Origin of the sequence: Paenibacillus sp. FSL E2-8871 (genome assembly GCF_038000345.1) — a bacterium.
Taxonomy (GTDB): domain Bacteria; phylum Bacillota; class Bacilli; order Paenibacillales; family Paenibacillaceae; genus Paenibacillus_AQ.
Genome location: NZ_JBBOBV010000001.1, coordinates 6,401,109 through 6,516,451, shown reverse-complemented (window position 1 = coordinate 6,516,451; position 115,343 = coordinate 6,401,109). Strand labels below are relative to the sequence as shown.

Annotated in this window: 92 protein-coding genes, 1 riboswitch and 1 other annotated feature (2 of these 94 cut by a window edge); of the genes, 19 read left to right on the top strand and 73 right to left on the bottom strand. The window is 44.3% G+C overall.

Annotated features, from left to right (window positions below; genetic code table 11):
- The 9 genes from liaF to metA form a co-directional block, all read right to left on the bottom strand.
- Positions 1-1,003, bottom strand: the 5' portion of a protein-coding gene (gene liaF, locus NYE25_RS29170; protein ID WP_341147503.1) for a cell wall-active antibiotics response protein LiaF. The gene continues 77 nt to the left of window position 1, outside the view; the window shows 1,003 of its 1,080 coding nt (coding positions 1-1,003); it begins with the start codon at positions 1,001-1,003; its stop codon lies off the left edge, out of view.
- 246 nt (positions 1,004-1,249) lie between these two features.
- Complete coding sequence (locus tag NYE25_RS29165) at positions 1,250-1,393, bottom strand: hypothetical protein (RefSeq protein ID WP_156114753.1); 144 nt, start codon at positions 1,391-1,393, stop codon at positions 1,250-1,252.
- A 176-nt stretch (positions 1,394-1,569) separates the two neighbouring features.
- The gene (locus tag NYE25_RS29160) at positions 1,570-2,136 is read right to left on the bottom strand and encodes a 3D domain-containing protein (protein ID WP_445667189.1); all 567 of its coding nucleotides are present in this window, start codon (positions 2,134-2,136) and stop codon (positions 1,570-1,572) included.
- Positions 2,137-2,551: 415 nt separating this feature from the next.
- Positions 2,552-4,489 (bottom strand): threonine--tRNA ligase, encoded by a 1,938-nt coding sequence (gene thrS, locus NYE25_RS29155; protein WP_076300071.1) that lies wholly within the window; start codon positions 4,487-4,489, stop codon positions 2,552-2,554.
- A gap of 498 nt (positions 4,490-4,987) precedes the next feature.
- Positions 4,988-5,155 (bottom strand): toxin-antitoxin system HicB family antitoxin, encoded by a 168-nt coding sequence (locus NYE25_RS29150; RefSeq protein WP_042186214.1) that lies wholly within the window; start codon positions 5,153-5,155, stop codon positions 4,988-4,990.
- Between the two features lie 11 nt (positions 5,156-5,166).
- A complete protein-coding gene (locus NYE25_RS29145; RefSeq protein ID WP_042186213.1) occupies positions 5,167-6,009 on the bottom strand; it encodes an SPFH domain-containing protein in 843 nt (280 codons plus the stop codon).
- A gap of 212 nt (positions 6,010-6,221) precedes the next feature.
- The gene (mqnC, locus tag NYE25_RS29140) at positions 6,222-7,358 is read right to left on the bottom strand and encodes a cyclic dehypoxanthinyl futalosine synthase (RefSeq protein ID WP_042125644.1); all 1,137 of its coding nucleotides are present in this window, start codon (positions 7,356-7,358) and stop codon (positions 6,222-6,224) included.
- A gap of 267 nt (positions 7,359-7,625) precedes the next feature.
- On the bottom strand, positions 7,626-8,798 hold the full coding sequence (locus NYE25_RS29135) for an aminotransferase class I/II-fold pyridoxal phosphate-dependent enzyme (protein WP_076284218.1): 1,173 nt from the start codon (positions 8,796-8,798) through the stop codon (positions 7,626-7,628).
- A 36-nt stretch (positions 8,799-8,834) separates the two neighbouring features.
- Positions 8,835-9,755: a homoserine O-acetyltransferase MetA gene (gene metA, locus NYE25_RS29130; protein ID WP_076284219.1), complete on the bottom strand. Its 921-nt coding sequence runs from the start codon at positions 9,753-9,755 to the stop codon at positions 8,835-8,837.
- Between the two features lie 113 nt (positions 9,756-9,868).
- A riboswitch (SAM riboswitch) is annotated at positions 9,869-9,999 on the bottom strand.
- Positions 10,000-10,397: 398 nt separating this feature from the next.
- On the opposite strand from metA, the gene corA reads away from it, so the two are divergent.
- Positions 10,398-11,333, top strand: coding sequence for a magnesium/cobalt transporter CorA (gene corA, locus NYE25_RS29125; RefSeq protein ID WP_042125638.1), 936 nt, complete (start codon positions 10,398-10,400; stop codon positions 11,331-11,333).
- 82 nt (positions 11,334-11,415) lie between these two features.
- Here the strand turns inward: corA and NYE25_RS29120 are convergent, their stop codons facing one another.
- The 11 genes from NYE25_RS29120 to NYE25_RS29070 all read right to left on the bottom strand — a co-directional run bounded on the left by NYE25_RS29120 (position 11,416) and on the right by NYE25_RS29070 (position 20,406).
- On the bottom strand, positions 11,416-12,432 hold the full coding sequence (locus tag NYE25_RS29120) for an HRDC domain-containing protein (RefSeq protein WP_341147803.1): 1,017 nt from the start codon (positions 12,430-12,432) through the stop codon (positions 11,416-11,418).
- A 211-nt stretch (positions 12,433-12,643) separates the two neighbouring features.
- Complete coding sequence (locus NYE25_RS29115; RefSeq protein ID WP_340968289.1) at positions 12,644-13,525, bottom strand: ROK family protein; 882 nt, start codon at positions 13,523-13,525, stop codon at positions 12,644-12,646.
- 262 nt (positions 13,526-13,787) lie between these two features.
- Positions 13,788-14,714: a 5'-3' exonuclease gene (locus NYE25_RS29110; RefSeq protein WP_149645832.1), complete on the bottom strand. Its 927-nt coding sequence runs from the start codon at positions 14,712-14,714 to the stop codon at positions 13,788-13,790.
- Between the two features lie 308 nt (positions 14,715-15,022).
- A complete protein-coding gene (locus tag NYE25_RS29105; protein ID WP_341147501.1) occupies positions 15,023-15,397 on the bottom strand; it encodes an arsenate reductase family protein in 375 nt (124 codons plus the stop codon).
- A 181-nt stretch (positions 15,398-15,578) separates the two neighbouring features.
- Positions 15,579-16,568, bottom strand: a complete 990-nt coding sequence (locus NYE25_RS29100; protein WP_341147500.1) for an RluA family pseudouridine synthase — start codon at positions 16,566-16,568, stop codon at positions 15,579-15,581.
- A 1-nt stretch (position 16,569) separates the two neighbouring features.
- Positions 16,570-17,136 carry a cob(I)yrinic acid a,c-diamide adenosyltransferase gene (locus NYE25_RS29095; protein ID WP_042186191.1) on the bottom strand — a complete coding sequence of 189 codons (567 nt, stop codon included), beginning with the start codon at positions 17,134-17,136 and terminating at the stop codon, positions 16,570-16,572.
- 183 nt (positions 17,137-17,319) lie between these two features.
- Positions 17,320-17,508 carry an aspartyl-phosphate phosphatase Spo0E family protein gene (locus NYE25_RS29090; protein WP_262495626.1) on the bottom strand — a complete coding sequence of 63 codons (189 nt, stop codon included), beginning with the start codon at positions 17,506-17,508 and terminating at the stop codon, positions 17,320-17,322.
- A 250-nt stretch (positions 17,509-17,758) separates the two neighbouring features.
- Positions 17,759-18,979, bottom strand: coding sequence for an aminotransferase class I/II-fold pyridoxal phosphate-dependent enzyme (locus NYE25_RS29085; protein ID WP_042186187.1), 1,221 nt, complete (start codon positions 18,977-18,979; stop codon positions 17,759-17,761).
- Between the two features lie 13 nt (positions 18,980-18,992).
- On the bottom strand, positions 18,993-19,493 hold the full coding sequence (locus tag NYE25_RS29080) for an Lrp/AsnC family transcriptional regulator (protein ID WP_042125589.1): 501 nt from the start codon (positions 19,491-19,493) through the stop codon (positions 18,993-18,995).
- Between the two features lie 259 nt (positions 19,494-19,752).
- Positions 19,753-20,142 carry a spore coat protein gene (locus NYE25_RS29075; protein ID WP_076284224.1) on the bottom strand — a complete coding sequence of 130 codons (390 nt, stop codon included), beginning with the start codon at positions 20,140-20,142 and terminating at the stop codon, positions 19,753-19,755.
- A gap of 30 nt (positions 20,143-20,172) precedes the next feature.
- Complete coding sequence (locus NYE25_RS29070; RefSeq protein WP_042186181.1) at positions 20,173-20,406, bottom strand: spore coat protein; 234 nt, start codon at positions 20,404-20,406, stop codon at positions 20,173-20,175.
- Between the two features lie 177 nt (positions 20,407-20,583).
- Here NYE25_RS29070 and NYE25_RS29065 point away from each other — a divergent pair, with 177 nt between their 5' ends.
- The gene (locus NYE25_RS29065) at positions 20,584-21,807 is read left to right on the top strand and encodes an NAD(P)/FAD-dependent oxidoreductase (RefSeq protein ID WP_341147499.1); all 1,224 of its coding nucleotides are present in this window, start codon (positions 20,584-20,586) and stop codon (positions 21,805-21,807) included.
- A gap of 93 nt (positions 21,808-21,900) precedes the next feature.
- On the opposite strand, the gene NYE25_RS29060 is transcribed toward NYE25_RS29065, so the two are convergent.
- The 3 genes from NYE25_RS29060 to NYE25_RS29050 form a co-directional block, all read right to left on the bottom strand.
- The gene (locus NYE25_RS29060) at positions 21,901-22,443 is read right to left on the bottom strand and encodes a hypothetical protein (protein WP_052404205.1); all 543 of its coding nucleotides are present in this window, start codon (positions 22,441-22,443) and stop codon (positions 21,901-21,903) included.
- 213 nt (positions 22,444-22,656) lie between these two features.
- Positions 22,657-23,076 carry a DUF350 domain-containing protein gene (locus NYE25_RS29055; protein WP_042125581.1) on the bottom strand — a complete coding sequence of 140 codons (420 nt, stop codon included), beginning with the start codon at positions 23,074-23,076 and terminating at the stop codon, positions 22,657-22,659.
- Positions 23,077-23,107: 31 nt separating this feature from the next.
- Positions 23,108-25,474 carry an endonuclease MutS2 gene (locus NYE25_RS29050; protein ID WP_341147498.1) on the bottom strand — a complete coding sequence of 789 codons (2,367 nt, stop codon included), beginning with the start codon at positions 25,472-25,474 and terminating at the stop codon, positions 23,108-23,110.
- Positions 25,475-25,624: 150 nt separating this feature from the next.
- Here NYE25_RS29050 and NYE25_RS29045 point away from each other — a divergent pair, with 150 nt between their 5' ends.
- A complete protein-coding gene (locus NYE25_RS29045; RefSeq protein ID WP_042186173.1) occupies positions 25,625-25,972 on the top strand; it encodes a phage holin family protein in 348 nt (115 codons plus the stop codon).
- Positions 25,973-26,047: 75 nt separating this feature from the next.
- Here the strand turns inward: NYE25_RS29045 and NYE25_RS29040 are convergent, their stop codons facing one another.
- Positions 26,048-27,109 carry a GGDEF domain-containing protein gene (locus tag NYE25_RS29040; protein ID WP_341147497.1) on the bottom strand — a complete coding sequence of 354 codons (1,062 nt, stop codon included), beginning with the start codon at positions 27,107-27,109 and terminating at the stop codon, positions 26,048-26,050.
- Between the two features lie 241 nt (positions 27,110-27,350).
- On the opposite strand from NYE25_RS29040, the gene NYE25_RS29035 reads away from it, so the two are divergent.
- Positions 27,351-27,779 (top strand): cupredoxin domain-containing protein, encoded by a 429-nt coding sequence (locus tag NYE25_RS29035; RefSeq protein WP_341147496.1) that lies wholly within the window; start codon positions 27,351-27,353, stop codon positions 27,777-27,779.
- A 177-nt stretch (positions 27,780-27,956) separates the two neighbouring features.
- On the opposite strand, the gene NYE25_RS29030 is transcribed toward NYE25_RS29035, so the two are convergent.
- The 3 genes from NYE25_RS29030 to pheS all read right to left on the bottom strand — a co-directional run bounded on the left by NYE25_RS29030 (position 27,957) and on the right by pheS (position 34,036).
- Entirely contained in the window at positions 27,957-30,014 is a 2,058-nt protein-coding gene (locus tag NYE25_RS29030; protein WP_341147495.1) for a hypothetical protein, read from the bottom strand.
- Positions 30,015-30,213: 199 nt separating this feature from the next.
- Positions 30,214-32,658, bottom strand: coding sequence for a phenylalanine--tRNA ligase subunit beta (gene pheT / locus NYE25_RS29025; protein WP_339269785.1), 2,445 nt, complete (start codon positions 32,656-32,658; stop codon positions 30,214-30,216).
- 343 nt (positions 32,659-33,001) lie between these two features.
- Positions 33,002-34,036 carry a phenylalanine--tRNA ligase subunit alpha gene (pheS, locus tag NYE25_RS29020; protein ID WP_042186167.1) on the bottom strand — a complete coding sequence of 345 codons (1,035 nt, stop codon included), beginning with the start codon at positions 34,034-34,036 and terminating at the stop codon, positions 33,002-33,004.
- 60 nt (positions 34,037-34,096) lie between these two features.
- Positions 34,097-34,383, bottom strand: a binding site (T-box leader).
- Between the two features lie 269 nt (positions 34,384-34,652).
- Here pheS and NYE25_RS29015 point away from each other — a divergent pair.
- The 5 genes from NYE25_RS29015 (at position 34,653) to NYE25_RS28995 (ending at position 42,565) form a co-directional block, all read left to right on the top strand.
- On the top strand, positions 34,653-37,214 hold the full coding sequence (locus tag NYE25_RS29015; protein ID WP_341147494.1) for a hypothetical protein: 2,562 nt from the start codon (positions 34,653-34,655) through the stop codon (positions 37,212-37,214).
- A gap of 58 nt (positions 37,215-37,272) precedes the next feature.
- Positions 37,273-38,649 (top strand): efflux RND transporter periplasmic adaptor subunit, encoded by a 1,377-nt coding sequence (locus tag NYE25_RS29010; RefSeq protein WP_341147493.1) that lies wholly within the window; start codon positions 37,273-37,275, stop codon positions 38,647-38,649.
- A complete protein-coding gene (locus tag NYE25_RS29005) occupies positions 38,646-39,344 on the top strand; it encodes an ABC transporter ATP-binding protein (protein ID WP_042186162.1) in 699 nt (232 codons plus the stop codon). Before NYE25_RS29010 ends, NYE25_RS29005 begins: the two co-directional genes overlap by 4 nt.
- Positions 39,341-40,513, top strand: a complete 1,173-nt coding sequence (locus NYE25_RS29000; RefSeq protein ID WP_156113076.1) for an ABC transporter permease — start codon at positions 39,341-39,343, stop codon at positions 40,511-40,513. The genes NYE25_RS29005 and NYE25_RS29000 overlap by 4 nt, the downstream gene beginning before the upstream one ends.
- 441 nt (positions 40,514-40,954) lie before the next feature.
- Positions 40,955-42,565, top strand: coding sequence for a diguanylate cyclase domain-containing protein (locus NYE25_RS28995; RefSeq protein ID WP_341147492.1), 1,611 nt, complete (start codon positions 40,955-40,957; stop codon positions 42,563-42,565).
- Between the two features lie 60 nt (positions 42,566-42,625).
- Here NYE25_RS28995 and pulA read toward each other — a convergent pair whose 3' ends face one another.
- The 13 genes from pulA to NYE25_RS28930 all read right to left on the bottom strand — a co-directional run bounded on the left by pulA (position 42,626) and on the right by NYE25_RS28930 (position 60,751).
- Positions 42,626-44,965: a type I pullulanase gene (gene pulA / locus NYE25_RS28990; RefSeq protein ID WP_341147491.1), complete on the bottom strand. Its 2,340-nt coding sequence runs from the start codon at positions 44,963-44,965 to the stop codon at positions 42,626-42,628.
- A gap of 414 nt (positions 44,966-45,379) precedes the next feature.
- Complete coding sequence (gene ptsP / locus NYE25_RS28985; RefSeq protein ID WP_341147490.1) at positions 45,380-47,092, bottom strand: phosphoenolpyruvate--protein phosphotransferase; 1,713 nt, start codon at positions 47,090-47,092, stop codon at positions 45,380-45,382.
- Entirely contained in the window at positions 47,085-47,360 is a 276-nt protein-coding gene (locus tag NYE25_RS28980; RefSeq protein ID WP_042131974.1) for an HPr family phosphocarrier protein, read from the bottom strand. Before NYE25_RS28980 ends, ptsP begins: the two co-directional genes overlap by 8 nt.
- 100 nt (positions 47,361-47,460) lie before the next feature.
- The gene (ptsG, locus tag NYE25_RS28975) at positions 47,461-49,524 is read right to left on the bottom strand and encodes a glucose-specific PTS transporter subunit IIBC (protein ID WP_341147802.1); all 2,064 of its coding nucleotides are present in this window, start codon (positions 49,522-49,524) and stop codon (positions 47,461-47,463) included.
- Between the two features lie 279 nt (positions 49,525-49,803).
- Entirely contained in the window at positions 49,804-50,679 is an 876-nt protein-coding gene (gene glcT / locus NYE25_RS28970; protein ID WP_341049354.1) for a glucose PTS transporter transcription antiterminator GlcT, read from the bottom strand.
- A gap of 128 nt (positions 50,680-50,807) precedes the next feature.
- On the bottom strand, positions 50,808-52,421 hold the full coding sequence (locus NYE25_RS28965) for a hypothetical protein (RefSeq protein WP_341147489.1): 1,614 nt from the start codon (positions 52,419-52,421) through the stop codon (positions 50,808-50,810).
- Positions 52,414-53,121 carry an ABC transporter ATP-binding protein gene (locus tag NYE25_RS28960; protein ID WP_149645818.1) on the bottom strand — a complete coding sequence of 236 codons (708 nt, stop codon included), beginning with the start codon at positions 53,119-53,121 and terminating at the stop codon, positions 52,414-52,416. The genes NYE25_RS28965 and NYE25_RS28960 overlap by 8 nt, the downstream gene beginning before the upstream one ends.
- Positions 53,122-53,232: 111 nt before the next feature.
- Entirely contained in the window at positions 53,233-54,807 is a 1,575-nt protein-coding gene (locus tag NYE25_RS28955) for a flotillin family protein (RefSeq protein ID WP_076300025.1), read from the bottom strand.
- On the bottom strand, positions 54,807-55,343 hold the full coding sequence (locus NYE25_RS28950; RefSeq protein ID WP_042186148.1) for a hypothetical protein: 537 nt from the start codon (positions 55,341-55,343) through the stop codon (positions 54,807-54,809). The genes NYE25_RS28955 and NYE25_RS28950 overlap by 1 nt, the downstream gene beginning before the upstream one ends.
- 290 nt (positions 55,344-55,633) lie before the next feature.
- Positions 55,634-56,797 carry an iron-containing alcohol dehydrogenase gene (locus NYE25_RS28945; RefSeq protein ID WP_341147488.1) on the bottom strand — a complete coding sequence of 388 codons (1,164 nt, stop codon included), beginning with the start codon at positions 56,795-56,797 and terminating at the stop codon, positions 55,634-55,636.
- A 151-nt stretch (positions 56,798-56,948) separates the two neighbouring features.
- Positions 56,949-58,529, bottom strand: coding sequence for a UDP-glucose--hexose-1-phosphate uridylyltransferase (locus NYE25_RS28940; RefSeq protein ID WP_076300026.1), 1,581 nt, complete (start codon positions 58,527-58,529; stop codon positions 56,949-56,951).
- Between the two features lie 55 nt (positions 58,530-58,584).
- Positions 58,585-59,571 (bottom strand): UDP-glucose 4-epimerase GalE, encoded by a 987-nt coding sequence (galE, locus tag NYE25_RS28935; protein ID WP_042186143.1) that lies wholly within the window; start codon positions 59,569-59,571, stop codon positions 58,585-58,587.
- A 4-nt stretch (positions 59,572-59,575) separates the two neighbouring features.
- Positions 59,576-60,751, bottom strand: coding sequence for a galactokinase (locus NYE25_RS28930; RefSeq protein WP_341147487.1), 1,176 nt, complete (start codon positions 60,749-60,751; stop codon positions 59,576-59,578).
- 218 nt (positions 60,752-60,969) lie between these two features.
- Between NYE25_RS28930 and NYE25_RS28925 the strand changes: the two genes are divergently transcribed.
- Positions 60,970-61,836 carry an AraC family transcriptional regulator gene (locus NYE25_RS28925; RefSeq protein ID WP_341147486.1) on the top strand — a complete coding sequence of 289 codons (867 nt, stop codon included), beginning with the start codon at positions 60,970-60,972 and terminating at the stop codon, positions 61,834-61,836.
- An 86-nt stretch (positions 61,837-61,922) separates the two neighbouring features.
- Here NYE25_RS28925 and NYE25_RS28920 read toward each other — a convergent pair whose 3' ends face one another.
- The 5 genes from NYE25_RS28920 to NYE25_RS28900 form a co-directional block, all read right to left on the bottom strand.
- On the bottom strand, positions 61,923-62,921 hold the full coding sequence (locus NYE25_RS28920; protein WP_042186136.1) for an aminoglycoside phosphotransferase family protein: 999 nt from the start codon (positions 62,919-62,921) through the stop codon (positions 61,923-61,925).
- A 29-nt stretch (positions 62,922-62,950) separates the two neighbouring features.
- Positions 62,951-63,958 carry an L-glyceraldehyde 3-phosphate reductase gene (mgrA, locus tag NYE25_RS28915; RefSeq protein ID WP_341061536.1) on the bottom strand — a complete coding sequence of 336 codons (1,008 nt, stop codon included), beginning with the start codon at positions 63,956-63,958 and terminating at the stop codon, positions 62,951-62,953.
- 105 nt (positions 63,959-64,063) lie between these two features.
- Positions 64,064-64,804 carry an NAD-dependent protein deacylase gene (locus NYE25_RS28910; protein ID WP_076284245.1) on the bottom strand — a complete coding sequence of 247 codons (741 nt, stop codon included), beginning with the start codon at positions 64,802-64,804 and terminating at the stop codon, positions 64,064-64,066.
- Between the two features lie 34 nt (positions 64,805-64,838).
- The gene (locus NYE25_RS28905) at positions 64,839-65,603 is read right to left on the bottom strand and encodes an HAD family hydrolase (RefSeq protein ID WP_076300028.1); all 765 of its coding nucleotides are present in this window, start codon (positions 65,601-65,603) and stop codon (positions 64,839-64,841) included.
- A gap of 32 nt (positions 65,604-65,635) precedes the next feature.
- On the bottom strand, positions 65,636-66,379 hold the full coding sequence (locus NYE25_RS28900; protein ID WP_076300029.1) for an alpha/beta hydrolase: 744 nt from the start codon (positions 66,377-66,379) through the stop codon (positions 65,636-65,638).
- A gap of 186 nt (positions 66,380-66,565) precedes the next feature.
- Between NYE25_RS28900 and NYE25_RS28895 the strand changes: the two genes are divergently transcribed.
- Positions 66,566-67,606, top strand: coding sequence for an acyltransferase family protein (locus NYE25_RS28895; RefSeq protein ID WP_076300030.1), 1,041 nt, complete (start codon positions 66,566-66,568; stop codon positions 67,604-67,606).
- A gap of 316 nt (positions 67,607-67,922) precedes the next feature.
- Positions 67,923-69,608, top strand: a complete 1,686-nt coding sequence (ilvD, locus tag NYE25_RS28890) for a dihydroxy-acid dehydratase (protein WP_076284249.1) — start codon at positions 67,923-67,925, stop codon at positions 69,606-69,608.
- A gap of 174 nt (positions 69,609-69,782) precedes the next feature.
- Here ilvD and NYE25_RS28885 read toward each other — a convergent pair whose 3' ends face one another.
- A complete protein-coding gene (locus NYE25_RS28885; protein WP_341049372.1) occupies positions 69,783-71,183 on the bottom strand; it encodes a polysaccharide deacetylase family protein in 1,401 nt (466 codons plus the stop codon).
- A gap of 209 nt (positions 71,184-71,392) precedes the next feature.
- Here NYE25_RS28885 and NYE25_RS28880 point away from each other — a divergent pair, with 209 nt between their 5' ends.
- The gene (locus NYE25_RS28880; protein WP_341061534.1) at positions 71,393-72,583 is read left to right on the top strand and encodes an AI-2E family transporter; all 1,191 of its coding nucleotides are present in this window, start codon (positions 71,393-71,395) and stop codon (positions 72,581-72,583) included.
- Here the strand turns inward: NYE25_RS28880 and NYE25_RS28875 are convergent.
- From NYE25_RS28875 to NYE25_RS28840, 8 genes are all read right to left on the bottom strand, one after another.
- Complete coding sequence (locus NYE25_RS28875; RefSeq protein WP_341147485.1) at positions 72,544-74,352, bottom strand: peptidoglycan D,D-transpeptidase FtsI family protein; 1,809 nt, start codon at positions 74,350-74,352, stop codon at positions 72,544-72,546. The two genes, NYE25_RS28880 and NYE25_RS28875, sit on opposite strands and share 40 nt — an antisense overlap.
- A 187-nt stretch (positions 74,353-74,539) precedes the next feature.
- Positions 74,540-76,612, bottom strand: a complete 2,073-nt coding sequence (locus tag NYE25_RS28870; RefSeq protein ID WP_341147484.1) for a methyl-accepting chemotaxis protein — start codon at positions 76,610-76,612, stop codon at positions 74,540-74,542.
- A gap of 48 nt (positions 76,613-76,660) precedes the next feature.
- Positions 76,661-77,623 (bottom strand): acetylxylan esterase, encoded by a 963-nt coding sequence (locus NYE25_RS28865; protein WP_149645799.1) that lies wholly within the window; start codon positions 77,621-77,623, stop codon positions 76,661-76,663.
- Positions 77,624-78,328: 705 nt separating this feature from the next.
- On the bottom strand, positions 78,329-79,360 hold the full coding sequence (locus tag NYE25_RS28860; RefSeq protein ID WP_341147483.1) for a glycoside hydrolase family 130 protein: 1,032 nt from the start codon (positions 79,358-79,360) through the stop codon (positions 78,329-78,331).
- A gap of 76 nt (positions 79,361-79,436) precedes the next feature.
- The gene (locus tag NYE25_RS28855; protein WP_042186110.1) at positions 79,437-80,270 is read right to left on the bottom strand and encodes a carbohydrate ABC transporter permease; all 834 of its coding nucleotides are present in this window, start codon (positions 80,268-80,270) and stop codon (positions 79,437-79,439) included.
- A gap of 3 nt (positions 80,271-80,273) precedes the next feature.
- Positions 80,274-81,155, bottom strand: coding sequence for a carbohydrate ABC transporter permease (locus NYE25_RS28850; RefSeq protein WP_042186108.1), 882 nt, complete (start codon positions 81,153-81,155; stop codon positions 80,274-80,276).
- A 128-nt stretch (positions 81,156-81,283) separates the two neighbouring features.
- The gene (locus NYE25_RS28845; RefSeq protein ID WP_341049382.1) at positions 81,284-82,654 is read right to left on the bottom strand and encodes an ABC transporter substrate-binding protein; all 1,371 of its coding nucleotides are present in this window, start codon (positions 82,652-82,654) and stop codon (positions 81,284-81,286) included.
- A gap of 319 nt (positions 82,655-82,973) precedes the next feature.
- Complete coding sequence (locus NYE25_RS28840; RefSeq protein ID WP_341147482.1) at positions 82,974-83,753, bottom strand: response regulator transcription factor; 780 nt, start codon at positions 83,751-83,753, stop codon at positions 82,974-82,976.
- A gap of 302 nt (positions 83,754-84,055) precedes the next feature.
- Here NYE25_RS28840 and NYE25_RS28835 point away from each other — a divergent pair, with 302 nt between their 5' ends.
- The 4 genes from NYE25_RS28835 (at position 84,056) to NYE25_RS28820 (ending at position 88,593) form a co-directional block, all read left to right on the top strand.
- Positions 84,056-85,006 (top strand): glycoside hydrolase family 113, encoded by a 951-nt coding sequence (locus tag NYE25_RS28835; RefSeq protein ID WP_341147481.1) that lies wholly within the window; start codon positions 84,056-84,058, stop codon positions 85,004-85,006.
- Positions 85,007-85,028: 22 nt separating this feature from the next.
- Positions 85,029-86,243, top strand: a complete 1,215-nt coding sequence (locus NYE25_RS28830) for an AGE family epimerase/isomerase (RefSeq protein WP_341147480.1) — start codon at positions 85,029-85,031, stop codon at positions 86,241-86,243.
- Positions 86,243-87,415: a glycoside hydrolase family 130 protein gene (locus tag NYE25_RS28825; protein ID WP_341147479.1), complete on the top strand. Its 1,173-nt coding sequence runs from the start codon at positions 86,243-86,245 to the stop codon at positions 87,413-87,415. Before NYE25_RS28830 ends, NYE25_RS28825 begins: the two co-directional genes overlap by 1 nt.
- A 275-nt stretch (positions 87,416-87,690) precedes the next feature.
- The gene (locus NYE25_RS28820) at positions 87,691-88,593 is read left to right on the top strand and encodes a manganese catalase family protein (protein WP_341147478.1); all 903 of its coding nucleotides are present in this window, start codon (positions 87,691-87,693) and stop codon (positions 88,591-88,593) included.
- 62 nt (positions 88,594-88,655) lie between these two features.
- Here NYE25_RS28820 and NYE25_RS28815 read toward each other — a convergent pair whose 3' ends face one another.
- The 13 genes from NYE25_RS28815 to alaS all read right to left on the bottom strand — a co-directional run bounded on the left by NYE25_RS28815 (position 88,656) and on the right by alaS (position 104,161).
- Positions 88,656-89,216: a GNAT family N-acetyltransferase gene (locus NYE25_RS28815; RefSeq protein ID WP_341147477.1), complete on the bottom strand. Its 561-nt coding sequence runs from the start codon at positions 89,214-89,216 to the stop codon at positions 88,656-88,658.
- Between the two features lie 59 nt (positions 89,217-89,275).
- On the bottom strand, positions 89,276-90,340 hold the full coding sequence (locus tag NYE25_RS28810; RefSeq protein WP_341147476.1) for a LacI family DNA-binding transcriptional regulator: 1,065 nt from the start codon (positions 90,338-90,340) through the stop codon (positions 89,276-89,278).
- A gap of 45 nt (positions 90,341-90,385) precedes the next feature.
- Entirely contained in the window at positions 90,386-91,693 is a 1,308-nt protein-coding gene (locus NYE25_RS28805; RefSeq protein WP_341147475.1) for an ABC transporter substrate-binding protein, read from the bottom strand.
- A 22-nt stretch (positions 91,694-91,715) separates the two neighbouring features.
- Complete coding sequence (locus NYE25_RS28800) at positions 91,716-93,596, bottom strand: cache domain-containing sensor histidine kinase (protein WP_340968204.1); 1,881 nt, start codon at positions 93,594-93,596, stop codon at positions 91,716-91,718.
- A 162-nt stretch (positions 93,597-93,758) separates the two neighbouring features.
- Positions 93,759-95,936, bottom strand: a complete 2,178-nt coding sequence (locus NYE25_RS28795) for a methyl-accepting chemotaxis protein (protein WP_076284267.1) — start codon at positions 95,934-95,936, stop codon at positions 93,759-93,761.
- 316 nt (positions 95,937-96,252) lie between these two features.
- Positions 96,253-97,584 carry a peptidase U32 family protein gene (locus NYE25_RS28790; RefSeq protein WP_339801835.1) on the bottom strand — a complete coding sequence of 444 codons (1,332 nt, stop codon included), beginning with the start codon at positions 97,582-97,584 and terminating at the stop codon, positions 96,253-96,255.
- Positions 97,585-97,681: 97 nt separating this feature from the next.
- Positions 97,682-98,614, bottom strand: coding sequence for a peptidase U32 family protein (locus tag NYE25_RS28785; protein WP_076284269.1), 933 nt, complete (start codon positions 98,612-98,614; stop codon positions 97,682-97,684).
- Between the two features lie 56 nt (positions 98,615-98,670).
- Positions 98,671-99,720 (bottom strand): endolytic transglycosylase MltG, encoded by a 1,050-nt coding sequence (gene mltG / locus NYE25_RS28780; RefSeq protein ID WP_341147474.1) that lies wholly within the window; start codon positions 99,718-99,720, stop codon positions 98,671-98,673.
- A 176-nt stretch (positions 99,721-99,896) separates the two neighbouring features.
- The gene (locus tag NYE25_RS28775; protein WP_076300046.1) at positions 99,897-100,205 is read right to left on the bottom strand and encodes a DUF1292 domain-containing protein; all 309 of its coding nucleotides are present in this window, start codon (positions 100,203-100,205) and stop codon (positions 99,897-99,899) included.
- A complete protein-coding gene (locus NYE25_RS28770) occupies positions 100,198-100,506 on the bottom strand; it encodes a DUF1292 domain-containing protein (RefSeq protein ID WP_038569507.1) in 309 nt (102 codons plus the stop codon). The genes NYE25_RS28775 and NYE25_RS28770 overlap by 8 nt, the downstream gene beginning before the upstream one ends.
- A gap of 13 nt (positions 100,507-100,519) precedes the next feature.
- Positions 100,520-100,936 (bottom strand): Holliday junction resolvase RuvX, encoded by a 417-nt coding sequence (gene ruvX / locus NYE25_RS28765; RefSeq protein WP_042193474.1) that lies wholly within the window; start codon positions 100,934-100,936, stop codon positions 100,520-100,522.
- Positions 100,936-101,211, bottom strand: coding sequence for an IreB family regulatory phosphoprotein (locus tag NYE25_RS28760; RefSeq protein ID WP_042125473.1), 276 nt, complete (start codon positions 101,209-101,211; stop codon positions 100,936-100,938). The genes ruvX and NYE25_RS28760 overlap by 1 nt, the downstream gene beginning before the upstream one ends.
- Before the next feature lie 316 nt (positions 101,212-101,527).
- Positions 101,528-104,161, bottom strand: coding sequence for an alanine--tRNA ligase (gene alaS / locus NYE25_RS28755; RefSeq protein ID WP_076300047.1), 2,634 nt, complete (start codon positions 104,159-104,161; stop codon positions 101,528-101,530).
- A 566-nt stretch (positions 104,162-104,727) separates the two neighbouring features.
- On the opposite strand from alaS, the gene NYE25_RS28750 reads away from it, so the two are divergent.
- Positions 104,728-105,591 (top strand): CPBP family intramembrane glutamic endopeptidase, encoded by an 864-nt coding sequence (locus tag NYE25_RS28750; protein ID WP_076300048.1) that lies wholly within the window; start codon positions 104,728-104,730, stop codon positions 105,589-105,591.
- Between the two features lie 210 nt (positions 105,592-105,801).
- On the opposite strand, the gene NYE25_RS28745 is transcribed toward NYE25_RS28750, so the two are convergent.
- The 6 genes from NYE25_RS28745 to NYE25_RS28720 all read right to left on the bottom strand — a co-directional run bounded on the left by NYE25_RS28745 (position 105,802) and on the right by NYE25_RS28720 (position 113,888).
- The gene (locus NYE25_RS28745) at positions 105,802-107,187 is read right to left on the bottom strand and encodes an MATE family efflux transporter (protein WP_076284273.1); all 1,386 of its coding nucleotides are present in this window, start codon (positions 107,185-107,187) and stop codon (positions 105,802-105,804) included.
- Between the two features lie 1,545 nt (positions 107,188-108,732).
- A complete protein-coding gene (locus NYE25_RS28740; protein WP_042186069.1) occupies positions 108,733-109,650 on the bottom strand; it encodes a DUF5692 family protein in 918 nt (305 codons plus the stop codon).
- 378 nt (positions 109,651-110,028) lie between these two features.
- Complete coding sequence (locus NYE25_RS28735) at positions 110,029-111,291, bottom strand: FAD-dependent oxidoreductase (protein WP_076300050.1); 1,263 nt, start codon at positions 111,289-111,291, stop codon at positions 110,029-110,031.
- Positions 111,292-111,294: 3 nt separating this feature from the next.
- Positions 111,295-112,332: a helix-turn-helix domain-containing protein gene (locus NYE25_RS28730; RefSeq protein ID WP_076284276.1), complete on the bottom strand. Its 1,038-nt coding sequence runs from the start codon at positions 112,330-112,332 to the stop codon at positions 111,295-111,297.
- Between the two features lie 116 nt (positions 112,333-112,448).
- Positions 112,449-113,216, bottom strand: a complete 768-nt coding sequence (locus tag NYE25_RS28725; RefSeq protein ID WP_341147473.1) for a metallophosphoesterase family protein — start codon at positions 113,214-113,216, stop codon at positions 112,449-112,451.
- A gap of 150 nt (positions 113,217-113,366) precedes the next feature.
- Positions 113,367-113,888 carry a MarR family winged helix-turn-helix transcriptional regulator gene (locus tag NYE25_RS28720; RefSeq protein WP_341147472.1) on the bottom strand — a complete coding sequence of 174 codons (522 nt, stop codon included), beginning with the start codon at positions 113,886-113,888 and terminating at the stop codon, positions 113,367-113,369.
- 217 nt (positions 113,889-114,105) lie between these two features.
- On the opposite strand from NYE25_RS28720, the gene NYE25_RS28715 reads away from it, so the two are divergent.
- On the top strand, positions 114,106-115,343 hold the 5' portion of the coding sequence (locus tag NYE25_RS28715) for an MDR family MFS transporter (RefSeq protein ID WP_076300052.1). 394 nt of this gene lie beyond the right edge of the window; only the first 1,238 of its 1,632 coding nucleotides appear in the window; it begins with the start codon at positions 114,106-114,108; the stop codon falls past the right edge of the window.

Sequence of the window (115,343 nt, the reverse complement as noted above, 5' to 3'; positions counted from 1 at the left end):
AATAAGGCGTCTTGCATTGAACACTGCTCATAAATCCACTCCGAGACTGATCCAGAACTTCCATATCGCCGATAAATGAACTACTGTTCACTGAGATCCCAAGATCCATATCATTCGGAATGTACACCTTGATGTCGCCTATAAAAGCGGAGATATTAATCTTCGTCTCTCCATAAGCAATTTGCGCGTTCGTCAGATCCAGTACAGTATCACCTATAAACTGCGAGACATTTGTGTTCTTCAGTTGAAAATGCTCGCGACCCATGTGAACATCCCCGATAAAAGCAGAGCGATTGGTTGACTCCTTGTTGTTACTCTCTGTCTTATGGAACTCCTCATGCCATTCCCCATGTCTTCTAGCGTGCCGCTCGTGACGTTCCTGACGTCTGCGCTCATGACGCTCCTGTTTCTCCTGCCAACGTGATTCAGCGGTGGACTTAAAAGCTCCAGTTCCGTCCTCATCCTCTTCTTCATCTTTTTGCAGATTAATATTCCAGTCTCTCCCACCAGAAGATTTACCGAATTTCTGCTCGAATTGTTCATCTAGCGTGGAATCCAGCGGTTTTGGCGGCTCCACATCTAGCGAGCTTTTTCCTGGAGGAAAGTAATCAGGTGGTGATGGTGGCGCAGGTGGCACTGGCGGTACTGAACCTCGTGGTTTAAAAATCACATAAAGACCGCCACCAATCAGCATGATTGGAATGAACATTTTGAAAAAATCCCCGGCTGAAATATCGAACCAGTCCAAATTTCGTCCAAGGAAGAACACTCCGATCGCCAGAAAGAAAAAACCGCCGATAGGTGAAGATCCACCTTTTTGATGTTCGTCTCCCGTACCCAGGAGTTGCTTCATCCCCATGAGGATCAAGATAACAGGCCAATAATTTGAGATTAAATAACCTAAGCTGAAATCGGTGTAACCCAACTGTCTAAGTAGAAACATGGCTCCAATCCCTATCAGGATCAAGCCGCCAAAAATCTGACTTGTGAACCTTCTTTTCATATTCCATTTCCCCTTTAAATTAGTGGAACGCTCTCTTCTTCAATCTTATAGCCTTAGTCTACAGGAAGGAAGCGCTCATAAACAGCGGCGAGAGAAGGAACTTCCACTCAGTCTCTAGACCGAGACGAATGGGTTAATATTCCATTTACTTCATTATATATGAAATATAAAAAAAAGACTGTCCCTCAGTTATAAACTGATTTGGGACAGTCTCTTTATTCAGCAGTCTTCTGCTTCAGTAGCGCATTATTGTTGCGGTTTCTGAGCTGGTTTAGAAGTATTTCCACTTTGCTTAGTTGTGCCGTCATTCTCAACAGCAAACTCAGCATTGTATTTTTCATTCGGTGTTTTGTAGTTTTCTTGAACTTTAGACTTTTTATTATTAGCCACGGAATTCACCTCCCTTATCCCTTATGCAGCATAGATAATGCTTACTAAGAGAACATCTCGGATGAGGCTATTGCTCTGCCCCAGTCCGTATTATGGCAAGGTGATGTCACTATTATGCATGACCAAGTGAAATTAAGTTCAATCCACCAAATTCATTGAAATATAACCGCTATATCTTAAATGGATTCTTCCAGCAGGGATTGCGGTACAGCATTGTAAGTCTCAATCGCCTGAGTAAGCTTCTTCAGCATCACTTCTGTACATGTACCGTTTCCTCGCTTAATGAGCTGAACTACAACTGATTTTTTGCCCCATTCCTTATACACCTGTTTCGTAGTAGCAAAATACAAATCAATCTTCCGCCCTTTAATGGCAGATCCTGTATCAGCGACGATGCCGTATCCATAACCAGGTATATAAAGTATACTCCCTAACGGGATTACCTTAGGGTCAGCAGCAATAGTCGAGACTGTGTTCTTATCTCTACGTACTTTAACACCTGAATAGGTAATTCCGTATTCGGGATGTTTAGATGTTTTACCTGTAGATTCATAACCCGCAGTATAACCCGTCGCCATCACTTTCATTGAAGTAATAATTTGGTCAGGAGCTGGCGCAGCTACGGGAATAGAATTCGGCGATTTTGAAGAGCCTGTACCCCCACTCCCTTTGGTAGTTGGAGCTTTAGTGCTCTGTGGTAACTTTGTAGCTACTGGTTTATTTTTTGTTGTCGCAGGAACGATCGGTACGCTGGAATATGGCTCGTTTGATAACAAGGTAGCACGGCCAGTGGTGAGAATAGCTTGTTGATCTTTGGTTCTCATTGAACCTGAGTTAGCCTGAGTATGTTGCAATTCGTTCGAAAGCGTTTTGCTAATATCTGTGTGCTGTAATGTGTCTTCTGTCCCATTGGCCACAACTGCTTGATGCTTGGATTCAGGAATGATACCTGCAGCAGTCAACAGTAGGACTATTGTGACGAAAAGACACCAAAACCTCTGAAATATGCCCATTTTGTTCATGTGATAAACCTCCCCCTTATTAGCGAAGGTTTCCCGATTCACAAAATTTTATACATAAAGATCAATTTTCGATCCTTATGGGCATATGACAGAGGTTCTTATTAGACGTACTTTTGGTGTTGATTATTACAAGTAATTAGGAGATTACACGATCTGCAATTTCCTGAGCCAGCAGCTCAATAACTTCTTGAAGCGGCTTAGCTCCCATATCGCCTTCTCCACGCTTACGGATGGAAACTGTCTCGGCATTCATCTCATTCTCGCCAACTACGAACATGTATGGTAGCTTCTCTAGCTGAGCTTCACGGATCTTATAGCCAAGCTTCTCATTACGCAAATCTGCCTCAGCAGAGATACCACGGCGACGCAGCTTGTCTGTAACTTCCTTAGCATAATCGTCGAAGGCAGTCGAAACAGGAATAACTTTAACCTGCTGTGGAGACAGCCAAAGCGGCAGTGATCCTGCAAAGTTCTCTAACAAGAAAGCAACAAAGCGCTCCATAGTACCTAAAATACCGCGGTGTAGAACAACTGGACGGTGTTTCTGACCATCGTCACCGATATATTCCAATTCAAAGCGTTCAGGCAGCAAGAAGTCGATCTGTACAGTGGAGAGAGTTTCTTCTTTGCCTAGTACAGTCTTGATCTGCACATCCAGCTTAGGACCGTAGAAAGCAGCTTCGCCTTCTGCTTCGTAGAATGGCAGACCAGCTTCTTCTACAACTTCACGCAACATACGCTGTGCAGTTTCCCACATTTCGTCATTAGCGTAATATTTCTCAGTATCCTTAGGATCACGATAAGACAACCGGAAACGGTAGTCATTAATACCAAAGTCACTGTATACCTGTTTAATCAACTCGATTACACGAATGAACTCGCCTTTAATTTGATCCAGACGGCAGAAAATATGGGAGTCATTAAGAGTCATCGAACGCACACGGTGCAAGCCAGTCAATGCTCCTGACATTTCATAACGGTGCTGGATACCCAGTTCAGCAATACGGATCGGCAGATCACGATAGCTGTGCATGGAGCTCTTATAAATCATCATGTGATGCGGGCAGTTCATTGGGCGGAGAACAAATTCTTCGTTATCAATAGTCATTTTAGGGAACATGTCCTCTTGATAGTGCTCCCAGTGTCCAGAAGTTTTATATAGTTCAACATTACCAAGAACCGGAGTATATACATGCTGGTATCCTAGACTTGCTTCCAGATCCACAATGTAACGTTCCAGAATACTGCGCAGTTTAGCACCCTTAGGCAGCCAGATCGGCAAGCCTTGGCCTACCAATTGATTAAATGTGAAGATTTCAAGCTCTTTACCCAGCTTACGGTGGTCGCGTTTCTTCGCTTCTTCAAGCAGACGAAGATGCTCATCGAGCTGCGCTTTTTTAATCCAAGCTGTACCGTATACGCGTTGAAGCATTTTATTCTTGCTATCGCCGCGCCAGTAAGCACCAGCTACATTCATCAATTTAAAGACTTTGATCTTAGAAGTCGACGGTAAGTGTGGTCCCCGGCACAAGTCGAAGAATTCGCCTTGTTCATAGATCGAAATCACACTATCTTCAGGCAATGCTTCAATTAGTTCAAGTTTGTAAGGATCGCCTAGCTCACCGAATATTTGGAGCGCTTCCTTACGGCTAACCTCCTTACGTACGATTGGAAGGTTCTCAGAGATAATGCGATCCATTTCCTTTTCAATCTTTAGCAGATCCTCAGGATTAAGCGGATGTTCCAAATCCATATCGTAGTAGAAGCCATCTTCGATAACAGGACCTACACCAAGCTTAACTTCCTTTGTTCCATATAAACGTCTTACAGCTTGCGCCATCAAGTGGGCAGTACTGTGACGCATAACTTCCAAGCCTTCTGGTGAATCCAAAGTTACGATTTCTATCAATGCGCCTTCCTCTAGCGGAGTGGACAGATCCACGACAATACCATTCAATTTCCCTGCCACCGCATTCTTGCGAAGTCCACTACTAATAGAAGCCGCTACATCATCAATATTACTACCTTCTGCGTATTCCCGAACGGAACCGTCCGGAAGTTTAATACTTACCATTTTAATTTCCTCCTTCATTTCCTTAAGCCAAACAACAATTTTAAATTTTTCGAAACGGAAATATCCACGCATACAAAAAACGCCCGTCCCGCAAAGGGACGAGCGATTGCACCCGTGGTTCCACCCAAATTCGATTCTCTCAATCTGCTCTTAAAGCAGAGTCGAGTCAGAATCCTTCGTAAGCATGGAATAACGACCATGAACCGGCGGTTCTTACTATCCCATTTCAGGGAATTCATAACCGCAGCTACAAAGGGGTAAATCGATAGTAGGATACCGGAGGAAATTACAGCCTATGTTCCCTCTCTCTGATACGGTCCAGAACAATCCATTCATATCTTTGTCAAAGCTGTTAACGTGAATTATGGAGTAATTATAAATCCGTCCTCTCTGACAGTCAAGTCTGTAGAGGGGGCAAAATTTTGTAAACCGCGGAAACAGTCACCTACACGGACAGTTCTGCAGCCAGGAAATAGCGCTAGAACTGTCCTTAACAGGTTACTCTTCTCGGCGTTTCCCAGGTAAGCGGCCTGCACGTTTCAAAGACTCACGCAGCAAGTATTCGATATGTCCGTTTACACTGCGAAATTCCTCTCCCGCCCAACGTTCCAACGCCTCATGCAGATCCGGATCGATCCGCAATGGAAAGCTTTTCTTGGCCGCCATGATGCACCGCCTTAATACAACGAGCCGGCGTTAATGACCGGACTCGCTCCGCGCTCCGACACGATCGCCACCATCAGATTATTAATCATGGCCGCTTTACGTTCTTCATCAAGCTCCACTACACCGCTCTCTTTAAGCTGTTTAATCGCCATATCGACCATGCCAACTGCACCTTCAACAATGATTTGACGAGCAGACAGAATGGCAGAAGCTTGCTGCCGCTGCAACATGGTGCTGGCGATTTCTGTTGAATAAGCCAAATGTGTAAGCCGGGCTTCAATGACTTCTACACCAGATAAGGACAAACGCTCTTGAAGCTCAGTCGCTAACTCTTTAGCAATTTCATCTGCATTGGCACGCAAGGACATCCCAGATTCATTGAAGTTATCATAAGGGTATTTGCTGGCTACATGACGCAGCGCCGTTTCACTCTGAATCTCTACGAAAGCCATGTATTTATCTACATCAAAGAGGGCTTTAGCGGAGTTAATCACCTTAAAGACGATAACTGCAGCAATTTCAATCGGATTACCTTCAACATCATTGACCTTGAGCTTCACACTGTTAAAGTTACGAACGCGTAGGGAAACCGTCTTACGTACGCTGAACGGAATAACTGCGAACAGTCCACTCGTTGCAATAGTCCCTACATATTTGCCGAAAAAGGTGACTACAACCGACTTATTAGGTTGTACAACCGTAATACTCGTACATAGTATTGCTGATACAACGAACAGAATGACCGGTACTGCAATATACTCCTGAACAGCACCATAGATTCCACCAGCCAAACAAACTGCAATTAATGCGATAACCCAAAATCCGCTGACAGGACGAAGCGTCTTCTCCTTCATAAAAAGCACCCCCATAAGATATTCTTTTGATATGATCATGATATCACTTTTGGATAATAATGTGTATACAAAAATGTAATAAAATAATGAATTTATGTTCACAGGTAAAATAAACCTTCGAAATCTTAACCATACAAAAAAACGCTTGCTGCTCAATCATCCACAAAACGGATTAACGAGCAACAAGCGCTGAATTAATTTATATATTATTTCTAGTTCTGCATGATGAAATCATTATCAATCTTCGCATTAGCATCATCGAACACGCGCAGAATATCGTAGCGTGTATTCCGCTGTGCCGGGATTTTGCCTGCTTCGCGGATCAGCTGAGTAATTGATTCGATATTGACCTTGTAGGTCGCGCCCGCAGAAGATACTACATTTTCTTCAATCATTGTACTTCCGAAATCGTTACAGCCATATTGAAGGGAAAGCTTGCCGACCTCTGGTCCCATTGTTACCCAAGAGGACTGGAAGTTCTTAATGTTGTCTAGAACAAGGCGACTAATGGCTACCGTCTTCAGATATTCTTCAGGCGTTTGTCTATCCAGCTTCAGGTTAGTATTGTCCGGTTGGAAGGTCCAAGAGATAAAGGCCAAGAAACCCTCTGAATCGTATTTGTTGGCAATACACTCGTCCTGAGCCTCACGCACACGAAGTAAGTGTAATGCCCGTTCTTCCATACTCTCACCAAGTCCAATGACCATCGTAGCTGTCGTATTCATACCGATCTTATGCGCTGTCTGCATTACGTCCATCCACTCGCGCCATGAGCCTTTAAGTCGGCTGATCTTGCGGCGTGTGCGATCATCGAGAATTTCCGCTCCCCCACCTGGTAGTGAATCCAGGCCAGCAGCATGGATTTCACGCACAACTTCCTCGAGCGATAATCCAGATACTTCTTTCATCTTCATAATCTCAGCAGGAGAGAAGGAATGCATTGTAATCTCAGGAAAACGTTGCTTAATTCCGCGAAGTATATCGGTATAATAGCTGAAAGGAAGATTTGGGTTCGTACCGCCTTGCATCAGTATTTCTGTACCATTTACAGCGATAGTCTCAGCGATTTTTTGGTAAATCGTCTCATCCGGCAATACATAACCCTCATCAGAGCCCGGTCTGCGATAAAATGCGCAGAAACGGCAGTAGACATCACATACATTCGTATAGTTAATATTACGACCAATTACAAACGTGGCCATCGGGTCTGGATGCCAGCGTTCCATTATGGTGTTTGCAGCTGCACCCATTTTCTCAATTTCGTTGCTCTCGAACAGTCGGATGGTATCTTCCAATTGGAGACGTTCACCCCGTAGGGCTTTGTCCAAAATAAGATCTATCGCACTCATCGTTCGCATCCTCCTTCTAAACCCTTAGGGGTATGGTAGAATCACAAAATTACAGGAAGAAAAAACGTTGTCTCTTTTTCAAGGTGACAACCCTTTCTCATACAATTGAACAGTTCATTTCCTCATCGTATCACAATCTGAACAGCTTGAAAAATGCTTTTACATTCTTCGCAAATTCCTATCCAAAAGAAAAGCAGCATCGCACTAAGCGATACTGCTAGTTATACTCTATTTCTCCACTAACACTCGATTGAACATTTCTTCCTGTTACTTGGACTCAATTTCTGCCCTAGCGGCCTCTAGTGCTTGGCCAAGATCAGCAATCAAATCCTCTGCATGTTCAATACCGACGGAGAAGCGCAGCAAACGATCATCTACACCCACAGCATTTCGAATCTCCACAGGAATATCAGCATGTGTTTGTACAGCCGGATAAGTCATAAGTGACTCTACGCCGCCCAAGCTTTCTGCGAATGCAATAAGACGAATATGACGAAGAAGCGGCTCTACGTATCTGGCATCTTTTAATTTGAAAGAAAAAATACCGGTATTGCCTGAAGATTGACGATTCTGGATTTCATGTCCTGGATGATCAGGCAATCCTGGATGGAACACTTCCGCAATCGCTGGATGCTCTAATAAGTAGTGAGCGATCGCTAGTGCATTGCTTTCGTGACGCTCCATACGCAGCGCCAATGTCTTCAAGCCTCTCATCAACTGATAACTGTCTGTTGGTCCGAGCACGGCGCCAATAGAGTTATGTAGAATAGCTAATTCAGCTGATAATTCTACACCCTTGGATACAATCAGGCCTGCCAGTACATCATTATGACCACCCAAATACTTAGTAGCGCTATGAACTACAATATCCGCACCTAATTCTATAGGCCGTTGGAAGAATGGAGTCAGCAGCGTATTATCTACAATGCTAAGTAACCCATGGTGACGTGCCCAAGTGCACACGGCTTCAATATCCGTGATCATCATAAGTGGATTCGTTGGCGTTTCAATAAATACAGCTTTCGTATTTGGACGACGCGAAGCTTCCAGTGCATCCAAATCATTCGTGTCTACATAAGAAGCAGTGATTCCAAACTTGGACATAATCCGTTCCAACAAACGATAGGTACCGCCGTAAAGATCCAGCGAAACGATCAGATGGTCGCCTTGAGCGAACAAGGTAAGCACTGTTTGTATCGCTGCCATCCCTGAGCTACAAGCAAATCCTGCATCTCCAGATTCCAGTTCCGCAGCTGCATTCTCAAGCACTGAACGGGTCGGACTCTTGGTGCGGCTATAATCAAACCCTGTGCTTTGACCGAGTTTTGGATGACGAAATGCCGTTGCATTATAAATTGGAAAATTAATTGCTCCTGTGGCAGGATCTTCTTGAGAACCTATTTGAGCCAGTCTACTTTCAATCCTAAGTTTGTCATCCATGATTAATGCCTCCTAATTTATATTGTAGCGCTATTATTAATAAACAATCGGGTCGATATCATAAGGCGTTTCTTGATATACATAGTAATTGAGCCAGTTAGAGAATAATAAATTGGCATGCGCACGCCACACTGCTGGAGGTGTACGTTCTGGATCATCTTTAGGGAAGTAATGTTTCGGCAAAGCCATCTCCATCCCTCTAGACACATCACGGTCATATTCCCATTTCAAGGATAGGGGATCGTATTCGGAATGTCCGGTCACAAATATTTGTTTACCGTCGTTTGTAGCCACTAGATACATACCAGCTTCTTCGGATTCCGCCAGAATCTGCAGATCTGGGTTATTCTCAATATCTTCACGGGAGACATCGGTATGACGAGAGTGTGGTACATGGAATACCTCGTCAAAGCCGCGCAACAGTTTAATGTTATTTTGATTAATCGTATGAGCGAAGACGCCAAAGCATTTCTCAGGCAATGCCACTTTACGAACACCAAAATGATGATATAAGCCTGCCTGTGCCGCCCAACAAATATGCATGGTTGAAGTCACATTGTCCTTGCTCCATTCAAAAATCTCTTTCAGTTCTTCCCAATACGATACTTCCTCGAACTCCATTTGTTCTACAGGAGCACCTGTAACGATTAAACCATCCAAACGGCGGTGGCTGATCTCGTCAAAGGTTTTGTAAAAGCTCTTCAAATGTTCAGCAGAAGTATTCTTGGAAATATGGGAACGCGGATGCAATAAAGTAACATCAACTTGTAGTGGCGAATTTCCAATTAAACGCAGCAATTGAGTCTCTGTCGTCTCTTTAGTCGGCATGAGGTTCAGAATAGCAATCCGTAGTGGACGGATATCCTGATGGAAAGCCTGACTTTCGTCCATCACAAAAATATTTTCTCCGGATAGTACTTCTTTCGCCGGTAAACTGTCGGGAATTTTAATTGGCATTGTCTTTCCACTCCTTAGCTGAATTTAGTTATTTTGCCGCACTGCGGCTTGCTGAGCATAAAAAGACCTTCCTCGGAAATCGAGAAAGGTCATATCTACAGTCATATGCGCCTCTCTCATCTGCCAGAATGTTCCTGAAGACGATTAGACGTCTGCAGAAATTCCGCAAGAATTAGCACCGTGCGTTTACACGCCGGTTGCCGGGTTTCATAGGGCTAGTCCCTCCACCTGCTCTTGATAAGATTTAGCTGTATTCAATTAAATTACTTTAAAATTCACTTTAAATCATGAACCTCCTTTTCGTCAAGTCCATACAATGCTGAAGAAGCCTCAAAATCACAATAAATTTGCTTGAAAGAGGCATACTCCGTTGTTATACTAGACAAGTATTTCATACCTGAACGAAAAGAAGAGGTGAGAAGAAGGATGGAAGGCGACCCGAGCTCGCAAATATGTGTACAGAATGAGCAACCACACAGGATAATCATCAGCTTGCCGGCGGCGGGAGCAGTTCTTCTTCATGCCCTCGAAACGTCATTTGGCCCTATGTATTGATTGTACCGCCGGCCAAGCTGATTTTTTTCTCTGTGCTTAATTTAGCAGTCCCTAGTGAAGACCTGGGGATAGGAGGAGTGAAATCAGATGAAAATCCGGCTGGTAAATGCAGGGGTTTTTACACCTATTGATGAAATTGATGAAACACTAACACCCCCAACGGAAGGGTTCTATTGGATTGACGCCGATGTTGAGGATTTGGAGCTGCTTCAGCCCTTGTTCAACCTACATGATCTTGCTGTTGAGGATTGCCTTAGCGAAGAGGATCAGCGTCCAAAGATCGAAATATACGAAAGTCACTACTTTATAGTTGTAAATAGCATCCGCTTTGACGATGAAGAAATTTTCCTACGGGCGCTCAATGTATTCCTTGGAAGACATTACATCATCACTGTCACGAAACAAAAGATCAATGAACTACGAATCCTGAAGCCTATGCTCTGGGAGCAAGAAGTAAGTGAACCGGATATGTTCCTTTACTTGCTAATTGACCTTGTCGTTGATAACTATTTCTCCGTCGGCGACCGAATTGAAGCTCGGATCGAGAAGCTGGAAGAAGATATCCTCATGCATACCAAGAAGTCACATCTCAGTGAAATTATCGGTCTGCGAAGTGAAATTCTATGGTTGAAGAAAATGCTGGGGCCACAAAAAGAAGTGATCAATACCCTAAATAAAAAAGACCTCCGTCTGATTGATGATCAGCTGCAGAAATATTTTAGCGACATTTATGAAAATGCGGTTAAAATATCTGAAACCTTTGAGACGTATCGCGATCTCATGGGCAACTTACGAGAGGCATACCAATCCAGTATCGCCAACCGCGCGAATGAAATTATGAGAGTATTTACTGCGATCACAACAATATTCATGCCCCTGACCGTAATTACCGGAATCTACGGTATGAACTTTGATCATATGCCCGAGCTTCATACGAAATATGGCTATTATGGCGTTATAGGCGTTATGTTGACGTTAGGCTGTGGGATGCTGTATGTTTTCCGCAAGAAGGAATGGCTATGAAACGAACCGGACGAATAAGCAAGACGAAGGGCCTGTAACCGTAAGGTATAAGGAAGCCTTCGTCTTTTTGGTATGCGCAAATTTAAAAACTGGTCGCCATGCCCACTTTATGCGTTTGCTCTCGACGGAAACGGATGCGGATCAATCGCAGACGCTCATAATAAATATCCAATCCTTCAGCAGCGGAAAAGTCGTCGCCATACACCTTATGTAACACCGGTTTTAGGAAAAGATCCCCAAGCTCCACATAGGCATTCCATATCGCATCCTGCTCATTCTGCGGCATATTGCCAAGCTCTACATGGATCAGCTTCTCGACGGAATAACCTTCTCTTTCTAGCTCCTCTACCGCTTCAATCAGTTCACGCCGGTTCACTCCACTATTCACCTTAAGCTGTTCCAAGCCCAACCCATTCTCGATCCCCTGCAGCAAAATCCTCCGCAAGCGCAGTCGTTCTAGCTGCTTCTTATATTTGACTTCTTTCTGTTTATAAAGCCAAGAGACGAAAGACTCCTCTTCAATTACTTCATGCACCCAATTTAGAGGGAAAGCATGTTCCCTTGCCACCGAAGTAGTTATAGCCAGCCAATCAGCCCCAAACTGCGCTATCTTGCCTTCTCCAACACCCGGAATTTGCATCAGTTCCTCTGGCGTATGCGGTAGAAATGTACTTAACAAGCGCAACAGACGATTACTGGCGAGAATATAGGGCGCCTTCCGTTCACTCGAAGCCTTACCACGGCGCCAAGCACATAACTCTTCATAAATGGCTTCATTCCCATAATGTTCGCTGTAATATTGAAGCTTCAGCTGCTCCTGATTACGTCCAGTAAGACTATCCTCCTCGTGGAATATCCCATCGATTAAGGGTCGATAGCCATCTCCCATCTTCACTGCTAGCTCATGCCTGTATACACAGAGCATCTCATTCCATGAACCACCTTCATACCACAAATTCTCAATGTAATTCTCCCCACCTGAAAAATCACGCCAGCCCAAACTCCAGATCCCCTCTTCCTCTCCAATCCACAACTGGGCGTACACCTCTTGATCCACTCCAGATATTCTGGATAAACGGTTCATAAACACAATTTGCATATTCATCCCTACCTTTCTCAACATTACAGCAAGCACAATAACCTTCTGGGAAGAGCCTCCTTCGGAGCGAACAAATCCTTTCTCAATCAGACCCCGAACGCAAAAAAGCACCTCTCTCACGATAAACGCGAAAGAGGTGCTCCCTCATTAAATGCTATACTGTTAGATCCTAGAATACCATATATTACCGAACAGTCAATGTCTTTTTATACTAGTTTCTAGCTAGAGCTAATGTAGCCAATCCAATCGCTCCAGCAAGCCCTGCATTGTCTCCAAGACCTGGTGAGACAACATAATTATCGATGTCGACATTAAGCGATGGATGTTGAACATATCCGCTCAATAACTCTTGCAGCTTAGTGCGAATCAACGGGAATAGGTGGCTTTGCTTCATAACACCACCGCCCATTACGATTTTTTGAGGAGACAGAATCAGCACATAGTTCATGAGTGCATGTGCAAGATAGTGAGCTTCCATTTCCCATGCCGGATGGTCCACTGGTAGCTCTCCTGCCGGTTGTCCCCAGCGTTTGCCGATCCCCGGACCTGCGGCTAATCCTTCAAGACAATCGCCATGATAAGGACAGTAACCCTCAAACGTATCCTCTGGATGTCTACGAACTAGAATATGTCCCATCTCAGGATGTGACAATCCATGGACCATCTGGCCGCCAACAACCGCTCCTGCTCCAATGCCTGTCCCAACCGTAATATAAAGACAGCTGTCCAGACCTTTAGCCGCTCCCCATTTACTTTCCGCAAGCGCTGCACCATTCACATCCGTGTCAAAGCCGATCGGAACGTTAAATTGCTCAGCCATTGTGCCTACCAGATTATATTGTCCCCAGTGAGGTTTTGGTGTCGTTGTTATGTAACCATAAGTAGGGCTGTCCAGTACGGGATCAATCGGTCCAAAAGATCCGATTCCGAATGCTTCTACATTCTTCTCTTTAAAATAGTCTATTACTAGTCCCATCGTTTCTTCCGGTGTTGTTGTCGGAAAGCTAACTCGGTCAACAATGGTACCGTCCTCATAACCAATCCCACATACAAACTTTGTTCCGCCTGCTTCAATCGCTCCCAATAGCTTCACAGCAATTCTCTCCCTTTCTCTAGTTAGAAGTTGAAACGCTACCCATACATAAATAAATAATATCATTAAAAAAAGCAATCACCAGCCCTAATTATACGTCGAATGAAGCGCTATCACAACATGTATAAATGCCTTTGGCGTCCTTATAAGGACGGTAGCGTTTAAGAGAGAAAGATAAGGATAATGTATAGTGTGAAACTTATACGTTCTTATAGTTTAACAAAACACCCTCCATGCATCTTTGCATGAAGGGTGTCTGATCTTAACCCAAATCGCCTAACTCAATCTGTACAATTCCCCGTTCGTCCTGCACCTCAGCAATCAAATGCATCAAGCTGCCGAACTCTAGCTCCTGAAATTTGCGCGCAGCTGTTTCCCGCTGTAGTTGCCACAAGGCTTCCGTCAGCTCGCAGACCACTGGTACATCGCAACGGATTTCCGCTAGCTCTCGCGATAAATGCAGCATATCCAGATCTGCTTCGATTTTGGTACGCACACCTTTAGGGAGCAGATGCAAATTCTCAATTACACCTTCAACTGTTCTGTATTCGGTCAGCAGTTTCAGCGCAGTCTTCTCACCAATCCCTTTTACGCCGGGATAATTATCACTGGTATCGCCCATAAAGCCTTTCAGGTCAATCACTTGTCTAGGGGTTAGCCCCTTTTCCTCCAGCAATTCTGCAAGGTCATACACTTTATAGTTAGAGCGTCCCTTTTTCATAATGACGACTTTAACATTCTCATCAATGAGCTGAAGCATATCATGGTCACCCGTCAAAATATATACCTCAGAGTTTTCACTGTAACAAGAAGCCAGCGTACCAATGCAATCATCCGCTTCATAGCCTGCAAGTCCAATATTCGGCACCCCAAGCTCAGCTACTACATCTTTTACTAGATCGAACTGCGGAATCAGCTCTAACGGGGCTTCAATCCGATTCGATTTGTATCCATCGTATTTCTCGGTGCGGAACGTTCCTTTGCCCATATCCCAGCAGCATACGACGTGAGAAGGCTCAAATGTGCTTACTGCATCGAAAAAATACTGCAAAAAACCATACACCGCATTCGTCGGCAATCCAGCTTTTGTCTTGCGAATATATCCTCCATAAGAGGTCGCATAAAAGGCCCGGAACAGCAGAGCCATTCCATCTACAAGCATTACACGGCCCGTTGTTTCTGCTCTCATGTATAAACCTCTCCCTTAATCGTTCATTGTATTGTTATTAAGCGCTTGTCCATGTTATTGCACAAAGAGTATTCTATCAGAAAATACTTGATCTGATAAGGGATCATATAGTTACACATATGGGAGCTTATTCTTATCCTTTGAAATTAACAAGTAAAAACACCATCGGTGCCCTTGCAAGGGCGGTAAGCTTAAGCGAGAAATATAAGTATATTATAGAATCTTGGTCTTTTGTGATTTTCCTAGATAATCAAAAAGGGATGACACAACAGCCATGAAATGACTGTTGGGACATCCCCTTTACGGATTTATACTTTGGAAGCATTGCTCCAAGCTTCAGCATATTGATCATCTTTAAAGCCTACCGTAACTTTAACACCATCAGTGACAATCGGACGTTTATTTAGCATACCACGGCTCGCGAGCAGCTCAAGCTTCTCCTGCTCACTAAGCTGTGCCATTTTGTCCTTTAGACCCAATGCTTTATAGACTTCACCACTTGTATTAAAAAACTTTTTCAGTTCAAGTCCGCTATTGGCCAGCAATTCACGCAGCTCCTCAACGGTAGGCGGCTGTTCTGCGATGTTTTGAAGCTCTAGCTCATGACCTTGAGCTTGTAGCCATTTTACTGCACTTCGGCAGGTGCTGCATTTTGGATATTGATATACTTTTAGTTTGCTCATGTTGTTCTCCTTTAATGGTAGTGATGAGTGCGACTACGCTGGCAAATTATTCTTCCGATCGCTGTTATCCTCAGAATTCTTGATTTAGTCCGCTTGTTGCGGATGAAATCCGAGGATAAAGGCGTACACTCCGTTTCTCCAGAACCAATTCGCCCTCTCGCTAACATCACTAAGATAATTTTTACCTCAAAATCGCTATCGGTCCTTGCTCCAGTATTTCCTCCAAGGCCGCCATATCAGGCGGCAAAGGAGCTTCAAAGATCATTTCCTGCAGCAGCACCGGATGCTTGAACGTCAGACGCACCGCGTGCAGTGCTTGACGCGGTATGGAGGCATCTAGTGCTGCAACGGACTCCAACTGTTCACTTTGAGTTAAAGTCAATTCCGGTAGATTATACAGCTCATGACGATACATGCTGTCACCAATCAAAGGACAGCCGATAGAGGTCATATGGACCCGAATCTGATGAGTACGACCACTCTCCAGCTTCAGTTCAACTTTTGAACCTTGTGCGTATACGGTTTTAACCTCATACCGAGTCAGAGAAGGATAACCATCCGGTGTCACGATACGTCGATGCGGCTCCTCAGGATCACGGTCAATAGGTCCGTCGATATCGCCGAAAGGCTCCACAGGAGCCCCATGAACAAATGCAGAATAACGTTTGTCCACTGTACCCGCAATCATCTGCTCAGAAATATGCTGATGGCTATACGGATTCTTGGCGATGACTAACACACCGGAGGTTTCCTGGTCCAGACGATGGACGGGTCGAAAGCGGAAACGTTCATTTTTTTGCGCCCAATAATGAACTACTCCGTTAGCCAGCGTATCAGTGTAATGTCCGTGTGTGGGATGCACGATGATCCCTGCTGCCTTGTTTACTACGAGCAGATGCTCATCTTCAAATAGAATTTCAAAGGGAATCGGCTGCGGTAAAATATCATCCGAAGTCTCTGTTTCCATGCGAATCTGTACAATATCGCCTGCCTTAACATGTACGCTGATATAAACACGCTCTCCATTTAATGTAATCCCTTGTTCTGTTTGCTTAAGGCGTGACAACAATTTACGTGAGACATCCATCCGTTTATGCAGGATCGTCTTCAGCAACCAGTCATCCTCTTCTGGCGGTATAATGTAAGTAATTGGTGAATAATAGCTAGTCATATTAGTCTCGGAACACCTTTTTACTGCGAATGTATTCTACATCAGTAATCCCTGCCCGTGTATTAGCCGTCCTAGCCAGCGCAAAGAAATAATCGGATAACCGGTTCAAATAAATAACTGCTTCCGGGTTAATGTCTGCATTTCTTCCAAGTGTAACTGCCCGGCGTTCCGCCCGGCGGCAAACCGTACGGCACACATGTAGAACCGAAGCCAACGGACTGCCCCCAGGGAGGATGAATTTTTCTAGTGGTGGATTCTCTGCTTGAAGCTCATCAATCCAGCCCTCCAACCGTTTAGCCATCTCACTTGTTACCATATATTGACCACCATCACCTAGCTTAATAAAAGCCAGATCGGTTCCGCAATCGAATAGCTCATGCTGAATTTCCAGCAGCTGCTCGCGTACATCATCAAACTGATCGTCCTCCATCAGGCTCCTTGCCTGACCTACAAAGCAATTCAGTTCATCGATCGTTCCGTAAGCTTCAACTCGGACATCGTCCTTACCAACCCGGCCACCAATCACTGAAGTTTGACCCGCATCACCCGTGCGTGTATAGATCACCATGGCTTACTCCTCCTATCCATTCTTCAAATCACATAATGCTAGTTTAAGCTTTCTTATATAAAAATGGCAAATGAAGAGTATAGGCATATTCTCTCCAAGTGTGACTGCAATGTTGCGATGTGTGAGCTTAAAGGAACAACAAAAAGAGGACCCTAGGGTCCTCTTCAACAGCATGTAGCGACGTTATTTTCCAACTGGACGCCCCTTCATGTATTCATTTATCTTGAGATCCAGTAAACTGCTAATTTCAATCACATTATCTGAAGTGAATGATTTTTCCTGCAAAAAAAGCTGCTCCATTTTGCTACGGAGTATTCTAATTTCATCTTCCAGAGAGAGCATGCGAGCAGAAGCATCACCCTTGGGGGACAGTTTCCCACTTCCAGAAAAACACTGCCCTCCATAGGAAGGTAAGTAATAATCGGCACTAAGCACAATCATCCCTCCTAAAAGTATTATTGAGCGCGTGCCACAAAATGTCATTAAAGTAATAAAAGCAACTTCAAAGCAACGCTTAATTCCAGAGTAAAATACGTCCTTGTTAGTTCTATTATAGGGGTTAATTACTCTCAAAGTAAAATAATACCATAGGATTATAGGATAGGCTATAGTCCAATTTTCTCTATTCCATTCTCTCTCGTTCCAGTTGTGTGACAAAAGCACCAATGCGTTCAATAGCTTCATTCAGTTGAGCTACTGATGTAGCATAGGAGCAGCGTAAGTAACCTTCACCACCTAAACCAAAGACACTTCCAGGTACAGCTGCCACCTTATATTCAAGCAATAATCGCTGTGCAAACTGATCAGATGTCAGTCCTGTTTTGCGCACGCTTGGAAAAGCATAAAATGCACCTTGTGGTTCATGGCACTCCAGTCCCGCATCACGCAAACCCTTAACAATCAGCCTCCGCCGTTGGTTATAAGAATCGACCATTCGATCCTTCTCTTCCATCCCATTGGTCAGTGCCTCAAGTGCAGCCACCTGGCCCATAGAAGGAGCGCACATCACAGTGTACTGGTGAATCTTAAGCATAGCGGAGATCAAATCAGGGTGACCACAAGCATAACCCATTCTCCATCCAGTCATGGCAAAAGCCTTGGAGAAACCGCTGACCAAAATCGTACGGTCCATCATACCTGGCAATGAGGCAAAGCTGACATGATTAATTCCATACGTCAATTCCGCATAGATCTCATCCGAAATTACAATTAGATCGTGCTTCTCTACAACCTTGGCGATCGGCTCCCAATCCTCTCGGGTCATAACACTTCCCGTTGGGTTGCTCGGGTAGCACAGAATTAGAACTTTGGAGCGTGGAGTAATCTTCGCTTCCAAACTCTCTGCAGTAAGTTTAAAGTCATTCTCTCCGATGGTTTCGATACCTACAGGAATACCTCCGCCAATAGCCGTTATCGGCGAATAAGAAATATAGCAAGGTTCTGGTATGAGGATCTCATCGCCCGGCGTGATCAAAGCGCGCAGAGCCAGATCGATAGCCTCACTTCCGCCGACCGTTGCTATAATTTGATTGGCAGGATCATACTCCACTGCAAAACGGGTGTGCAAATAGTTCGCAATACCCTCCCTTAGTTCAGGCATTCCTGCGTTGGATGTATAGCCTGTAAATCCTCTTTCCAGCGAATAGACACAAGCTTCTCTGACATGCCACGGGGTCTTGAAATCAGGTTCCCCGACTCCGAGTGATATGATATCCTTGCTGCCTGCAGCCAGATCAAAAAACTTACGAATACCCGAAGGCTGAATTTGCTGTACCAGCGGGGCCAAATAAGAATTCATTGATTTGCTGTCTTCTCCAGTTAGCTGCGTTTTGTTCGTGATCATATGATTACTTCCTTTATGGAGAGATCATCAGACGGTTGTCTTCCTCATGCTCCTCGAAGATGATCCCATCCTGTTTGTATTTTTTAAGGGTAAAATTCGTTTTAGTTGAGAGTACTGAATCAATTGGAGACAGCTTCTCGGATACAAAATTGGCCACTTCACGTAAGTTTCGGCCTTCCACTTCTACCAGAAGATCGTAAGCACCTGACATCAGATAAACGGATTTCACTTGTGGATACAGGTAGATTCTCTCGGCAATGCCTTCAAATCCGCGACCCCGTTCGGGTGTAATCTGTACCTCAATCAGCGCTGTCACTTTCTCGTCATCGACTTTATCCCAGTTTACAACGGCTGCATACTTAACAATTACATGGTCCTTCTCTAATTGCCCAATCGCCGTCTTTACGTCTTCTTCTTCCTCGCCAAGCAGCGTAGCTAAGAGTGCAGTAGATCTTCTCGCGTCCTCTTTAAGCAGTTCCAGCACTTTCCTCTTTAGTTCGTTCATTTCCTTCATGCCTTCCCTCCGGATAGTTCGCAAATGACGTTGCGCTATTCATGCTTCGCCCCGCGAAAAGAGTTTAATACTAATATGACATGAATTGAGCATCTCTGCAAACAAAATAACCCCATATGATATCCGCATAGAAGACTAGGTTTACTCAGCTAAATGGATTTTTATACAAAAAACGCCCGTTTATACCGGAGCTCTCGGTATAAACGGGCGTCAGCCTTAAGGTTATGTGGCAGGATGCTTCATCCGCTAACCATCTTGGTTACATTAAATGAGACGGTTGATGTTGTCCATTCGAATGAAGGTGGCTGTTCGCATTGTGAGCAATAGATCCAGTTTGTCCTGTTTTTTGCTGCACGAACTGACCTGATTTTTGTTGCAATTGCTGTGCAGTTTGAAGCTGCTTGTCCACATCTTGGCGCAATGCTTTTGCAGGCTCAGGATACATATTCATTTGGGACATATGCGTATACAGATCGCCCTGAAGTCGAAGCGTGTTCATAGTCATCTCATTAAAGACCCGGCGAACCGCTGGACATGCCGATTCTGTAGCAGCTGTCGCATACTCACGAACCGTCCGCTTCAAATCACACAAAATGGTGTTCATTAAATCCTCATCTGGCATAAATGCTGCTGGATTCTGTGCGTTCATTTTATAACCTCCTTAAGATTAATAATGCAATTATTGTGGGCTTGTTGGTGCGTACTGTTGATGCTGCTGGAGTAACTGAGTAAGTGTATCCATGTGCTGCGTGTGATTTTGGATATGCTGCAAACAAACTTGTCGGACCTGCTCGTTCTGCGTTGTCGCGGCGGTAGCCGCACATTGCTTAAGAAGCAAGTCCTCATTAGAGATGGAGTCTGCGATATATTCCAATTCTTTTCCACTTAGTGCCTGCATTTGCATTGATTGCATGAGTTGTAGTCCCTCCTTGTAGTTGATCCAAACAGGCTTTAGTATACCGCCAAAGCACACCATTTATTTGCCCAACAGCACTAGAGAGTTATGACAAAAATAAGAACATGCTGCGAATGAGACGGTAAAATGCCGCCCATACTAAATTATGGAACAAATGAAGGAGCGATCATTTTCATGAGACTAAATAGCGGTACCCCACCTTGGAGAAGTACTTTACAAGACCCACCAACTTATCCTGCGCTAGAGGATACCATTCACTGTGATTGCCTGGTTGTAGGGGCTGGAATGGGTGGAGCAATGGCATCCTATCGCTTGTCTTTAAGCGGAGCTGAGGCTGTTCTGATCGAAAAAAGACGCGTCGGAAGCGGAAGCTCACATGCCAATACTGGTTTACTTCAGATATCTAACGACAAATCGTTAACCTCATGTATGAACACTTTTGGAGAAAAGAACGGCTTGCTCTTTTATCAGTTATCCCAAGCAGGGGTTAGAAATATTTTGGATCTGCCAGCCAAGCTCGATATCGATCCCCAGATTATTCCTCGCAGCAGCCTTCTATATGCCAGTACACCAGAGGATGTACCTGCTCTGCGAGAAGAATATAAGAACCTCGTTGCTCACGGATTCGATTCTGATTTCTGGGAAGAGGATAAAATTGCTTCGGTGTATTCTTTTTCTAAACCTGCTGCACTTTATTCACGCAGTGATGCAGAAGCGAACCCTTTCCGGACAGTTCACAGCCTGATCGCCAAGGCAGCAATGAATGGTGTACACATTTATGAGCAGACCGAGGCTAAACACTATGAGTTTACTGAAGATAGAGTAATTTGCCACACAGAGAACGGACGTATTATTGCGAAGAAGGTTATTTTTGCAATGGGTTATGAAACGCAGGAGTTTAAAAAAGACCGGGGCGCTGAGCTGATCAATACGTATGCAGTGATGACCAAACCTCTGAAGGAATTCCCCAAGTGGCATGAGCGGAGCCTCCTCTGGGAAACCGCCCGACCGTATTTGTATTTTCGGACAACACCGGAGGGACGTATTATTGCAGGAGGTAAAGATGAACCGTTGACGGATCCAGAGCGCCGTGATATCAGAGTGATTTCACAAAGTCAAAGGTTATTGGAAGAGCTGGAAGCTTTATTTCCTGAAATCAAAGGCATTGAGATAGAATACTCCTGGGGTGCTGTATTCGGCTCTACGCGTGATGGGCTTCCTTATATCGGCCCTCATCCCAAGTACCCTCATTGCTACTTCATCGAGGGTTATGGGGGCAATGGGACGGTGTACAGCATGATTGCTGCGGAGTTATTAACAGATACGATTGCGGGTAAACATCGGCCGGAGCTTGATCTATTCTCATTGACACGATCAGCCAAACCTTCTCCTTCTTAGAAAACGGACGTAAATAAGCAATATTGAGGCTCTTTTAAAAAAAGCTTAGTCCCCTTATGGTCATTAAGAGGACTAAGCTTTTTATGAGGATGCTTATGCTTTATCGGTACTCAGATTACGTACGAGCTGAATACGATCTTCCTGCGCTAGACTGTGCTGTACATGGAAACAAGACGGGCACACATACACATTAAGGGAGAATGGAGATGTTAATACAGGTCCACCTAGTGTAGCCGGTGCAGATGGCTCGAAGCTGCTAACAAGCTGTTTACCAGCAAGGATAGTTAACTCATGGCATTGTGTACATTCCGGAGCTTCTTCCTGAATCGCTAAGATGCCCGATACACGCTCTTCATACTTATTCAAATCATAATCGTCACCGAATTGGTTGAGCGTGTTGTAAATAGGAACTACACTGTCTTTGTCGACATCTCCCCAAAGATCATCATCATTAATAACCTCTTGTTTAGGTTCTTCTACAACTTCTTCTTCCTCTTCTTCAATGCCGTCTATCCCTACAGTAACTGTACGATATCCGTTAAGTTCATTGTTGCAGTGAGGGCAATTTTCCTCGGGTCCGAATTCCTCGTCCCATACGATTTCGGTATGACACCAAGGGCATACAGTTGTTTCCATCTTAATAATCTCCTTCATACTTCACGTTTAAATTTAGTTCATCATTAAATAAATAATACCGGCTGCTATAAAAGCAATAGCTGACACAAACAGAACTCGGGTAAGAATCTTCATGATATCCTCCTAATACTCCACAAAGTGGAGCTGCTCATTTCAAAGCTTGTCCAGCTTCATCTGGAATCCTTTGTAGGGAGGTGCAAAACTTTCTATTTTTTAAAATATAGCTGCACCGATCACATAAGATAACGAAACCGAGATCAGCATCGCTATTAGCCCAACAGCACGGTTATCTGCAGCGATCTCCTCATCAATAGAGAACACTGGGGTTAGGAATTCAAATAAAAAATAGGCAAGCAGCAGCAGCAAAAAACCGACGACCGACCACTTCATCGTCTCATAAATCGAAACACCTGATTCAATGCTGAAACGCAGTACGTTGCAAATTCCGAAGATTTTGCCACCAGTAGCCATGGCTACTGCCAAGTTCCCCTTGCGAATTTCTTCCCAGCAATTATATTTCGTTACCATTTCAAAAATAGACAGAAAAACAACAAGCCCAAGAATTGCTACTGCAAAGTAACCAAGCAAGGCACCTAGCGGATGACCCAGCAAAAGATCAATATCTCCTTGCACACTTTTCCCTTCTTTCTGCCGGGCAATCCCGCTATTGCAGCTCAGCCACGGTTACGCCTGCGCCGCCTTCATTATAATTTCCAAGCCTATAGCTCTTAACATGTCTGTGCTTACGCAAATATTCTTGAATTCCTGTGCGGAGCACACCTGTGCCTTTACCATGAATAATAGAAATTTGGCCCAGATTTCCTAAGAAGGCTTCATCAATAAAACGATCCGTCTCCATAATCGCTTCTTCCAAATTCGTACCTCGCAAATCCAGTTCTCTACGAATGTTCTCATCACGGGAGCGTTTAACGGTTGTCGCCTGCCGAAGGGGCGTTGGTACAGAGGCTGCTTTCGAAGAGAGCAGTTCCAAATCATCCAGGCTTACCTTCATCTTCATGATCCCAAACTGTACTAAAGCCTCTTTAGAGCCGCTTAATTCCACTACAAAACCTTTTTGGTTTAAGCTATCTACTTTCACTTCGTCACCAGGACCAATCGTCCGCGGAGTCTTAGCAGGCTTACGAGTAGCGGCTTTCTTACGCGGTGAAGGTTCGGCTTCGTCTAGACGTCTCCGTGCTTCAATCAGCTTATGCTCTTTGACTGAAGCGCCTTCTTCCATAGCTAAGCGTCGTAAATCACTGATAATTTCCTCAGCTTCTTTACGCGCTTTCTCCAAGATTGCGCTGGCATCTTTCTCCGCTTTCTCCAGTCGTTTATCTCGCTGACTTTCCAGCTTCTCCAGCTCTTGCTGCTGTCTGCTGCGTAATTCCTCTACTTCGCGGCGGATACTCTCTGCTCGCTCATGTTCCTGTTCCGCTCCAAGTCGATTCTCTTCGAGAGAAGCAATCATATGCTCTACACGTAGATCCTCTTCCTTCACTTCGCCGCGTGCATGCTCCAGAATCTCACCTGGCAGACCTAACCGCTCTGCAATTGCAAAAGCGTTGCTTCGTCCAGGAACACCAATCAGCAAACGATAGGTAGGACTGAGACTTTGGACATCGAATTCCATGCTGGCATTGATGACCCCTTTACGCTCATAAGCGTAAGCTTTCAATTCGCTATAATGCGTGGTAGCGACCATGCGGCATTCAGTCCGGTGAATATGTTCCAGAATGGCAATCGCCAGCGCGGACCCTTCTGCCGGATCCGTTCCTGCACCCACTTCATCAAGCAGAATAAGACTCTTGGGAGTCATTCTACGCAGAATTGAAATAATATTCGTCATATGGCTGGAGAATGTACTCAGACTCTGCTCAATGCTCTGTTCATCGCCTATATCTGCATAAATGGCATCAAAAACACACATTTGACTGCCTTCTTCTGCAGGGATGAACAACCCAGACATCGACATGAGACTCAACAGTCCAATGGTCTTGAGTGTAACGGTTTTACCACCCGTATTCGGTCCGGTTACAATAATGGAGCTATATTGGTTGCCGAGCTCCACATCCAGAGGAACGACATGCTCCGCGGGAATAAGTGGATGGCGTCCTTTGCGCAGCTTCAAATACCCTCGATCGTTCATACGAGGCTGTGTAGCCTTCATATCTCGGGCAAGACGCGCCTTGGAGAAGATAAAGTCAAGCTCGCCAAGAATATCGATATCATAAGTCATTTCTTCGGCTATATCAGCTACAAGCGCTGTTAACCTATGCAATATGATCTCGATCTCCCGTTCTTCACGCAGCCGTGTTTCACGCAGCTTATTATTCATCGCCACAATGGACTCAGGCTCGATAAATAAAGTGGCTCCTGATCCGGACTGATCATGTACAATGCCCCCGAAATGCGCACGATACTCCGCTTTTACAGGAATAACAAACCGATCTCCACGAATGGTTACCAGCTGATCCTGCAGCATTTTAGCAACGGAAGAAGAACGAATCATGGAATCCAGCTTCTCACGAATTCGGGTCTCTCCTCCGCGCAATTCACGGCGAATCGTAGCTAATTCAGAGCTAGCTGTGTCAAGTACATCTGCGTTCTCGTCTATACATAAACGGATGGCATCTTCTACATGTTTTTGCTCCGATAAAACATCGCTGAGTGAAAATAGGAATTCAATCTTTTCCTCCTCATGCATAGCTGCCAGGAATCGTTTGACTCTTCGTGCGCCGCCAATGGTAGTTCCCACTGCCAACAGTTCAGTTGTTCCCAACATTCCACCTATAGAGGCACGTTTTAGTGCTGCTCGAATATCGCTTATCCCGCCGAATGAAGGAATCCCCTTCAGACGATCTACATTAGCCGCTTCGTCCGTGGCTTGAAGTAGCTTCTTCACACCTTCAAAATCACCGGACGGTCTTAGTTGCTCCGCAGTCATTCGCCCCATTGAGGTTTGCGTATATTGCATTAATTTATTTAAAATCTTGCGATATTCAAGCGTATGCAAAATTTTGTCGTCCAATTACAGTCACAGCTCCCTTCATAGATGTTTCCATTATACAGAATTCAAGCCAATTTCGCTATTTGGTATCGGTTAAAGCATAAAAACAAGTATTAAGGTCACAATAAGAACTGCACATATCCTTAGCTTGGGCCAAAGGAGGTTAGTACAGTGAATTTCTTGAGTCATGTGGGTCGTTTTATTGTAGCAGCGCTTGTTCTGATGGTCGTTAGCTGGATTGTTCCACAGTTCTCGGTTGGTGGCTTCTGGAGCGCTCTAATCCTTGCACTGGTGATTGCGTTACTCGGCTGGGTTGTCGAAGGAATCTTTGGCAAAAAAGCAACGCCCTTCGGGCGCGGTATCGTCGGTTTCATCGTTAGTGCATTAGTCATCTGGGTCGCTCAATTCGTAGTGAGTGGGGTCAGCGTTTCCATTCTAGGAGCTATCCTGGCGGCGTTGGTCATCGGTATTGTCGATTTATTTTTGCCGGTATCCACGCCGTTTGAGGCAGCAAAGTAACGAAAGCTATTCACAACACAGAACCCCTATTTCCGGTTCTTTTCCGGTAATAAGGGTTCTGTGTTGTTTTTATCCTTATGACACAATCTCCGCTTCATGACTCTCAGCACAATTGACCACTCTGTTCTTACCTTGCTTTTTAGCTGTATAGAGCGCTTTATCCGTTTTACGAAAAAGAAGCTCTTTCCCATCCCCAAGCTGATAATCACAAATTCCAATGCTGACAGTAATCGGCTTATTTCCAGCCTGCAAATGCTCGATTTGAGCAATATTGATCCGTAATTTTTCTACAGCCTCATAAGACTCTGAAAAACTTTTGTCTGTAAAAATCACAGCGAATTCTTCACCGCCATACCTAGCCGCAAAATCATTTAACTCAATCATACCGCCCACCTTGTCCGCAATTACCTTAAGAACAAGGTCCCCAACCCTATGTCCGTAGGTATCATTAACTTGCTTGAAGTTATCTATATCGAAGAGCGCCAGCTGTAGTTGAAGATTGTTGCTTTCACATTGCTCCAATAATGAATCCAAATATTCATGAAAGGTTTTATGATTATATAGTCCAGTGAGTGCATCTATCTTCAGCAGCTTATCCGAAATAGCCCTCTCCACCATTAGATCTTGGCCTTCCTTCGTTAATCTCTCCAGATTTACACGCGCTTCCCGCGCACGAATAATTACAGCAAGAGCCATCCCTACAAATATTATAAACACACACTCTACTATTAAGAATTCAAGCAGCGGTTTATGTAGGAATGGCCGTTCCAACCCAAAATATACTCCCGCATAAAACACAATACTAAATAGTCCCATTAGATACAGGAGCTTACGATCAAAATAAATAAGAGCGACCATAATCGGCATCATGAGCGTCATCTGAGCACCATCGACAAAAGGCTCTAATACAAAATACATAAGGTAGGACACTAAAAATCCGCAACTAACCACCCCATATTTAGGGGATTGTTTACTATAACGAAGCCACAGCTCCGCAGTAATCATAAGGACCACAATTAGTAAATTACAAGCTATAAATAAGTGCCATAGGTTCGTGTCCATGGTTGTTTTTATTTGAAGTCGGTCAATATTCGACAAAAACAGCAACTGTGAGATTAATAATAGAATAACTACCATCCAATAACCTTTTAAGATTCTACGGTGCCAAACCTCCGTATTTAGCGTATCGTTAGCGCTTGAAATATGTATCCCCTACTTTTGTACGTTAATGTAATAGCTTTCATTATAATAAATTTTAGTTATATTTTCATCATTTATTTGCAATTTACGACAAAGTTTGAACAGTCTCCCTTGTTCACGGATTTTTCACATTTAATCAAAGCGCTTACTTAAGTTTTAAGTTATGATGTCTACATAATTGTCACATTTTCACTATGCTTGGACTTCTTGGGAGGAGGTTTGGATCATTAAAAAATTTGTAATTCTACTTTCAATTGTGTTCGTTATAGCACTTACAGCCTGTGGAAACAGCAATGATAGTGCTGCTGGCAATGCTAACACATCGGAGCCTGAGATCGAGGCAGAAACAGAACTTACAATTACAGCTACGAACTACAGCTTTGATCAGGAAGAATATCATCTAAAAAAAGGTGTACCCGTCAAAATTATTTTTAAAAATGATAGTGGCAATCACGGTATCCTTATCCCTGAATTCGAACTCCAGCTTAATAGCAAAAAGTCCTCGAAAGTAATTGTTCCAGAGGAAGCCGGCACATTCGAAATGACCTGTTCGATTATGTGTGGATCCGGACATAGCGGCATGAACGCAAAAATCATTGTGGAATAGATGAATCATTAAAAAGCCGATCGTTAGGGAATAGCCCTGACGATCGGCTTTTTATTTAAGTGAGAAATATAAGACATGGTGTGAAACTTATTCTTTCGAATATATTAAACAAAGAGGGCTGACCTGAAATAGATCTCTCTACACATCAGGTACAGCCCTCTTTCTTGCATCCGACATTCAACTGTCCTGTTCGATCAGTTGAATCCATTCATTATATTCATTCTGAAGCTTGGCATATTCCTCTTGAAGATTACGATGCTCATCCGTCATCTTCTGTAGCTCATTCTGATGCATCTCAAACTGGACCTGTAGCAGACGAAGTTGTCCTTGAGCCAATTCATAGTTCTCGCCGACTTCACCAAGCTGCTGAAGCACCTCACTGCGTTCACGTTCAATAGATTTCTGCTTAGCCTCAGCCTCACCGGCCTCCTGCTGCCAAATATCTATCTCTTCACGCAGCTTCGCTTCCAAATCACTCCACTGCTGCTGTCGCTCGAATAATTCCTCGTACTTTTGCTTCCATGAAGCGCCGTACGCCTCTGCTTCCCTCAGAACATCCTGCTGCTCTGCAACCGTAGCAGCGGCCTCAAGGCTAGCTTCAGACAATTCTTCTAAGCGTCGAGCTGTCTCTTCGCCTTCTTCTTGCAGCAGTTGGTATCTTTCCTGTAGACGTTCTCCATCTTGCAGCACTTCATCATATTGAGAGATCAGTTCCTCATAGCGTTCACGAAGTGCAGACAGTTCCTTCTGAACCTGTCCACCTTGTTCACGGAGTGCTGCAGTTTCGTGTTCTGCATCTGTACGAAGCTGAGCTTCCTGATCTAACTGTTGTACTAATCCATCCGCTTGACCACGAAGGATCTCAATCTCCTTTTGAAGCGCCAAAGATTTCTCTTCGGTCTCCAGTAGGTTCATTTCAAGCTCACTAATATCTTCCATCCGTTTATCCGAGAGCTCCTGCCAATTTGCTGCCTCCGCCAGAGATCCAGCGAGTTCTTCCTGAACACGGTGCAGATTATCATTCGTTTCCTGTAGTGACTTCCGCAGCTCTGATGCTTCATTCTGAGACTGCTGATAACGCTGGCGCAATTCTTCCAGCTCTTCATTCAACAGCGTGCCTAGCTCAGTAGCAGTACGCAGCTCCTCACTGAGCACTTCTTCACGTTTAACCACCGCTTCATATTGTCCGAGCAGCGTCTGACGAGCATCTCGTTCACTCTTAAGACTGGCTTCAGCCGAACGGAGTCTAGACTGAAGCTGTCCTGTTCCACCACGAAGCTCAGCCAGCTGTTTCTCGAGCTCTTGAATGTTTTGCTTATGTCTATGTTCCTGAGTACCTTGTGACTGACGAAGTTCCTTATTCTTAGCAAGCTCCCGTTGTAATGCTTCCCGTTCTTCAGCCAATTCCTTGCTTAGCTTCGTTGTCGTGCTCTCAAGCTCCTTACCCAGTGTCAACTTAGTCTTCTCGAGTTCCTTACCTAATGTTGATTTGGTTTCCTCAAGCTGTTTCTCTAAGGTTGACCTGGTCTCGGTTAACTCAAGCTCCAGAGCAGACAAGGAGTCTGAATTCTCCTTAGTCAGCGTCTCACGGATGTTCTCCAGCTCTTGCAAATGCGCTGCCTTCTGCTCTTCCAACTGCTGTAGACGGATGGCTTCTGCATTTGCTAGTTCCTCTCGATGATTCTCACGCATAGCAGACTGTTCAGCCTCATAACTTGCCCGCAGTGCCTGCAGCTCCAGCTCACGCGCAAGCAGCTCCTCTTCCAGCTTCTCTCGTGCGGCTTCAGCCGCTTGGGTCGCCTCTTGCAGCTGGTTAGCATGTACCTTGCGCTCATTCTCCTGAATCTCCAGATGACGCTTGCGCTCTTCTTCAACCGCAGCAATCAGTCGTTCAGCTTCTTCCTTAGCCGCCGCTTCAAGGCGTTCATATTCTTCTTGCCGCTCCCGCTGAACCTCCAGCAGGCGAGATACTTCCAATCGCAGTTCACTGCGTTCACCAGTCATCATGTTGAGTTCATTTTTAAAATCCTGAACCTGAATAGCCTGCTCCGCCATATGTACTGCTGCAAGCACCGCTATACGCGGCGTATCCAGTCTGTTGTGTGATTTAGAAATCGAGCGCATATGTTCGTCAACATAACGGGCCACTTGTTTCATATATTCAGTGCTGCTTCCGACGAGTTTATAGGAAGTTCCGTATATCTCCACGGCGACACGTGTCCGGTCCATAGCCACAGTTGTGCCCTCCTTTGTATGTGTGCGGATTCTAAGTTAGTCTTACTGTTTCTATTGTAGCTTTTTTCTTAAGCATTTGGCAAAATCCCTTGTAATCAATAGATTCTCGCTGATATCCTCCGCATTTCACTCTACCCAGAAAAAGCCGCAGCGAATCTCAGTTTCTAAATGGATTCGCTGCGGCTTTACACAATTCCTGCTATTTTCTTAATTCTGCACCAAAAGTTTGTTGAAGGACTGATAATAGCTTATCATGCACCTCTCCAACCTCTTCATCTGTCAATGTATGTTCACCGTGACGATACAGCAGTGAGATCGCAATACTCTTCTTTCCACTCTCTAGCTTGCCACCAGTGTACACGTCGAATACCTGTACGGATTGCAGCAAAGTTCCTCCGTTTGCACGGATGGAAGCTAGCAGATCGCCTGCTGGTACCGTTGAATCTACAACCACTGCAATATCCCGTTCCATACCTGGGAAACGTGGAAGCTCATTATATTGCAGACGGCTTTGCGTGTTATCATACAGCGGCTGCAATAGAATCTCAGCTACATAAGTATCCACTAGATCAAGCTCTCTTTGCAGTTCCGGATGAAGCTGGCCCATAGTTCCAATCTTCACACGACCCTCGTCTCCGACTAAATATACCGATGCGGAACGTCCAGGATGATACCCTTCTGGACTATCTCCCTCGTAGATAATTCTGTCTGTAAGACCCAAATAAGCAAATACAGATTCCAGCGCACCCTTCAAATCAAAGAAATCTACAGGCTGTGCAGAAACGTTCCATTGCTTCACGGTTAGGCTACCGCTAAGCAACAACCCCAGCACCGGCAGTTCACGCGGCTGACGAGTCAACTGTTCTTCATCTGTGAAGAAGACATTGCCGATTTCAAACAACGCTAGATCGCTTTGACGACGGTTGGTATTATAGCTAGCAATATCCAATAGTTGTGGCAGAAGGCTAGTACGCAGTACACTGCGTTCTTCACTCATTGGCATAGCCAATTTAACCGCTTGTGAGCCTTCTGATAACTCAGGGAACATTTTGCTTTGTTTCGGCTGGATGAAGGAGTAACCCATCACTTCCTGATAACCGCCATGTGACAACAGGCGACGCAGTTCACGGCGGAGTGATTGCTTATGCGTCAATGCGCCTGGCGTTGTAACACCTTCAATCAGAGTCGTTGGAATATTGTCATACCCGTACAGACGAGCAATTTCTTCGATAAGGTCAACATCATAGCTGATATCGCCACGTCTAGTTGGCACCTGAACTTCGATTAATCCTTGTGCGGTATCCCCGCATTTGAAATGCAGACGACCAAACAATGTCTTCACTTCTAGCAAGGACAGATCTGTTCCGAGATAACGGTTCAGCTTCTCCAAGGACAAAGTAAGTACCTTCTCTTCTCCTGCGACTGTTCCTGCTTGCACAATTCCTTCATGCACAGATCCGCCAGCATAACGTGCAATAAGTACTGCAGCGCGATTCAATGCAGGGATCACTGCATTTGGATCCACTTCTTTCTCGAAACGAAGCGATGCTTCCGAGCGAAGTCCCAGTTGACGCGAGGTTTTACGAACGGTTCCTCCGTCAAACTTAGCGGATTCCAGAACGAGATTTACCGTCTCAGCAGTAACTTCCGTATCCTGACCTCCCATTACTCCAGCCAGAGCTACAGCCTTAGCACCATCAGCGATAACGAGCATATGTGGCTCAAGCTTCCGTTCTTGGCCATCAAGTGTAGTCAGGACTTCACCTTCATGAGCAAGACGAACGCCGAGTTCTCCGCCTTCTATTTTATCTGCATCAAAAGCATGAAGCGGCTGTCCGTATTCGAGCATCACATAGTTAGTGATGTCTACGATGTTGTTAATTGGACGAATCCCTGCCGCCATCAGACGATTCTGAATCCACAGCGGGGATGCTGCAGGTTTAACACCTGAGATATAACGAACTGCGTAATGACTGCAATGTTCTTCATTCTCAATCTTAACGGAAATAGATTGAGCAGCTGCTCCGCTGATCTCAATCATTTCACTCGCAGGATCAGGTAATTTGATGTCACGTCCAAGAATCGCGCTCACTTCATAAGCAGCACCAATCATACTTAGACAGTCTGAACGGTTCGGAGTCAGATCGAATTCCAGAATTTCATCATCTAGACCCAGCAACTTTGAAATATCTTGACCGATCTCTGTACCTTCAGGAAGTACAAGAATTCCTTCTTGCTGCTCCTTAGGAAGCAATTTATCATTGAGTCCCAATTCTTTAGCCGAGCAGATCATCCCTTGTGATAATACCCCGCGCAGCTTCGCTTTTTTGATATCCAGCCCTGGCAGCTTAGCGCCAACAAGAGCTACAGGAACGGTTTGTCCCGCAGCTACATTCTTTGCACCACAGACGATTTGCAGATCTTCACCTTGACCTGCATCCACGATACATACGTTCAGTTTATCCGCATCAGGATGCTTTTCCTTCGATTTCACATAGCCGGTTACGATGCCGGAAATCCCTTTATTGCGGCGCTCTACTCCGTCAATTTCAATGCCGGCAGCGGTAATCTTCTCCGCTAGCTTTTCGGCGGTTACTCCTTCAATCGATGTATAATCAGCCAACCATCCGGTTGATACTTTCATGTCCGCTCACTTCCTTTATGTTTCAGATGTATTTATCTACTTGCCGTTCGATCTGCTTCCTGTGGGAGTAGTACAATTTAGGATTACTCGATCAAAGCTTCATAACTGTCCTATTTAGAGAAGTCACTACGAAAAATATTGGACTTCCGATCGCTGTTATCCTCAGATTTCCTGATTAGAACCGCTTCTCGCGGTAGAAATCCGAGGATAAAGGCGAACGCTGGCGCTTCTACAGTTCCAAAATTTCTCTCCGTTCCTTCTATTAATAGTCTTTTATTAAGCAAGATCAGTAACCCAATTACTACTTACTCCTAACCCGTCAGCCAGCTCGCCCACCAAAAATCTAAACGCCCTTGAACTGCTTTACAAAACTCATATCGTTGTTATAGAAATGACGGATGTCATCGATGCCGTATTTAAGCATAGCAATCCGCTCAACACCCATACCAAATGCGAAGCCGCTATACTTAGCAGGATCATAGCCACCCATTTTCAGAACATTTGGATGCACCATGCCGGCGCCAAGGATTTCTAACCATCCGCTTTGCTTGCACAGTCTGCAGCCATCCCCGCCACATTTGAAGCAGCTTACATCCACTTCAACGCTTGGCTCGGTGAATGGGAAGAAGCTCGGACGAAGACGAATGTCTGTATTCGGGCCGAACATCTCTTGTACGAATTGCTGCAAGGTGCCTTTCAGATCACTCATCCGAATGTTGCTTCCAATAACCAAACCTTCAATTTGATGGAACTGGAAGGAATGCGTTGCATCGTCATCATCGCGGCGGAATACTTTACCCGGGCAAATGATTTTAACTGGAACTTCACCGTTCATAGCCTGCATAGTACGAATCTGTACCGGAGACGTTTGAGTACGCATAAGCAGGTCATCCGTTAAATAAAAGGAATCCTGCATATCACGTGCCGGGTGATTTTTAGGCAGATTTAGGGCTTCAAAGTTATAATAATCGGTCTCCACTTCCGGGCCTTCAGCCACACGGTAGCCCATACCAATGAAAATATCCTCAATTTCCTGAACCACTCTGCTAAGCGGGTGAACGCCCCCTTGCTGCATGCGGCGACCTGGCAATGTTACGTCTACTTTTTCAGCCTGTAGACGTTGCTGAGTCTCTTGCTGTTGAAAAGCCTCTTGCTTCGCTCCAATAATCTCCTCAATGGCACTACGCACCTGATTCGCTACTTGCCCGATAACCGGACGCTCCTCAGCACTAAGTCCTCCCATACCACGTAGAACTTCTGTAAGCTCGCCTTTTTTACCGAGATATTTCACTCTTAGGTCATTCAAAACCTGTGGATCCATAACCTCCTGCAACTTAGCCAGCGCTTCAACCTTCAATGCTTCCAACTTCTCTTTCATGGCCGTGTACAGCCCCCTTCAATCATTGTCTAGTTCAACAAAAAAAGGCCTTTCCTCCCGGTAAGGGACGAAAAGACCGTGGTACCACCCTTGTTAGACAAGCTGATCTGTTCCCCTTAAGAGCTTCATTCCCTCTTTTGGCTGGACAGATACCTATCTCACTTTATACAGAAATAACGGTCTGTGACCGGTTTCCCCTACGCTTCCTTACAAGGCAATCTTAAGGAATTCAAGGAACTGCTCCGGAGTGAACTTCGACAGCTCTGTATCCTAGAAACGCTCTCAATCACCGGCGTCTCCTCCCTGTAAGTCAGGCACTGTGTACTCTTCTCCATCACTGCATTTCACAATTCAATCTAATTGTCAGGTATCTCTTTTATGCAAGAGATATGTCTGTTTATTATATGCAAAATCTGTCGTTTTGACAAGTTCAAGCATAATTAGGGCAATTTTTATCTGGCTTTAAGCTGGCTTTAAGGTTCAGAGCCATTTTGGGGACTTTTTTTCAGCTAACGTTCAGCGGAGCTTGATAATTTCCATTATTAAGAAGGCATGGTTGTACTCAATCATAAATCACCTTCAAAATACAAGGACTTTCATACCGGGAGGGAATTACATGCATGCACGAAGAACAAAAGTAGCTGTGATCATACTTAGCGCAGCAGTTCTGAGTCAAGCTTCAGCGTATGGAGCATACGCTGCATCAACGACTACTTCATCCACAAAAACAGCAACTGCCAATACTGTATCCACTCTGGATAAACTCGGCTCGATAGCTTTAAAGAGTAACTTTAGTGTGAGACTGACCGATGTTGGCTTTTTGACTCAGGATGGCGGCAATATTCTTACATACACCCTCAGCTATAACAATGGGAGCGGAAGCAGCATCAATCTTGTGGACTATTTCTCTAAAGTAACTACTGCCGGAGGAACCGTTATCCAAGGAAGCCCAGTAACCAGCAGTGCAACCATCAAATCTATTCCCTCCAAAAGCAGTCAATCCGTAACCTATTACGCAAACGTCGGTAAATCCACATCTTTAAATGGAGTGAAGATTTCAGTATTCGGTTGGGATTTCAGCAGTACCGATTATCAAAAAAAGCTGGGGACCTTCACCTTGCCTGTGGCTTTTTCACAAGCGGTCGCTAGAGGCCAAAGTAAAAAGATAACCTTGAATAATCAGCCCGTAACAACCAAAACGGAAAGTCTGCAAATTTACAAATATAACGGTAAGGTATACGCCAAAGTAGGTGTGAGCTTAACCAATCAAGGAACCAAAGTGCTAAGTGATCCTGGACTTATGGGATACCTCGCATCTGCAGGAGGATCTGTATTTGAATTAACGCTTGATGATGCGAGCAGTAACTACAAAGTACAGCCACAGGAAAAAAAGACGATCTACTACATGACGGAAATTCCCTCTTATATGAAGACAGACAATATGACTCTGCAGTTTGCTGCAGAAGATACCTCATTAAAAATAGCTTTGCCCATCGTCACCTATAACCTTCCCGCTGCTACCACACCAGATCTTGTCGTAGCTAGCAATGTCATCAAGAAGCTTACGATCAACAATAATACTGTCGAGACGCAGTTAAAAAGCGCCAATGTCTATGCCGACAACGGCACCGCGAAGTGGACGCTGCAATTTCGAGTAAAAAATAGCGGCAACAAGGCGATTACTTTGCCTGCTTATGAGTTTACCGTTAAAGCCGCTGAAGGATACAGCTTTCCGGTGGACACGAAGGCTTTCGCAAACCTTACACTCAAACCCCTTGAAGAAAAAATAATTGAGCTCAGTGCAGAAGTTCCGCTAACGATAGCTCAAGGAACGCTACAGCTGCAAATGACTGAGCCCGCTGTAGAGGGTAAGATCATTTTTCCTACGGCCTATTATCAGATTCCTTACACACTCCAAACTAACAACTGGCAGGATACAGAATACGCGGTGGAGAACAGTCACGGCACATTTGCTGTCAAGCTTGAGAACATCCAGCGGCTACCTTGGGCAGACAAAGATCAGCTTGTAGCTAAAATCAATATTCGCAACACGAAATCGACCTCTGTGCAGCTTCCTGCATTTACAAGTGTCATTAAAGCTGGTGAGAGTGATATTAGCAGCACTTCCCAAGTCGTCACAGAAAGCACGCAAACCATACTCGGGCCAAATGAATCCGCAGACGTTTATGTCGTGGCCAATGTTCCTTACACCTACCAGTTCAATCAATTAAAAATAACGCTGCAAGAAACCTCCGGCGAAAGCAAAATTAATTTTCTTTCTTTAAGTACAAATCAGTTGGACAGCCGTGTTCAGGAAGTTGCAGCACTAAGTTCCTTCCAAATTGACCTTGAAAGTAAAAAAGCAGAAGTGTTAGAGCGCCGGACAACGGTTTATCAGGGTGCAAGCTCCAATATCATGTACACAGAACTGGAAATGAACAGTGAGGAAACACGTAAATCGGAGCAGGCTCAACTCGTAGCTTATTACAAAACGCCTGACAATCAATATTACGAAGCCGAGGTCAACCAGTCTACCACTTCCACGAGCCCTAACGGAAAAAATCTGGTTACCGTCTGGACTAAGCTTCCACTTGGAGTAGATCCTTCTCAGCTTGTTCTTTATGTCGGTGAAGGGGTATCCGAAGGAAAACTTACGGCTCCTGGCGGGAACTCAACGGGTTATATCAATACGGTGTCACTGGGTCTAAATAATGTTGCGGTGGAGTCAAAAAGTAATCTTTTGGATGTAGAATCCTTCCCTTATAACCTATCCGTTACAAATGCAGTCGCCACCGTCACTGGTGGAAAAGATACGCTAAGCACTGTCCTAACCTACAACCTGTCGAGCAGCACGCTTTACGAATCGGGTACCTATGAGCACAAGCTTGTACTAGAGCTGATCGACCCCTTCGGACAAACGATGGAGAAGACATTAACACTGGGCACAGATCTACCATTAGGGAACTTCAAGTCATACACCACAACATTCACAAGCAATCTTTACAAAACTCTAGGTGGCGGCGCGATCCGATTGAATGTATACGACGAATTCCAAGGTCATCGAAATTTGCTGGGAACTGGGACCTATGTTGTCACTTATCAGACAGCGTCAACGACTTCAAACAACAATTCCACTTCAAACACCGATTCTAGTGCTAACAATCCATCCGACACTTAGTAAACGTGCGAGGGGTGGCCTAAGTTAAAAGAAATTTGATGATCTATGGAGGAAAGAAATGAAGAAGAAAAAAGTGTTGCTCTGGACCATCGGAGTAGTAGCTGTAGTAACAGCCGGATTGTTGGTGTATATATTTTTGCCTGATAAGAGCAGTCAGGCTGCTGAAGTGCCCGTTAATACAGCCACGGTTACGAAGGGCGATATCGTAGTAAATGTATCTGGAGCAGGCTCCGTCACGGCCACTGAAACAGGAAAAGTGAAAACGAAGGACGCTGGAACCGTAGCTGAGGTGCTTGTCAAAGAAGGCGACAATGTGAAAAAAGGTCAGACATTAATTACCTTCGAAGGCGATGATTTGAGCGACAATCTCAAGCAGGAACAAACCTCTCTTACCTCGCTTGAAGAGGATCTTCAGGACAAGCAGGAGCAGTATAAGAAGCTTGCCGTGGCAGGTGCCTCCGAGGATGAATTAGCCAGTGCCAAACGTTCGATTGAAAAAGCGAAAACGGATATCGCTTCTCAAATCGAAAAAATCGCATCTGTACAAGAGGATATGATCCCTCCAGATCCCCTAACCGCCCCTATTGACGGAACTGTTACAGCAGTTAACATAGCCAGCGGTGAAAAAGCGATGGATGGCTCTGAACTCATCGATATCACCGATTATGCTAATTTAAGCGTCATAGTGCAGGTGGATGAGCTTGATATTCCTACAGTGAAAATAGGGATGCCTGCTACCATTTCATTGGATGCCCTGCCCGACACTGAATTCAAGGGGAGTGTTACTAAGATTGCCAAGGAAGGCACCGTCTCGAACGGAGTCTCCCTCTTCGATGTTACCGTTGGCTTAACCACCTCCGAAGGCGCCCTTGTAGGGATGTCGGCAGAAGTTTCAGTTACAACAGCTGAGAAAAAAGATGTATTAACCGTACCTATTGAAGCTGTTCAAGAAAGAAATGGCAAGTACACAGTTTCTCTCCCTTTAACAGCGGTTTCAGCGGGTTCAACCGATTCCTCAAAAGCCTCTAGCGAGGGCCAAGCACCGAGGCCTAGCGGGGCTCCTGATGCTCGCGATGGTGCTATGCCTAGTGGAGCTCCTGATGCTCGCGGCGGTACTATGCCTAACGGAGCTGCTGGCACAAGAAACCGTGGAAATAGTAATCAGCGAACAGTTTCCGTCGAAGTGGGCATCCATGATGAGAGCAGTATTGAAATTGTCAGTGGGCTTAATGAAGGAGACAAAGTGATCATCCCTACTGTCATCTCTACCAAAACAGGTACAACTAGTACTGAGATGCAAATGCAAGGTGGCATGGGCGGTATGGGTGGCGCCGGTTTCGGCGGCGGCGGCTTTAATGGCGGTGGTGGCTTCAGTGGAGGTGGTACTGGTGGCACGGGCGGAGCACCTGGTGGTGGCGGAGGTGGCAGTAGATGAGTGCTTTAACGCCACTGATCCAAGTCCAGAATATGACCCATGGCTATACTATGGCCGGAGAAACTATGACAGTTCTAAAAAATCTTTCCTTTACAATCGACTTCGGAGAGTTCGTAGCGATTATAGGTCCTTCCGGTTCTGGTAAATCAACACTAATGAACATGCTCGGATGCCTGGATGTATCGGATGAAGGAAGCTATCTCCTAGACGGACAAGAGGTTCGTAAGTTATCCGACAACAAGCTGGCAGTTATCCGGAATGAGAAGATCGGCTTTATCTTTCAAAACTTCAATCTCCTCCCCAAGTTGTCTGCTGTCGAGAATGTGGAGCTTCCGCTAATATACCGCGGCCTCTCACATCGAGAACGCAGAGAAACAGCGCAGCAAGCACTCCTTAAAGTTGGTTTGGAGGAGAGAATGCATCACCGACCTTCTGAGCTTTCAGGAGGACAGCAGCAGCGTGTAGCGATTGCGCGAGCCATGGCTGGATCTCCCCCGATTCTACTTGCAGATGAACCTACCGGGGCGCTTGATACGCGAACTGGACAAGAGGTCATGCAGATGATACGAGAATTAAATGAGCAGGGTCATACAATCATCCTAATCACACATGACCTCGAAATTGCAAAGCAAGCAAAGCGGATCATTCGTATTCAGGATGGCAACCTCGTAGAAGATCGGAGGAATGCGAGGTGAAATTATTTCAAAGTATGCGGATGGCTCTAAAAAGTATTTACAGCAGTAAAGTAAGAGCTTTTTTAACGATGCTGGGTATTATTATTGGTGTATCATCCGTTATCATCCTCGTTTCTGTGGGGCAGGGAACTACTTCTCAGATTACGGAGCAGCTTAATGGACTCGGAACAAATCAACTGACGGTAAACATCACTGGCCGTGGGGCTACCACCTCCCTCACCTATGAAGAAGCCTTGGCACTAGGAGATATAGAGGGGATAGAAAATGTAGCTCCTGTGATCAGTGGCAACGTTACAGCCAAGCATAATACTGAGAATGTTAGCGTTACAGTTGAGGGCATTACACCTTCTTATGAGGACGTTAAGGATTTTCATGTACAGTCAGGACGTTTCCTGCTTGATATTGATACGGAGTACCGGCAGAAGGTAGCGCTAATCGGCACAGGTACGGCTGAGGATTTATTCGGTACAGATGATCCTGTCGGCCAAAAGGTACAGCTAAACGGGATCAGCTATAAAATCGTCGGTCTTTTGGAAGCAAAAGGCTCTAGTCTAAGTGGCTCCAACGATGATATCTTATTGATTCCTATAGCTACTGCAGAACGTCAGTTAAAAAGCAAAGGCGTACGTTCCATCACAATTGCGACGACTTCAGCAGACACTGTAGCTACCGTAAAAGATAAACTAGAGAGTACACTGGATGCTAAATTTAATTATGCGGATAATGCTTTTAGTGTCTTTGACTCTCAAGAGATGCTGGAAACTGTAAATTCTACGACAGCTACGCTTTCAATGGCACTTGCGGGAATTGCCGGCATTTCTCTGTTTGTCGGGGGGATCGGCATTATGAATATTATGATCGTATCCGTTAATGAAAGAACAAGGGAAATTGGTATCCGCAAAGCAATCGGCGCCAAAAAGTTCGATATTCTCGCTCAATTCATGATCGAATCCATTGTGCTTAGCGGATTGGGTGGGGTGATCGGTGTTGGCATTGGAGTCGCAGGTAGTTGGTTACTAGGAAAGTACACTTCACTTACAGTATCCATTGCTTGGGATATGGTACTGATATCTTTTGTTTTCTCCTTGCTTATCGGCGTGATTTTCGGAATGATGCCTGCGAACAAAGCCGCGCGGCTTCGCCCCATTCATGCACTACGTAACGAATAGTAACTTCAAGTCAGCTGCCACAGTCATTATTATGACTAGGCAGCTTTTTTTTAACATAACAGAACTCATATTTTGGGGGCTGAGCTGGGTATCATTTACGAAGGCGTTGGGTAATAGGATTTATGGATTTGAATATAGATAAGGCAATAGGCCCATACCATAATCATTTAAATTTTTTATTATTGATATTTATTTGAGGAAGCGATTGCTCTATAAGTAGGACGTCCTATATACTTGTTGTACTACAAACTGCGATCCACACACAATTTATCTTTCCCATGCCTCAATTCCCACTATATTACAACACCTCTTTTTTTTACATAATTACTCTCAACATCTTTGCCTGAAAATAAAACACGCCTGCCACAAATGGAAGTTCCGCAGGTTATAGGTTAGCAGCAATAAGATTTGTTAAACATCTTATGCGGGGAGAAGATGACCGTGGCTGGATTTTTCGATATCAAAGTAACACGCAAACTAATCTTTATTTTTGCTGCGATCTCCATTCTACTGGTTGGGATTAGTGTAGCTTCTTTACTCTATCTAAATCACACCATTAACAGAATGTCAGATTCTTTATATGAAGATGTATTTGAGAACTCTGAGCTCATACTGAGCGCTGACCGTGATCTGTATCAAGCCGCAATCGCTCTCCACTCCTCCATGAGCTCGAACCTCACTGACGCTGAACGTGATCAGTTCATTCAGGAATTTAAGGACAATAATCAACAAGCACAAGAACGGGTAGGCCAAGCAAGTTCAGACATCAAATCTATCAACAAACCCTACAGTGATTTGAAACAGGCAAATATACTTACTGAATTAGAGAACGAGCTCCATGCCTTCGAAACATCCCTAGTCCTATGGAAGAGTACAGGGAGTACATTGATTGCTGAACGGATGCAAATCGGATGGGACCCTGCTTCATATCATGCTGTAAGTCTGAACATGCAGTTAAATGAAGTCAGAACTCATCTAGATCAATCAGAAGACCTGATAGACACCTACGCTTTACAAGTAACAGATGGGTTCCAAGATAAAAAGAGTGCACTCTTTGCGCTATACTCATTGGTCTTCTTTATTCTGCTTCTAGTTATTATTTATCTGGGTCGCAAAATCATTTGGCTCAAAAATGAAATGCTGGAAGAACAAACACTCTATCAGCTAATCGGTGAAACCATGTCTGACTTTATTATTTTGACTGATCCTAACGGGTTGATACTGTATAGCTCCCCTTCACATTCAAGTATTCTCGGCTATGTTCCTAAAAAGGGTGACCCACTCTCCAACTACATTCGCGAACCGGAAATTGCTTGGGCTAAACTAAAGAGTGTCGTTCAAGGAACCCCTCGTATCTCAGAGCTACGAATGCGTGGAGCTGAAGGGCAATGGGTATGGCTGGAAACGAAGGTGTCGCCTGTTCGGGGAAGTAATAATTTCCCAGCACAATTTATGTTAGTGTCCCGTGAAATTACACAACGGAAGCAATACGAAGAACGATTACATAAGCTAGCCTTCTATGATCATTTAACCGCGATTCCCAACCGTGCTCATTTCAAAATGTACATGGAAAATCTCATCAACCAACCCGAGGAACGGAGAAAGAATATTGCACTCGCATTGCTGGATTGTGACAGATTCAAGCAGCTAAACGATACCTTAGGACATCTGGCCGGAGACGAATTTCTCCAACTGCTCTCTCGAGAGCTTTTGCAAACGGTTAAAGGTGTAGGCCAGGCGTTCCGGATTGGCGGTGATGAATTCGCGGTGGTACTGCACCGATTTACCTCTCCAGAAATGTTAGATGAAATGCTACAACGGTTGCTTAAGTTATTCAACAAATCTTGGTCTATTGACAATGGATCTAGCTTCCACACCTCCGCAAGTATTGGTGTAGCCCTATTTCCTGAGCATGGAGGCAGTATTAATGAACTTCTGCGTGCCGCAGATCTAGCGATGTACCTTTCCAAAGACCATGGAGGGAATGAAGCTAATCTCTACTACGAGCTTTTAGATGTAGGTTTATCCAACCAGATCATCGGAAAACCATAAGATCAACAAAAAGAGCTGTTCCGGGGTATAACTAACCCTGAAGCAGCTCTTTTTTATTTTTTAACTGGTTAACTGCAAATGATCATCTGAGATCCCATCATTCTCCTGATCACGATCTATAACCATGACCTTGATCAGCTCGTCATCCTTGGAACAATCAATGAAGCGATCGCCATCCCCATCTTTCTCTTCCCAGTCATTAAGTCGTAATATATACCCGATAGAATCTGTATCTGGCAACACCTCAATTCGTGCAACTGCACGCCCATCCTCCATATACCGAAAGTCGCATTGTCCATCCTGAATTCCTGTATCCCAAACCCAAAGATTCCAGCCTTGATATTTCCCATCTGGCCGTTCATAGTGTACTTCGATAATTTTGGACCGCCGTGCTGGCTCACCACATTCATCATAGAGTACCATCATCGACAAGCCTTCAATTTCCACCTCGCTACCTGCAACCTTTCGGAATGCTTCTGTCCCCGCTCGGGTATGATCCACTACCACGTTCCAACCGTTATTAGCTTCAGGAAGAGATAGCTTTACTCGATCATTATTGGCGTTAAAGATGACTGTTATATTGTTCCAGAGGTCGCCTCCTGCATGATTTCTAAGCAGGTACGACACGATCCCCCCATCACAGCGCAGAAATTCTAGCGAACGCTCAATTTCCTGCCGACCATGTAGACGAAATGCCGGATGTGTACGCCGCAGTTCGATCAAGCCTTTATAATATTGAAATACAGGCTTAAACATACTCTTCATGTTCCAGCGGATCGCGTTAATCGTATCACCGCTACGATAGCTATTATGATCTCCAAATTTACTGCGCAGTAGCTCATCACCGGCATGCAGGAATGGAATCCCTTGCGAGGTCAGGATGATTCCATTTGCAAGTAGGGATCGGCGCACGGTCTCATTGCTGAGAATATTCTCCAGATCTACATTCACGTAAGGATTAGCCCGTGAAACGGCATCCTGAAATCCCCCTTGAACGGTAAGCACCTTATCCCATAAATTCAAATTGTCATGGGCCGTTACATAGTTCACCGATTCCACTGGGGAGTCTGTAAATTCGTGGATGGCTCCTTTGATTCCGGCTGCAATAGCCCCTTCTTTGCCATATTCCCCTGTAATGAATCCCCGTCCCCATCCATCACTATCACCTTTGATCGCGGAACGAAAGTTATCATTGAAGACAGCATATCCTTTCCCCCGCTGCACACCTTTTAGCGTCTTTGTTGCCAGTGGAGAATCTCCACCTGTCCAAGGTTCGCCATATAACAGCAGATTAGGATTCACCTCAAGTCGAAGCTCTTCCGTTATTTCACGCATGGTCACACTATCCATCAGACCCATAAGATCAAATCTGAAGCCATCAATATGATACTCCGTAGCCCAGTAGGACAACGAATCCTTAATATATTTGCGTACCATCGGACGCTCTGTAGCCAGCTCGTTACCAACTCCCGAGCCATTAGATAAACGTCCCAAGAAGTCACGGCGATAGAAGTAATCTGGGACAAGCGGCTCGAAGGGGCCCTTCTCCACAGCGTACGTGTGGTTGTAAACCACATCCATAATCACTGAAATCCCACGACTATGCAAAGCCTGAACCATTTCTTTAAATTCCCGGATTCGTAGACCTGGATCGGTAGGATCAGTGCTATATGATCCTTCCGGTACATTATAATGCTGAGGATCATATCCCCAATTGTAGTCGGTATGTTCAATGTACGAACCACGCTTTATTACACTTAACTCATCTACGGTCTGGAAATCAAACACGGGCATCAGATGTACATGGGTGATACCCAATTCAACCAGATGATCAATTCCTATTGCATTTCCTTCCGAATCTCTTAAGCCAAATTCGGTAAATGCTTTGAATTTGCCCTTATAGTACATGCCAGAGCTCTCATGTGAGGAGAAGTCACGCACATGCAGCTCGTAAATAACCGCGTCTGCAGGATGCTGCAATGTAGGAGCAACGTCCTTCTCCCAATGCTCAGGATGGGTCCTGCGCAAATCAACGATTGCTGTTCTTAAACCATTTGCCGATACGGCTGTTGCATAAGGATCTACTGCTTCCGTCACATTTCCATCAGCAAATACAGCACGGTACATATAATATTTCCCTTTTAAATCACCTGATAACTTAGTCTGCCAGACTCCGCCGTTCTGACGCTGCATATATATAATACGCCCACTATCTGTAGAGCTCGGATCAAATCCAATGTTACGTTGATTTCCATCTGTTTCGTACATAACTAGAGATACAGCAAAAGCAGTAGGTGCCCAAACTTTAAATACACTGTACTCCACCGAGTACGTCAAGCCCAGGTCTTTACCTTCATAGACCTCTAACATTAATTCTGTATTTATAACATTTTTACTCATGAGTTAACACCATCCTATGGCTCCCTGGCTAACTTATAGGGATGCTTATAAGTCCAAATATTTCCAATTTAGATCATATTAATACTTGCACAGCTCTGCAAGTCGGTAAAGGAGTATAAACTTTCTATGGATTCATACTATTATTATATGTAAGACATATTTACAGGTTTGGGTTCCTTACCGACTTTATACTCGTCACTATTACTATCGGCATAGACATCTGTGCAATAAAGCAAATAAAAAGTGAATTTAATTATTCTAAATATGAGTATAACGCTCACGTATGAACTTAAGCCAACGTAAGAAATAAAATTATCGATATACACACAAAAAAACCGACCTCCAAACATCGGAAGTCGGTAATAGTAGTTGGAACGTTATAAACGTTTAACGGAGTAATGCATATGGAAATAGTTAGTTAGTGATGCTTTGAACAAGTGCAGCTACTTCTTCAGCAGTGCCAAGTTGCAATGCTTTTGCAGCCAGTTCCTTCATGTCGGCAGCCGACAATTTAGAAATTTGACTACGTGCTGGCAGAATTGACGTTGCACTCATACTGAATTCATCAAGGCCAAGACCTAGTAAGAGTGGAATCGCTGTTGCGTCCCCAGCCATCTCACCGCACATTCCTGTCCATTTACCTTCTGCATGCGCTGCATCAATTACATTCTTGACCAGACGCAGGATGGCCGGATTGTATGGCTGATACAGGTAAGACACCCGTTCATTCATACGGTCAGCAGCCATTGTATATTGAATAAGGTCATTCGTACCAATACTAAAGAAATCAACTTCCTTTGCAAACTGGTCTGCCAGTACAGCAGTGGAAGGAATCTCAACCATAATGCCGAGCTGAATGTTGTCAGATACTTCCTTGCCTTCTTCACGAAGCTTCGATTTCTCTTCAAGCAGAAGATCACGGGCTGCACGGAATTCACCAAGTGTTGCGATCATAGGGAACATAATGCGAAGATCCCCATGAACACTTGCTCTCAGTAAAGCACGCAGTTGCGTACGGAAAATATCCTGACGATCCAGACAAAGACGAATCGCACGGAAACCTAAGAAAGGATTCATTTCCTTTGGAAGATCCAGATACGGAAGTTCTTTGTCGCCACCTATATCAAGTGTACGTACGACTACCGGTTTACCTTTCATATTCTCAAGCACTGTACGATAGGCGTTATATTGAATTTCCTCAGAAGGCAGCTTATCGCGGCCCATGTATAAAAACTCAGTACGATACAAGCCTACACCTTCGCCGCCATTCTCAATTACACCATTGACATCGTTTGGTGTACCGATATTAGCTGCCAGCTCCACGTGCTTACCGTCTGCAGAGATCGTTGGTTTATCACGAAGTTTCTTCCACTCTGCAATTTGCAAGTCGTAAGCTTCCTGCTTGCGAACGTACTCTGCCACTTCTGCTTCACTAGGATTAATAAGAACGTCTCCGTTCAGACCATCGACGATCACTAGATCCCCAGAATTCACTTGTGTCATGACATTCTTAGTTCCAACAACTGCTGGAATTTCCAAGGAGCGTGCCATAATCGCTGAGTGGGACGTACGTCCACCAATGTTTGTTGTGAAGCCTTTAACATACTTGCGATTTAGCTGTGCTGTGTCAGAAGGCGTCAAATCCTCTGCGATAACAATAACCTCTTCATTGATTTCTGCAGGACTAACATAATGAATACCCAGCAAGTGGTTCAGCAGGCGTTTGGTCACATCACGCATGTCAGCTGCACGTTCTTGTAAGTAAGCACTCTTCATGTTTTCGAACATTTCAATGAATTGTGTAGCTACTTCGTTTAGTGCATAGTCCGCGTTAACCGATTCCTGACGAATTTTATCAATTACGGGATTAATCAGCTCAGGGTCCTCAAGAATCAGCAGATGGGATGCAAAAATCTCTGCTTTCTTCTCTCCTAGTTCTGCTAAAGTACGCTCTTTAATAGTCTGTAGTTCAGCACTTGATTTAGCAAGTGCGTCATTCAACTTGGCTACTTCTGCTTCAGGATCACTGATACTAGTTTTTGTAATTGTATAATCCGGATGTTTCAGGATAAAAGCACGGGCTACTGCAATCCCTGCTGAAGCCGCGATTCCTGAAATTTTATTCATGGATTTCCCCTAGCCCTTCTTTAATCATTACATCAGAAAGTGCGCTCAGAGCTTCAGCTTCTTCGCTACCTTCAGTAATCAGAGACAAAGTGTCTCCAGCTTCTAGACCCAATGACAATACGCCAAGGATAGATTTCAATGTAACTTTTTTGCCTTTTGCTTCTGCATAAGCTTCTGTACCTTTGAATTTCGTAGCTGTATTTACCAAGGCAGTTGCCGGACGTGCGTGAATTCCATCTTCATCGATAATTCTGAATGTTGTTTGCATAATATTATCCAACTCGCTTTCTTTTAATAGAATATTTTTAAATTTATAGTGAAGGCTTCGCTCCCTTTAATGTTTAAAGGAAGCGTCCACCCTTGCACTTTTACTGAATGGTAATAATATCCTTATCACCAATAGATACCTTACCTGGCTTCTTCAAGGTTACGGAAGAGCCTTCTGGTAAATTGGAGAAAATAACAGGTGACATTACTGATGGTGCATGTGCTTTTACATATTCTAAATCCACTTCCATGATCGGCTGTCCAGCAGCTACAAGGTCGCCCTCTTCGACTAGAACTGTAAAGCCTTGACCTTTAAGCTTAACTGTATTAACCCCTATATGAACGAGCACTTCCTTACCTCCATCGGACATAATGCCGATCGCATGCTTGCTCGGGAACACATTAAACACTTTACCGTAGACCGGTGAAGCAATCTTTCCATCATCGGATAAGAAAGCAAAACCATCACCCGTCATTTTTTGGGAGAATACTGCATCAGGAACCTCAGTGATATCCACTAGTTCACCATTTACCGGGGAGACGATATCTTCTTTGATAATCGCTTCACTAGCTTCACCTGCCTGCTGTTCTTCTTCAGGCTGTGGCGTAGCCGCTACCGGCGTTGGTGCAGGTGTCTTCCCGCTAATTACATCTTGAATCTGAGATTTAATGGTATCGGAACGTGTGCCGAAGATCGCTTGAATGTTATTACCCACCTCAAGCACACCTGATGCACCTAACTTCTTCAGACGAGTCTTATCCACACCTGATTTATCTTTAACCTCCACACGAAGGCGGGTAATACAAGCATCCAGATGAGCGATGTTCTCTTTACCACCCAACGCAGACAAGATGTTTCGTGGTAAATCATCACCCGTTTTAGAAACGGCTTCTGTGTTAGTATCTTCAACCTCACCCGTATCCTCTTCACGACCCGGTGTCATCAGATTGAACTTCCGAATAACAAAGCGGAATCCGAAGTAGTAAATTACGGCAAGGGCAAGACCTACTGGAATTACGAGCCACCAAGCCGTACGGTTCGGGATAATACCAAAGAGCACGTAATCAATAAAACCTCCAGAGAAGGTCATACCAATCTTGACATTAAGAATATGCATGGTCATAAAGGACAAACCTGCAAAAACAGCATGTACTGCGAACAGCAATGGAGCTACGAACAAGAATGAGAATTCAAGCGGCTCTGTAATCCCTGTCAGGAATGAAGTCAATGCTGCGGAAAGCATCAAACCTCCGACAAGTTTTTTATTATGAGGTTTAGCTTCATGATAAATGGCCAAAGCAGCTGCTGGAAGACCGAACATCATGAAAGGATACTTACCTGTTGTAAATGTTCCTGCTGTGAATTCTACGCCATCACGAAGCTGCTGCATGAAGATCCGTTGGTCACCACGAACCAATTCCCCAGCTTTATCTACGTAGGTACCAAATTCATACCAGAACGGAGAATAGAAGATGTGATGCAGACCAAAAGGAATAAGCGAGCGTTCGATTGTTCCGAAGATAAACGCTGCGAGCGTTTTATTCGTATCAATCATACTTTGTGATACATAGTTCAGACCGTGTTGAATTGGCGGCCAAACTAAGGTCAATGCCAGACCAAGAAGCAAAGACGTTACCGCAGTCATGATCGGAACAAAACGTTTACCTGCGAAGAAACCCAGGTAGGATGGAAGTTCGATTTTGAAGAATCGTTTGTACATGGACGATGCCAATATACCGACGAGTATACCTCCAAATACCCCCGTTTGCAGTGTTGGAATTCCTAAGACGCTAGCATAGGAAAAGTCGCCTTGGCTCAGGACATAATCATTGACGCCAATTACAGTACCCATCGTAACATTCATTACGAGGAAACCAATAATAGCGGCTAGACCAGCAACACCCTCACCACCGGATAAACCGATGGCAACACCCACGGCAAATAGTAAGGATAGATTATCAAATACAATTTGCCCTGAGTTCATCAATACGTTCGCAATTGCCTGAACTACATCGTTCTCAAGTGCCGGAACGTATTGTAGAAAATCGGGGTTTACCAGCATGTTTCCTATTCCAAGGAGCAGACCGGCTGCTGGCAGTATGGCTACTGGGAGCATCAGCGCTTTACCGACTCTTTGTAAAACGCCGAAAAGCTTTTTGAACATCATGGTCACTTCCTTTCATTATTCACATTTTCAGTAAAACAGATGCCAAAAAAAGCATGAGCAACACAGTATAAAGGTTGTTATCTAACGCTAAGGTTAGATTACCCCAAGATGGGGACTAGCAACCAAAATACTGTAAATCACTCATGCCTGATCGAATCAGTTACACGCTTGGTATTCTGTTTTAATTAGGACACCGATATTGTAGCACCGTTTTTTTGTAGTGACAAGCTTTTTTTAAAATATAAGAAAGTATAAGTTTCACTTTATACATTATCCTTATATTTCTCGCTTCGTCTCCATACCCACTTCATCCTCTTTCTTCTGGGCAAGACGTTGCAAATGAACTGTCAAATAACTGACCTCTGCTGGATACACAGGAATTCGTACTCGGTTCTCAATCACCTTAGTTAACTGCCAAGCCAAGGTATACATTTCGGGATACTCTCGTTTCATAAGACCATCCAGCGTAGAAGTCTCCCGCACTGATTCTCCACGGCGCAGTCTTTCTAGAACAAATCGTAGATGAGTCACCAACCGCGAATAATCAAGTGAATCACGTGGAATTCGATATTCGAGATTATTCTCTACGATTCCGATCAAATCACCAATCAAAAGAGAATGCTGTCTGACCTCGGAAATTTGTCTATTACTCAGCGCGCTAACGATATGAAGTGCAACAAAACCCACCTCATCTACAGGCAATTCCACGCCCATGCCTTCATTAATCCGCTCAATCGCATACTCTGCCATCTTATACTCTTCAGGATAAATTTCCTTAGTCTCATACAGAAACGGATTATGAATTGGGATATCTTGTTCATAACGCCGTATAGCAAATGAGATATGATCAGTGAGTGCAATATGAACATGCTCATTAAGTGGTTGACTACTGCTATGCATAATATATAACAAAATTTCATGTACAATCTCAATCAACTTCTCATCCACTTGGGGAAGAAGCTGTTTATATTGTTCCTGTTCTTCCTGGCTGCGGAGAATAAACATCTTCTCCACAGAGGATAGGTTAATCCGATCATGCAATTTTCGATTAAACCCTATCCCTTTGCCAATTACTACAACCTCGGAATATTGGGGATGGTCCGCAATGATAACGTTGTTATTTAACACCTTTGCTACAGTTATGCTACTCATTTTTGCCACCTCTTTTATCTCTAAACACCTGACTTCCAAGCAGCAAACGCAACATGAAACGGTACGATTAAAAAACTCTCGTTACCATCATATCATCAACATTCCGATATTAGAAGAACACTCGCATTCTATTTTACCCGGAAGGTTCGGCTGGAGAACTTGTATACCAACGTCACGGCAATAACCATATAAGCAATCGTTCCCGCAAGAACAACTAGCGTAAATAGTGACGATGCTTTTGGAAATCCGATACAAGCGATGCTTAGTCCCAATACAATGCTGTTGACGATAAAAAAGAACGGATTTTTCATATTTAGCTCCGTGCTGTACGGTTGAAAGATATAATACATGAACAAATGGTGCACTGAGAAGAACAAGGAAAGACAAAGAATCGTTACCCAAAAGATCACCGCATCCATCAAACCCCAATCTGCACCAGAGAGCAGAAACAGCAGAGTACAAGCTAAACATATGGCGACAGCAGGAATAAGATTAAGGCCACTCAATTTAATAAGACGAATCTTAAAATTGTCCAGAATCGCAGCTTGCTCACGATAGAATCCATAGCGCAACAAGCTTAAATCACAATTGTAAAACATCGCTTTGCATACGCGCTCACCTATAGAGGTATAGTTCATTATAAATACAAAAAAGGGAAGTCCACCGAGCAGATATGCTGTAAACTTGGACGAAGTCTCCGGCGAAATAAGCATCATTAGGACAGCCACTATAAAGAGCACACCAATGATCGTTAAACGCCTCTGGATGGGTTGAATCAACAAGCGTTTATGCCTGGAGAAAAAAATAGCATTTAGGTAGGCGTAACCTGTCTTTCCATGAAAAGCTTTCCCCTTAAGTTCTTCCGACGAAAAGTCCTTCTCCTTGGTCTGAACATCTGCCACCCTCGCTTCTTTCATCATCCGGTTCATATCCAGCAATGGATCATCTATCTTGGTAACGACATCTACAGCACTGCGATAGTTAGGATATTTCCCAATATACACAGCTGCAATTCCTCCAAGTACAACAATCACAAAACTCACTGGGACACTAAATCCTGTCGCATCATTTACAAAAGCATATCCTAGATAAAGAGGCACATAGGCAAGTAGGCCACCTAGGCCAATCACCGACCACACCCAGCTCATCTTTTTAACTAACACAATTTCTTTTTTGTCAAAAAACCAAAGATTTAGCGCCTCGGTGACTATTCTCCAGGCCGTTAACAGTAGTGTAAGCCATACGCCATGCCACAGCGGTGCCCCAAAAATCCCCGCAAACACGGTTAATGCCGGAATAAAATATATAAAGAACGTTAGCCCTTTAAGCAAAAGCGTAGCATGCATATACTGTTTAGCCGGAATTCTCATCAGCTTCACACATATATATTTATCCCGTTTGGGCTCTAATATAAATACATTCGAAACCGCAGCCACTATAAAGCTCAGAACTATAAAAATATGTAAGAACAATGCATACTGTTCGGCGAGCGACAATTCTTTGTGTGTAAGGACGATTGGTAAATAGATCACAATTCCCAAATAGGCGAACTTGCCTAAAAACCCCCACACTACCTTCAATGCAAGTACTATCCCAGCGAAGACTTGTTTTAGTGCAATGTTAGAGTAAATATCCCCTTTTAAAAGTTTGCCAAGAACAGGCAGCTTTTTGAAATAGTAAATCAGCCGATTGGCTCCGGACGAACCTCTAATCCTCTGAATGCTGCGAAGTGTACTAATCATTGTTGCCATCCTGAAGTAAAGCTATAATTTGCTCCTCAAATTCTGGACTTTGCAGAGTTTCACGCGGAATTTCTTGAAGGGTTCCATGATTTAGAATAACTAACTCGTCACATAAATCGGCGGCTAATTGCAAAATATGCGTAGAAAAAATAATGATATGATCCTGCTTCATCTCACGCAGCAATTTCTTGATCTCAAGAGCCACAACCACGTCAAAAGAAGTTAAAGGCTCATCTAATAAAATCAAAGGCGGGCGAGTAATGATAAAGCAGAGCATTTGAATTTTATTCTTCATCCCGTGGGAATAACCTTTAATCAGTCGGTGCCGATCTTCTTCCTCAAACTTAATAATTGAAAAATAATCTTCAATGCTTTTATTCGGATCGATCTTCTCACGGTTGATGTCCATATAAAACTTTACGAACTCATAACCTGTCAGAAACTCAGGCAAAATGGGTAGGGAAAATACATATCCGATGTCCTCGTCACGAAGCGGACGGGCACTATCCTTCTCACCAATAAAGGCAGCTCCGCTATCCATTTGGATCTCACCACTCAAACAATTGAAAAGTGTGGTTTTACCTGCTCCATTCCGTCCAAGCAGTCCGTAGATCTTCCCTCTTTCAAAGGTGAAATCTGCATCTTTAATCACCTGTTTACCATCGAAGCTTTTATGGATATGATCTAAAATTAGTTGCACGCTCGCGCACCTCTCCTATTCTATAGCTAAGACCCAAAACATAGAGTAAGCCCGGTAGCAATCACCGAGCTTACCTTAAATTAAATCATTCTATAGTAGTTATTGCTTTAACTAGTCTTCAGGTTGCTCAGCCACAGAAGTTGAAGCTTTGCTCGCTCCCCCCGATGCCGCTGGAGGTTGTATGGAGGTCACGGGTGTGACTGGAGCAGCCTTGCTTCCAGTTGACCCTGAGGATCTAGTCGTCAGCCCTTTGATCAGGGCCTCTACGTCAATTCCAGAGACGCTCTTCAGCATCTCAGGAGCCGTAGACATCAACTGAGTTACATAGTTGCTGACACGTGCCGCACCTTCACCATTACCGGTATCTACAACCGTAAGCTTGTCAATGGATGCCAGCGGCTTCGCGATTTGGCCAGCCAAATCAGGCAGCATTTTGACGATAATATCGAGCACGGCTGCTTCGCCGAATTTCTGGAAAGCTTCCGCCAGCTTTTCTTTGGCTTCTGCTTCCGCTAGACCGCGCAACCGGATAACCTCAGCATCCGCTGTACCTTTAGCCAGCTCTGCATCCGCCATCGCTTGACCTTCAAGACGCTTCTGCTCAGCTGTCGCTTTAGCTTGCGTTTCAATACTATATTGCAAGGCATCTGCCTCACGCATTCTCTTCGCCTTATCAGCTTCCGCCGCTTGCTCTACTGCGTAACGATCCGCTTCCGCTTTTTTCTTCACTTCTGCGTCGTACTGCTTCTCACGAACTTGAATTTCTTTGGCTTGCAAATCGATTTCACGTTCCTTACGTACCAGCTCAACCTTCATCTGTTCTTCAACAACGGTCTGCTTTGCACGTGCCTCTTGAATATGATAAGCCTGGTCGGCTTCCGCTTTCGCTGTATCCTGATCCCGTTTAAACGCAGCCACTTTAAGCTGGTTTTCCTTGGAGGCTTCGGCGATATTCGTATCCCGCAGCAGTTCTGCTTTTTGCCCTTGCTCTTCAGCGTTTGCCTTTTGAATTCTCGCATCCCGCACTGCTTCTGCTTCAGCGATCTCTGCATCCCGCTTCACTGCAGCTATCCGCGGTTTACCTAATGCGTCAAGATATCCATGTTTGTCTCGGACATCCTTGATAGTAAAGGAAACAATTTGCAGACCCATTTTCTTAAGATCACGTGCCGCCACGCCTTGAACCTCTTGCGCAAAACGGTCACGGTTACGATATACTTCCTCAACGGTCATCGAACCGAGAATGGCCCGTAGATGACCCTCAAGAACTTCTTGTGCTTCGCTCTTCAGCGCTTCAATCGGTTTGCCCATAAATTGCTCAGCGGCTGTCGCCACATCTTCAGTCGAGCTACCCACTTTAATAATCGCTACACCGTCAGCAATAACCGGAACCCCTTGTTCGGTGTATACTTCCGGGGTCGTCACATCGAGTTTATGAGAAAGAAGCGACATAAATTCAGCCTTCTGAAAGATAGGGAGGATAAATGCCCCGCCCCCACGTACTATCTTTATTTTACGACCAGATCCATCGTCTGAAATATGATTTTTCCCCAAGAACGACCCCGTTACGATCATCCCTTCATCTGGTCCAACCGTTTTGTAACGTGCCCAGAATGCGATACCTAGCACAAACAAAACAGCAACGACAACAGCAGGGACTAACAAATACTCAGGAATACCGAACATTAAAGATCCACTCCTCTTCTCTTTTCGAATTCTGACACCAATGCAACGCCTTCTCTAACCTCCACTACAACAACTTTAATCCCTGCCGGAAGCAGCTCATGATCAAAGCTTGCTGCCGTATGCAGGCTATTGCCGGCGCCAAACTTTACCATAATCTCACCATAACCCGTGGCGGGAACAGGAATTGTGATTTCCCCGATCTTGCCAGGCAGATCACTCATAGAGAACCCATTGGACATTTCGCTTTTTTCCATGGGCTTAACCACCCCTAGATACATAAGTACTCCCAAAAAAGCGGCGGCTAACAAAGACAAAGCAATGATCGCCCCAGCTTCCAGAGCGCTGTACCGGGTTAGAAGAATGCCCGCTCCGCCGAACACGGTTATTCCTCCTGCCAGTACGGTGGGATTCAGAAAATCTACGGATACGAAATCAAAGACCCCATGCAAGGCATCTCCGATCACATCACCCACCAGGACGCTGACTATGGCAAATATGACGCCTAGCGCCAAGCAGCCTAAATACAGCGTTTGCATATTTACTTCCTCCTGTCTTCATTCAGGACTGTCATATTACTTTAAACGAATAAAGTAGGTCATTGGTTTCACAAACTTTGGATATTTACCCATAAAAGTTCCATTCTGAGGATAAACGCACGAAAAATGCGGTCAGCAGCAGCAGAGATCAGGGACGATGTTGAGGAGAAATCCACAGTAGAGCATAAACGCAAAGAAGCGATTCATCCATTATGGAAGAATCACTTCTTTGACGTTCTATAACATCTTCTAGACTAAAGACGAAGGGTCTCTTTCGTAGAAGAATTTACTTACAAAGCCATTTTATAAATTTCAACTACATCCTCACGGTCAAGCTTGCGGAAATTACCAAACGGTCCGAAACGGACCGCCTTATCAGCCATGCTGCCGATCTCGCTGTCATCAATATCATAATCAGCGAGTGTCTTCGGTGCACCAATGGAATCCCAGAAGCTACGCAGCGCTGCAATTCCTTCCAGCCCTATTTCCTTATCGTTCTTACCCGCAGGATCAACTCCAAACACGTTTACAGCAAGCTTGCGGAAACGGGCAGGATCAGTATCGATATTATATTTCATCCATTGTGGGAACAGAATGGCTAGTCCTCCACCGTGTGGAATGTCGTATACAGCTGATACTGCGTGCTCGATGTTGTGAGTCGCCCAATCTCCTGCAAATCCCATGCTAACCATACCGTTAAGCGCCATTGTACCGCAGTACATGATCGTCTCACGCAGTTCGTAATTATTCAAATCTTCAATAAGCTTTGGTGCGGTTTCGATCACCGTACGTAGCAAAGTCTCACAGAAGCCGTCTTGTACCGGTGTGTTGCCATCAGTATGGAAATAGTGCTCCAGAACATGAGACATGATATCCACCATGCCGTAGACCGTCTGATCACGTGGCAGAGTGAAGGTGTTCTCTGGGTCAAGAATCGAAAATGCAGGGAATGCATGAATACTGCCCCAGCCCATTTTTTCCTTGGTCACTTCGTTGGTGATTACAGAGCCGCTATTCATTTCTGATCCTGTAGCTGCCATCGTCAGCACTGTACCGAGTGGGAGAGCGTCTTGAGCAGCTGCCTTACGTTCAACAAAGTCCCACATGTCACCATCATATTTCGCCCCAACAGCAACTGCTTTAGCGCAGTCCAACACACTACCGCCGCCTACAGCGAGGATGAGGTCGATATTATGCTCGTGACACAGCTCTACACCTTTATGTACGGTGGAAAGGCGTGGATTCGGCTCTACGCCTGAGAGTTCAGTAACCACAGCATCTATTGCACTCAGCTCAGCCATTACCTTATCGTACAGACCGCTACGCTTGATACTACCGCCACCGTACATCAACAATACATTCTTGCCGTACTTAGGAACCTCAGTCTTCAACGCTTCCAGCGTACCCTGTCCAAAAATCAACTTGGTAGGATTATAAAAATCAAATTTACGCATATGTGTAAACCTCCATTAGTTATTTCAGAATGTTTTGCTCACTCGTATTATAAACCTCTGAATACCCGCATTCAAATGGATTAGCTTCAAGCCACATAAAATAGGGGACGTCCTTAAGCCTACAGGCTTAAGGACATCCCCTTTCCAAACTTTAGATCGCACCGAAGCTCTTCACGAAACGACGGAAAGCAGCTTGCCCTTCCGGAGTCCGTTTATAGACACCCGCGTGTTCAAGAATATGTGTAAATTTGATGCCGACTTCGTTCTGCACAATCTTGACGGCTTCTTCATGCTGTAATGCCGTTCCGAAACGCTCTACAAGCTCCTTAACCCAAGCAGCGTGCTGCGCAAGTGGATGACTAGGATCATTCTTCACCGCTTCTAATAGTGCTTGATCTCCTGTAAGGATGCTCGCAATAGAATCAAGCTCTTCCTTCAGACGACCTGGCAGAATTGCGAGTCCCATGACCTCGATCAAGCCGATATTTTCTTTCTTGATATGGTGCATCTCCCGATGGGGATGGAAAATCCCTTCAGGATATTGCTCGTTAGTCCGGTTGTTACGCAGCACGAGATCCATCTCGAAGCTGCCATCTTCTGCCCGACGAACGATTGGAGTAACGGTATTATGAGGCTGCACTTCACCATCAACTTCGCTGAATGCCAACACTTCTGCTTCAGGATCACTATACGCCTTCCAAGCTTCATAAAGTGCATTGCCACACTCCAGCAATACCGCTGGATCGTCACCATTCAAACGTAATACGGACATAGGCCATTTTACGATATTAATGCTGACACCCGGATAAGATGCATGCGTGAACGTATCTTCCTTAGGCGCTTTCTGAATAGGGAAGGTGTGACGTCCACCTTGAAAGTGGTCATGCGTCAGAATCGATCCGCCAACAATCGGCAAGTCTGCATTCGAGCCAATAAAATAGTGCGGGAAAGATTCCACGAAGCTAAGTAGCCTCTTCAAGGTATCCTTGGTAAGCTTCATTGGCACATGATCATGATGGAATACAATACAGTGCTCGTTATAGTAAACATATGGCGAATACTGAAAGAGCCATTTCTCATTATTCAGCTGAAGTGGAATGACACGCAGGTTCTGGCGCGGCGGATGATTAACCCGACCAGCATACCCAACATTCTCGCGGCACAGCAGACATTTTGGATAGACCGGCGGCGGGAGCAAGCGGGCCATAGCAATTTCCTTCGGACTCTTCTCAGGCTTGGACAAATTGATTGTCATCTCGATGTCACCGTAAGGCGAATCTTGCAGCCAGTAGACATTCTTGGAAATCCGGTCCATCCGGATATAGTTGGAATCTATGCTTAATTTATAAAAGCGATCTGTAGCCGCGGAGATACCTTTTTCAGCAGCTAAACGGTTGAACTCCGCATTTACGTCTGATGGACGGGCCATTAGGAGTCCCATAATCTTGGCATCCAGCAAGTCACGGTAAGTGTCGCTATTCTCTGGAATCAATCCGATTTCAAAACCATAATCAATCAGTGCATCCAGTGGAACCTGTGGACCTGTAAGTGGACTTTGATCGATCTCGCCAACGAACGGCTCACTAAATCCGAACTGATCTAGCAGCACATTACGGCTATAGTCTTCATCTGATGGAGCAATGAGCTGCTCACGTAGTGCAAACAGAACTAGCTGCTCAATCGCATGTAAGGCTTTCTGGCCAGCAGGCGTAACCTTATTCTCGTTGTGCATTTTCAATTCTCCTTAAGTAGGGTCTCATGCTCTAGTTAAGCTATGCTAAAGCCCCTTATTCTCCGTACCCCTGCGGATTGGCAGAATGCCAGTTCCAGGCGCTTTGAATGATATTCTCTAAGTCAGCATGCTGAGGGTTCCATCCAAGGATAGAGCGCGCTTTATCGGAGGAAGCTACCAGTACTGCCGGATCTCCAGCACGGCGTTCTTGAATAACTACAGGGATTTCTAGTCCTGTAACTTTCTTCGCAGTTTCAATAACCTGTTTTACCGAGAAGCCAAGTCCATTTCCCAAGTTAAAAATATTACTGCTGCTTCCGCTACGCAGATAAGTTACTGCGCGAACATGGGCGTCAGCCAGATCGCTAACATGAATGTAGTCGCGCACACAAGTACCGTCTTCTGTAGGATAGTCGTCTCCGAATACGGCGATGCTCTCCCGTTGCTTCAAAGCGGTTTGCAATACCAGCGGAACCAAATGACTTTCCGGACGATGGTCTTCACCGATTTTGCCACTAGCATGTGCACCTGCAGCATTAAAATAACGAAGCGCTACATATTTGATACCCAGTACTTTATCAAACCAAGCCATCATGCGTTCCATAGTCAGCTTAGTTTCGCCATATACGTTTGCTGGCTCGGTACGGTCTGTTTCTTCAATCGGCACCTTTTCCGGTTCGCCGTAGGTTGCAGCTGTAGACGAGAATACGATTTTGTTCACGCCAGCTTTTTGCATAGCTTCCAAAAGGCATTGTGTGCCGTATACGTTGTTGTCATAATATTTCACTGGGTCCTTCATGCTTTCACCAACCAAAGAGCTTGCTGCAAAATGGATAACCGCATCAATCTCATTCTCGGCGAACAGCTTACCCAGCAGCTCCTTATCACGCAGATCGCCTTCGTACAGCTTGCCACCCAGTAGCGCCTCACGATGCCCCGTTAGCAGATTGTCGATGACGACCACTTCTTCGCCGCGATCCAACAGCTCTGCTACAGTATGAGATCCAATATACCCTGCTCCGCCTGTTACTAAAATTGCCATTTGATTACACTCCCTTCAATTCTTGGACACCATTACCGATGCCGCAAACGTAGAACTCACCAACCAAACCAGATCTTGTGGTATATGCCTCGCCTACATCACGAATGAAACGTTCTACATCATCTTCATGTACCAAGGATACAGTACAGCCACCGAAACCTGCACCAGTCATACGAGAACCCAGTGTACCGGGAATACGCTGTGCTTCTTCAACCATAATATCTAGCTCTTCACAGCTAACTTCATACAAATCACGCAAGGAAGTATGTGAGTCATTCATGAACTGTCCAAACTGCTTCAGATCATTGTTCTTTAAGACCTCAACGGATTCTAGTACACGTTGATTCTCTTCCACAACATGGCGAGCGCGGCGTCTAACAATTTCATCTGTGATTTTATCTTGATGTGCTTCGAATTGTTCACGATTGAGCTGTGCCAGATAAGCTAGTGAAGGAACTTCTTTTTGCAAAATAGACAAGGCCTCATCACACTGCTGACGACGCTCATTGTACTTGGAATCTACAAGTCCTCTGCGTTTGTTCGTGTTGCCGATAACCAGTTTGTAAGCACCTGTGATGAAAGGTACCAGATTATATTCAAGCGTATCACACATTAACAGGATTGCATGATCTCGTTTGCCATTAGCAACTGCGAACTGATCCATAATTCCGGAGTTTACACCTACGTACTGGTTCTCAGCACGCTGAGACAAGAGTGCAATCTCAACGGTATCCGTGTCGCCGCCTTCGAGAGTTAGGAAAGCATAAGCAGTCACGACTTCAAGAGAAGCCGATGAGGACAAGCCTGCGCCATTCGGAATATCACCATGGAACAGCAGATCGTAACCTTTAGATACTGGAGTGTTTTTCTTCTCCAATTCAACCATTACTCCAACCGGATAGTCGATCCATTCTCCAGTTTTGGCCTTGCCAATTTCACTATAATCAATAGATGCTTCATAAGGAAAATTAGTAGATGCAAAATTCACTTTGCTGTCACTGCGTGGACGGACAATCAATGTTGTTCCGAATTCCAAAGCTGCCGGCAGCACGTATCCACCGTTATAATCCAAGTGCTCTCCAATGAGATTAACACGGCCTGGTGCATAAAATACTTGAGCTTCTTGCTCGCTTACCCCGTACTTTTCGATGAATTTCTTTTTAAGTTCCTGTGTGCTCATTAATGCCACTCCATCCTTTCGCTGCTTCAGCCAGTGGGAATAAGTAAAGCGTTCTTTATGTATTCATTATAATAGAATCAGTCATCCTCTGATAATGCAATCATGTGTGTAATGTATGGATAAATGTGACTTCCCATAATATAATAATTACACAAATAATTGATACACCCTAAACTATAAGCCATAAAATGACAATAACACAAGAAAGGCTGTCTCAAATGGAGCATACTTATTCCGTAGGATCTAATCCCGTATATTACGATAAACAAAATCTCCATGTACTGTTTGCTGGTCAAAGTCAGACGATTCCTATGCATCAAGCTGGCCCTAAGATTTACGATTATTATTTACTTCACTTTATAGAGTCTGGCTCAGGTGTTTTCCGTACTGAACATCATCAATATGCACTGGGAAAAGGTGATTGCTTCCTTATTCATCCAGGACAGCTGGTCAGTTATGTTTCGGATAAAAATCAGCCCTGGTGCTATCGCTGGGCAGCTTTTACTGGGAGTGAGGCTGATAGCCTCGTGCTGCAGACAGGCTTTACACCTCAAAAACCTGTGGTGACTACAACGGGTGATAGCGTCATCCCAGGTGCCCTTTCCAGTATCATGCAAGCCTTCAAAGCAAACAAAGAAAGTGCACACCTAACTTCTCTAGGGTATCTTTATCTCATTGTAGGTGAAGCCGCAGATTTACTCTCTTCCTTCTCCCGTCTTCCTGGAGCTGAATCGCAGGTTAAGCGTACTGTGAAGCAAATGATCCACTACATGGCCTCCCAATATGCTCATCCAGTATCCATTGAACAAATGTGTGATACTCTTGGCTATAACCGGGCCTATCTATCCCGTGTATTTAAGCAAGAGACCGGATTATCTCCGGTGACCTACTTGCTGAAGCTGCGCATTGAAAAGTCCAGACAGCTGCTGCGTGAACGGCCCGAGCTGTCCGTGGAACAGGTAGCAGCATCCGTGGGGCTCACCGATGCTTTATACTTCTCACGCCAATTCAAACGGTTTTGTGCTCAGTCACCCACCGCTTACCGTCTCACAACGACTAGACATGTAAAAAAGACAAATCAGTAAGGGAAGCCTTTGAAAAAGGGATTCACATATTAGGCAAGTCCAATATGTGAATCCCTTTATTAAGCTGATCTTTCAGTTAGCTTCGGTTATGTTGCATATAGACTCAGATATTCAGGGTAAGCACGAAGATGTATCTCTTTTGCCCTTTTCTGAGCCATTTCCTTCAGTTCTGGCACTTGCTCCGCTTCAACATAGTCAGCGAGAACATCAATCACATCATCAAGGAGCTTCGCTCTAAAATAAAACTCAATCCGTTCCAATATTGCAAGGCCTGCTAAATCAATAACTAGATCCCTACAGTAAGTCCAATCTTTTGATTTATAGAGCGGCCAAAGTAGTACGGAATAATCCATTGCAGCGTCTCCAAAAACCGTAAGGTCATCCCAATCAATAATCCAAAATTCATTATTATCATTGACTAAGATATTCTGCCAATTCACATCATTGTGTACGATGTCCGACGCCTTTCTCTGAAAAGAAGGGTGCTGACTAACCATAATTCTCAAAGCTTCCACTTCTGTATCGAACCAATCTAAAGTGTCCGCCGTTACGAAGTCCAGCAAATGCTTTTCCGCTCTAATAATTTGCAGATCTTCTTCAAATCGATTGATGTATTCGTCAGTAAATGCGGCGGCATAATTGTAGTCCTCATCCTCACTTACAACTGCCATCCTAATTCCTTTATCCGCATGTAATTGATGAAGGGACCTCAGAACCTTTTCAACCACTGGCAGTGGATCGGAAATGGAGCTTAATGGTTTACCTTCGATAAAATCAAACACTAAACCATAAGAATAACCAGATGTTATTTCTTGTGTAATCTCCCTAATCAACCGTGGTGCCTTGTAATTATAAGTCAAATGTTCACTGATCTTAACCCATTGTTTAAGTCCCACTGCTTTTTGTTCTTGCGAGAGTTTTAAATGACGAAAGGTTTGACCATCCGTTATGCGATAAGATTGGTTTACAAACCCTCCAGGATTCCAAATATACTTAGCCTCAATCTTCGACCTATTTAAGCCTATAGATTCCGAGTTGGCTTCGGCCCACTCTTTCACCTTGTTCTCATCTTGAAGCAACTCCATCGATGCAGCTCATCCCTTCACCTACGTCTTCATCCAGTTCCATTCTCCGTTTGAAGAATAGTCTCAATGCGATCCAATTCTGCCTGCGAGAACTCCAAATGCTGAAGTGCAGCTATATTCTCTTCAATCTGACTAACTCTGCTAGCCCCTATCAATGCAGAAGTAACCTTCCCATCACGTAGTGTCCAAGCTAGTGCAAGCTGCGCCAAACTCTGGCCTCTTGAAACAGCAAGCTGATTTAACGCGTGGATCTTGCGCTTCACATCCGGTGTAATTCGGCTTTCATTTAACGCAGCAGAGGGTTTGGCCGCTCTTGATCCTTCTGGGATTCCATTTAAATACTTATTGGTTAACAATCCTTGAGCAAGAGGTGTAAAAGCGATACTGCCAACTCCGCTCTGTTCCAGCACACCCTGTAAACTCCCCTCAATCCAGCGATCGAGCATAGAATAACTCGGCTGATGAATTAAGAGCGGCGTTCCTAAGCTGTTTAAGATTCTAACCGCTTCGAGCGTCTGCTCCGCGGTATAGTTAGATAATCCTATATACAGAGCTTTGCCGGAACGCACAGCATGGTCGAGCGCCTGCATGGTTTCTTCAAGAGGTGTTTCCGGGTCCGGCCGATGCGAATAATAGATATCAACATAATCTATGCCCAGCCGCTTCAGACTCTGATCCAGACTAGCCAGCATATATTTACGCGAACCCCATTCGCCATAAGGACCGGGCCACATGTTGTACCCTGCTTTTGTAGAAATCACCACTTCATCTCGATATGGAGCCATATCACTTGCAAGCACTTTACCAAAGAGCTCTTCTGCTGAACCCGCTGGTGGTCCATAGTTGTTGGCTAGATCAAAATGAGTAATTCCAAGATCAAAAGCACGAGTGATCATTTCTCTGCCATTCTCGTAAGTATCAATTCCACCAAAATTCTGCCATAGTCCTAATGAGATTGCCGGAAGCTTAAGACCTGAGTTCCCGCAACGGTTATAACGCATGTCTTCATATCGTGCTTCATTTGCTACATATACCATTGCTTATCCCTGCCCCTCATTACGCGCTGTTTCTGTACTACCTTATCTTTAAACTACTAAGCGCAATAATAATCTGGCAACCGACAAGCCATGAGATTATCCCTTCTAACCAAGCAGATCCTTTACACTGCCGAGTACTTTCCCAATCCGATCTGTAATCAGAAGATCAGCTTGATCATCAAAAGGTGTCGGGTCGCCATTCAGCAGCACCGTACGTTTGCCCCGGAAATAAGTGACTAGACTAGCTGCAGGCTGGACAGTAAGAGAGGTTCCACCAATCATAAGCATATCTGCAGCTGCTATCGCTTCGACAGAACTCACCAGCACCGAGTGGTCCAATTCTTCTTCATATAGCACAACATCCGGCTTAATAATACCACCACATTCGGGGCAGCGAGGGACGATCTCAGTGGTACTTAGGAGCTGCTCCAGCCCGTAATAACGTGAGCAGTCCATGCAATAGTTACGATGAATGGAACCATGCAGCTCAAGTACCTTTTGGCTACCCGCCAGCTGATGTAGGCCATCAATATTTTGCGTAATAACTGCTTTAAGCTTGCCCTGCCGTTCTAACTCTGCAAGCAGCAGATGTGCACCATTCGGACGAGCATCGGGATGAATCATTTTACTGCGGTAAAAATCAAAAAAAATGTCCGGTGAGGACATAAAAAAAGTTCGGCTCAGCATCACTTCAGGCGGATAAGGTGAATTGTGCTGAGTCTGGTATAATCCTGCTGCCGAGCGGAAATCCGGGATCCCACTCTCTGTTGATGTACCTGCCCCTCCGAAAAAAACGATGTTGTCACAGTCTTTAATCCAAGAAGCAAGTGTCTGCAATTGATCCATATGTTGTAGCACATCCTTTCCATTAGTATGCTGATCAGTAGGTGATCCTTAGCTCATTATAGCTAGAAATAATCACATCTGCGTCAATCAAGTGATTTCCATCACCCATGTTGGAGATTCCAACGGCGAGGCGTAAGCCTGCACCTTTACCCAATTGCATATCTGCATTACTGTCACCAATAATAATCGTCACTTCAGGAGACAGCCCCAGCTCCCGGCAGGCTAATTCAGCCATTTCAGGTGCGGGTTTTCCATTTAATACTCTGTCTCTTGTAACTACCGAATGGAAGTAATGAGCAATACCAAGCCAATCCAGATGCTCCTGAGTGGTCTTTGCGCCATCTGAGGTAACCACCCCTAGCTTGAGTGATGCAGCCGCGCACTGTTCCAGAAAAGGAAGAAGCCCTTCTAGAGGTTGTGCCGTGCGGCGTTTGCGTAATTCATACATAGCGTCCTTAGCTATACTCTTTACACGGGTCAACGCTTCATTCCAAGGAACACCAGCAGCATACAGCTGCCATGCAAGCACACCATAACTTTCTTCTTCTGTAGCCATGGTGAGCGGCCCTGCTGGATCATAACCAATCAACTTTCCTGCAGCATCATGCTGGGTACCTAGCACTTTACTCCGATCCACGATAAAATCAGTTCCCATAATCGCAAGCTGATTTTCCATTCCACATAGTACAAGCTCGGCCCAATTCCCCCAAGTGGCTAATAGATCCAATAACGTGCCATCTTTGTCGAACAATATTCCTGAACAGGGTATGCATTCATCGTTAATCTGTAATTCTGGCATAAGTATCCTCCCTTTGTTGGAAAGACCGAAGACTACCTGATATTCCCAAGCCAATCCAGCATGGCGCGCACAGTGTCATTTTGCTGTTCTTCTTCGGAAATGGTTGCTTTCCCGTCTCCTTTTTGTGGTCCATAACTTCCAAACTGAGCGTGATTTCCACCGACGATTGAACTATAAATCGTATTATCTGGCAAATAGGAACGTCCTTTGTTGTAGCTGTCTCTGTCAATAACCTGATCCTCTGTACCCACTACCGACAATACTGACAAAGTAGTCTCACGCAGACTACCTTTTTCATCTGGATAAGAAGCCAGGAAAAACACACCTTCCAGCTGGTCCGCATGCTCAATCGCATAACGTGACGCCATGACACCCCCAAGCGAATGCCCACCTAGAACAAAAGATTGCTTTGGATGCACACGAATAATCTCTTCTGCAGCATCGCCCTTTGTTACCGCTAAATTAAGCGGCATTTTAGCGATGTAGAACGGATGCCCCGCAGCAGCAATGCCCTTCGCCAGTGGGGAGTAAGCTTCTGGTTTCACCAGAGCTCCAGGGTAAAATATGATCGAGGCCCCCTTAGTAATGGAGGGTTCGAACGAAATCCAGTTTTCATTCTGTTCAACTGTAACTCCACCGCTTGAAATCAGTGCAGTTTCGGCTTCTTCTGCCGGTGCATACGGAGTTAAATATTTCCAAATCAGCAATCCGGCTACAACAAGAATGATTAGTACAATTAAACCAATACGACGCTTAGTTATTCTTTTCTTCAACATGCTCCACTCCCGGATGTTACTGCATATAAGAAAATTATAGTAGAAACCCACTGTTCTAACAACCTTCAACACATCGCCACATTTGGCACTTATGACAACGCTTTCAATAGTGAGTTAATTCACAATTCAATTGAAGAAAATCTTGTATTTTAAAATTAAAGCATCAAGCATCTTTGGGGGGAAGTCATGGTAGGGGAAAACTCGCTAGACACGCCTGGAAAGACCTTTTTTCTAAATTTACGTTTTGTTCTCATTGTTACTGTAATCGTTGGAAACGCCATAGAACCATTGATAGGCTCAATGAGCAGCTTGTATAGCTTATATATGTGGATCTTCAGCTTTCATATGCCGCTCTTCGTGCTCGTTACAGGTTTTTTTGCCAATAAACACCTTACAGGTACACAAGGCCGTCGCATTATCATGCAAATCGGATTCCAGTACATTATTTTTCAAAGCCTCTACTCTGTGCTGGACGCCACCATATATCAGGTGCAGGGTATCCATCATTCCTTTTTCGCCCCCTATTTGCTCTTATGGTTCCTGGCAAGTCATGCCTTCTGGCGTATACTGATGATCGGGATGCGTAAATGGGCGCCTGCCACTCAATTCATTTTTGCTGTCGCCGCTGGAATTGCCGTTGGGTACCTACAGCTTGATGGCGTATGGTTCAGCATTAGCCGCACTTTTGTATACCTGCCATTCTTCGTATTAGGTTATCATTTTTCGTTCCAGTCCTTTTCTCGCTTTTTTCAAAAATGGATTAAAATTACCGCTGCCGCAGTCTCCATCCTTCTATTCCTTCTGTTTGCATCTTGGGGATCAGACTTGCCGATAGGCTGGCTTTATGGAAGTATGACCTACATGCAGCTTGGGCTTCAAGAATGGTACGCTGGAATTTATCGTCTGGGCGTTTACGGGCTACAAATCACTGCTGCACTAGCGTTTATGGGATGGATTCCTTACTCGCTTAGCCGGCTGACTGACTGGGGCTCCCGTACGTTATATGTTTTTCTACTTCACGGATTTATCGTTCGTTTTGCCGCTGTTTCTGGCCTGTATTCTTATATCAACCATTCTTTAGGTGCCATGTTATTGGTGCTTTCTGCAATCTTACTGACCATTCTCTTAGCCCAACCAAGTGTAAAAAGGCTGATGCATCCTATTGTTGAGCCCCCCGTTGGCTGGATGATCACCCTGCAGCGTGTTGCCTTAAGGCGCTCATTATAAGTGGCCTATCCCCTTGCGGATAGGTTTTTTTATACTATTTAAGGCCGGTCTCATCATGAGAAACTTCACATTGTCCGGTAGAAAAAACGTGCTCTTTGTGATAGACTCACTAATAACAATGACTTCTCCGTTCATTAAAGGCGGGAACCGTTTATACCAAAACAGCGGCATTTTTTATAGAATCGGCTTCGCCCTTCTTCTCTAGGAAGCTCGTCCCCGTTCATTCTATAAACCGTATATACGCAGGTCTTTGGAGTTCATTGCGTTAATGCGACACTATATTTCATTGCAATTTATTTAGGGGGGAAATGTCAATATGGCAGCTAAGAAAATGCGTTCAGACATGATTAAAAAAGGCTTTGACCGTGCTCCACACCGTAGTCTCCTGCGTGCAGCCGGAGTAAAAGAAGAAGATTTCGGAAAGCCGTTTATTGCGGTCTGCAATTCCTATATTGATATTGTTCCAGGTCATGTGCATCTTCAAGAGTTCGGTAAGATCGTTAAGGAAGCGATTCGTGAAGCTGGCGGCGTTCCTTTTGAATTTAATACGATCGGCGTTGATGACGGTATCGCAATGGGACATATCGGTATGCGTTATTCACTGCCAAGCCGTGAGATCATCGCTGACTCCTTGGAAACTGTAGTTTCGGCGCATTGGTTCGATGGCATGGTCTGCATCCCTAACTGCGATAAAATCACACCGGGTATGATGATGGGCGCACTGCGTGTTAATATCCCAACCATGTTCGTAAGCGGCGGTCCAATGAAAGCCGGCGTAGATAGTAAAGGTAAAAAGCTCTCCCTTACCTCGGTATTTGAGGGCGTAGGTGCTCACCAAGTAGGCAAAATCAACGATGCTGAATTGCTTGAATTAGAACAATTCGGTTGTCCTACCTGCGGATCTTGTTCGGGAATGTTCACGGCCAACTCCATGAACTGCCTGGCAGAGGCACTTGGACTGGCATTGCCAGGTAATGGTACCATCCTAGCTGTAGCTGATGAGCGCAGAGAATTTGTACGCAGATCTGCTACTCAACTGATGGAATTGATTAAGTTAGACCTTAAACCAAGAGATATCGTAACTAAAGAATCCCTCGATAACGCTTTTGCGCTGGATATGGCAATGGGCGGCTCCACTAACACGGTGCTGCACACCCTTGCACTTGCTCAAGAAGCTGGTATCGATTATCCGCTTGAACGCATTAACGAAGTGGCTAACCGTGTTCCTTATCTGGCTAAGCTGGCTCCGGCTTCCGATATTTTCATTGAAGATGTGGACCGCGCGGGCGGCGTTAGTGCCGTATTAAATGAACTACTTAAGAAACCGGGTGCTCTGTTCGGAGACTGCATGACGGTTACCGGCAAAACATTAGCCGAGAACGTAACCGGACATGAAATCCAAGATACTTCCGTAATTCATAAAATCGATAACCCTTACTCCGAAAGAGGCGGTCTCGCCGTACTTTACGGCAACCTGGCTCCTGAAGGTTCCATCATTAAGGTAGGTGCAGTAGATGCTTCTGTTGGTGGATATCACAAAGGTCCTGCGATCTGCTTTGATTCCCAAGAATCCGCACTCGAAGGTATCGCTAACGGTAAGGTTAAAGAAGGCCATGTAGTCGTTATCCGTTATGAGGGTCCAAAGGGTGGACCGGGAATGCCGGAAATGCTAGCTCCTACATCGCAAATCGTGGGGATGGGTCTTGGTGCTAAGGTTGGTCTGATTACAGACGGACGTTTCTCGGGGGCTTCCCGCGGAATTAGCATCGGGCACATTTCTCCGGAGGCTGCTGAAGGCGGCCCGATCGCTTTTGTTGAAGATGGAGACATCATTGAACTCGACCTCAACAATCGCAAGATTGAACTCCTGGTTGACGAAGAAGTATTGGCGGTTCGCCGTACAGGCTGGAAAGAGTTTGAGCCTAAAGTTAAGACTGGTTACCTGGCTCGCTATTCCAAAATGGTTACCAACGCAAGTAACGGTGCAGTACTGAAGATTTAATTAGCAAATCCGAGTTCTAGTTGTTCCTGGCATACAAGAGCAGTCTACCTTAGATAATCTATGGTCGGACTGCTCTTTTTTATTGGGCACAAGAAAAAACGCCCCACAATCCATTTCTGGTTTGTGAGGCATCTATATTACGTTTCATTATATAAGACTAAATAATATCATGAATCAATTCGTTACTGTTGCTCCTGGCAATTCCACTTCTGTGAGTGAATCATTAAGTGACAACGCTTCTTCTTGCTGCGGTTTACGTTTTCTTACTGACCTTTCATCATGAGGCAGTTGCTTATTCATCTTCTTGAGTAATTCTGAGACAGGCATCAGGATTAGCTTCGGTACAAGGACCTCACTACGCTCCTTGAGCCTAGCACCACCATCTGGATGAATCACACTTAACAGGATCTTTAAGTAAAACTTGGTGGAGCGTGCGAATATGCCATCGGGCAAATCATGTACACTAAAGCCGAATTTCTCTGGCCCACGGTTAATCATACTAACCCCATAAAGTGCTTTGGCTTGCGCGAGGTTTACATCTTCGGCAATAACTTCTGCCAGCATTGGCAACCCTTTCTCCATTCTGCGGATCATTCGAATCGCAAGTTGAGCAGAAGAATGAGAATGAATACCTAACTCGAATAATTGCCTGTTATCAATATGCAGCTCAATGACTTTATCACCTTTACTCAACAAGGTTCCATCACCAAGTTCAACAGGCTCTCCCTGATATTTACGCATTCGATAATGCATGAATGGATCGGCTGGATTAATCGTCTTGAGCTGGAACATTACTTGGAATACCTGCTCCCAAGCCAACCAGAGTCCGACCAGTACTCGTTTACCAAAGGATAAACGCCGAATCGGTGATTTCTCCGCCATCTTGATCATGTCATCCACTCGAATACTGCGCAGTCCTCTTCTTTGGGCCTCCTGCAGCGTCAGTTCAAGGGCTACAAGCATATTCTCGGGTGCGTCCGGATCGGCACCTAACGTTGTGCCACTATCATGCAGCAACATCACTTCACCGGGATTTAATCGCGCCAGCATCTTCTCAGTGAGACGCTGCGCACCAAGCTTCTCACGCCAATCTCCAAACATTACCGACCATAGAACAATTTCAACTTGGCGACGTTTGGAAATATCGAACAAATTGACAATCCCCCAAGGTGGACGGTAATAAGTACTACGCTCGCCTATGATGTTGTAGATAATATCATTCGTGCGCTGAATCTGCCGACGAACGGTTGCGGGCCGCATGAGCCAGTTCGTCTTGTGAACATAATTATGAATTCCAATAAGATGTCCCTCTTCATGTATCCGCCTAATAAGATCCGGATAACGTTCAGCGTTAGATCCTACTACAAAAAAGGTTGCTTTTGCATCATACTTCTTCAATAAATCCAGAAGTAACGGTGTAAATCGAGGGTCAGGTCCATCATCAAAGGTCAACGCGAACTCATTTCGCCCAGTTCCTTTACGAAAGACACGGTAACCAAAAATGCGGCTAATCATACCCGGGATAAAAGCATAAAAAGATGAGATATAAAATAACCAGAGCAGCAAAGTCTGCATATGAATTCCTCGCTTTTCCAGAGTTGACTTTGGCTCGCCTTACGTCTGCAAGCAGAACCTGTGATACGGCCAAGTGAAGTTAGATAAAAAATACGTTACCCCCTATTTTAACACATGTATCAAAGAAATAGACGGTTTTTAGGTAAAATCATGTACAATGTATTCAAGCTGACCTATCAACTTATTAAAAAAGGGAGTTGTTTATATCTATGCTGCCGTTATACAAAAAATATTGGCGCACGTTCTTCGACATTGGATTAATTGTCCTCACGGTCTATCTGGTTATGTTCGCCTTCAGTAAATTGTATCAGTTAGCTGCACCTGTATTCCTATCTTTTTTTGTATTTTTGCTTATTGAACCGCTTGCCCGTTTCTTGAACCGACGGGGGCTTGCCAAACCATTCGCTTCAGCGATCTCAGTGCTTCTGTTCTTAATCGTTCTTCTGGGTACGTTATTTGGCGCTGGGCTATTAGTCACCATCCAAGCGCTTCACTTTCAAGATAATCTTCCTAAGTATACATATGTGGTGCAACAACATTTCGTGGAATCCACAACCTACCTTCAGCAAAAAATCGAAAGCTTGCCGCCGGATATTACCGATAAAGTGAATGGCTACTTTAAAGATGCCACGAATGTTCTTACTGGATGGCTTGTTACTTTTCTAAAATATATGGTCGGTGTGCTCGGATCCTTCTCCTCCTTCATGGCCAATTTTGGGATCGCCATTATTTTAGCGTTTTTCCTTAGTATGGAGATTAAAGATTGGCGCAAGATTGCCCATGACAAAATGCCAAAAACATTTAAAACTGCTTACGCTTTTTTGCAGGGCAACGTCTTTAAAGCCATCGGCTCTTATTTAAAAGCCCAGCTTATTCTGATCAGCATTACCTTTGTTATCGTACTGGTTGGCTTATTCATACTAAGGACCGGTAACGAAATCACTATGGCGCTTATCTGTGCTGTATTTGATGTCTTGCCGCTCCTTGGTGTAACGACGATTTTAGTCCCTTGGATCATCTATCTGTTCATTGTTGGCAATACCTCATTAGCAATCGGTTTAATCGTACTCCTGGCGATTGTATTGATTGTAAGACAACTGCTTGAACCGAAGATTACCGGGAATTCGATTGGCGTATCGTCTGCTTTTCTGATGCTGTCCTTCGTCATTCTGTCCACATCCGCTTTCGGTATGGCCGGTCTGATCCTGTCGCCGATTCTGCTTATTCTGATCAAAGAACTAATTCAACAAGGATATCTTCAGAGCTGGATCTATTTGCCTCAAGAAGAGTTTATCGTTTCGCCCTTTGCTGCAAATGGCCCTTCATCTAAGGGCAAGGCCACTGCTACTCCTCCGGAGCCTCATGCTTCTGTAGAAGACGATAATAAATCAAATATCTGACCGAACAGCTTAATGGCGAGATGCGGACTATCCGGAGCGACATTCTCTACTGCAACTGATACAGCATATTTTGGGTGATCCACCGGACCATAGCCGATAAACCATTGATTGTTGCGTGCTACGCCCTTAACCAGCGTCTGTGCCGTCCCAGATTTACCTGCAACAGGCCAGTGTGTGCTTTGTAGACGGGTTCCCGTTCCTTCCGTTACAACTTTGCGCATCATGGACAGTAACTGGCGGGCTGTAGACTCAGAAATTCTCCCTGCTGAGGAAGGGGACAGATGTCCCGGCAGCTCCTCCAGCTTCTGCCCGTTCGCAAATGTGATTCGCTGCAGAATCCTTGGTGCCCTTACTTCACCTCCATGCAGTAGCGTTACAATAAGATTAGCTGCTTGTAAGGGTGTGACTTGTACATCCCGCTGTCCAATTGCAGTTTGTACCCTGGCTCCCTTGTCATCCGGCAGTAAGGTAGTAAAGATGGTTCCCTTTTGCTCTCCGGAAAGTGGTTTTAGAAGTGGAAACCCAAGCGTCTTCTCGGCTTGCCAGCTGATATCTCTACCGAGTCCTAGCGCCAGTGCAGTTGATTGAAGCTGGATACCGCTTAAGCGCTCTGCCAGAGCAGCAAATACAGTATTACAGGACACGGCGAATCCTTGCGCCAGCGTAAGGGGTCCGTGTCCTTTTCCTGTCAGACAAGACAATCCATATTTCTCAAATTGCCCTGAACAATAAAAAAGCTCATCAGCGGAGGTTACACCCGCTTCTAACGCCGCGGCGGCTGTAACGATTTTGAAGATCGATCCAGGAACGGCAGCCTGGAGTGCCCGATTGTTCCACTCCCCGCCTTGCGGAGATATCTTCTCTGGATTATAGAAGGGTAAAGATACCATGGCTTCAATATCTCCCGTCCCGGTATCTAACACCACTATGGCTCCTTCCTTCATTCCGGATTTGAGCGCAATCTCCTCAATTCCCTCCTGAAGCTTCTTATCAATCGTTGTATATAACGACAGAGGGAAATAAGGATTGCCCGGAGCTTTAACTTGAATGGGACTGCCTGGAAGGCGATTCCCACGCGCATCCACTTGAACATAAGCTTCCGTGTGTCCTACCCCTTGAAGCAAAGGCTCTAATGTCTTCTCTAAACCGTCCGTTCCCGTCATAGGAACTCTAAGACCCGTAGGAGAAGCTTTAGCTCCAGCATGCATAGTGGCTTCCGATAAATAGCCTAGCCATTGCCGACCTGAAGAACTCCCATCATATCTGCGTGCGAAAGGGAGCACGCCTACTCCGTCGATCCCCAGTGCACTCACTTCTTCTGCCTGTGCCTGAGACAACGCGAGTGGTCCTTTTCCCACTGAAGATGGCCATAGCAAAGGTTCTTTCAGTGACGACCGCTTATTCAACAGTTGTTCATAGCTGACACCCAGAATCTCCGCCAATCGGTGCATGGGTTTAGCTTCTTCGTAAACAACCTTCGTCACAGATTTCTTAGCCATCTCCTCTTGTGGAAAAAAAGCCGCCGTCCAAATGGTTTTCCCCGCAAGAGGCTCATTCTTGCGGTCATACAGACGTCCCCGACCGCTGTCTAGTACAGTCTCCCGTTCACTTTGAATTTCTGCCATCTTCGCAAGTGTATATTTTGTTCCAGGAACCGTCTGTTCCTTCATAATTAGCTGAACCCACGCCAGCCTAAGGATCAACACAGCTACAGCCGCAGATAAAATAAGAAGACCGCTGAATACACGCCGATGTTTGTTATTACGCAATGTCTTCCCTCCTGAACAGACTCCACACCTATTATGTCCTACCTACATCCATTAGAATCGCCATAAAATGTTCATTGCAACATCAGAAGCTAAAATTTATATTCTGGCTTGTCACCGCTCAAAACAAAGAACCGCTTCTCCAAAAGGAATAAGCGGTTCATTATTTTAGTATTCTGTTATGTCTACCCTATACGCTGAACTTCGATAACTTCTCCTTTAACTGCAAGGATGCATCCTCTAGCTTCAAAGAAAGCTCTACCAAATGATCACTTACACTTTGTTGCTCTCCACTAAGTGAGGCAACTTCTTGAGAGGCAGCTGATGATTCCTCAGCTATTGAGCTTACGTTGCTCATCGAATCGGATAGAACCTTTTGCGATTGGCTCAGGCTGTCCATCGACACAGTAACAGCATTCAAACGGGCGATAAAATGCTGCATCTGATCCTGCACAGATACGAAGATATCGCTAGTGCTCTGCACGGAAGTCATTTGCTGATTAAAGAGCGGTGCAACTTCTGATAGAACCACAACCGTCTCGTTCATATCTCTCATAACGGTATCTGTTATTTCAGCCACAACAGCGATAGACTCTTTCGATTGATCTGCAAGCTGACGTATCTCATCGGCTACCACCATGAATCCGCGTCCAGCCTCGCCTGCTCTTGCTGCTTCAATGGTGGCATTCAGAGACAAGATATTTGTCTGTTGTGTAATATTCTGCATAACATTAAGAACCTTCATAACGGAAGATGCCGTTTCTGTCAGCTCATTAACCTTCACCACAAGCTGATTCGTCTTCAGGCCCGTCCTTTTCGTCTCATTAAGTAATTCGTTCAATCTGTTGAAGCCTTCCTCACTGAGTTCGCCGATGCTATGTGCGGTGTGATCCATCTCATGAGTAGCTGAATTGACTAAATCCATCTGTACCGAAATTTGCCCCGTCAACTCATTGCCACGATCAGCTTCCAAGGCTAGACTGCCAGCACCACCCGCAATTTCTTCCGTGGCCGCGGCAATATCCATAGCTGCATCAGCTGTCTTGCGCGAAACACAGCTAAGCTCATCCGCGGTTTCCAGTACCTTCCGAGCGGTTTCATTCGTATGGATAACCAGCTCTGTTATTCGTTCCATCATCATGTTAAAGGAGCCAGATAACTGACCGATCTCATCACGTGAGGTGATATTCGTACGTACTCCCAGATTCCCTTCCGCTCCCTCTGACATCAAATTCTTTAGTCTGGTCAGCGGTCGAGATACCATTCTGAGCATCCAATATCCTATTAAAATGGCGATAACAGCAGCTACAGCAACAATAATATAAGTAGTCTTAAGAATACGCAGCGCGTCTTTCGTCAAGTTCTCAGCCGGTACAACACCAAGTAATCTCCATCCCGAGGTTTCAAGTGTTCCGTATACAGCTAATATAGATTTCCCCTTCTCATCCTTTGTTGGCAATGAGCCTGCTGTATTCTGCAGACCACCCAGAAGCGTCCCTCCCAGATTCAGATATGTATCTGTCCCCACTTGCTGGGAGGAGGCAATCAATTCATCCTTATTCGTCAGCAATTGCATGTAGGAGCTGGTTCCAAGATCCACTTTACGAAGCTGATTTTCTAATTCGCTAATTCCAATATCGTTAATGACTATGTATCCTGAGCTTTTAGAATCACCGGTAATCGATTTGGCCAAATGGAAAACACCTGACGTATTTCCTTCCTGACCCTGTAATTCACGTGGAATCCATACACTCTGTGGCTTCTCCTCTAGCTGCTTAAACCACGAAGATTCTCTGAAATTCTCAATAAAAGAGCTATCTTTTGTACCCGCCGAAGAAATTGGAAAACCCTCATTCATCGGAATAAGGTATACTGCCTCCACACCGTTTGATGCCGTGAGCCAATCATTTAGCTGCGTACTAATCTGGTTAGATAGTACCTTACGTTCCTCATTACTTGTAGTGGGATTATTCCCTTGTTTGAGTGCATTTTGAATTTCATTGTCGTACAAGATTCTTCCTAGACCATCCTCATAACGTAACAATTCCACATCAAACTTCTCAGCGGTTTGAACGACTGTCTGTTGATTGGCTGACAGAGCATTCGTCTCGATCGTATGCTCAGCTACGGAATAGGAAGTGTAGCCGAGAGAGAGCACGAGCACCATCGTCGAAACAAAGAAGATGAGAAAAAGCCGCACCCCAATGGATTTGGATGGATGCAGCTGGAATCGTCTTTTTTCTTTTTTCACTTGTACTTTCATCTAATCATTCACCACCGTTGTCGTCTGTTATGCCTACTGGCTTATCGTTTACAAGGTCATGAACATTTGTAACACCCGATCGGAAAGATATGGCAAATACTCATGACCGTACTCATAATAAACCATAAGCTCTTTGGGCGCTAGTACTTTGTTGTATGCGGCAAACTGCGTTGAAGGTGGACAAATCACATCGGATAACCCTGTAACCCACAACATTTTGGCTTGAATTCGCTCCGCGAGATTCTGAATATCGATGTAACCCAGTCTATTAAAAATCTCGTCCTCACGTAAATGATGGGGATCAAAAAAGCGGAAATAATAGTTAATTTCCTCATAAGCTGACGTAGTGATATCAAGCTCCCAAGCCCGTCTATAATCTGAAAGAAACGGATACACAGGAACGGCCATGCTCACACGCGGCTCTAATGCTGCACAAGCTACAGTAAGCGCTCCGCCTTGAGATAAACCAAAAGCACCTACTCGTGCTGGATCAACTTCTTCCATAGACATCAATATTCGAGCAGTCTGCGCTGTATCCAGAAACACATTACGATAGTAAAGGTTGTCCGGATTAGGATCGTCAATGCCGCGAATAATATGTCCACGAATGGTTGTGCCTTTTACTGTAAGATTATCCTCGGAAAGTCCGCCTTGTCCCCGGCAATCCATCGCAAGGACACTAATCCCATGGGCCGCATAAGTCACCTTCTCCATCCAATCCCCGCTGTCACAGGAATATCCATGAAACATCACGACACCAGAACCTTTTTCTGAACCCCTTTTCTTCGGTCTTACATATTTACAATGGATTCTTGCTCCGCCAACGCCGGTAAAATACAGATGAAAACATTCCGCCAGCTCGCTGACGAACTCCGCAGGCTCTAGTTCATAATCTAGTGACTGGGCGTCCAGATCATGCAAAGCCCGCTCCCAAAATGCGTCAAAGTCGACTGGTTTTGGGCTGCTTCCGTTATATTTTTTTAATTGTGACAATGTCATGTCGTTTCCCATATTAAGGTCCTCCTTAAGGTTTTTTCACTTAAAAAACAATGGAAACGGAAAACCCGCTTATGTGAGTTTTCCGTTAGTTTCTACTAATAACAAGAGCTCGCTAGTTGCACTTTGTGCAACTATTACAGCTAAGTAAGTTGTGTTGTTCATTTAATTGCATTCTATACAACTAAAATTGCTCACAGCGGGGTTTCCGGGGCAAAATCGCCTGAAATAAGTGTACAATGTGCAACTATTTACACTAAACACCACCAAACAGGTTAGTTTAAGTGCACTTTGTGCAACTAGCGGCTTTAGCCTAGACATACTGGCGTCTCATGAATGAGCTCATAGTACTCACTCGTTGCTCTTTGGCTGCAATTTGTGCAATAGAATCTCTCCATATGAGCGCCCGTCTTTGTTCTATTGCACTTTGTGCAATCAGTTCGAGCGAAACCGAGCATAAAAGTGATTTTTGCGGAAATCCATTGCAGAGAGTGCAATAGATTCTATTTTTCAGACGAAATCGAGAGTTTCTATTGCAGAGAATGCAATGAAAAGCTCAAGCCACATAACACATAACACAAAGCGCGCAACGTGCAGAACCCAGCACACAAAATACAGCACACTACACGCCGCACACTTTTTTCGAACGCTGCTCAGCCACCAAATATCTGCCCAACTTCACTCTACCTAAAGCTTGTTCCTCAAAGGTTGTTCACCCTATTAAATTTTACCTAAACCCGCATCATCGCCAACCTCTTCATGGGTGTCGATGACATAGTTGACGATTTCATCAACAGTTGTATATGCAACGCCTACATAAGTATCAGCAGCGCCATAATAGATGGCGATACGGCCCGTCTCCGCATCATGCAGAGTGGCACATGGGAACAAAACGTTATTCACAAAACCTCTTTCCTCATACCATTCTTCAGGAGTTAGCACAAAATTTTTCGAGCGATATTTTACTTTCGAAGGCTCGTTAATATCCAAAATAACTGCACCCATGCTATATACAAGACCGTTGCAGGTACCAGTAACGCCATGGTAGAACATCAACCAGCCTTCTGTAGTTTCAATCGGTGCAGGTCCGCCGCCAATCTTGACACTTTGCCACCAGCCTTGGCCACCTTTACTCATGACATGGCGGTGTTTACCCCAAAATACAAAGTCAGGGCTTTCACTAAGGAATACATCACCGAATGGTGTATGTCCGCTGTCACTTGGACGGGACAACATCACGAAGTTATTATTGATTTTTCTAGGGAACAATACACCGTTCCGGTTGAAGGGCAGGAATGGATTTTCCAAGCTGATAAATGTTTTGAAATCTTGCGTTTTAGCAACACCGATAGCTGCGCCGTAAAAATCTGTACACCAGATAATATAAAATGTATCTTCGACCTTAACCAGACGTGGATCGTAAGCATAACGCGGCTGATAAGAGTTACCTTCTTCATCTATAAATCGGATCGGTTCATCATCGATTTCCCAATCTAGACCGTCTACACTATGCCCCATGCGCAAATGCGGACGCGTTGTGTTATCTTCTACACGAAATACTCCGATAAAACTACCTTCAAACGCAGTAACCGCACTATTAAAAATACGGGCTACTCCTTTTGCAGGATTTCTTTTGATAACCGGGTTATCATTATGTCTCCAAATCGGGTTCTCGTAGCCAGCAGGCTTATCCTGCCAAGGCATGTTCGGGATGTTCACTGCACTCGCTCCTACCAATTTCACTTCATTCATTAGTATTCCCTCCAAATGTATGCAACTTTTCAGTATGCTACTTTATCTAGTGCTGCTATGAAATCTACTACTAAGCTTACTTAACGGAACCTTGTGAAAATCCATTGTAGATATACTTTTGCAACGCGGTAAACACAACCAATGTCGGAATAATCGCGATCATAATCGCCGCACATATTACTTCCCACTGCGATCCGTATGGACCTTTAAACTTAAAGAGTGCTGTGGAGATCGTTTGGAGATCTGTTTTCGGCATATATAGGAAAGGAGTGTAAAAATCGTTATAAATATTTACGCCCTTCACAATAATTACTGTTACAATTGCCGGTTTCAGCAGTGGCAAAATAATTCTCCAATAAATCGTCCAATACGAAGCCCCGTCCAGCATCGCGGATTCATCCAGTGACTCGGAAATCGAATCCAGAAACTGCATGAAAATATATACAGCGATAATATCCGTACCGAGGTACATCACGATGGGTGCCCATCTGGTATTAAACAAGCCCAAGTGATTGATGATTTGGAAGGTTGCCACTTGCGTTGTAACACCCGGAATCAGGGTAGCAATCAGAAACATACTGATAAGAACTTTACTGCCTTTAAATTTAAACCGGGATAAAATATAAGCCATCATTGAGCCCGTCAGCGTTGCACCCAGGATAGAGATCACAACGATAATGACAGTGTTTTTAAATCCTAGAAGCATTTTGCCATCAACAAAAGCCTTAGTGTAGTTGGAGAAATTCAGCCAATTCTCTGGCAGCGTTAACGGTCCGGTTGAAGCGTATTCCGGCCCTGTTTTTAATGAGGCAAAAAATACAACTACGATAGGTATCAATGCTGCAAGTGCTCCCAAAATCAAGGTGAGATATTTGAATATACTAGCAGTGGTATATTTTACAGAATGCATAGTTTATTTCTCCTCCTTGATCAGAACGCGCTGCAAAATAGTAACTACTATAACGATACCCAGCAAAACTACGGCCATCGCTGACGCTAATCCAACTTTGCTATATTTGAACGCTACATCGACTGTCTGAATAACAAATGTGCTACTTCCGTTAGATCCGCCTGTCATGACGTATGGAATTTCAAACACACCAATGGCGCCACTGACCGCAAGAATCAGGTTCAATTGCAGAATACGTTTAATACTTGGCAAAATAATATGCATAAACTGATGCCATCTGTTTGCACCATCAATCTCAGCAGCTTCATAAATATCCGAACCGATCGAGGAAATAGCCCCAAGGAAGATCAGGAAGTTCATCCCCATGTATCTCCACAGTGACGCACCTGCGAGCGAGAAGTTAATCAAGTTCGGATTGAGCAGCCACTTCTGCTGTAAACCGCTGAGTCCGAGCAGGTTAAGAATCGTATCTAGCGTTCCATCTGGTTTGAAAAAGAACAGAAAGATAAAGCCGATCGCTACACCGTTTAGCAAGGTTGGGAAGAACAAAATCCCTTTGAATAAATTTTTCATGCGAACACTAAAGCTCAGAATGGTTGCAAAATACAAAGCAAGTGCCATCTGAATAAAGGTAGTGAAGAAATAATACAAGCTGACCTTAAATACGGAAAAATACTCCGGTTTCGTAAAAATGGTTTTGTAGTTTTCTAACCCAACGTACTCCATATTTTTACTTAGACCATTCCAGCTGGTGAAGCTGTACCGAAACATACTGATTACTGGATAATACGCAAACGTGAGTAGTAATACGATCGGCACTAATGAGAACAAGCATATGATGGCAATCCGTTGATTTTTGTAACTCAAATTCGAAAACTTGAACACCCGATACACCTCCAGAAAAGCATCCTCATTTATTTATGACTCGTTTAAATGTGAAGGGGGAAATGCCCGTTCGCATATCCCCTCCCACATCCACTACCGCCTATAGCATTTAAGAAAGCTTATAGTTGTTACTGTGCTGTGACTTTAGCGCGAGCGGCTTTCCACTTGTCGTTGAGGTCCTTCATGATGTCATCATAGGATTCTTTTCTGTTGCCAATTGCGGCTTCAATAATCCGTTTCTTGAAGTCTGGTTGCCAAGCACCGATTTCGGCTTGTTTGTCGATTTCATCAGACCAGCCTTCTTCACCGGCTTTAGCAGCTGCAAGTGTATCAAAGGTTACTTCAGTACCTTCATATTGTTTCAGAATTTCTGGAAGCTCTGCACCGATAGCCGGGCTCATACCGCCACCTTCAGTCGTTGGGTAGCCAGATTCGTTAATGAACCAATCCACCCAAGCTCTAGCAGCTTCTTTGTTTTTACTATGAACGCTGACACCCAGATTGTAGTCACCAGCAAGTGGTACAAGGATTTTATCTGCATTCGTAGGGAATGGCATAAAGCCAACATCATCTGGATTCGTTGCTAAACCTTTGATTTGACCGATTGCCCAAGATCCAAGAACCATCGTGCCGATTTTTCCGTTAGCCAGATCCGCTTTGGAAGATTCCCAGTCTGTAGTCGTCGGATCTTCTTCAATCAAACCTTTTTGTGCTGCATCGTACAGGATTTTGTACAGCTCATAGTGAGGTTGACCTGGAACATAGTTATCGTCGCTAGCCACTTGACCAATGTTCACATAATCACGGTTACCAGCTACTGTAGCCAGATCCGCTTCCCATTGGGTCAATGTCCAGCCAGCTGCGTAGTTTGTGTACAGAGGCACTGCTTTCGTTTTGTCTTTAACAGATTGCAGAGCAGTTAAGAATTGTTCAGGAGTTCTTGGAACCTCTGTAATCCCGGCATCTTTAAAGACTTGTTTGTTGTAAATAATACCGTTAAAGTTGATAGTCATTGGAATTCCGTAAGCCATTCCGTCTACTGCTCGTTCTTCCACACCTGTATATTGTTTTTGCATATCTTCGAGTGAACCCAGTGGTTCGAAGAAATCGGGAATATCTTTAATAGCTATGCTTGTAGGTAACAACAGAACGTCCCCATAGTCACTAGTGCTCATACGAATTTTAATTTGATCTTCGTAAGTAGCAAGCGCTTCAAAGTTTACCTTTACATCAGGATATTTCTCATTGAACTTAGCCGCATACTCTTTGAATACGGTATCAACAATATCCGTTCTTTGCGTAATAACCGTGATATCCCCTTTAATATCCTTGGCTGCTGCATCATCAGCCGGAGCTGCCGTCGCCTCTGTTGAGGATCCATTGCTTCCTGTGTTTTTAGCGCCTTCATTGTTGGTGTTGTTGTTTGAGGAACAACCGCTAAACAATCCTGCCATAAGTGTCAGTGCCATCAAGCCCATCATTGTTTTGCCTTTTTTCATGCTTTTACGACCCCTCTCTTCAATTCGACTCTAATTTGGTTTAATAACAAAAATAATAACTTTTATCATCACCATCAATTTAATAGAGTAATCACCATTATCAAACTCACTGAAATACTCTTAAAAAAAAGTGATGATATCGCTTACAAACTCATTATAGATCTATTTTTAACTCAAAACGATGGTTTAAATTGCTTTTTCTGGTCTTGTATTTGTTATTTTTGTTTTTGTTATGATGTTTTTATTATCTAATTTATTGAAAATAACCACAAAAAAAGAGAGCTTATCGCTCTCCTAAATAATAGCTTCCTATATAGGACTAAAACTCACGTTCTATTTTCGGTAATTTACAGCCACTTTTGTAATCCTTAGGTGTCATACCACACATTTTCTTGAACAATTTATTAAAATAAACCGGATCACTATAGCCAACCTTATCGGCAATTTCATAATTTTTTAAGTCGGGATGCTCGATCAGCAATTCTTTCGCCTTAGTAATACGAATTCGAATTAGATAATCGGTGATGGTTTGCCCCGTCTTTATTTTGAACAACCGGCTGAGGTAGCTCGCATTCATACCGACGGTCTCCGCCAAACGCTCAAGTTCGAAGTTCTGATCATACTCCCTCTCCAGTATGCTTTTAGTCTGTTCAACTACGTAATGCTCTCCACCATCTGCCGCTTGAGAGAACATCCCCTCCTGCTCTGTGACGTTCTTTTTCTTTGTATCCTCTACTCTCTTGAGCAATTCATATAGCTGAGTCTTATCAATAGGTTTTAGTAAATAATCCATCACCCCATGGCGGATTGCTCGGCGGGCATATTCAAATTCACTAAAACCGCTAAGAACGGCAATAGGTATATCCTCCATATGTCCTCTAACCTGTTCAATCAACATAAAGCCATCCATTCTAGGCATTTTGATATCTGTAATAAGCAGATCAATGTCATCTCGGGATAACTTTTCAAAATGCTCCCAGGCTTCCACCCCGTTACCGTAGGATCCAATTACTTGTACATCTAGCTCCATCCTCGATGTGATTTTTTCGAGCCCCCTGCGAATGACCTCCTCGTCGTCCGCAATCATAACATTTATCATTTGAGCACTTCCCTCCAGTTGTATCTGCCAGTTATTATGATTGCTCCATCATCACGAATAGAATTCTTCCTATGTATTACGTCAATGTACGATTACACTCTTTTATAGTCTTCTATTTACTATAACGAAAGTTATTCTAATTTCCCAGCTGCAACTATAAATTGTCCTTGAAATCATCTTCGAAAAAGTATATAACTAAATTAAGTTGTTATTATAAACTAACAAATTAATAATAACTATATAACAAAGTTATTTTACTAATTATTCTCTTTTCTATTTTCAATGTAAGGTGGGGATTCTCGATGATATTTAACAACGAATACATTGCAGGCATAACCTGGGGCTTCTCGGGTACACGCGGTTCATGGAAAACGGAAGAAGCGGAACGTTCGATGGAACTCATGTCTTCAGTCACTGGAGCGAACTGGACGGCCATTGCCTTTAGTGCGCTTCAAGCTACCGCTCATTCTACGGAAATTCCCTACTGGGAGGCGCCAACCGTTACCGACGAAGAAGTGAAACAGTCCATCAGTAAAGCGAAGTCACTGCAGCTAAAGGTATGCCTGAAGCCGATCGTTAATTGCGCGGATGGAACTTGGCGTGCTCACATTAACTTTTTCGATAAGGATGTTCCTTGCGAGCCTAAATGGTCTGAGTGGTTCAGCTCTTATACTAAATTTATTCTGCATTATGCTGCTATTGCTGAAGAAACAGGCTGTGAGATGTTCTGTATCGGCTGCGAGCTTGTACAAACGGATAGACGAGAAACCGAATGGCGTACGCTTATTGCCGAGGTTCGGAAGGTTTACTCAGGAATTCTTACTTATAATTGCGATAAGTATCAGGAGGATAACGTGACCTGGTGGGATGCGCTCGATGTGATTTCTTCAAGTGGATATTATCCAGCTAACGATTGGGAAGCTCAGCTCGACCGGATTGAGCATGTGGTGAGATCACAGAATAAGCCATTCTTTTTCATGGAAGCGGGTTGCCCAAGCCGAAGCGGGAGTGCGGCGATTCCTAATGATTGGACCTTGAAGGGTGAACCAAGTCAAGCAGAACAAAGCAAATTCTATCAGGCAATGTTTCAAGGCTGTGAGCGCAGAGATTGGGTTCAGGGCTTTATGCTTTGGGATTGGCCTACTCATCTTTATCCAATTCATGAAGCAGAACACAATGATGATTATTGTATGTATGGCAAACAAGCCGCTGGGATCATCAACGATTACTTCAACTCGAAAATCAATAAGTAATGTGAGGAGTGACTACTTACCAATGATTAATTCACCAGAATTATGGTTGACCCAGCTTGAGGATGAGCTACAGGGTAATATTCTTAGTTTTTGGATGAAACAGACGAAGGACGAAATCAATGGCGGTTTTGTTGGTGAAATCGACAATCAGCTGAACATTGCACCTGACGCGGAGAAAAGCCTTGTGCTTAATGCCCGTATTCTTTGGTCCTTTGCCAGCGCTTACCGGATCTACGGCAAGACAGAATATCTGGCCATGGCAGAGCGTGCCTATGCCTATTTGATGGATCATTTCATCGATAAGGAGTATGGCGGATTATACTGGATGGTGAATACTGAAGGCAAACCTTCTCAGGAGAAAAAACAGATCTATGGCCAAGCTTTTGCTATCTACGCATTGGCTGAATTCTACCACGCGACTGGACGGCCTGAGGTGTTAGATGAGGCCATTCAAATATTCCTGCTTGTTGAGAAATATGGCTATGATTCAACTTATAAAGGTTATGTTGAAGCTTTATCTCGGGAATGGCAAATCACGGATAACCTCAGTCTTAGCAGCAAGGACTTGAATGAGAAAAAATCAATGAACACGCATCTACATGTGTTGGAAGCGTATACCGGACTTTATCGAGTATGGAAGTCAGAGGAGTTGGCGAGTACGCTGGCTGAGCTAATCGAAACGATGCTGGACCATATCATTGATAACGAAGGCAAGCATTTTCATCTTTTCTTAGATGAGGCATGGAATGTAAAGTCAGATATTATCTCCTATGGACATGATATCGAAGGCAGCTGGCTGCTTGTGGAAGCCGCAGAAATACTTGGCGAAGAAAAGCTGCTACAGCGTGTTCGAACCGTCGCTATCTCCATGGCAGAAGCTGTTCTTGCAGAAGGTATAGATACCGATGGCGGGATATGGAATGAAGCTAATCCGAGTGGATTGCTAAGCAAAGATAAAGATTGGTGGCCGCAAGCGGAGGCGGTTGTTGGATTCTATAATGCTTATCAGCTGACCGGTGACAGCAAATTTAACGAGGCTGCCCAAGCCTCCTGGACTTTTATCGATAAATATATGGTGGATCACAAACTAGGCGAATGGTACTGGGGCGTGGACGAGAACCATCTGCCCCTCCCTCACGTAACCAAGGTTAGTGCCTGGAAATGCCCTTATCATAACAGCAGAGCCTGCTTCGAAATGATCGCACGACTGAATTCAACCCTAAAGGAGACTGTATAATGTCATCGTTATTTCATGAACGCAAACAACAATTAACAGAACGTTATGAAGCGCTGATCACCCGTAAAAATGAAAAGCTTCCTTATGGAAACGGTATTTATAACCGTTATGCTTATCCACTGCTTACCGCTGAGCACGCTCCTCTAATCTGGCGTTACGACTTCAACCCTGACACCAATCCTTACTTCGCTGAAAGAATCGGCGTCAACGGCGTTTTCAACCCTGGTGCCATAGAACTTAACGGTAAGTTCTATCTTGTTGCCCGCGTGGAAGGTAATGACCGTAAATCTTTTTTTGCTGTAGCTGAAAGTGACAATGGTGTGGATGGCTTCCGCTTCTGGGATCATCCAGTCGTGTTGCCTGAGACAGAAGTTCCGGACATCAACGTTTACGACATGCGCTTAGTAAGCCATGAAGATGGCTGGATCTATGGCCTCTTTTGTACAGAACGTAAAGATCCAGACGCTCCACACGGTGACCTTTCCAGCGCAGTAGCACAATGTGGTATTGTCCGCACAAAGGATCTGAAGATCTGGGAACGTCTGGCCGATCTTAAGACAGGTTCTGCTCAACAGCGCAATGTCGTGCTCCACCCTGAATTTGTGGATGGAAAATACGCCTTCTACACTCGCCCTCAGGATGGCTTTATTGATGCAGGCTCCGGTGGCGGTATTGGCTGGGGACTCTCGGATACGATTGAGGATGCCGTGATTACAAGTGAGACAATCATGGATGAGCGCCACTACCATACCATCAAGGAAGTTAAGAATGGCCAAGGTCCAGCTCCAATCAAAACACCAAAAGGCTGGTTGCATATCGCACACGGTGTGCGAAACACTGCCGCTGGGCTTAGATACGTCCTCTATGCCTTTTTATCTGACCTGGAGGAGCCAAACAAAGTCACACATTCACCAGGCGGTCATTTCATCGCACCAGACGGTGAAGAACGTGTCGGTGATGTCTCCAACGTTGTATTCTGTAACGGTGTAATTGCACGCGATAACGGTGAGATCTATATCTACTACGCTTCCTCCGACACCCGCATCCATGTAGCAACAACTACGGTTGAACAAATGTTAGATTACGTACTGAATACACCAGAAGATCCACTCCGCTCTCATGCTTGTGTAGAGCAACGTATCGCCCTCATCGATCGTAATTTAGCGCTGTAAATAAGAGTTCAGAGTCCTTAAAAATCAACAGAGCAGCGATTCTCCTTAATGGAGGGGTCGCTGCTCTGCGTTTTTGATCATTCTGTGTCCCCTAGCACGTTACTGTGGGTATCTGATAGTGTTTACTGATGCTCTTTCGACTTGTAAATCTGTTCATGGATACTCCCTTATTGTTGATAAATATCCATACTTTTTAGCCGTTTAATGATTAATTCCTATAGATTAAGCTCAAAATAGCTCAGTAATCCCCTAACTCCAAGGAGGCTGAGATATAAATGTTCAAACGTATGGATGAGATCATGATCGAGATTCCTGAAGTTGAGAAGCCAGATCCCAATGCTGCTGCCGCTGTACAAGAACTGCTTGGCGGAAAGTTTGGAGAAATGTCGACCCTTAACAATTATCTCTATCAATCCTTTAATTTCCGTTCAAAAGACAAACTGAAACCCTTTTATGATTTGGTGATGAGTATAACAGCGGAAGAGCTAGGCCATGTGGAGCTAGTTTCGCATGCCATCAACAAATGCCTTCGAGGGTCAACAAGTTATAAAGAGCCAGATTCCACCCCTCTAGGTTCCGTAAAAGATGCGCGTTTATCCTATCACTTTCTGGCGGGGGCTCAAGGTGCTATGCCTTTTGATTCAACGGGGAATCCATGGACCGGAGCGAATGTATTTAATAGCGGCAACCTAGTGGAAGATCTGCTACATAACTTCTTCCTCGAATGTGGAGCCAGAACACATAAAATGAAAGTTTACGAAATGACGGACCATCCAGCTGCACGCGCTGTAGTCGGATTTCTCTTAGTGCGCGGTGGTGTCCATGTGGTCGCTTATGCCAAAGCCATCGAAATCGCAACAGGTGTTAATGTAACGAAACTCGTGCCGGTTCCTTCGTTAAATAACAAATCGTTTAGTGAAGCGAAGAAATACGAGGAGAAAGGTGTGCATACAAAGCTGTACACCTGGAGTGACAGTGACTTCGGCGCCATCGATCAGATTTGGAAGGGAACCCACCCAGAGGATAACCTCCCGCTTGAAGTCATTAAGGGAGCACCTAAAGGCTTCCCGATCCCCGTAGCTCCTGCTGTCGAAGAGGAGTTCGCCCCAGGAATCTCCCCCGAAGACTTTAAAGTAATTGCCAAACGCCTCAAAATGGCTGGAAATATTACCGAATAATATTTAAAGTGAATCTGGTGAGGAATTTACACAGCGTCTTCCTCACCATTGGTTCACTTTTTTTAATTGTACAAAGCCTGATATTCATCCTCCAGCATAGACATCAGAATCATGTTATGAAATTCTCCGTCTACATAAAGAGCATCCCGCTCCACACCATCGTGCTTGAAACCAAGCTTCTCATAGACATGAATGGCTCTTGGATTAAAAGGATATACACCCAGATGGATACGATGCAGCTTCAAGGCTTCAAAGCCATATCGCAGCATTTGAGTCATAGCCTCAGTACCGTAACCCTTCCCTCTATGTTCATGGCTACGAATCCCAATTCGAATATTTGCGCTACGGTTGTCCGGATCTATTTCGTTCAGAACCACTTCTCCAATAAGCTCATCCGTTTCCTTGACGATAATCATAAGATCCACACGATCCTCAGCTGGAACACTAATCTTTCGAATCCAAGCCGAAGTTTGCTCGCGAGAGATTTCCCCTTGCGACCCTGTTAGACGACCCATCTCATCATCAAGTAAAAATTTGTAATAGGCCTCCAGATCGGACTCACCTACACCACGCAGATGAATATTTTCGCCTTCGATCTTTGGTATTGCAACTGCTTCTGACATAACTGAATTCCCCCTAACCAAAAGTCCACGGCTTTCAATTATTTTTAATCGGCTGATTTCTAGTCTCTCGGTATATCCACAGAATCACGATGCACTATGTCTGCTGCAATCAGGATCTTCTCCAATGGTGCAGAGGGATGCCCAATCCGACTTAGCAATTTCTCCACTGCCGCCCGGCCCATCGCTTCTTTAGGGACATGTACAGTAGTAAGCGGCGGAACGCCTCTTGAGGCATCCTCAATATTATCAAAGCCCGTGACCGAGATATCCCCTGGAATATTAAGACCTTCTGCCTTCAGGATATCACTGACCGTAAGTGCTGTTTTGTCATTGGCGCAGACCAAAGCGGTTGGGAGTGTCTTAGCTTTTTTCCGCTTTATGACCCAATTTTTAAAATCCTCTTGGAATACATCTTCCTCCACCCCTTCTAAAAAGAGATTCGCATCATCTTCCAAAGGCAGTCTTATCCCACTCTCCTCCAGCGCACTCCGGAAGCCAATCCACCGATCCCGAAAACTGCGTGAAAATCCAATATTCCCGATAAAATGCATTTGTGTATGGCCTGTCCCCATCAAATGATTAGTAAGTCGAGCCATGGAATCCACATTGTTCGCGAATACAGTATCACTTGGAATTAATGGATCTTCATGGTCAATCAACACCATCGGCAGACCGATGCGATGTACCTCAAGTAGTAAAGAAGTGGAGATTTCGCCCACACCTACCAAACCAAGAATCCCGCTTGGGTTCAAGATATTCACGAAATTATCCGCACGATTCTCAGAGATGATCACCATTCCAAGTCCTTCTTGATCCAGCGCAAGGGCAATACCGTCCACAATTTTTCCCCAATACAAGGAATCCTGAGTTTGCGAGCGGATATTCGGCATTAATACAAGCACAGATTGCTTATTCCGATCACTACCCCCTACCGGAGGAGTACGCTTGACACCTTGGACAAAAGCATTTTTTTGCGTAAAATAGCCTAACTGCGAAGCCGCTTGAATCACTCGTTCTCTGGTCGTCTCATTAACGCCAGCTTTACCAGAAAGTGACTTGGAGACAACAAATTTGGATACACCGAGATGATCAGCTATTTTTTGCATGGTGACCTTTTTAGCCATATTAAACCCTCCAGAGATTGTAATAAAATTAATGTTAAACTAAAGTTAAGGCTGAGAAGTTACCTGTGTAGCAAACCGCGCTTCCGTCCATTTTGCATTTAATTCGTCAAAAGACTTTTGTAAATCAGGCGCAGCAAGTAACTCTTGAATATAATCTCCGGACCAAAAGGACAGCTTAGCTCCATTTGCCAGATCGATGAACGCATCACTTTGTACCGTGCCATAAACCAGCTTAGGTTCATAAGATAAAAATTCACGGTACTGCGGCATAAAAGGGTTCAGACTACCATCAGCAGGAAGGAATCCCCAATCATCTGAATACGAAGTCTCTTTTACAAAAAAATTCAACCAAGCCATAGCAAGCTCTTTATTCTTACTGTATTTGCTAACACCCACGAACCAGTCTGGATTGATCGGCGCATAGTGAGTACTGCTATTATCATAAGGAAATGGGAAGAATCCGATATCATCTGGTGAAGCCCCCACATCAAGCACTTGACCAACCGCCCAATTTCCAAGTAAATACATGCCAGCTTGACCTTTAGCGAGTCTAGTCTTAGAGATCTCCCAATTGTTCGAGAAGAGTTCATTCTCTACATAACCTTTAGCAATTAAGGTTCGAGCAATGGAAATGGATTTCCCCCACTCATTATCAAGCTGCCATGGACTATCCTCATTTACCATATTATTTAGATACTCAGGGTTGCCTGTCATATAATTGACCAGACTATTTCCCCATTCACGCAGTGGCCAGACGGCTCCATAATTCATATACAGCGGGATAATTCCAGCCTCTTTTAATTTAGCGCAAGCTTCGTAGAATTGATCCAGTGTCTGTGGAACCGCGGTAATTCCTGCTTTTTCGAAGGACCTTTTATTATAGACAATCCCTACCGTGGTAGTTCCCGTAGATAGCCCATATCGCTTACCATCATAAGTAGCAAAAGAAGTGAAGCGCTCACTAGCCGAAGTTTCTTCATCCAACGGTTCGAAAAAATAATCCAGTTCCTTTGATGGAAGATTCACAGGAAGCAAAAGTACATCTCCGGCGTCCTTGGTGGACAGTCTTACCAGAATGTCCGTTGCGTAATTGGATAAACCTTCAAATTCAACATTCGCTTCGGGGTACTTTTGCTTAAATTGGTCTGCGTACCCTTGAAAGGTTCCGTTCTCAATCAGATCTATTCGATTGGTCATCATGACTATGGTGCCGGATAAGTCAGACTTCACCTCGTTTCCAACTGGAGGCACTGTAGATTCCGTCTGCTTGGTGTTGTTCTCACAGCCACTAATCGTTAACAAAAAGAGAAGCAGCAGTATGGTACGCGTAGTCCAGTGTAATCTCATCCCCATCAACGGACAGCCTCCTCTTATTTCAGTCAGATAATCTAATCATTTCTGGTTCCAGCAACGGTAGCGACAAAATAACATCCGTCCCTTGTCCAAGCTCACTATATACCTCAATTCCAAAAGCCGCTCCATAATGAAGGCGCACTCGCTGCTGTATATTTTTCATACCAATGCCCCCATTGATACTTTTCTTAGGAGGACTTTCTTTCTGCAGCCCATCGTTCAATCTCTCCAAAGTGATCTTATCCATTCCACAGCCATCGTCCTTAATATGAAAGAACAGCATTTGCTCAGTCATCTCACAACGGATACTTAAATGCATTTGTGGTTTATTATCATCCAAGCCATGGTAAGCAGCATTCTCTATGATCGGCTGGAAGACCAGCTTGATAATAGAGTAATTATCTAGCTCCTTCGGTACGTCGATCTCGAGTACGAAACGATTAGGGTAGCGACAGTTCAGCAGCTCAACATAATTGCGTACATATCCAAGCTCTTGCTTCATTGTCGTTTTGCCGCTCAAATCACTTGTACTATACCGTAGTAGTTTACCTAAAATTGAGATCATGTCCGCAGCTTCAATATCATCATTGAGCTCAGCAGTCATTCGGATCGACTCCAGCGTATTATAGATAAAATGAGGATTAATCTGACTCTGCAGAGCGTGAAGTTCCGCTTCCTTCTTCTGTTCTTCAATTCGGTAGATATCCTGAATCAACTGCCTGATCCGAGCCAGCATTCGATTAAACTGATGCCCGAGCAGACCAATCTCGTCACGCCGTCTAACCCTAAACATCACATCTAGATCGCCGCCCTGAACCTTTTTCATCAGTTGAATCATCTGCGATAGTGATTTAGTGAGTGCAAAGGAAAGGATAATGGAGATAATTAACGCAAGTACAATGATACTTAATGTAGCAGCGAGCGTTGTATTACGGGTTACCTTCACATCCCGCATTAGCACATCTACAGGAATCGAAATAATGGCCTTCCAATTGGTCTTGCTAGAGCTTGAGTAAATATTTAGAAAATCTTTTCCGTTGACTGTATCATAGAAACTCCCGGATTTCCCATCGACCCTTTTGAATAGCTCTGAATCAGATACATCCGTGGCAAGAAGTTTTTTGTCACTGTCGTACACGACCATCCCCATCTCATCAACGATCAGAGATTTGCCATGTGTTACTTTATCCAGCTCCGTAACCCGATTCTCCAAATTGCTAATATTTGCTTCAACCGCGATCAGCCCAATCGGATTTAACAAACCATCTACGATTTTGCGAACAACGGTAAAAGCATATCGAGTGCTCTGCAAATTACTCGTAAATGATTGGGTACCAAACAAAAGGGCCTCTCCGCTGGAATCCTTCGTCTGCTGACTCCAGTACTTATAGCTTTGATCGAGGTCGAGCCGTACTCCACCATCCTTGGCAGAATAATAACCATTCCCATGCGCGTCAAAAATATAAACCGTGTTCGCGCCTCGCTTAATATTGTTAATAAATGAAATGTTGCCTTCTATGCCCCGCTGAATGGACAACAGTAAATCAAAATCTCCGGGTAACAATGTAGCACTGCCTGATTCGCCACCCATGATCTCTTTCTGCTCATGATAGTGGTTCGAACGAATTAAATTTTGTTTAATATCGTTCACATAGGCTGGCATAGATGAAATACGCTTCATATCTTCGATATAATCATCTACTCCATCCATCATTTGATCGATTAACTTCTCAGAATAAGCAATGGTGTTGCCCTGAATAGATTCTGAATAACTCTTATAAGTAAACACACTAATGAAGGTAAGCGGAAGGGTAATAATTATTAAAAAGACGAGGAGCAGCTTGCGTTCCATACTCATGTCCCCGATAACGGACCACCAGCCAAAGATGCGTTTACCTTTCATACGGTCCTTCTCCTTAACCCTTTTTTACCTAACTTGTTATTATTATTTACCTAACAAAATTATTATACGGGGAAGTCCTTCTTTACACAATAACAAAACCGCTTCCTCATAACGAAGAAGCGGTTTTGTTATGTAAATCATAAAAATTTGTTAGGGACCCACTTATTTTATCGTGAATAATGACAGTTTGTCCTTTAACTGTCCTGAAGCACTTTCCAGCTTACCTGACAATGAAACGAGTTGATCACTTACACTTTGTTGTTCATTACTGAGTGAAGCCACTTCTTCGGAAGTCGCTGATGATTGCTCAGCTACAGCACTTACGTTACCCATGGCTTCCGACAACACAACCTGTGAATGATTCAAGCTACTGATCGCTGTTGTCACCGATTCCAGACTAGTAATGAACTCATCCATCTGTCCTTTTACGGATACAAAGATATCGCTCGTGCTCTTCACTGAGCTTATTTGCTCTTTAAAGAGAGGTGCCACTTCAGATAATACAGCTTCCGTTTCGTTCATTTCCGTTATGATCTTGTCGGTGATTCCGGCTACAAGAGCAATAGACTGCTTCGATTGGTCGGCAAGCTGTCTTACCTCACCTGCTACCACCATAAAGCCCTTGCCAGCTTCGCCTGCACGTGCGGCTTCTATCGTCGCATTCAATGATAAAATATTCGTCTGCTGTGTGATACTCTTCATCACATCCAGCACCTTAATCACTGAGAATACTGTTTCTTTCAAATTGTTAACACGTTCTACAAGCGCACCTGTCTTTTCCCCAGTACGGCTAGTTTGATCCAGTAAATCCGTTAATTGCTTGGCACCTTGAGCACTAGCTTCTCCAACCCCGCGTGCTGCCTCATCCATCTCACTATTGGCACTAATCACGGTCTGCATTTGCGTAGCTATCACATCTGTAAGCTCATTACCACGTTCAGCTTCAAGTGCCAGACTGCCTGCTCCTCCAGCAATTTCTTCCGTAGCGGCTGCTATTTCCTTCGCGGAAATAGCTGTCTTACGCGAAGCTTCTCCAAGCTCGCCAGCGGTCTCTAGCACATCTCGTGCAGTTTCTCTAGTTTGCGATACAAGCTCAGTAATACGCTCCATCATCAAGTTAAAGGAGGCTGATAGTTGTCCAATCTCATCCTTAGACACATATTCTGTACGTACACTTAAATCTCCGCTTGCACCTTGAACCATAAGATCCTTCAATCGTGCCAGAGGGCGAGCAATCATACGAACCATCCAAATCCCAATAAATATCGCAAGCAATGCCGCACCGGCAGCCGTAATGAACGTCGTCAACAGAATCGGACGGGCTTCCTTCACTAGTTCTTCTGTAGGAACTACACCTGCGAGCTTCCAATCTGCCCGCATCATCGGATTAAAGACCGCCAGAATTTCTTTTCCGTTTGGATCTTTAGCTTCTAGGCTATTATTATTTTTCTTACTCTCTTTGATAAAAGAAAACTCCGATGACTTTCCATCGTCTAGCGGATTAGAAGAAGCCACTACTGTACCTTGCGGAGACACAAGTTGAATACGGGAGCCGTCTCCCAGCTTCACACTTGCGAAAGATTCTTCCAGCAGTGTATTCTTCAACACAAGCATAATCATGTATCCTTTATCTGCTCCCAGACTTTTAAGAGATCTTACCAAAGCAATATCTTTTTCTTCCGCTCCTTGAAGAGAGGTTGAAAACCAAATATTTTTAGAGTCGTTATTGTTAGCGTCTGAATAATAAGAATTATATTCTTTAGAATCGGCCACAATTTTCTTGAACCATTCTTGTTCTCGTAATCCATCAAAATAAATGCCACCACTGCCAGATGTAACAATTTCCTGTTCAAGTGACTCGGGAATCAATGCGACACTGAGAATATTAGAATCTGTTGTAGTCTGATTGGACAATTTCTTACTTATTGAGCTTGTTGCTTCAAATTTCTCGTAAGCAGTTTGTGCAGTAGCCATTGATCTAAGATCCGTTTGCAACTGCACATCAAAAAAGAGCTGCAATACCGTATTCTCATATTGCTTCAAGGTAATATCCAGCTTCTCAGCAGTCTGAACAATAGTCTGGCGGTAGGCTTCGGATACGTTATTCTTTATCGTTGTTTTTGCCTTCGAATAAGATATAAGTCCAAGTGACATAACTACGATTACAGTGGAACATAAGAATATTAGAAATAACTTCACACCGACGGATTGGATAGGATTAACTCTCTTGATTTGGCTTCCCCAACCCAACATCATTTTCTTAGCATCTAACTTTGATGTCTTTCCTGTACCTACTTCATTGCTCTGTACATTTACGGATTTTTTATTGTTCTTCTTCATCTCTCTAACCTTCTCTCTTTATGCTTTTCACTAATACTATTTTGATCAGGATCCCCATCATGATCATCTACCCGCTAATATTAGAGGACATATGAAAGCGCTAACCATATTATATATCGGTTTATTAGGCCTTTTTTCTTAGCTTTACTATACTTTTTTTATAACTTTTAACCTATGTATTCTGAAACAAAAAAACTCCCTTCGTTCTACCCTCCTTTTGGATTTATTTGTTAGTTACTAATATATATATCTTATTGTTAGCTTTGTCAAAAGAAAAACAGGGATGCTCTTATAGAAAGAACATCCCTGTATCTTATTAAGATTTTCTCTTACGCATCATATCAAAGTATGCTACCGGCTGATCTACCTTCATGCGGACACGTTGCAGAGGATGACGAGCTGCGTCAAGCGGGTTGCCTGCTTCATCCCACAATTCCGCTACAGTCTGCTTAAAGAATGTATCATTGGGTCCGAAGAATTCAACTTCCTGCCCTGGCTTGAAGTGATTGCGTTGCTGAATGAGCGCCATTCCACTTTCAGCATCGTATTCTAGTACAAGTCCGGCAAAATCATAAGGAGCGGCTTTTTCTTCAGGCTCATAGATATGATCTTCATGATCCGGAGTATCATAGAAGAACCCTGTGTTAAGCGGACGATTCGCCGCTTTATTCAGCTCATCCAGCCACTCTTGCTTCAACTCGTACCCTTCCGGATCAGCCATGTAAGCATCAATAGCTTTACGATAAGCGTTAACTACAGTAGCTACATAGTGAATCGACTTCATTCGTCCCTCGATCTTGAAGCTGTCAATGCCTACTTCAATGAGTTCAGGGATACTTTCCAGCATGCACAAATCCTTAGATCCCATGGAGAAAGGATTATCTCCTTGCTGATGCAGTGGAATCTGAGTTACACCCGGAAGCAAAGGGGCCGGAGATTGTGCTACAGCTTGATCTTCTTCAGATACCCAAGTGCCTTCAGGACGCGCATCCTCGAACAAATCATATTTCCAGCGGCAAGACTGACAGCAGCCTCCGCGATTGGAGTCACGATCTGTAAAGTGATTGGATAATACACATCGACCGGAGTACGAAGAGCACATCGCACCATGGATAAAGCTCTCGATTTCAATGTCAACATGCTTCTTAATCTCAGCGATCTCTTCCAGGCTTGTCTCACGTCCGAGTACTACACGTGGCAGACCCTCTTCTTTCCAGAAGGATACCGCTTGCCAGTTCAGTGTAGACTGCTGAGTACTCAAATGTACCTCTAATCCAGGTACTAAACGGCGTGCTGTATCTACAATGACCGGATCAGCAACGATAATAGCCGCAATGCCAACTTCATATAAGTTACGCAGATATTCTTCAATCCCTGCGACATCTTCATTGTGAGCATAAATGTTCGTTGCAACAAATACCTTAGCGCCGTATTTCTTGGCGAATTCAACACCTTCACGCATTTCCTCAAAGCTGAAATTGTCTGCTCCTGAACGCAAACCGTATTTCTGCCCTCCGATATAAACAGCATCCGCACCATAGTGTACTGCGAATTTTAATTTCTCCAAATTACCGGCCGGAGCTAGGAGCTCCGGTTTGTCCAGACGGTAACGTTTGCCCTTGTATTGCGGCTTTGTCATGGTTCCCATTCCTGTTCTCCCCTCCATCGCCCCACAAAGTGATGTCTGTGCATGCTTACTGCACCTAGTCTTTGCGGGGAACTAAAAAACTTTCATTAAATTAAACTTAATATACTTGCTCTTTATAGAAAAATCCGAAGCTTAGCTCCCGTTCTGGATCCTGCAACGTTCTGATAGCTTCCATCCAATCCTCTTGGAAAGAATATGCTTCTGGATCAGCTACATAGAGATCAATAGCTTTGCGATAAGTCTTAACAACCGCCACATTATACGCTGTTGATTTCAACAATCCTTCAATCTTAAAACTCTGTACGCCTGCAGCCATAAGGATATGAAGATCCTCCAAAATACAAATATCTTCCGAACTCATAATATGTGTACCGTTCTCGTCTTCATAGATTGGGAACTTTTGGTCATCTCGTTCTGCCTCGATCAAAAATAGACCACGTTCCTTACCAAGACTGCCGCCCTCGCTTGGACGTCCTTGATGTGACATATAGCTTTCTACAAGCTTACGCTTGGAATGGTATATATTGGTCATGCCGTGAACCTGAACCTGTGCCTCTACCTCTAAAAGCGGAACCATTTCCGTCATTTCATCCATATTCAGCTCACGGGCAAGAACGACGCGAGTAGCACCTTTACGCCCCCAATAATTCGCGGTTGCGTAATTGGTAGAGGTCATTTCCGCATTCCAATGCAGATTCATGCCTGGTGCTTCCTTCTTCACTGTGGTTAACACAGCAGGATCACCGAACTCAACACCGTCAACACCAAGTTCACCTATAGCCTTCACATAGGCAGGGAGCTCTTCGAGAAGAAGGTTGGACATGAGTCCACCTAGTCCAGCATATACTTTGCAGTCACGCGCATGTGCCATTTCTACAACAGCAGCTGTATCGTCCAGAGAGAAATGTCCGGCAAGACGCATGCCAAAACGGTCATCCCCGATGAGCAATGCATTTGCTCCGGCATCCAGCAAAGCAGTAGCTTCCTCTAAGGATGCTGCTGTCGCCAGCAATTCCGGTTTGTTAATCATGTTGTACCTCCTACTTGTACAGTTATCTCAACCGCACCACTCTTCATTTTAATATTTTATTTCGATTCTTGCTTACTTTTTTCGATATTGGCTAAATGTTCCTTGTAGGTCTTAGCAAACAAATGGCCCTGTGTACCATCTTTCTTAGTCACATAGAAGTAGTATTCAGATGCCTCAGGTTCAAGTGCCGCCTGAATGGAGGCCAGCCCCGGATTACTAATAGGTCCCGGAGGAAGCCCGATATTTCTATACGTATTATAAGGACTGTCAACTTCCAAATCTTTATATAACAGTCTTTCCTTCTGTTTGTCGAGCAAATATTGAACCGTAGCATCAATCTCCAGCTTCTGCTCTTTCTTTAAGCGGTTATAAATCACGCCAGCAACTAGTGGTCGTTCACTATCTACCACAACCTCACGCTCGACTAACGCGGCCACTGTCAACAGCTCATGAAGTGTCATTCCACGTGCTTCTAGCTTTTGCTTCCAATTCGGAATCGTGTCCAGTTTCTTCTGGAACTGATCCAATAATGCCTCTACAACTTCCTGCGGCGTACTATCCTTGGCTAGTTCATACGTTTCAGGAAACAAATACCCTTCAAGCCGATGACGAAGGTTCTTATTCTGCGGGATACCTAGAACATCAATTCCCTTCAAGCCCGCACCGGTATCCATTATTTCGAGAAAAATAGCAGCATCCTGATTCCAAGCCTCAGCAAGCTTCTTAGCAATCTGCTCAGCAGTATATCCTTCCGGAATCGTAAAAGTTACGGTCTCTTCCTTTACAACATCACCCGCATTTAACCTCTCGATGAGCTCGTCATAGGTGTCTCCTGGACTAGCAACATAAGTACCAGCTTTGAAGCTGGAACCTTCTTTGGTCCATTTCAAATATCCCTTAAAAAAAAGACTGTTCCTAATAATGCCATTTTGTTCGAGCAGATCAGCAATTTCCGCGCTGCCCATGCCCTTCTCTATCGTAAATGTTACGGCAGGTCCTGCAGGTTCTACCGGCTGCATCCCGTTCCAAATGTACCAAGCGCCTCCGCCTCCTGCTGCTACCAGCAAAAGAATAACAATAAGCACAGTACGGATTGCGGATTTCAAGTCAGGTTCCTCACTTTCCGACTATAAAGTATAAAAGTGTACTACTTAAAATTCAATACATATTTCATGATCATGATTGTTGTTTTAATTATATTGATCGTATTCCAAGCAAAAAGAGCGCGGAATTCTCCGCCCTCTTCCGTACTCATCATAAATGTAACGTACATGTTTAAAGCTTATTCTGCATCGTCCACTGGAAAAGTCATCTCATCATATAGCTCAGAGATGTCTTCCCACTCTTCATCGTCCACGATGTTCTCTAGTTCCGGAAGTCCGTTAGGAGAGACAACGATACGCAGAATTTCATATTCCACGTCTTTACCGGTGCCTTTCAGCACCGCATAGCCAATACCACCGACTTCAAATTCGGCGATAATATCGTAAATGGAAGACTTGCCCTGCTCATCTTCCAGTTCTACTGTTTCTCCATAGGCTTCCTTAAGCCGCGAAGTCCATACCGCTTGATCAGCGGATACATCAGTCATTCTCAGATCCTCCGTCCAACTCGTCAACCAGTGTGTTGAAAGTCTCTTCGACAATCGCCCACTCCTCGTCATTATCGATCATGAACAATTGAAGATCGTCGCCTTCTTCCACATAACGGAACGCATAAACCTCATCGGTTTCCTCGTCCTCGGAATCAAGCGGAACCACCATCATGTACTTAGCGTCCGAGCCATCAACCTCAAACTTCATAATGACCTCGAATTCCTCTTCATTACCTTCCTCATCAGGGATATAGATAATTTCCGGTTCTTCCTCTTGGCCAATCTGTTCGTTTGTCATATCCTCGCACCCCTCACCTTTTACTGTTAGCATCCAAAAAATTTTGCAAAATCAGGGCTGCAGCCATTTTGTCCACAATCCCTTTGCGTTTCTTCCGGCTGACGTCCCCTTCAATCAGCACCCGCTCTGCGGATACCGTCGTCAGACGCTCATCCCAAAGGTGTACGGGCATTGCAAATTGCTCCCGTAGCTTGTCAGCGAACTCTATGCAGATTTCGCCCCGGGGTCCTACTGAGCCGTTCATATTCTTCGGTAGACCAACGACAATCTCTCCAATTTCGTGCTCCGTAACAAGTTCACGAATACGTTCGAACTCATTACCAGTACCGCGGCGCTCAATCGTTTCAAGAGCTTGTGCCGTCCATCCAAAAACATCGCTTGTGGCTACACCGATTCTACGGTCGCCGTAATCCAATCCTAACTTCTTCATCATCTGGGATTATCCACCTTGTGATTGACGAGGTAGAATCTAACCAGCTCTTCAATCAGCTCATCACGTTCTTTTCTCCGGACCAAACTTCTCGCATTGTTATGACGCGGAATGTAAGCTGGGTCTCCGGAAAGTAGATACCCTACGATCTGATTGATCGGATGATACTCTTTCTCCACCAGTGCATCGTATACAGCGAGCAATATTTCCTGGGGAGAAGCTTCCTTTTCGTCGCCCTTCACATTGAATTTGACCGTTTTGTCCATGGAGTCCATTTGTGACACCTTCCTTCTGCAAAATCACCCTAAAAGGGCGGCTTCGCAAAGTTGCTACTGTGCAGCTCACTTGCTTCCTTTATCATAACATATTCATAGCCCAACGAGGAAATCCTGCGCGTGGAATAACGCTTTTTTTGGCATTTCCTCTACAAAAATAATGATATTTTTGGCTTTTAAGCTATTGTCAAGCACAACTATTCATGAAAATCTAACCACCTGTTAATAAAGAGTAGCGGTACTGATGTCAAACTCTCAGTACCGCTATGTTTTTTCGTAATACGTTTAAAATAAGAAATAGTTTCGTAATTTTTATTTATGCTAGGGAAGCCACTAATTCTTCTGCTTTAGCCAGTGCCTCGCCAAGCTTGGAGGCATCTTTACCACCAGCTTGTGCCATATCTGGACGTCCGCCACCGCCGCCACCGCATACTGCTGCGACTTCTTTAACGATCTTACCAGCGTGGAAGCCCTTCTTCACCAGATCCTGTGGTACAGCTACAACAAAGTTCACCTTGTCGTCCATGGCAGCACCCAGAACAAGTACAGCATCCGGGAGCTTGGATTTCAATTCATCTGCAGTAGAACGCAGAGCGTCCATATTTCCTGCTTGAACAGCAACAGCAAGAAGCTGTGTACCTGCACCAACCGTCTTCACACTGCTTGTTAGTTCAGCGGCAAATGTTGCGCTCAGCTTAGATTGCAAGGATTCATTCTCACGCGAAAGCTCACGCACTTGGTTATGCAATGCTTCAATCCGTTTTGGAACGTCGTTCAGAGAAGACTTCAGTAGACCCGCAGATTGCTTGAGCAGATCCAGTTGGCTCTCAGTGAACTGATAAGCGTAACGTCCAGTCACTGCTTCGATACGGCGCACTCCGGAACCAATACCACTTTCGCTAAGCAGCTTGAAAATTCCAATTTGAGACGTGTTGGATACATGGCATCCACCACAAAGCTCAAGGCTGTAATCGCCGACTTGAACGACACGGACAATATTGCCATATTTTTCACCAAATAATGCCATAGCGCCCATAGCCTTAGCTTCGTCAATTGGCTTGTTCTCAATGACTACATCAAGGCCACGCCAAATTTGTGCATTCACACGATGCTCGATGTCGCTTAGTTCTTCCGGTGTAATCGCTCCGAAGTGGGAGAAGTCAAACCGTAAACGAGCACCTTCTACTAGAGATCCTGCTTGGTTGACATGACCGCCAAGAACCTCTTTGAGCGCTTTATGCAGTAGATGAGTAGCTGTATGGTTCTTCACGATATCTTCACGCTGTGCACGATCCACTTCAGCGCGAACCGATTCGCCTACTTTCAATTCTCCAGCTTCAACAGTTACCAAATGTACATGTTGACCATGTGGAGCCTTGAACAATCCTTTAACCTTAGCTGTAACTGAACCGCCAGTAAGCAGACCTGTGTCACTCACTTGTCCGCCACTTTCAGCATAGAACGGTGTTGCCTCAAGAATTACTTGGCACTCAACGCCTTCGCCAGCGGTATCGACCAATTCATCACCCACAACAATAGCCATGATTTTCGACTCTGTTACCGAGTCATTATATCCAACAAATTCACTTTTAACCGTCAGATCCGCTAATGCACCACCTTGGATCTTCATGCTGCCACCGTCATGACGTGCAGCTCTTGCACGATCACGCTGTTCTTGCATAGCGACATCGAAGCCTTCACGGTCTACAGTTAATCCTTGCTCTGCTGCGAAATCTTCAGTCAGGTCAAATGGGAATCCGTAAGTGTCATATAGCTTAAATGCATCAGCGCCAGCAATCGTGCTGTGCCCATCTGCTTTTGCTTTAGCGCTGATCTCACCCAAGATAGCCAGTCCATCAGACAATGTCTCATGGAAACGTTCTTCTTCTGTACGGATAATCTTTGCGATATATTCCCGATTCTCGACAACGGATGGATAATACACACCCATAATCTCACCAACGGTTTCCGTCAACTCATGCAGGAACGGACGATCCAGACCCAGGGTCTTTCCGTAACGAACAGCACGGCGTAGCAAACGGCGGATAATATAACCACGACCTTCATTAGAAGGAAGTACTCCATCCCCTACGGCAAAAGTAACGGTACGCACATGGTCAGCGATAACTTTAAGCGCGATATCCTGCTCAACATTATCTTTATAAGTTACACCAGCAAGCTCAGCTGTTTTTTGAATAATCGGTTGGAACAAATCGGTATCGAAGTTGGAATCTACATCTTGAAGAATGGATGCAAAACGCTCCAGTCCAGCACCGGTATCAATGTTCTTGTTCGGAAGCGGCGTATAGCTGCCATCCTTGTTATGGTTGAATTGTGAGAACACAAGGTTCCATACTTCGAGCCAACGTTCGTTTTCTCCACCTGGATACATTTCTGGATCACTCATGTCGCTGCCATAAGCTTCGCCGCGGTCATAAAAGATTTCCGAACAAGGACCACAAGGGCCTTCGCCGATATCCCAGAAGTTCTCATCTCCCAGCTTAATGATGCGTTCTGCTGGCAAGCCCACTTTTTCATTCCACAGCTTGAATGCCTCTTCATCCTCAGCATACACAGTTACGGAGATACGTTCTGGATCGAAGCCGATCCACTCCTTGCCAGTCAAGAATTCCCAAGCCCATGTGATAGCTTCTTCTTTAAAATAATCGCCGATAGAGAAGTTACCTAACATTTCGAAGAATGTATGGTGACGGCGTGTCTTCCCTACATTCTCGATATCATTGGTACGAATACATTTCTGCGAGTTCGTCAGGCGCGGATTCTCAGGAATCTCACGGCCATCGAAGTATGCTTTCAGCGGTGCCATACCTGCGTTGATCCACAACAGCGAAGGATCGTTATGCGGTACGAGAGATGCACTAGGTTCAATCTTGTGACCTTTACTTTCAAAAAACTTAAGCCATTTGGAACGAATTTCACTTGCTTTCATTGTTTACAGCTCCCGTCTCATCTTTTTAATTCGGCTCATGCGCCAGATTGTACAAATTTTCTAAAAAATAAAAACAAAAAAACGCCCCTGAATAATTCAGGGACGATTAATATCGCGGTACCACCCTGGTTATCGCCTTGACCCAATTTACGGGAAAGTTAAAGGGCGATCGCCTTGTCGCGGCTGATAACGGGTGCCCCCGGTGAGTTTGTGATCTCACACTCCGAAATTAGCTTTCCACCGGCCTGTCTTCAAGGTTCTCCCAGCCATTACGAAATGTTTTCGTAAAGGAACCTGTTCTCTGATCAAGCCATCCTCCGGCGTACTTCATTTTCATCAACGTTTTATCCGATTTACATTTTAACATTTCAAGTATAGCCAGTGCCCCTTCATCTGTCAATCTGAGTAGGAGTTAAGGATAACGTGAGAATATATGATTTTTGTAATGGTGAACTCAGGCACTTAAAGAATATAGTAAATCTCAGATAGTATTTGGAAAATTATGTATTATAAATAACGTTCTAGAATACGCAATGCTCGGGTAAAACTAAGGAGGATTACAAATCATGCTGCGCAATAAAGTAACTGAGGAGCTATCGATTGTTAAAGTTAAGCCTACATCAATACGCTTTATCGTCAGTCTCATTTTTATTCATATTCTCTTCACTCTAACGGCTAACCTTGTCCTTTTTGCAAATGGAACTTTAAGCGTTATTGCCAAAAGCACAAACGGATGGATCAACGAAACGTTAGCTGCAAATCTGTTCGGTCTTGTGTTAGAAGTGGTTATTTTCTTATGTATAATAGCTAAATTATCACCTAAGGATTTGGGGTTAACAAAAAATAAGTTATTAGCAGGACTTTTCGGTACTTTATTATTTTGGCTCGCTATAAACATTGTTGATTTAGGTATGACATTACTAACTCACACAAGTTTAACATTCAATAATGATATCTTTACGAATTCGAACGTCGTCTTTGGTGAATTCCTGGGTCAGATTTTCGGAAATGCTTTACTGGAAGAAGTCTTGTTTCGGGGCTTTCTGCTAGTTCAAATCTATCTCTTATTAAAAAAAGTCAATAACAATACTTCACGCATTGGTTATGCAATGCTTATCTCACAATCGATCTTTGCCGCTATACATATCCCAAATCGGATCTATTCAGGATTAGTCGGAATGGATTTTGTTTATGATTTTATCGTACTAGTAATTCTAGGGGTCATATTCTCATTACTCTATGTCTTAACCAAGAATCTATTTTTCGTGATTGGCGTCCATTCCTTAATGAATGTTCAGATTATGTTTTGGAATAGTAGTTTTACTCATACAGCAACGTTAATCTGTGTGTTATTACTGACTTGTCTTTTAATTTGTTTCAAAAGGAAGGAATTCCGAGCGCAGAAATCAGAGGGGGCAGTGCCAAGCTGAATAAATGGGATCGGAGAATTCTCTAGAATCGCGACTGACCCAATTGTAAACATAATCAGCTAAAGCAAGCAGTCGATAACCAAAACGGAGGGCAGCAATTCTCTAGTAAATATGAGAAAAGCTGCCCTGTGCTGTATTTTTACGTTTTTAATATAAAAGAGCTACGTTTCCCTCAGCTGGCGTAGGCAGTACGTATCCTTAACAACAATTCTAAATCAGCTTGTGTGCAAACCACTTTTCGCCCCTGAATCGCCAAAGAAAAATACCCCCGCGAACGGCCCACTCGCAGTTCATCGCCAGCCAGACACCCATGACGCCGTAGCCCAGTACGATCCCAAGGATGTATCCAAAAATCACCCGAAACAGCCACATCGTCAGCATTGAGGTAATTGAGGTGAAGCGGGAATCTCCCGCTGCCCGCAGTGCGGACGGCAAAATAAAGCTGACGGCCCACAGCGGAACTTGGGCAATGGAATTCACCAGCAGCACCACAAACAGATCATCAATGATCTCGGAAGGTGGGGAAAAGATCGATACCAGCGGGTGGAATAGCGGCATCAGAATCAAGGCGATCAACGCCAAAGAGCCGGACCCGATCCAGAGAAAGGACTTGATGAACTTTCTGGCTTCAGAGACATTCCCCCGCCCGATACATTGGCCGACCACCGTTACAATAGTTAGCGACAGCGCGCTGGCTGGAATTTGAAACACCAGAGCCAGCGAGCCGGCAATGGCATTGGTCGCAATGGCATAAGTGCCTAGGCTGACAATAAACACCTGAGTGAGCAGTTTCCCCCCGTTGAAGAACATCTGCTCCGCTGCGAACGGCACGCCGATGAACATGATTCTCCGCAGCATGGTCAGAGGAATTCGGAATAGGTCACGAAAACGCACCCGCAGGGCCGTATCCACCTTGAACAGATACACCAGGGCACAAACCATACCTGCATACCGCGCGATATTAATCGCAAGCGTCATCCCCAGCACACCCATGTGCAACAGGTTAATGAAGACCACGTTCAGAATAACATACAGCAAGTTCATGATGAGCGACAGCATCAAAGAAGCCCGTGTCTTGCCCACTCCTCGCAGAGCTCCGCATACCGCCTGAACCACCGCGATGCCCAGATATGAGATGCTGCTGCCGATCAGGTAGATGCGGGCATTGTCCAGCACTTCGGGTGAGGCGGTTCCGAACAAAAGGTTCAATATAGGAGTATGTAAGCCCATCAGGAGCAGACCGATTCCCAAAGCGATCAGCGACACCGAAGCGACCGAAGCGGCCGTAGCCTGGGACACCATCCGGTCGTTTCCGCTCCCTTTGTACTGCGCGACTACCACTGTCCCCCCGGTTGCAACCGCCACGAACACATTGATCAGAAAAATATTCAGCGAATCCACCATATTCACTGCACTGACCGCTGCCATCCCGGACGAGCTGATCATTGCGGTATTTACCAGATTAAGTCCAATAATGAAGGCCTGGTCAATCAGAATTGGAATAAATAAAGCTATAATTTGCCGATAATCCATCCCCTCCCCAGAAAGATATTTCTCCAGCAATCTTTTCTTCTGAAGACTAGCCCGAAGCTGCATAACATATCACATTCTTTTCTGTAAAATGGAAAAAACTCTTCATCCGAAGAGCTCTTCAACAAATTATACCCATTATACCGTGGGCACTTTACATTCAGTTTACTATAGATACACTTTTAAGTCTTTAATCAGGAGTCAAAAAACAGTAACTGCCCTTCACATATTTGGAGAACATAAACTTCATCAGAATTATGCAGCTTCAGACCATAGAATCATTCGTTCATCAAAAGTATTGGCAAAAGTCTTTAAGCGGATTGCGTTATGCCTGATGATTATGATCGATCTTTGCATTTACGCAAGAAAAACGCCTGACGGCTCCCTTGGAGGTAGAGTAGAGTTACAAGCTGAGTACATCCGTAATTCCATAATCGTATCTATATACACCTTCGTAGTGAGGTTCCGAGAGACGGACCATATTGCACTTATTCCCTAAAACAAGCCCATTCCCGGGTGACTTGGGGCGGATAACGGCGCTGGCTCGTTTACGTTACCGTAGGCACATTGTATTCTGTTTTTCGCATACATTAGGCTCGCTTACGTTACCCTCGGCACATTGTATTCGGTTTTCCGCATACATTTGGCTCGTTTACGTTACCGTCGGCACATTGTATTCGGTTTTTCACATACATTCAGCTCGTTTACGTTACCATCAGCACATTGTATTTGGTTTTTCGCATACATTTGGCTCGTTTACATTAGCGTCGGCACATTGTATTCGATTTTTCGCATACATTTGGCTCGCTTACGTTACCGTCGGCACATTGTATTCGGTTTTTCACATACATTCGGCTCGCTTACATTATCGTCGGCACATTGTATTCGGTTTTTCGCATACATTTGGCTCGTTTACGTTACTGGCGGCACATTGTATTCGGTTTTTCACATACATTTGGCTCGTTTACGTTACCGTAGGCACATTGTATTCGGTTTTTCACATACATTTGGCTCGCTTACGCTACCGTCGGCACATTGTATTTGGTTTTTCGCATACATTTGGCTCGCTTACGTTACCGTCGGCACATTGTATTTGGTTTTTCGCATACATTTGGCTCGTTTACGTTAATGGCGGCACATTGTATTTGGTTTTTCGCATACATTCGGCTCGTTTACGTTACCGTCGGCACATTGTATTCGATTTTTCGCATACATTTGGCTCGTTTACGTTACCATTAGCACATTGTATTCGGTTTTCCGCATACATTTGGCTCGTTTTCGTTACCGTCGGCACATTGTATTTGGTTTTTCGCATACATTTGGCTCGCTTACGTTACCGTCGGCACATTGTGTTCAGTTTTTCACATACATTTGTCCGTAAGCTCGACTAAAACATGCATTTCGAAGGATATAAGGTCCGTTCGGCCCGTTATACATCCCAAAGAGGCGTGTGCTCAATTAAAAACAGGGCTCCCCATGGCCACCAGTTGAATATAGGCCATCCCATAAATTCATTTCACATTTCTCCGCAATCTCGAAATTTTATAAATTCTATTCCATAAAAAAAACCGCGCTAGGCGCGGATTCTTAAAGAAACTATTAAGCCTTGTATTATTTTGCACTCTCGGCAATCGTCTTATAAGCCGCTAAATCTGTATACACTTCCACCTTAAGCGGATTGCGTTTATGTTTGGTAATTTTATAGAAGTGATAGACAAACACTGCAATATTAGCTGCTAAAGATAATGCACTCACAACCCAAAGCGCCGTTTCGCTGTGAGAAGATTGTACGGAGAACTTTGAATCGCCAACAAACGCCGGGAACGACATTGTAAACATCATCCAAATCGCCAAGGTTTGTGCACGGTGCTGTAGCCATGCTCCTTTTTTGAAGAAGAATGCTGGAATTGTACAAGAGATCAGAAGAGCTGCACCTGCATAGAAGGAATGGTCAGAAACTGCGTTATATACATAGGCAAAGTTCCAAATGTCATAAGCAATGATCCAGAACCACAGCTGGTCCGGCCACAACATATCCTTACTCTTGTCTTTACTAATAACAATACCCATCCAACCAGAAATCGTAATAATGTTCAGAATACCTGCGATCCCGTTCATAATGTTCCAAGGACCACCTACCATCATTACGCCATCCACCATGCCTTGCAAGCTGTACACTTGGAAATCACGGATAACTGCTTCAAGAATGTTAACTGCAAGGATAATCGCCGGGAACATTAATATATATTTATTTTTGTCCCATCCTTTAACATAACGGATAGCCATAAACCCTATACATCCTGCCAAGGCAGAATATACTTTTACCCAGTGAAACCATGTTCCAGTACTGGAGCCTTCGCCTGCCGTATTCGGCCAAACCGCTATGGTAAGAACAATAGGGACAACGATAAACAGAATGATTGAGAACCACTTGCTTCTTCGAGCTATTTCGTTGAAAATCATTAATCCTGCAAGTACCACTAACCACATTAGAGCAGAGTACCAAGGAATCGATTCGAATAAAAACATAATGTATTCCTCCTTCATATTTTGTATATAAGCTATGTCTTGAGTCCAATATATCCCATCCTCCTTCGAACGATCAAACCGCTCAAAACGTTGATTTATCAAGGTTTTCATAGTCTCATTTCGAGTTGAGTTTACACATCAATAGGACTGGAATTCATCCAAGGTCCTACCCCAAGTAAGGGAATCTATTAGAAACCATGCCTACAGAACTACAGACTGTAAACCTAACTTGAACGTAAAATATCCCCCACAAAGTGGAGTTTTGCTTTAATGCTTACTCAGGTACTTTGTGGGAGGCCCAAAATATATACTTTATGCAATATAAAAAAACCTTGCCGACAAATTTCTTTGTGGACAAGGCTTACTACTCACGCATTTTTAAAAAAATCTTTCAACTAAGTATTTCGAATATACGATACAGTTCTCCAGTGTAGGAAAATTCATGATTTCTCCAGCATAATAGATCTTATCTCTTCCCTGCATCTGATCAAGCCGTTCATAGAAGCCTTCACGGATCGCATTAGAATCTACATGGGGGAACTGCTTCCAGCGCTTCATCATATACAGACGGATATTCTCGCCGCCAAGCTCGCGAAGTTTATTTTCTACCTTTTCCCTCATCTCGAGATCTGTCATCTCATCATTCTCCGCTACATAAACCGTAACTAGATCCGTTGTTCCCATATCTGCCCACCTGTAATACCATGCCATCATATGTCCCTTGCGTTCAGGATTCATATTGCAGGGGATATATCCAGAAAGCTCCGGCAACCCCTTCACTCTGTAAGCATATACCCGAAACCGTTCATAGATTATACACTCAAACAATGCTCTGTCTACCGAAGATAAGTGAATCATATCGCCCAGATGCTCTAAGGAAGCAGTATAAATAACCTTGTCAAAATAAAAGATATCCTGGTTTGTTTCCACCCGTACTTGACCATTTCCCTCTTGCTCCATATGTAGCACTTCACAAGTCAGACGCAGATCCTCTACTTGGTCGGCCATTCTTCTAATGAGTTCAGTGACTCCCTTAGGCCAGGTTATCATGTGAGTGATCTCAATAAAGGACAATAAATTATCATAAGTAAGAAATTTCAATACGTAGGCGGCCGGCACATCCTGAATACTCCCAAAACCAAAAGTATTGAAGTAATGCATATACACCTGCCCAATTACAGATAGCTCATTCTCCGTACACCAATCTGAAAAGGGCTGACATAGATCTGCCGGTAAGTGTAGAAAACCCGGTTCTTGTAGTGACTTATAACGTTTCAAAATTTCCGGCAACCGTTTGAATTCTTGGGTAAACATCTGAATTTGGTCCATAGGAATCTGAGTAGTTTTTCGCCCATTTGTATCAAAAAATCCCCGTTCCAAGAGTGGCCCCTTATCCATAAGATCAAACTCCCTCATGAGTTCAATCGTATGTTTATAAGTTGGCAAGCCGATTAGGGTTCCCATTTCATAGGTTTTCCCTTTATATTCAATCGAATGACACTTGCCACCTACTCGGTCTGACTTCTCAAGGAGAGTGATATGGTTATATCCTTTTTTCGCGAGCTGGTAAGCAGCTGTAACCCCAGAAATCCCTGCACCGATGATCCCTATTCTGTCTTCATACTTCATATTAGTCATCATCCGTTATCTCCTTGTAAATAACCATAATGGCAAGGTCTCACGCTGACCTGCATACTCAAGTGCGACATCCGATGGTATTTTACCTTGATTAGGTCCGTCTGTGATCACCCTGCTGAAGTTATAGATCCTCAAATATTCGTGTAAGCGCTTTTCTAAGGTCTCAAAGGAATCAATCGTATCATCCAACCAAGCCTGCTGATAGAACTCTTTCGTCAACACCGCTGCAAATTGCTGTAAGGGTTGAAATACTTCTGTCTGATCTGCAGTAATAGCTACTTGATTTATGTTGTTCTTATGTAAAAAATCGCTGTATTTATGTTTACCTCTATCCCAGTTCGTAGTAAATTCACGACTCTTGTTCGTAACCAGATTATTAATTTGGAATTCTAAGGTCTTCATCAATGGGATGACCTTCAAATCCATAAAATCGATAAAATGAATGGCGGACTTCCGATTATATAGCTTAACTAAGCCTAATCTGGAATAGGCATCGTAGACCACGTATTGATACACCTTTCCTACCCTTGGGAACACTCCCATATAGCTAATACTCTGTTGGCACATATACCCGGGATGAGCATTTTCCGGATTTTTCATCCTATAGTCCAGAGGTTTGGGTTTCTCTTTACACCCTCTGCTGTTAGCCGCTTGCGCGCCGTCCCGCTTCTTTGCTTTAACTTCTTTGGCGTAAGCCTCCCGTTCTATTCTCTTACTAAGTCCATTTCGACGCAGCACATTATAAATACCTGACTCCCCTATGTTCACACCCTCATCCTGCAGTTCGTAAAAGATTCGCTTGGGTCCATCTTCAGGGAATTTGGCAACGTATTGTAAGATCAATCTTTCCGTTCGCTTATCCACTTTATTAGGCATTACCGGCTTTCGTTCCTTCTCTGCCAGTCCATCCATCCCCTGCTCTTGATAAGCTTTACACCACTGATAATAGATCGTCCGGGATATGCCAAACTCCTTGCAGGTTTCGCTCACATTGTTGCTGATAGTCCCTTGCATGAGGATATGATATTTGTTGTTTGCATTCATCTATTACACCCCCTATTCTCTTTATTTTATACATAGTTGGCGTTAAATACAGTGCTATTCTACAAAGGATAGGTGAAAAACTTATACTTTCTATTATTATAAAAAAGAGAGACAGCTCAAGGCTTCTCCCCATTCCGAACAAAATGTGTGATGTATTCCCCTCCGGAAATCTCCAAGCAGTTCAGACGTTGACCATAGGCACATCCACCATCCACACCAATCTTATCGCCCAGCGGACTAAACCAGATGTCTTCCGAATCATGTAGATCCATCGTCGAGGTATGACCGAAAATAACCGTTTTGTCAGTGCTAACTACAGGATTCGTATAAAATGGCTCTCTGATCCAGATAAAATCATATGGATCCTGCTGCTTCCAATCCGCTATTAATGGATTAATGCCTGCATGGACAAAGATATGGTCTTCCGTCTCATGATAAAGTGGCAATGAACTTAGAAAGTCCAAATGATGTTTGTATTTCTGTCTAATTTCTTCTTTCAGCATCATATAATCATGCCAGCCAAAATCCGCTTTAAAAAAATCAGAATCCGCCTCACAATAGCTCATCAATGTATACAAACCACCGTTGTTTAGCCAATGCGTATCCAGTTTATCATCTTCGCTGGTGAGCGCATCATAGGCCATTTTATCATGATTGCCTTTTAGAACTGTGACGTCCCATTCCCGCTTTAGGGCCATAACTTGGTCCACAATTCCTTTACTATTGAGACCTCTATCCACATAATCCCCCATCAGAATGAGCTTGTCCTCGGATGGCCGATAGTTTATTTTTTTTAATAATGCGTTGAATTCGGAATAGCTTCCGTGAATGTCGCTAATCGCTAATATTCTGATTGTAATTCCTCCTTGCTCTGGATGCTGCAAGCTAAAACGCCTTCGGCGTCCTTTAAAGGACGGTGAGCGTTTATGCGAGAATTATAAGGATAAAGTATATCGTGAAACTTATACTTTCTTATAATTAAAAAAAGACGTTCCGGGCAGAGGCACCGAAATATCTTTTTTTTGGAATGGTCGCTATACGGAATCCATAACGAGCGGATCTTCATCGGTTTGAGTAAAAAGCTGGCGGCTTCTGACTTCATGCACCGCTTCTTGAAAACGATCACACAGAAAAATCAACTGGTCGATCTCTTTCTTACCCACCTTTTCCGTAACTTCACTTAAAATACCTGAAAAAGTAGCCATCTGGGAATCATAAATCTGCTCCCCTTTATTCGTCAGACCAATATATACAACCCGCCGATCGGTATCGGACGTTGTTCGCACCACATAACCCTTCTCCTCCAAACTGTTAACCATTTGTGTCGCAGTAGGTCTGCTAATTTGGAGCAAGTCGCTTAATCTAGAAATCATGACTCCCTGCTGCTCTTCGACTTCGTCTGAAAGCTTCTTTCGCTTCATTAAATTGTTTATGACATACATCATCATAAATTCTCTATACGAAATCACTTCCTTTGAGGACGGACGAGAGGTCAAACGTTTAATATTTTCAAAGGCAATGATTAGCTTCTGCTCTTGACTATTTTGAGTATCCATAGGGCACCTCCAATTTAACTCAATCTAATTAGATTACTTACCTATTTCCAAAAAATCAAGTCCAAATCACATTCTGTTTCCATAAAAATTAAATAATTAAACAGTTGTGCTAAATGATGAATTTGTGTATTATACATAAATGATAGTTTGGCTACCTAATTATTAAGACATGAAATCCCAAACTACAATATATAGAACTTAAAGGAGAGGAACAGCTCTGGAGCATCTTTCGCAAAAGAAAAAAGTTACAATTATGATTGCTTTAATGGCGGCTATGTTTTTCGCAGCAATCAACCAGACCATTGTGGGTACTGCAATGCCCCGAATTATTGCGATGTTAGGAGGCATTGAACATTATACTTGGGTAATTACCATCTATATGCTCACCTCTACAATCGCTACCGTACTTGTCGGCAAATTATCCGATATCTATGGAAGAAAGCCATTCCTCTTAGCGGGGATCGTTATTTTTATTATAGGCGCTTTCCTGTCCGGATTGTCGACAGATATTTTCCAAATGATCACTTATCGCGGGATTCAAGGTCTTGGCGGCGGGATTCTAATGTCGGCTACCGTAACCGCTGTAGGTGATTTGTTCGCTCCTAGAGAGAGAGCCAAGTGGACTGGAATTATGATGGCCATATTTGGATTCTCTAGTGTAATTGGTCCTACCCTTGGGGGCTTCATGGTGGATCACATGGCTTGGAAATGGATCTTCTGGATCTTCTTGCCTTTCGGTATCGTGGCTTTCTTCATGATTTGGAAAATGTTCCCTAAAACTGCGCGCTCCACTTCAGAATCCATTGACTACTTAGGCTCCATTTTCCTTTCCCTTACCATTGTTGCACTCTTGCTCGGCTTTTCATGGGCGGGTACAAAATATGAATGGGGTTCCCCAGAGATTCTCAGCTTGTTCGGGGCATCTATTCTCGGAGTTATTATTTTAATTCTGATTGAACGAAAAGCTAAAAGTCCAGTATTGCCATTATCCTTATTTAAGAATTCCATCGTAACCATCTCCATGGTTGTCGGCTTCCTGATGAATGCTGGTATGATGGGCGCAATGATCTATCTGCCATTCTTTGTCCAAGGTGTAGAAGGTGTCTCCCCGACCAACTCCGGATTCATTAATATGCCGATGTCATTAGCAATGATTGTACTTAGTACGCTTGTGGGAAGATGGATCTCCAAATCAGGTAAATACAAGCGTTATGCCCTGATGGGTATGCCATTTATGGTTGTAGCCATGATCATAATGGCCTTTATGAGCAACATTGCGATGGCCGTAGTCAGCATGATAGTCTTCGGGATTGGTTTAGGACTATCGATGCCTGTATTTACCTTAACCGTGCAAAATGCTGTAGCTCCCTCCATGCTAGGAGTTGCTACTGCTACAAATACTTTGTTCCGTAATTTAGGTGGAACCATCGGTATCGCTATTATGGGTACCATCAT

What these genes read in the sequence shown, in the direction of transcription:
- thrS (WP_076300071.1), bottom strand. Translation starts at nt 4,489, where the DNA reads ATGGTAAGTATTAAACTTCCGGACGGTTCCGTTCGGGAATACGCAGAA.
- NYE25_RS29150 (WP_042186214.1), bottom strand. Translation starts at nt 5,155, where the DNA reads ATGGCGGCCAAGAAAAGCTTTCCATTGCGGATCGATCCGGATCTGCAT.
- NYE25_RS29145 (WP_042186213.1), bottom strand. Translation starts at nt 6,009, where the DNA reads ATGAAGGAGAAGACGCTTCGTCCTGTCAGCGGATTTTGGGTTATCGCA.
- mqnC (WP_042125644.1), bottom strand. Translation starts at nt 7,358, where the DNA reads ATGAGTGCGATAGATCTTATTTTGGACAAAGCCCTACGGGGTGAACGT.
- NYE25_RS29135 (WP_076284218.1), bottom strand. Translation starts at nt 8,798, where the DNA reads ATGGATGACAAACTTAGGATTGAAAGTAGACTGGCTCAAATAGGTTCT.
- metA (WP_076284219.1), bottom strand. Translation starts at nt 9,755, where the DNA reads ATGCCAATTAAAATTCCCGACAGTTTACCGGCGAAAGAAGTACTATCC.
- corA (WP_042125638.1), top strand. Translation starts at nt 10,398, where the DNA reads ATGAAAATCCGGCTGGTAAATGCAGGGGTTTTTACACCTATTGATGAA.
- NYE25_RS29120 (WP_341147803.1), bottom strand. Translation starts at nt 12,432, where the DNA reads ATGCAAATTGTGTTTATGAACCGTTTATCCAGAATATCTGGAGTGGAT.
- NYE25_RS29110 (WP_149645832.1), bottom strand. Translation starts at nt 14,714, where the DNA reads ATGAGAGCAGAAACAACGGGCCGTGTAATGCTTGTAGATGGAATGGCT.
- NYE25_RS29105 (WP_341147501.1), bottom strand. Translation starts at nt 15,397, where the DNA reads ATGAGCAAACTAAAAGTATATCAATATCCAAAATGCAGCACCTGCCGA.
- NYE25_RS29100 (WP_341147500.1), bottom strand. Translation starts at nt 16,568, where the DNA reads ATGACTAGCTATTATTCACCAATTACTTACATTATACCGCCAGAAGAG.
- NYE25_RS29095 (WP_042186191.1), bottom strand. Translation starts at nt 17,136, where the DNA reads ATGGTGATCTATACACGCACGGGTGATGCGGGTCAAACTTCAGTGATT.
- NYE25_RS29085 (WP_042186187.1), bottom strand. Translation starts at nt 18,979, where the DNA reads ATGATCACGAACAAAACGCAGCTAACTGGAGAAGACAGCAAATCAATG.
- NYE25_RS29080 (WP_042125589.1), bottom strand. Translation starts at nt 19,493, where the DNA reads ATGAAGGAAATGAACGAACTAAAGAGGAAAGTGCTGGAACTGCTTAAA.
- NYE25_RS29075 (WP_076284224.1), bottom strand. Translation starts at nt 20,142, where the DNA reads ATGAACGCACAGAATCCAGCAGCATTTATGCCAGATGAGGATTTAATG.
- NYE25_RS29070 (WP_042186181.1), bottom strand. Translation starts at nt 20,406, where the DNA reads ATGCAATCAATGCAAATGCAGGCACTAAGTGGAAAAGAATTGGAATAT.
- NYE25_RS29065 (WP_341147499.1), top strand. Translation starts at nt 20,584, where the DNA reads ATGAGACTAAATAGCGGTACCCCACCTTGGAGAAGTACTTTACAAGAC.
- NYE25_RS29060 (WP_052404205.1), bottom strand. Translation starts at nt 22,443, where the DNA reads ATGGAAACAACTGTATGCCCTTGGTGTCATACCGAAATCGTATGGGAC.
- NYE25_RS29040 (WP_341147497.1), bottom strand. Translation starts at nt 27,109, where the DNA reads ATGGTAGTTATTCTATTATTAATCTCACAGTTGCTGTTTTTGTCGAAT.
- pheT (WP_339269785.1), bottom strand. Translation starts at nt 32,658, where the DNA reads ATGAAAGTATCAACCGGATGGTTGGCTGATTATACATCGATTGAAGGA.
- pheS (WP_042186167.1), bottom strand. Translation starts at nt 34,036, where the DNA reads ATGAAAGAGAAGTTGGAAGCATTGAAGGTTGAAGCGCTGGCTAAGTTG.
- NYE25_RS29015 (WP_341147494.1), top strand. Translation starts at nt 34,653, where the DNA reads ATGCATGCACGAAGAACAAAAGTAGCTGTGATCATACTTAGCGCAGCA.
- NYE25_RS29010 (WP_341147493.1), top strand. Translation starts at nt 37,273, where the DNA reads ATGAAGAAGAAAAAAGTGTTGCTCTGGACCATCGGAGTAGTAGCTGTA.
- NYE25_RS29005 (WP_042186162.1), top strand. Translation starts at nt 38,646, where the DNA reads ATGAGTGCTTTAACGCCACTGATCCAAGTCCAGAATATGACCCATGGC.
- pulA (WP_341147491.1), bottom strand. Translation starts at nt 44,965, where the DNA reads ATGAGTAAAAATGTTATAAATACAGAATTAATGTTAGAGGTCTATGAA.
- ptsP (WP_341147490.1), bottom strand. Translation starts at nt 47,092, where the DNA reads ATGAATAAAATTTCAGGAATCGCGGCTTCAGCAGGGATTGCAGTAGCC.
- NYE25_RS28980 (WP_042131974.1), bottom strand. Translation starts at nt 47,360, where the DNA reads ATGCAAACAACATTCAGAATTATCGATGAAGATGGAATTCACGCACGT.
- ptsG (WP_341147802.1), bottom strand. Translation starts at nt 49,524, where the DNA reads ATGTTCAAAAAGCTTTTCGGCGTTTTACAAAGAGTCGGTAAAGCGCTG.
- glcT (WP_341049354.1), bottom strand. Translation starts at nt 50,679, where the DNA reads ATGAGTAGCATAACTGTAGCAAAGGTGTTAAATAACAACGTTATCATT.
- NYE25_RS28965 (WP_341147489.1), bottom strand. Translation starts at nt 52,421, where the DNA reads ATGATTAGTACACTTCGCAGCATTCAGAGGATTAGAGGTTCGTCCGGA.
- NYE25_RS28955 (WP_076300025.1), bottom strand. Translation starts at nt 54,807, where the DNA reads ATGTTCGGTATTCCTGAGTATTTGTTAGTCCCTGCTGTTGTCGTTGCT.
- NYE25_RS28950 (WP_042186148.1), bottom strand. Translation starts at nt 55,343, where the DNA reads ATGCAAACGCTGTATTTAGGCTGCTTGGCGCTAGGCGTCATATTTGCC.
- NYE25_RS28945 (WP_341147488.1), bottom strand. Translation starts at nt 56,797, where the DNA reads ATGCGTAAATTTGATTTTTATAATCCTACCAAGTTGATTTTTGGACAG.
- NYE25_RS28940 (WP_076300026.1), bottom strand. Translation starts at nt 58,529, where the DNA reads ATGCACAACGAGAATAAGGTTACGCCTGCTGGCCAGAAAGCCTTACAT.
- galE (WP_042186143.1), bottom strand. Translation starts at nt 59,571, where the DNA reads ATGGCAATTTTAGTAACAGGCGGAGCAGGGTATATTGGATCTCATACT.
- NYE25_RS28930 (WP_341147487.1), bottom strand. Translation starts at nt 60,751, where the DNA reads ATGAGCACACAGGAACTTAAAAAGAAATTCATCGAAAAGTACGGGGTA.
- NYE25_RS28925 (WP_341147486.1), top strand. Translation starts at nt 60,970, where the DNA reads ATGGAGCATACTTATTCCGTAGGATCTAATCCCGTATATTACGATAAA.
- NYE25_RS28920 (WP_042186136.1), bottom strand. Translation starts at nt 62,921, where the DNA reads ATGGAGTTGCTTCAAGATGAGAACAAGGTGAAAGAGTGGGCCGAAGCC.
- mgrA (WP_341061536.1), bottom strand. Translation starts at nt 63,958, where the DNA reads ATGGTATATGTAGCAAATGAAGCACGATATGAAGACATGCGTTATAAC.
- NYE25_RS28910 (WP_076284245.1), bottom strand. Translation starts at nt 64,804, where the DNA reads ATGGATCAATTGCAGACACTTGCTTCTTGGATTAAAGACTGTGACAAC.
- NYE25_RS28905 (WP_076300028.1), bottom strand. Translation starts at nt 65,603, where the DNA reads ATGCCAGAATTACAGATTAACGATGAATGCATACCCTGTTCAGGAATA.
- NYE25_RS28900 (WP_076300029.1), bottom strand. Translation starts at nt 66,379, where the DNA reads ATGTTGAAGAAAAGAATAACTAAGCGTCGTATTGGTTTAATTGTACTA.
- NYE25_RS28895 (WP_076300030.1), top strand. Translation starts at nt 66,566, where the DNA reads ATGGTAGGGGAAAACTCGCTAGACACGCCTGGAAAGACCTTTTTTCTA.
- ilvD (WP_076284249.1), top strand. Translation starts at nt 67,923, where the DNA reads ATGGCAGCTAAGAAAATGCGTTCAGACATGATTAAAAAAGGCTTTGAC.
- NYE25_RS28885 (WP_341049372.1), bottom strand. Translation starts at nt 71,183, where the DNA reads ATGCAGACTTTGCTGCTCTGGTTATTTTATATCTCATCTTTTTATGCT.
- NYE25_RS28880 (WP_341061534.1), top strand. Translation starts at nt 71,393, where the DNA reads ATGCTGCCGTTATACAAAAAATATTGGCGCACGTTCTTCGACATTGGA.
- NYE25_RS28870 (WP_341147484.1), bottom strand. Translation starts at nt 76,612, where the DNA reads ATGAAAGTACAAGTGAAAAAAGAAAAAAGACGATTCCAGCTGCATCCA.
- NYE25_RS28865 (WP_149645799.1), bottom strand. Translation starts at nt 77,623, where the DNA reads ATGGGAAACGACATGACATTGTCACAATTAAAAAAATATAACGGAAGC.
- NYE25_RS28860 (WP_341147483.1), bottom strand. Translation starts at nt 79,360, where the DNA reads ATGAATGAAGTGAAATTGGTAGGAGCGAGTGCAGTGAACATCCCGAAC.
- NYE25_RS28855 (WP_042186110.1), bottom strand. Translation starts at nt 80,270, where the DNA reads ATGCATTCTGTAAAATATACCACTGCTAGTATATTCAAATATCTCACC.
- NYE25_RS28845 (WP_341049382.1), bottom strand. Translation starts at nt 82,654, where the DNA reads ATGAAAAAAGGCAAAACAATGATGGGCTTGATGGCACTGACACTTATG.
- NYE25_RS28840 (WP_341147482.1), bottom strand. Translation starts at nt 83,753, where the DNA reads ATGATAAATGTTATGATTGCGGACGACGAGGAGGTCATTCGCAGGGGG.
- NYE25_RS28835 (WP_341147481.1), top strand. Translation starts at nt 84,056, where the DNA reads ATGATATTTAACAACGAATACATTGCAGGCATAACCTGGGGCTTCTCG.
- NYE25_RS28830 (WP_341147480.1), top strand. Translation starts at nt 85,029, where the DNA reads ATGATTAATTCACCAGAATTATGGTTGACCCAGCTTGAGGATGAGCTA.
- NYE25_RS28825 (WP_341147479.1), top strand. Translation starts at nt 86,243, where the DNA reads ATGTCATCGTTATTTCATGAACGCAAACAACAATTAACAGAACGTTAT.
- NYE25_RS28820 (WP_341147478.1), top strand. Translation starts at nt 87,691, where the DNA reads ATGTTCAAACGTATGGATGAGATCATGATCGAGATTCCTGAAGTTGAG.
- NYE25_RS28815 (WP_341147477.1), bottom strand. Translation starts at nt 89,216, where the DNA reads ATGTCAGAAGCAGTTGCAATACCAAAGATCGAAGGCGAAAATATTCAT.
- NYE25_RS28810 (WP_341147476.1), bottom strand. Translation starts at nt 90,340, where the DNA reads ATGGCTAAAAAGGTCACCATGCAAAAAATAGCTGATCATCTCGGTGTA.
- NYE25_RS28805 (WP_341147475.1), bottom strand. Translation starts at nt 91,693, where the DNA reads ATGGGGATGAGATTACACTGGACTACGCGTACCATACTGCTGCTTCTC.
- NYE25_RS28800 (WP_340968204.1), bottom strand. Translation starts at nt 93,596, where the DNA reads ATGAAAGGTAAACGCATCTTTGGCTGGTGGTCCGTTATCGGGGACATG.
- NYE25_RS28795 (WP_076284267.1), bottom strand. Translation starts at nt 95,936, where the DNA reads ATGAAGAAGAACAATAAAAAATCCGTAAATGTACAGAGCAATGAAGTA.
- NYE25_RS28790 (WP_339801835.1), bottom strand. Translation starts at nt 97,584, where the DNA reads ATGGGAACCATGACAAAGCCGCAATACAAGGGCAAACGTTACCGTCTG.
- NYE25_RS28785 (WP_076284269.1), bottom strand. Translation starts at nt 98,614, where the DNA reads ATGATTAACAAACCGGAATTGCTGGCGACAGCAGCATCCTTAGAGGAA.
- NYE25_RS28775 (WP_076300046.1), bottom strand. Translation starts at nt 100,205, where the DNA reads ATGACTGATGTATCCGCTGATCAAGCGGTATGGACTTCGCGGCTTAAG.
- NYE25_RS28770 (WP_038569507.1), bottom strand. Translation starts at nt 100,506, where the DNA reads ATGACAAACGAACAGATTGGCCAAGAGGAAGAACCGGAAATTATCTAT.
- ruvX (WP_042193474.1), bottom strand. Translation starts at nt 100,936, where the DNA reads ATGAAGAAGTTAGGATTGGATTACGGCGACCGTAGAATCGGTGTAGCC.
- NYE25_RS28760 (WP_042125473.1), bottom strand. Translation starts at nt 101,211, where the DNA reads ATGGACTCCATGGACAAAACGGTCAAATTCAATGTGAAGGGCGACGAA.
- alaS (WP_076300047.1), bottom strand. Translation starts at nt 104,161, where the DNA reads ATGAAAGCAAGTGAAATTCGTTCCAAATGGCTTAAGTTTTTTGAAAGT.
- NYE25_RS28750 (WP_076300048.1), top strand. Translation starts at nt 104,728, where the DNA reads ATGCTGCGCAATAAAGTAACTGAGGAGCTATCGATTGTTAAAGTTAAG.
- NYE25_RS28745 (WP_076284273.1), bottom strand. Translation starts at nt 107,187, where the DNA reads ATGCAGCTTCGGGCTAGTCTTCAGAAGAAAAGATTGCTGGAGAAATAT.
- NYE25_RS28740 (WP_042186069.1), bottom strand. Translation starts at nt 109,650, where the DNA reads ATGTTTTTATTCGAATCGATTCCTTGGTACTCTGCTCTAATGTGGTTA.
- NYE25_RS28735 (WP_076300050.1), bottom strand. Translation starts at nt 111,291, where the DNA reads ATGATGACTAATATGAAGTATGAAGACAGAATAGGGATCATCGGTGCA.
- NYE25_RS28730 (WP_076284276.1), bottom strand. Translation starts at nt 112,332, where the DNA reads ATGAATGCAAACAACAAATATCATATCCTCATGCAAGGGACTATCAGC.
- NYE25_RS28720 (WP_341147472.1), bottom strand. Translation starts at nt 113,888, where the DNA reads ATGGATACTCAAAATAGTCAAGAGCAGAAGCTAATCATTGCCTTTGAA.